This is a genomic window from Staphylococcus sp. CWZ226, assembly GCF_018986355.1.
GTDB classification, from domain to species: domain Bacteria; phylum Bacillota; class Bacilli; order Staphylococcales; family Staphylococcaceae; genus Staphylococcus; species Staphylococcus simulans.
On the sequence record NZ_JAHMSB010000002.1, the window covers coordinates 1 to 115,343 of the forward strand.

Consider the following 115,343-nt stretch of genomic DNA (forward strand, 5'->3'; position numbering starts at 1 on the left):
ATATGTCAAACTCTGACACATGTCGTGAATGCCCACTATTGAACAAATGCACTGAAAATAAACAGTGTCAAAAACAAATCCAAAGGCACGTATGGCAAGATGATTTAGATATAGTTGAAGATTTAAGATTTATGGATTCAATTAAAAAAATATATAAAATGAGAAGCCAAACAATAGAAAGACGATTTGGTGACGCTAAAGAGCAACATGGTATGAGATGGACACGTTTCCGCAGTTTAGGAAAGGTGACAATGGATACGATGTTTACTTGTGCTGCGATGAATTTGAAAAAAGTATCTATGTGGCTTACATAAGAGTCCGTGAGGACTTCTATTATAAAGATTTTTATACATATTTTCGAAAATTTCATAAAAAAAATAAACTACCGTTACACTTTTTCAAGTTATAACGGTAGTTTGTCTACGGTCTGACACGCAACCTGAAAAAGGTTGCGTGTTTTTATTTATAAAAACATAAGTTGTCACAAAATTCAAAATACATATTGCAATTTGTATCTTTTATGGGTAAACTAGTCAAAAGGGGATGATGGGATATGATAACAAGATTACTATACATTTTTATTGCTTTCTTCATTAACTCAGCCATTACGTTTTACCTGACAGATATCGGTACAATGATGAATAGTCTGTTGAAATCAATGTCTATCAGTATGATCATTGTATTCTTATTCTATTACACAAAGTTAATGATGGAGACCAAAGGGGAATAACTAAATAGTACGACTTAAAATGAGATGACTTCGGGGTACATCTCATTTTTATTTTGAATGAAAGGAAGGATTATCATGTCCACATTAGTAATTATTGCACATCCTGATATTCAAGAAGGCGACGTTAATCAAGTATGGAAGAAAACATTAGAAAATCGTTCTGATTTAGTGACGGTACATGACTTGTATCAAACTTATCCAGATGGAAACATTGATGTTGAACATGAGCAAGCGTTATTACAGAAACATGATTATATTATCTTTCAATATCCCATGTTTTGGATGAGTTATCCGCCACTTTTACAGCAATGGTTCGATGAAGTCTATACACATGGTTTTGCGTTTGATGGCGGTGACGCTTTAAAAGGAAAACATTTCGCATTAGCCATTTCATGCGGCCAACCAAAAGCACATTATAAAGAAGATGGACCGATAGGGTATACGATTGACGAAATTTGTAATCCATTAAAAGGTGTTGTTAATTTAATCGGTGGCCATTTCTTTGGCATTCATGCGATTTACCAAACGGATGACATCGATAATTTTGCGACTCTCGCAGAAAATGCTGATGAATATGTGGCATTTGTTGAAAGACTTCAAAAACAGTAACCACAAGCATTTTCCTTTAGACTCCTTGGTAGGTTCACTATACTATAGGTGACTACATAAGATGAGGAGCGAAAATAGTAATGGAACAACAAGCAATACGCGATCAAATTTTACAAGCATTTAATTTTAGACATGCGACAAAACGTTTTAATCCAGACAAAAAAGTGAATGCGGAAGATTTCCATACCATTATTGAAGCTGGGCGTCTTTCACCAAGCTCAATCGGTGCGGAACCATGGCGTTTTTTAGTCGTTCAAAATGAAGACTTACGTCAAAAATTAAAAAAAGTATCTTGGGGTGCACAAGGCCAATTAGATACAGCCTCACACTTTGTGATTTTACTTGCGCGTAAAAACGTACGTCCGGGTACAGAATATTTAACACATATTATGAAAGAAATAAAAAATGTACCAGATGATGTATTAGAAGATATGAATAAACGTTATGAAATGTTCCAAAATGATAGCTTGGATTTATATGAAAGTGAACGTTCATTATGGGACTGGGCAAGTAAACAAACATACATTGCCTTAGGTAATATGATGTCAGTAGCCGCATTTTTAGGTGTAGACTCTTGTCCAATTGAAGGTTTTAGTATGAGAGAAGTCACACAATTGCTTTCTGATGAAGGAATTATGAATGAAAATGAGTTCTTACCATCCGTTATGGTAGCTTTCGGTTATCGTGCAGAAGATCCGAAACGTGCCAAAACACGTCAAGCATATGAAGATGTCATTGAATGGCTTGAATAGTTATTTATGAAAGACTTGAGCTTTAACAGCTTGAGTCTTTTTATTTTAATTGTCTGAATCTTGTGTTTCTTACCTTTGTTTCAATGCTATAATATTACCTATATTCTTGGTTTATAAAGATGTAATACATATTAAAGGGGAGTTTTAAGATGGTAAGAATAAAAATGTTTGATGTCGCACCTTATGAAATTGACGCAATTAAAAATTGGTCAGCAGAACACCAAGTAGAAGTGGATTATGAAAGCCATCCTTTAACTATGGACAATATTGAACAAGTAAAAGGATATGATGGCTTATCATTATCTCATAATGGACCATTCAATCCTGAGATTTATAGTAAATTAGAAAGCTATGGTATTAAACAAATTGCACAACGCAGTGCTGGATTCGATATGTATGACTTAGAAGAAGCCAAAGCACATAATTTAATCATTACAACAGTACCCAGCTATTCACCAAGTTCTATTGCTGAATATGCAGTCACAGGCACTTTGTATTTTGTGAGACAGTTGCCACTTATCAAACAACGTATGGAGAATCATAACTTTGTATGGGATGCACCATTGATTTCACGTCCTGTCAAAGACTTAACTGTAGCGATTATCGGTGTCGGACGTATCGGCAGTATTTCAGCGCAATTGTTCTCAAATTTCGGTTGTAAAGTCGTTGGTTACGATATCGAAGATAAGCCGGAATTAGAAAATATTGTTGAATTTAAAGATTCGTTAGAAGAGGCAATCGCACAAGCAGATATCGTTTCACTTCATGTCCCGGGAAATAAAGAGACATACCATATGTTCAATCAAGCAGCATTTAATCAGTTGAAAGATGGTGTGATCTTTGTCAACTGCGCACGTGGTATGGTTGTTGAGACACAAGCTTTGCTAGATGCATTGAATAGTGGTAAAGTAGCGGGTGCTGTTATCGATACGTATGAAAATGAGGCGCAATATTTCCGAAGAGATTTTTCAAATAGAGAGGTTCAAGATGAAACCTTACTAGAGTTGATTGAACGTGATGATGTGTTAGCTTCTCCTCACATCGCATTCTTTACACACGAAGCTGTAAAAAATCTTGCTGAAGGCGGATTGAACAGTACTATGGAAGTGTTAGAAACAGGAGATGCACAAACAAGAGTTAATTAAAATGCTGTTGATAAATAAAAAGATAAAAGAAAGGAGGAAGTGATGAGATGAAAGTGTTTATGCATTTAAGCTGGTTTTTTAAACAAGAGAAGTTGAAGTATATTGGCGGGCTATTAGTATTACTCTTTATCGCATTATTTCAGCTTATTCCGCCACAAATCATCGGTAAAACGATTGATGCGATTGCAGCTGATCGTTTAACGGGAAGGCAGCTATTTACTTATATGATGATACTTGCTTTTGCGGCAGTGATGATTTATATTCTACGCTACTCTTGGCGTGTTCTGATTTTTGGAACAAGTAATAAGCTAGGGAAGATTTTACGTAACCGTTTATATGAGAAATATACTTCTATGAGTCCATCTTTCTTCCAAAGACGTCGAACAGGTGACTTGATGGCCCATGCGACCAATGATATTAATGCTGTTCAAGGTGCCGCAGGTCCAGGGGTGCTAATGATTGGCGACTCTTTAATTACAGGAACATCAATTTTAATTACGATGGCACTGACAATCAACTGGAAATTGACGTTGATAATTATGCTGCCTTTACCTATTTTAGTCTTATTAACAAGTTATTATGGTCGTTTGATGAGCAAAGGCTTTAAAAAAGCACAAGCGGCATTCAGTCGTTTAAATGATAAGACACAAGAAAGTATTGCTGGTATTAAAGTTACTAAAACAATGGGTTATGAAAAAAGTGACCAAAAGGACTTTAAAACTATCAGTGATGATGTGGTTCGAAAAAATTTAAAAGTTGCGCAAATTGATGCCTTATTCAGTCCAACGATTATGTTAGTGATTGGTACAAGTTACTTCCTTGCATTAGTGTTTGGGACATTTATGATTTTCAATCATACAATTACGTTGGGTCAGTTAATTACCGCAACAACGTATCTCGGTATGCTAGTATGGCCGTTACTTGCGTTAGGTTTCTTCTTTAATATTATTCAAAGAGGTCATGCATCCTATGAAAGAATTAGTGGTATTTTAGACACAGAAAATGAAATAGATTTAACTTATAAAGTAAATGGTTATCCATCAGGACCCATCACTTATCAAATTAAATCTTTTACTTTCCCGGGCAGCGAACATCCTTCGTTAAGAGATGTACACTTTACTATTGAAGAAGGTATGACTGTCGGTATAGTTGGGCGTACAAGTTCAGGAAAGAGTACGCTATTACGATTGTTAGTACGCGAATTTGATACGCAACGTCCTGAAGATATTACTTATGGCGGTATTCCAATCCGTGATTATGAAATCCAACATTTACGTGCGATGTTTGGTTATGTACCGCAAGACAACTTCTTATTCTCTACAACTATCCGAGAAAATATTGCTTTTGCGGCACCGAATAGTACAAAACAACAAATTCAACAAGCAGCTGAGACCAGCTATGTTCATCATGATATTTTAAATTTCCCTCAAGGGTATGACACGATTGTTGGAGAACGTGGTGTTTCATTATCAGGAGGTCAAAAACAACGTGTTTCTATCGCACGTGCAGTCATTTCGGATCCGCCTGTCTTGATGTTTGATGACTCTTTGTCAGCGGTTGATGCAGATACAGAAGAACATATTCTTAATAATATGAGAGACCAAAGACAAGGCAAAACGAATATTATTACTGCACATCGTATGAGTGCAGTGAGTCATGCGGATTTAATTATCGTGATGGATGAAGGTACAGTGGCAGAACAAGGGACACATGAACAATTGATGCGCAATCAAGGTTGGTATGCGAAAACTTATCAGTCACAACAATTACGCGACCAATTAACTAAAAAGTTAGATGAAGCGGCACATGAAGAGGAGGGTGATTATCATGGCTAGAAGACAGAAAATGCATGGTGATAATCAACTCAGTGCGCGTGATCAGTGGCATACATTAATGCGCTTGATGCGTTATACCTTCCCGTTTAAATGGTTGATTTTAGCTGCCTTTGTGATGCTTGGGATTTCCACAGCAGCAGGTGTGGCGGTGCCTTATATTGTGAAAGTGTTTATTGATGATTACTTAACACCAAGACACTTTCCACAACATGAAATCATTTGGATGATTGTTATCTTTATCGGCATTGAATTGATTGGTGCGATAACAACATATATTAACATTTATATGTTCCAAAACTTCGCATTTAAAATTATCCAACAATTACGTATTGATGCGTTTGATAAAATGGGCGAACTCGGCATGAAGTATTTTGATGAGGTGCCAAGTGGAAGTATCGTGTCACGATTAACGAATGACACAGAAGCCATCGTCAACATGTTTGTTGGGGTTTTTTCTTCCTTTATGATGGCATTATTTACAGTCATTTCAAGTTTTATTATGATGTTTATTCTAGATGTCAGACTTGCGTTAATGGCTTTATGTTTTATGCCGATTATTATCATTATTTTAGCTTTATATCGTAAATATGCTTCAATATTCTTTGCGCAAGCACGTCAACGGTTATCTGATTTGAACGCGAAACTTGCCGAATCTATTGAAGGTATCCGTATGATTCAAGTCTTTAACCAAGAACGCAGACTACAAAAGGAATTTGATGAAATTAACGAAGAGCACTATCAATATAACTTGAAAACGATTCGCCTAGATGGTCTATTATTACGTCCAGCCATCGGTATGTTAAGTATCTTTGCGACAGTAATGATACTAAGTTATTTCGGATTATTAAGCTTCTCTTCGACTGTGACGGCAGGGGTTGTTTATGCGTTCGTACAATATATGCAGCGCTTTTTCGAACCTATTAACCAAGTCAGTCAAAATTTGAATATATTCCAACAAGCTATTGTCGCAGCTAACCGTGTCTTTACATTACTAGATAACGACACATTAGAACCTAAACAAAATGAAATCGCTGACCATCATATCACAAAAGGTAAAATTGAATTTAAAGATGTAACCTTCAGTTATGATGGAGAACACAATGTATTAAAACATATTACATTTACTGCTAATCCTGGTGAAACAATAGCGCTTGTAGGCCATACAGGTTCTGGTAAAAGTACGATTATTAATTTATTTATGCGCTTTTATGAATTTCATCAAGGTGAAATATTAATTGATGGTCAATCTATCAAATCAATTCCAAAGCAAGAATTGAAACAAAAAGTAGGACTGGTTCTGCAGGATCCGTTTATCTTCTATGGAACAGTCTTATCTAACATCCGCTTATATCATCCAACAATGACATTCGAACAAGCAAAAGCTGCTGCAGAATTTGTGCATGCTGATCGCTTTATTGAACAACTGCCAGATCAATATGAGCATAAAGTAATAGAGAAGGGTAGTGCATTCTCTAGTGGTGAACGTCAGTTAATCGCATTTGCGAGAACGATGGCAATTGACCTTAAAATTCTTATTTTAGATGAAGCAACTGCTTTTATTGATTCTGAAACAGAAGAACAAATACAAAACTCATTGAAAGATATGCGTAAAGGACGTACAACGCTCGCAATTGCACATCGATTGTCGACGATTCAAGATGCAAATCAAATTTTAGTGTTAAATCAAGGTGCGATAGTCGAACGGGGTACCCATGAAGAATTACTTGCGCAAAAAGGCATTTATTATAATATGTATTTGCTGCAAAATGGATAAAAGAATAAGCGTAACAAAAGAAGCACCTAAAGCCGTTTGAACTTTAGGTGCTTCTCTTTAGTTTATGTAAGTGTTATTCCTTACCAGCTAAGAATAGTTTAAACTCTGGGAATTGTTCAATCACACGTCTTGCGAATGAACAGCTCGCAGTGATTTTAAGTTGATTTGCATTCGCGTAATCTACTACTTTTTCAACGAGTTTCGTTCCGATACCTTGGCCGCCTAATTCATCACTGACAGCAGTATGGAAAATATCAATCACATTTTCTTGCTCATCTCTGAATTCAATGATGGCGCTCGGTGAACTTTCTTCCCCAATAAAGAACTTATGGTCGCCTTGCTTTAAATCTGTCATAGTCATAATCCCCTTTATCTATTTAATGTTACTCCTATCTAAATGGTACAAAACAAAGCGGGTCAGAAACAAGGGTTATTACAAAAATTATATGTTTTCTTTAATGTAAGCGTTTTCTTTAATTTATAAATTTACAAAATAATTAGCGCCAAATTAAAAAGAGTACTTTTCTCTTTAATGTGTATATGAATAGTGAACCTAACTGTTTTTTAATTATAAAATATTAGGTTGAAAATTTCAGAATTCTGAGAATCTAAAAGATTTCATGAATACCATTGCAATTTAGTGTATTTAAGGGTATAGTTTAAAACATAATGATTACGATTTGGAGGGACCTTTTAAGATGAAAAAGACACTTTTCATAATGTTATCTTTAGTCTTAACAGTTGTATTAGCAGCTTGCGGTAATGGTGACAGCAGCAAAGACAGCGGTAATAAAGACAGTAAAGATGCTAAGTACAGCGAAAGCAATAAGATGAAAGTTAACACAACTGTATTCGCATTCCAAAGTTTTGCGGATCAAATCGGCGGTAAATATGCAGATGTGAAATCAATTTACCCACCAGGTACAGACTTACATAGTTTTGAACCAACACAAAAAGAAATCATGAACATTTCTAAAGGCGACTTATTTATTTATACAGACAAAGAAATGGACCCAGCAGCGGGTAAAATTGCGAAAACAATTAAAGACAACAAGAAAGTGCTTGAGTTAACAAAAGGCTTAGACAAAAACGCGATTCTTCCTGGTGAAGAACATGAGCATGAACACGAACATGAACATGGTGACCATGAAGAAGGTGAACACCACGAACACGGTGATCATGAAGAACACGGTGAACATGAAGAGCATGGTGATCACGAAGAACACCATCATCACCACGGCAAATACGATCCACATATTTGGTTAGATCCAGTAGCAGATAAAACATTTGCGAAAGAAATCAAAGATGAATTTGTGAAAAAAGACCCTGATCACAAAGATTACTACGAAAAGAACTACAAAAAATTAGTTCAAGACATCTCAGATGTAGATAAAGAATTAAAAGACGTTTCTAAAAACAAAAAACGCGACAAAGTGATTATCTCTCACGATTCATTAGCTTACTTAGCTAAACGTTATGACTTCGAACAAGAAGGTATTAACGGCATGAACAACGATGAACCAACACAAAAAGAATTAATGGCTATCGTTTCTGATATCAAGAAAGAAAAACAACCATATGTATTATACGAACAAAACATCACTTCTAAAGTGACAGATATCATCAGAAAAGAAACTAACACGAAACCATTACCATTCCATAACTTATCAGTTTTAACAAAAGATGAATCAAAAGATAAAGATGTTACTTATCAATCATTAATGAAGAAAAACATCGAGTCACTGAAAAAAGCTTTAGACAACTAATGTGATTAACGTTTATGATACGCATTTCCGGTTAAATCGGAAGTGCGTATTTTTTATTTACATGAAACAAAACACTGGTATAAAAATTATACTAGTGTTATAATGAGTTTAACAAAGTAAGTATAATAATTATACTGAATAAAGGAGGTTTCCATATATGGAAAATATTAAACGCATACATCATATTTCAGCAATTGTAGGTGACGCACAAGAGAACTTAGACTTCTATCGTAATGTACTTGGCTTACAATTGATTAAACAAACAGTAAACTTCGATGACCCAGGTGTTTATCACTTATACTTCTCAAGACAAGATGACGACAAACGTATGGTAATGACATTCTTTAACTGGCCAAATCAACATAAAGGTCGAGTGGGAAGCGGACAAGTTGGACGTATCGCATTCAGAATTCCTAAAGGCTCAATGGATGCTTGGGAAGCACATTTAAATGAACAAGGTATTGAAACTAAAATTTCTGGTTTGTTTGACGAAGCAACATTAGAATTTAATGATGTGCATGGACTAGCTTTAGCATTAGTTGAAGGACAAGAAGAAGCTGAAGATAATGCTATTATAGGTTTCCACGGTACAGAACTATTATCTGCAGATCCAGCAGGTACTCGCAGTACATTAGTTGATGATATGGGATTAAGTGTTGTTAACGAAAACCCTTCTAAAATCCACTTAGAAACAGAAGGCGAAGAAAAACACCAAATCATTATGTCTGCACAACCATTGCCAAAAGGTTTATTCGGTGTAGGTACAGTGCATCATGTGGCTTGGTCTATCCCAACAGAAGCAGAACATTTAGAATGGCAAAAACACATGGAAGACCATGGTTACTTTGTGACAGAAGTTAAAGACCGTAACTACTTCAAAGCGATTTACTTCAAAGAAAAAGGTGACATCGTATTTGAAATGGCGACAGATGGTCCAGGCTTTGCGGTAGATGAGCCGAAAGATCAATTAGGTCAACATCTTCAATTACCGCCACAATACGAAGATAGACGCGAAGCTTTAACGCAAAATCTTAAACCATTGAAATTATAATATCAGTTATATAAAAGAACTCCTGTACTTACTTATTTAGAGTAAGTGACAGGGGTTTTTTCGTTTGAATAATGATAATAACAAGATGAGGAATTATTTTTTAAAGGTTCAAAGTGCCATAAATATTTTAACTTCGAAACATTTGGACATATAAAAGAAAGATTTGGATATTCTATTGTTTTCAGAAAAATGATAACGTTTACATGAATAGAAAATTAATTATTTGAAGGTACAAAGACAACACCAGAAATAACAATCTATAGATAGAGGTGAAAGGATTGGAAAGAAAATTAACGCGCTTTGAAAAGTATGCATTTGGATTCGGAACAGTAGGAAAGGACGCCATTTTTAATATTGTCAGTTTGTTTTTAATGTTCTATATTACGGACATTGTTGGACTCTCACCCGCATTCGTCGGAGTGTTGTTTTTCGCAGCACGTATTTGGGATGCGATTAACGACCCGATTATGGGCATGATTGTTGATAATACACACAACCGCTTCGGCAAATTCAAAACATGGCTCGTTATCGGTACATTAATTAACGCTGTCATCACAGTATTACTCTTCACAAACTTTGATTTCGCAGGCAACGGCATGTACATTTACATCTCAATCATGTACATCATATGGGGTATGACTTATACCATTATGGACATCCCATACTGGTCATGGCTGCCAAACTTAACGAATAATCCACGTGAACGTGAAGAAGTTGCGGTAGTGCCACGTTTCTTTGCGAGCTTTGCGGCTTTTGTGATCGGAAGCTTCGGTTTAATGTTCATCCATAAATTAGACGATTTCTTAGGCCAACCATTCAGAGGTGCAGGTATTTTTGCGCTTGCAATCATCTGTAGTATTACATTTATCATTACTATCGGTATTACAGTATTCTTCGTTCATGAAGACACTGAAATTGAAAGACAAAACGCAATTAAAGTCCGTTTTAAAGATATTTGGCGTATTCTCTTTAAAAACAAAGAGTTGCTTGCGGTAATTGGTGTAATCTTAGCATTCAACTTATGTGGACAAATGATTAACGCAATTATCTTGTATTACTTTAAATATGTGGCAGGCGTAGAAAGCTTATTCTCTGTCTTTAACACAATGATTCTTATGGAAATGGGATCATTATTGATTTTCCCATACTTAGTTAAGAAAGTCGGACGTAGTGCAGTATTCAACTACGCTGTATTTGGAATTATTATTGGTTTAGTAGTTATCTTGCTTGCAGGCTTTATTGCGCCGCACGCAGCAATCTGGGTAATTATTGGCGGTGCATGTATTCGCTTCGGTACAGGTACGCTTGTCGGAATCAACACAGTCGCGTTAGCTGACGTAATCGACTACAGTGAAGTGAAATTCGGTCAACGTAACGAAAGTGTCATCACATCAACACAAACATTCTTAGTAAAATTAGCACAAGCATTTGCGGGATTAAGTGTCGGTGTCGGTTTATCAATGATTGGTTATGTGCCAAATGTTGAACAAACAACAGATACAATCTGGGGTATCAGAATCGGTATGATTGGAGTACCAATCTTCTTTATCATCATTTGTAGTATTTTATATCATAAAGCCTTCAACTTAAAAGGCGATTTCTTACGTGATATTCAACAAACACTTGAATTTAAACGTAAAAGAGAAGGACGTCCGCCGATTCATAAAGAAGAAAAACTGTAACAATACAATAAGCAGTGTTAGAGCTTTCATTCATAACTCTATCCACTGCTTTTGTTTTACAGCAACAAAAAAGTAGCTGCTTGATAGTTTCATTTATTCAGATTGCAATGCTTTTCTGGCCTTATAATTTTTGCGGTATTGCGTAGGTGGACAGTTAAAGTACTTAGAGAAAGCCTTGGAGAAAGCAAGTGACACATCATAATTAAGTTCATCTGCAATGGCTTGCACAGTTTTATTTGTGAATTTCAGCTGTTCAGCCGCAAAAGCCATACGAAGATCGGTGAGATATCTGCTTGGTGAAGCGCCAAATTGCTTTTTGAAACGTTTATAGAGCTGACTACGGCTCATGTTTGCGACTTGAGCAGCATTATCAACAGTAGTATCTTTGCTTTTGAAATTGTCATTGAAATATTCTAAAGCATCTTTTAAATCTGTTGCTTCACGTTGATCAGGAATTACAATTTCTTTTTGGTTTTGTTGTGTTAGGAAATATAACAATTCAAATAGTCTTATCTTTAGTAAGATATCGTGGGTGTCCTCAGGGGTATGGCTGTTTGCCAGAATGCAGATTTTAAAGATTAATTTAAACAGTGTTTCAGTGTTTTGATTTAAGAGGACGAATTCATCTGATAAAGAAGTACGTGTAATAAAGCTGATGGCATGCGTGCCGCTGAAGCCGACCCACATATAATGCCAAGGTGTTTCTCCTGTCGCATGATATTTGACATGCATGCCTTTGAGCAATAAGAAGACATCACCTTTCTTTAAATGGTAAGTCGTATCATTCACAGTAAAGGTGCCGGTTCCTTGTGTCACGATATGCAAGACAGCAGGTTTAGTGACTTCATATTCATAGCCGTTACCTACGTATAAGTTTTCTTTGCCGCATTCATCAACTTGGGCTTCGTAGCTTGTTTTTTTAAGTTTTGTCCAAAAGACTTGCACTTGTCTCACTCTCTTTCTCTCTATGATAGAGCCATTATAACACGTATATTTAACAAAATTATATAATTTTTGAAAAATACTTAGGAGGGTCATACCTTGAAATTAGATTTACACTATAACTTAGAACAATTACATGTTAATACATTACCTTATGCCGCTTATTTTATCCCAAAGCCACAACAACACAATACTTCTGTAACACAATTATCTGGTGACTGGAACTTCGGTTTCTTCAACAGTGTGGCAGAGTTCGAAGCAAGCCGTCATAAAGCGACACAAACTTTACCGGTACCGTCTGTGTGGAATTTACATGGATTTGACCAAACACAATATGTCAATATTAAATATCCAATCCCATTTGATCCGCCGTATGTACCAGAAGATAATCCATGTGGTTATTATGAACGCAACTTTACCATCGATTCTATCTATGACAATGACCATCAATTTGTGTTGAACTTTGACGGTGTCAGCAGTGCGTATTATGTATGGATCAATAATACATTTGTAGGCTACAGCCAAGTTTCACGCAGTGCGTCACGTTTTGATGTCACATCTTTTGTTCAAGAAGGGGACAATACGATTCAAGTATTAGTCGTTAAATATTCAGATGGTACGTATTTTGAAGATCAAGATATGTTTAGACATTCAGGTATCTTCAGAGATGTGTATATTGTAGAACGTCCTAACAATCGTATTGAAGATTATACGATTCAAACGACAGTCGATACAGCTGTACAAACAGGTGCAGTCCATTTAGATGTGACGCAAGTAAATGGTAAACCTGATTATACAGTAGCGCTGCTTGACCAAGAAGGCGGCGTCATTACTGAACAAAAAGGGACAAATGAAGATGTTTTAGTATTAAATGTAGAAGATGCTGCTTTTTGGAGTGCTGAAACACCTTACCTTTATACGCTAGTCATCACAACTGCGGATGAAGTTATCACTGAACAGGTCGGTTTACGTGAAGTTGAAATTAAAGATCAACAGTTATGGATTAATGGTAAATCTGTGAAATTGCGTGGGGCTAACTATCACGACAGCAACCCGGAAACGGGATATGTCTTAACTGAAGCGCAAATGCATGAAGATTTGACATTAATGAAACAAGCCAACTTTAATGCGATTCGTACAGCACACTATCCGAAAGCGCCTCGCTTCTATGAGTTAGCTGATGAATACGGGTTCTATGTGATGAGTGAAGCGGATCTAGAAACACATGGCGTAGTGCTGTTTTATGGAGATGAAAATACTAAAGACTTTAATATTATCGCTGATGATCCGCAATACGAAGCACCGATTTTAGATCGTATTGAAGCGTCTATTGTACCGCTACGCAACTTCTCATCTATTATTATGTGGTCATTAGGTAATGAATCTGGATATGGTGTCAATATTGAGAAAGCAGCTGAACTTGCGAAGGATTTAGATGCAACACGTCCGGTCCATTATGAAAGTGCCTTTTACGCAGAAGGTGGGGAAGATTTCTCTAAACTAGATATGATCAGTCGTATGTATCCGTCACCTGAAGAAATTAAAGAGCGTTATTTAGATAATCAAAATATTACACAACCCTTTATCTTATGCGAGTATGCACATGCGATGGGGAATTCACCAGGCGGTCTTTTAGAATATCATGAATTATTAGAAGCGTACCCAAGCTTTATTGGTGCGTTTGTCTGGGAATGGTGCGACCACGCAGTAAATATCAGTCAAGATGAAGCGCAACCAGTCTTTCGTTATGGCGGAGATTTCGGAGAAGATTTACATGACGGCAACTTCTGTGTAGATGGTATCGTGTCGCCAGATAGAACGCCGCACGAAGGTTATTATGAATTCCAACAAGTGAATCGTCCGGTGATTTTATCTCATTATGATAAACAGACGTTAACGTTTTATAATCGTCTCGATTTTATTGATGCAGATGAAGTCTTGCAATTACGTTTTACGATTACGACATTATCAGGTGAACAATATGAAGAGTATGCAGATTTAACAGGATTTGAACCGCATACTGAAATTTCTGTGGAACTGCAGACGTTTATTGATGAAGCGATTTTAAACCAAATCAGTGATATTTTAGTAGAGTATATTTCACTTAAAGATCAAACAATTTTAGGTCATGATCAAATCGTTCAAGAACGTTTGGAATTTGAAACAGTAACAGAGCATGAAGCTGCTTATCAAGTTTCAGTGGATGATACAGCACATACTATTCACATTTCAGGAGAGAATAGTGATTATGCGTTTGATACGCGAACTGCTTCATTAACGCACGTTACACAAGCAGGTAAGCTCGTGCTTCATGAACCTACTGCAATCCGCATTTGGCGTGCACCGACAGATAATGACATTAATATTCGTAAGCAATGGGAAGAAATGGGTTACGAACATGCGCATACGCGTGTATATGATTATTCGATTGTCGAATCTGAAGGCGGCGTAAGTATTCAATTCCAAATCAGTATTGTGCATAAACGTGTGCCGAAAATCTTAACAGGTACTTTAACTTGGTTAGTGCATGCGGATGGTAAGATTGAAGCGGATTTAGAACTTGAGAAGAATGCACGTATGCCGTTCTTACCGAGACTTGGCTTAGAATTCAAGTTATCAAATGACTATCAAAAATTAGCATACTATGGTCATGGACCCTTCAGCAGTTATGAAGATAAGCAGCTTGCGAGTCATTTAGGTTACTTTGTTTCTACAGTCAATGATAATTTCTGGCCGCATATCAGACCGCAAGAAGACGGAAGTCACAATAATACAACACATGTGACATTAAACAATACAACAACACAAGTTGCGTTTAACGCTGAAACACCATTCAGTTTCAATGCGAAACCTTATTCAGATGCGCAACTTACAACAGTAGAACATGCGGATCAATTACACTTAGATGGTTACACATATGTTAATATCGATGTCGGTCAAAGTGGTATCGGTACAAACAGTTGTGGACCGGAATTACCAGAACGTTATCGTATGGATGATGCAGAGTATCACTTAAACTTTACATTGCAGTTCAATACATTATCTTAAATCCTAGTACACGAGACAAATCACAAGCTATAAAAATAAGATATAACCATAAAAAAGCAGAAGGTGACGTTTAATCAGTCAACCTTCTGCTTTTCTTTATGGTTATTAATCTGTATAACGATGAGACATAAGTTCTTTTAAGTTGCGGATTTCTTCTTTGATGAATTGTCCTGTGTTCGTATCGCGGATACGTTTACGTTGAAGTTCTTTATCGACAAGACGTTTTGTAGATAATTCATCTGCACCGTAACGTAATACGTTTTCTTTCGTGTTGAAGTGTTGGTGTGCCACTAGCTGCATACCATAAGAGTTGTACAGTAACGTATAACCCGCAATACCTGTTGTAGATTGATACACTTTAGAGAAGCCGCCATCAATGACGATCATTTTACCGTCGGCTTTAATCGGATCTTCACCATCAATTTCTTTGACTGGTGTATGCCCGTTAATGATATGACCTTGTTCAGGATCTAAATCAAAGTCTTCTAAGAGTTTGCCTACAACTTTAGGGTCTTCACGTAGTGAATAATATGGGTTCTTTTCTTCTTTATGAGTTGCTTTATCTTTAATGAAATAACGCTCGAATGTTGTCATGGCACGTTTTCCGAATAATGAAGAATATTTACCTGTCCATAAATACCAAACTAAGTCAGTTGCTAAATCGTCGGTAATATCTTTATTTCGGAATGCTTTACGCATATACATTTCGAATTGGTCTAATAATGGACGGCCAGCATAGAATGTGCCGTCAATTTCCATGCCTTCCATATTGCCATGTTCATCAATCGGGATACAGCCGTGAATTAATAAATTACCGTTGTAAGGTAAGTAAAGTGAACCTTTATCCATTAAGAATGTCATATGACGTTTAAGCTTTTCTGATTCTTGTACAGAAACTAATAATTTATCAATGACTTCTTGTTCTTCTGGTAATAATTTAGCTGGGTCTTCTGGATCTACTGTCACGAAACATGTGTCTGTTAATTCATGTGTTTGGCCATGTAATGTATACGTTAAGTTATCATAGTCAACATGTTCTAAGACTAAGCGTTCTTCCATTTCGAAAGAAGGACGACGTTTGATAATCGGCATTTCTAATTTGAATTGAATCATCGCAATGGCTTGATGAATTTTAGTGATTTGAAGTTGTTCTTGTTCAGATAAGTTAGAATCAGAACGTAATTTTGGACGGAAAGCTGGGTTATCACCATAGTATTTTTCAGCTAAGTTTAATAATGGGCGTAAGTTGATACCGTAAGCATCTTCAACGATATTCAAGTTATCGTAACGTGCACAAATACGTAAGATGTTAGCTAGGCAGACACGAGAACCGGCATAGGCACCAATCCAAATCGCATCGTGGTTGCCCCATTGGATATCAACAGAATGATAGTTGATTAATGTTTCTACAATTTTTTCAGGTTCAGGACCACGATCATAAATATCACCGACAACATGTAAGTGATCTACGACTAGACGTTGAATTGTGTAAGATAAACCGATAATTAAATCGTCTGCTTGTTGAGTTTCGATGATTTGACGCATCAACGTATTGTAGTAAGGTGTTTTATTCTCAAGTTCATTGGTTTTATAAAGTAACTCTTCGACAATATAAACAAACTTTTTAGGTAATGCTTTACGTAATTTAGAACGTGTATATTTTGAAGCGGAATATTGAACCATTTGAATCATTTGGTCAATACGTGTTTCATACCAACGGTTTAATGGCTCTTTTGTTTCGAAACTGCTTTTAACCATTCTTAATTTATCTTCTGGATAATAAATTAAAGCAGTGAAATCGCTGATTTCTTGGTTCGACATTTTATCTTTGAAGATGTCGTTGACTTTCGTACGAACATTGCCTGAACCGTTACGTAAGACATGTTGGAAAGATTCATATTCTCCATGTAAGTCACTGACAAAGTGTTCTGTACCTTTTGGTAATTCTAAAATAGATTCTAGACTGATAATTTCTGATGCAAGTTGTTCTTCATGGTTGAATTTCTCTGCAAGTAAATCGAAATACTTATTTTTAAGTTCACGTTCGTTGGTAATCATTTGTGCCTCCTGGGTTTAATAATAATAGCGCTTACATTTGATTATTGTACTTTTTTAACAATTTTTCAATGGTGACGTTTTAAAAAACTGAAAAAATAATGTGTGGTTGGATTAAAAAGAGGGAGAATAGAGAAATAAACTAAATATTTGAATCAGCTATGTTAAAATAAAAACAACATAAAAATATCAGGAGGTCTTATGACACCATTATTATCAGTACATCATTTAACGAAACAGTTTTCTAATAGCCGCTTCTCCATCAATGATGTCTCCTTTGAAGTTGATTCAGGTGAAATTGTCGCTTTAATCGGCAAAAATGGTTCAGGCAAATCAACGTTAATTCGTATGATTGTGGGAGATTATCCTTTAACTAGCGGAGAAATCTATTTTTTCGGTCAACGTGTCTCACCTGAAGATACAGACTACAAAAATGACATGAGTGTTGTATTTGATTCCATGAATTTCACTAAAAATATGACCGTTGATAAGTTGAATCGTATGTTTCAAAAGGTGTTCCGCCATTTTGACAGTACTTTGTTTAATGATTATATCCAGCGTTTTGAACTGCCAGAAAAACAGGCAGTTAAATTCTTTTCAAGAGGTATGTCTATGAAACTCTCTATGGCAGTCGCATTGTCACACAAAAGTCGATTATTGATTTTAGACGAAGCGACAGCAGGATTAGACGCAGCAAGTCGTGATGAGATTCAAGATGAAATTGAAAAGTTCGTGCATGATAACAATCGTGGTGTGTTGATGACATCTCATATTGCGGAAGATATTGACCGCTTAGCGACAAAGTTAGTTTTTCTGAGACATGGCCAAGTTTATACGCAAATTGACAAAGCAGCATTATTCAACAATTATGCACGTTTAACATGTGATGAAACAGAATTTGAAAAACTTGAAGACGAAGATGTGTTAGCAAAAAAACACCACTTAGGTGAAGTTCAAGCGATTGTGTTAAAAAATGAACGTACTTTATCTTTTGATTTAGAACCTATCGAGTATATTGATCAAGTCAACAAAATAATCTTAAGAGGTGAAGACATATGAAGGGTTTAATTTATAGTCAGTATTATTCAACTCAGAAAGCATTGTGGATCTACCTAGGTATCGGTTTATTGTTAGGTATCGGGTTCACAGCTGTGGATTTAGAAGGGTTTCAACCGTTAATTAGTTTAATCATTTTAATGTTTTCTGTTTCAGCTGCGACTGATAATTTGAAAAATGAAGCAGCAGCGGGTTGGTATAAATATGCGATTACATTACCTGTCAGTCGCAAAGAAATTGTACAAGCACATTATGCATATTATTTTCTGTCTGCTGGATTAGGGTTAGCCATTGTTCTGTTTATTTTTGCAGGCAGATATCTATTAGGCTTCGGTACTATTACGGAATCCTTGTCAGCTATCATGTTAGGGATAGGAATTTGTTTGTTAGTGTCATTGTTTTATCCGTGTACTTATGTGGTTGGTGCAGATAAATCGAATATAATTCAAATGATTATCACAGGAATTATAGTAGTTACATATCTCGTGTATAACACTGTAACACTTATCATTGGCGGTTATATGTATGGCTCAGGTAATGATGCCATGCAACATACTGGTTTTGAACTGGGACGCATGTCTATCTTCCTTGTCTTTGCGCTAATACTTGCGCTGTTTGGTTACTTCATAGGTTTGAACAAGTTTAAAAATCAGAATTTCTAAAAAATCAAAATAAATCATAACAAATAGATAAAGCACACTTCATTTTTTTGAAGTGTGCTTTGTTTTCGTATTGTTTAGTTTTGTCTATGACGGCGTTTCGCAATGTAACGGTAAGCAAAGTATACTAACGCAATTGCGATAATAGCATACATGATATATGAGTATGTATGCATTACATTTAAAATATCGTGCCAGTTATCGCTTAACGATTTACCTAAATAGATTAAACCGAAGTTCCAAATTGTTGTGCCGACTAATGACAATGTCGCAAATGTGACGATATTCATTTTATTGACACCTGCAGGAATAGTGATCAATACACGTAAGACTGGAACGAATCGACAGATAAAGACTGCGATTGCACCGTATTTTTTAAACCAATTGTTGGCACGTTCAACGTCTTTACCTTTAAGTTTAATCCATTTACCGTATTTGTCTACGAAGCGGTAAAGTTTCTGTTCGTTAACTAAGCTACAGATGTAATACAGAATCAATAGCCCCATAAATGAAGCGACTGTTGCGATAATCAATAGCAGCCAAATAGAAATATGTGATTTTGCGGCTAATACACCTGCGAAAGTCAGCACAATTTCTGAAGGCACGAAAGGCAGGATATTCTCAGCAAGAATTAAAATAAAAATTGCGAGATACCCCCAACGCGAAATAAAGTCAGTCAGTATTTGTTCCATGGTAATGCGATGACTCCTTTTTATGTACAAGTTTTATAATGTTTTAATTTTATTTAAAGAACACCTGTGGTTTTGTGTCCAAGCTATATTGTACTAAAAATAGAATCAAATGACATCTATTTATATATCCAGCATAAGCATGTCCAAATTTAAAAATCGTAAAAGTCAGGCGTAGTCATGGTTTGTTCGAGGTGTTTTGTAAATAACGAAATAATATTGTGTCATTCATAGTGTTCAAATTTCTGTAAAAAAGTTATTGTGAACGGTTTCAAATAGTGGTAATATTTACTAGAACAACTTAGGTCATATGATGACCTAATGTATTTTGAACACAGAAAGTTGGGATATCTATGAGTGAAAGAAAGAGTAACGTACGATGGTTCTTCGCATTTGCGTTCTTTATTATTGGGGTTATTGCGTATATGGACAGATCTAACATCTCCTTAATTGCGGCACCAATGATGGAAGATTTACATATGACGAAGGCTCAGTTTGGTTTATTAGCAACATTCTTCTCAGCGGGCTATGCGATGATGCAAGTCCCATCCGGTATTCTTGCGGAAAAATTCGGACCGCGAAAAATGTTGACGATTGCGTTGATTTGGTGGAGTGCATTTACGATTTTAACTGGTTTAGTTAAGAACCACGGTTTATTATATACTGTGCGTTTCTTATTCGGTGTAGGGGAAGCGCCGATGTATCCATCGAACGCAGTATTCAACTCATATTGGTTTACTAAAAATGAAAAAGGGCGTGCATCTAGTGCGTTACTTGCAGGGTCATATTTCGGTCCGGTTATCGCACCGATCGTGACAGTATGGATTGTAAGTTTATTTAACTGGCAAGCCGTATTCTATATCTTCGGGGCAGTTGGTTTTGTGATTGCGTTATTGTGGGTGATTATCGCAAAAGACTTACCTGAACAACATAAAATGGTTAACAATGCTGAAAAACGTTATATCATTCAAGGTCGTGACGTGGTTGATGCAGGTGAAAAACAATCTGCACCATGGAGCGCATTCTTTAAACATTTCAGTTTCTATGCGATTGCAGTTCAATATTTCGTAGTACAATTTATTGTTGGTTTATTCTTAATTTGGTTACCGACTTACGTAATGGAACAATATCATGTTAAATATACAGCATTAGGCTTATTGGCAGGGGTGCCATGGCTTGCGATGTTTATTTGTATCATGATTGCTGGTGCAATTTCAGATAGAATTTTACAAGCTGGCAAATCACGTTTTGTCGCTCGTGGTTCAATTGCGATTGTAGGTATGGTTGTCTTTAGTATTGGTTTATTATTCGCAATCCGCAGTGAAGTATTAGAAGTGAATATCGCTTGGTTAGCAGTATGCTTAAGCGGTATGGGTGTCACTACTGGTATGAGCTGGGCAGCAGCTGCTGACATCGGACGTAACTTCTCTGGTACAGTTTCAGGTTGGATGAACTTATGGGGTAACGTCGGTGCGATGTTAAGTCCATTAATCGCTGGTATTTTAGCTGATTTGATCGGTTGGACTTGGACATTACAATCATTAATTATTTTGGTTGCGATAGCTATATTAATGTGGTTCTTCGTTAAACCAGATAGTCCGCTTGTAGTCAATCGTTCTAAAATGTAAGCACAAGTATAAAATAAGATAGTAAATACAGGTCATGTTACGATGAATGAGAGAAAGGGTCTTATCAAGCGTAGCATGACCTTTTAATTTTATTATGGTTCGTTGAATTATTTTAGGGGAAAGAAAGTACTGGTAAAATATAGAAATTGGAGAGGGAAAATATGATTACAGTAATTGTTAAAACAAAAGTCAACGATATGAATTATGATAAATATACACAATTAATGGGACAATTAGTCGCAGCATCACAAGCTGAAGCATCAAATATCAGCTATGAACATTATGAAAATGCGAATATCCCAAATGCCTTTGCGATTATTGAACAATGGAGTTGTGAAGAAGGCTTTGAAAATCATAAGAAATCTGATCATTTCCAAGTGTATTGGCAAGAAATCGTACAACTTTGTCTAGATGAGCCAGAAATTATTGTCTTTGATAACCAAGAAACACTCACAGAAAATTAAGCAACAAATAAGGCAGGGCATGACTTTAGTGCTATAATAGGACATAAATAGACAAAGACATAAAGATGTCTGTCATGTCAAATCAGTAAGGAGAATGAAGAGTATGATTTACCAACATGGAACTTTGGCGACGTTAATGGCTGGAATGCTTCAAGGCACAGTATCTGTAGATGAGATGCTTGAACAAGGAGATATGGGCATCGGTACATTGACAGGTTGCGACGGTGAAGTCATTTTTATTAACGGTAACGCTTATCACGCAGATGAATACGGCGGTTTCAGACACTTAGACGGTCATGAGATGTTGCCGTTTGCGACCATTACGAAATTTGACCCTACACAGGCATTTGAAGTGTTGAATGTTACAACTCAAGATGAATTGTACGATCAAATTATGGAACGCATGAAGAGCCGCAACTTATTCTCAGCAATCCGTATCACAGGCAGTTTCAATCATGTCCATGTACGTATGATGCCGAAACAAGAGCCGCCATATACGCGATTAATGGAATCAGTGAATCGCCAACCAGAACACCATTATGATTATTTAAATGGTACAATTGTCGGTTTCTTCACACCTGAACTGTTCCACGGTGTTGGTTCAGCAGGTTTCCATTTACATTTCGTGGACCAAGACCGTACAGTAGGCGGCCATATTTTAGGCTTTGAATTAGAACGAGGCAGTGTAGAAATTTCTGATGCAGAAACGTTCGAGCAACACTTCCCAACTAAAGATGAAGCATTCTTAGAAGCAGATATTGATTACGAAAATATCGATGAAGAAATCAGAATGGCAGAATAAGCGAAACAACATCCTAACGTCAGGATATAATACGCGGGTATTATGTTCTGACGTTTTTTATTTTCATATAGGACATAACCATCTGATAAGTTAAAAGATAGATGACTTTAATATTTGAGAGGAGAAATCGTATGGCGCACTATATCAAGTCGCTATTTAAATTTAATAAACACAATGTGAATTACAGTAAAGGAATAAGACAAGGCTTATTGATGCTGACACCGTTACTGTTAGGATATTTGTTAGGTTACTTCCAATTTGGTTTATTAATAGCGACAGGGACATTGGCTAATATTTATGTCTTTGGCGGATCTGATAAATCTAAATTACGTATTTTATGGTGGTGTGCTGTCGGGTTTGCGTTATGTATTACATTTGGAACACTGACAGTTGCAACACCGTTGCTGTTTGGAATATTGTTGCTGCTTGTTACTGTTGTAGCATACTACATATTCAGTGCTTTAGAAATTCCTGGTCCTTCAGCAACTTTCTTCATTGTAACGTTTGCGTTACCGATTAACATGCCGATTGCGCCGGAACAAGCATTGACACGTGGCGTTTTTGTATTTATCGGCGGTATCTTTGCGTTAGTAGTTGTAGCAATACTGTTAAAATTACAAGAGAAAAATACACAAGAGCGTGCCATTGAAGCGGAGTATCAAAGCTTATTAAAACTTGTTAAAGAATACGCAGACAGTGAGAAATTCAAGAAAAATACTGAGCAGTTGGTCAATCAGTTTAAATCTACAGATAAACAGCTGATTACTTCTTTTACTTCTAATAAGAAACAATCTGAACAATTACATCGTTTATATTTACTGCATAATAACGCAGAAGGTATCTTTGCTGAATTGTTAGAGTTGAAGACTAAAGAAGTCGAAACATTACCAGATGTTTTAATTGAAATGATGCAGTATATTGAACGAAGTGTTTCTTCAAGGTTAGAAGAACAAGAAATCATGCAGTGGAGAGAAAAAATAGAGCTGCCGGTTAGCTTTCAACGTTTAGAAAAACAGATTTATCGTACAGATGAAATCTTACATAGTCCGACAGGTCAAATTGAATACGAAGCGAATCTAAGACAGCCATTATACGGACAACAGTTAAAATATAACTTAACATTAGATTCACTCGTATTAATGAATACTTTACGTTACAGCATGATTATGGGTGCCGCTATCTTTATCGCGTTGATGTTTGATTTTGATAAAGCGTATTGGATTCCATTGACGGCACATACGATACTGATTGGAACGAATACGATTCATAGTATGGAACGTGCCGTTGCCAGAACAATTGGTACGTTTATCGGGGTCCTCTTATTGACCGTTATTTTATCCCTTCACCCGCATATGATTGTTAGTATTATTGTACTTGCGTTAAGTGCGACGATTACTGAAGTTATTATCGGTGCGAATTATGCGATAGCGATGATTTTCATTACAACGCAAGTCATTATGTTGAACGGCCTTGCATCAGGCAAGTTATCTATTTTAATTGCTTTACCAAGGGTTGTAGATGTAGTCATCGGTGTGATTATCGCAGTCATCGGTCTCTTAATACTAGGCAGAAAAAATGCATCGCAAACATTACCAGATGCGATTGCTGAAGTGGTTCGTTATGAAATGTCTTTCTTCTATTATGTCTTCTCAAGAAATGAACATTTAGCAAAACAAGCACCGAAGTTCAATGAATTAAAATTACGTATCAAACTAAGCAATATGAATAGTATGTACCAAAACGCACATGGTGAGTTATTTGCGGATAGTACAAAAATCAGTGCGTATTATCCAATTATCTTTGCGTTAGAAGAAATCAGCTTTATGTTATCAAGAGCGCAAAACAATCCAAAACCGCAAACGATTGATGATGTCGTTATGGGTCAGTATTTAATTGCGTTTGAAGGTATCGCGACGCACTTTGAACAACATGTACCGCTTTATCAAGGCACAGGCTTACCTTCTTTACCGCAATATACGAATATTCGCACTGCGCTGTTGAATATCCAACAATATGCACGTTTAAGAAATTCAGACAAGATTGGAGATCCTCAATAAGTGGTATAGCAATATTAAGTGATATTGAAGAGGAGGGCGTTATATGCCTTGGACATTAGATGACTATCCAAATACTTGGAAGAACTTAGATAAGTTAGAACGCAAGAAAGCGATTGATATCGGTAATGCGATGTTAAAAGATGGTTATGACGAAGGTACATTGATTCCGATTGCGACAAAACAAGCTGAAGAATGGTATAAAAATGCTTCGAAAGAAGAACTTGATGAGTTGAAAAATAAAAATATTACAAGTCATCAAAAAGATAAAGACGCGCGTCCGGAATTAAATGAAAATGATGTCGAAGTCTATAAAGAAGATAACGAGTGGAAAGTCAGAACGCATGGTGCGAAACAAGCTGCAGATAGTTATGATAAGAAAGAAGAAGCGGTTAAACGTGCCAATGAAATCGCAGATAACCGTGGCACAAAAGTACATGTGAAATCTTAAATTAAGTGCACGATAATGATTATTTAAAACAGGACTTGGGTATTTTAAAAGTACCGATTCACAGTATGCAATATAATAAGAAACTGAGCGCGTTGCATAGTGAATCAAGGGAGCAACAGATACGTTATTATAGAAGAAAGCCTCTTAACAAATTGCGTTAAGAGGCTTTCGTTTGTCTAATATACTGTTGTTTATGCTTGTGTGATTTGCCATCCATAAGGTTCTGGTAGTTGAGACCAATCTTGATCGTATTCTTCTGTTGTTAGTAAGCATTCATCTAATGATTTTGTTAATGCTTCTTGGTCTAAGTCTGTACCGATAATCACAAATTGTGTATGGCGGTCGCCAAACTCAGGATCCCAGTTTTCACGCACATCTTCACGTTCATGCAAGATTTCACGTTGTTGTGCTTCGGACATTGCCGCAACCCAGAATGTAACAGGGTGGATAGAGACTGAAGAACCTGCTTGTGACATTAAGCACGCCACATGATTATATTGTGCTAACCAAACAATACCCTTAGCACGTACAATTGTATTCGGCATATTTTCTAACCACTTATGGAAACGTTCTGCGTGGAATGGCATACGACGTTCGTATACAAATGAAGAAATACCGTATTCTTCTGTTTCTGGTGTATGTGTCGCATGGCCGCCTTCTGTTAATTCTTGAAGCCAGCCTGCAGAGTTTGATGCAGCTTCAAAGTCGAATAAGCCAGTGTTTAACACGTCGCTGAGTTCAACTACTGAGTTTTGTGTACGGATAAATTTCGCAGTTGGTTGTAATTTGCGTAAAATACCTTCTAGTTTGTTTAATTCTTCTTCTGAAACTAAGTCTGTTTTGTTTAAGACTAAGACGTCACAGAATTCGACTTGGTCGATTAATAAGTCAGCGATAGTACGTTCATCTTCTTCACTTGTACCTTGATCGCGGTCAACTAATAAATCTTCTGATTTGATGTCGTTGATGAAGCGGTTCGCATCAACAACAGTAACCATTGTGTCTAAACGGCAGATGCTTGTTAAATCGATACCAAGTTCTTCATCGATATATGAGAATGTTTGTGCGACAGGTACAGGTTCAGAAATTCCTGTTGATTCAATCACGATTTGATCAATGCCGCCACGTTTAACAATATTTTCAACTTCTTTTAATAAGTCTTCACGTAATGTACAGCAGATACAACCGTTAGAAAGTTCTACTAATTTTTCATCAGTACGTGAAATGCCCCCGCCTTCAATTACTAAGTCTTTATCAATATTCACTTCACTCATGTCATTAACAATGACCGCAATGCGTAAGCCTTCTCTATTTTGTAAGATATGGTTTAATAAAGTTGTTTTACCTGAACCAAGGTACCCACTCAGTACCGTTACTGGTATTTTAGCCATAAATAAATCCTCCTATTTATATATACACGCGTTTAATCGTAATTATTACGATTTATATTGTATAGAAAAAAAGAACGGTGCGCAAGGTGATGAACCTAAACTATGAATGTTTAAAAATAAAGAATTGTCTATTAAATATGCAGAGACTCGTTTTGTATCTTTTGAAAATTTATGCGCAAATATTCGTTTGTGAATTACAAATAATTAATTTTAACTACAAACTTCGTTATAATAAAGATGTCTGAAGAACGGGGGATTATTATGTATGTAGAGAGAAGAGAAACACTTAACCTTAATGCGCTTAAGGAAGATTTAAAACGTAATATCACAAAGTTTCAAGAACAAAATTATCGAATTGAAGAACTCGTGGACTTTGTGAGCTTACATCATTTGTATGCATCAGCGTTAGAAGAAGTCAGTACGAAGTTGAGTATTTTAGATAATGACTTCCAAATCTTATATGAACATAATCCAATTCATCATATGGAACGACGTGTTAAAGAAATCAGCAGTTTAGTACGTAAGCTGGAAACAAGGGGATTGCCAGTAACGACTGACTCTGCACGTCAAAATATTACAGATATCGCTGGAATTCGTGTGGTATGTAATTATTTGGAAGATATTGAAGTCGTAGCTTCTTTATTATTAAGACAAGCTGATGTTAAATTATTAAAACGTAAAGATTATATAGAAAATCCTAAAGAGAATGGCTATCGCAGTTTACATCTTGTAGTATCAATACCGGTGTTCTTAACAGATACGGTTGAGTATGTACCAGTCGAAATTCAAATCCGTACGATTGGTATGGATATGTGGGCCAGCCTTGAACATAAATTACGTTATAAAAATGCGACAAATACAGAAGTTTATAAAGATACATTAAAAGAATGTGCTAAAGAGATCGAAACAGTAGAGTATAAGTTGCAGAAAATGCATGGAGACATTTTAAAACAAGTCAGCCATGAAGATTAATCGGAAAGAAGTTGAGTCTATGAAGATTCAACTTCTTTTTTTATGAAAAAATCAATGTAATGTACACAGAGGTACTCAGATGGTTGGTAAATTAGTTATTTGGTATATTTAACCGAAAAAATCCAAAAAAACTTAAAAAACTTTGAAAAATGCATATTTAGTACTTGATTTATGCATAAATATGCGTTATAATTACATATGTAAGGTTGATAGAGGCGATAACTAAAGGAATTAAGTTATTTGACTTTAATTGACCAAATAATAATTATACAAATTTTAACTTGAAAACAAGACATGAAATTGCAAGGACACAATAGATAATGTAGAAGTAGAGAAATAAAAAGAACATGTAATATTAAAGTGTTTTGAATCTTTGACAAGGTGGGTATATTTGAAATGTAAGAAGTAGTTTATCTTGTCAACTAATTGAATATCCGAATTTAAAGCACCTATCTGTTAATAATATGACACGCACAGCGAAAAAGTATTGTGTACTTGCCACAGGAAATAACATAAATGGAAGTGTAAAACAGTTATTTTAAGTCAGACAGAGATTCTTAAAATAATGGATTTTTACCAATTAACGGAGGTTATGAATATATGAATAACGGATTTTTCGGAAATGAATTTGACTCAATTTTTAGAAGAATGATGCAAGATATGCAAAACGCAGATGGAAATAAAAAATATTATATTAATGGTCGTGAAGTATCACCTGAACAATTACAAGCATTACAACAACATCAAGGTGGTCACCCTTCACAACAAGTACAAAGTGCACAACCAGGACAAGCTGGCGGTGGACAAGGCGGCGAAGACTACTTAGAAAAAGTAGGCCGTAACTTAACTGAAGAAGCAAGACAAGGCTTATTAGATCCAGTAATCGGACGTGACAAAGAAGTTCAAGATACTGCAGAAGTATTAAGCCGTCGTAATAAAAACAACCCAATCTTAGTCGGTGAAGCTGGTGTAGGTAAATCAGCAATCGTTGAAGGATTGGCACAAGCAATTGTGAAAGGTAATGTACCAGCAGCAATTAAAGATAAAGAAATCATCTCAGTAAACATTTCTTCATTAGAAGCAGGTACTCAATACCGTGGTGCTTTCGAAGAAAACATCCAACAATTGCTAGACAGCGTTAAAGAAAGAAAAAATGTCATCTTATTCTTTGACGAAATTCACCAAATTATCGGATCAGGTTCTACTGGCGGAGATTCAGGCAGCAAAGGCTTATCTGATATTATCAAACCAGCATTGAGCCGTGGTGAAATTTCAGTTATCGGTGCAACTACTCAAGACGAATATAGAAACAACATCTTGAAAGACCCAGCTTTAGCACGTCGTTTCAACGAAGTAGTCGTTAAAGAACCATCAGCACAAGATACAATCAAAATCTTAGAAGGTGTTCGTGAAAAATTCGAAGAACACCACAATGTAACATTACCTGATGATGTATTGAAAGCTTGTGTAGACCTATCTATCCAATACGTGCCACAACGTTTATTACCAGATAAAGCATTAGATATCTTAGATATCACAGCTGCACATTTAGCTGCACAAAATCCTGTAGTAGACAAAGTGGAAGTTGAAAAAGAAATTAAAGAATTAGAAGATAAAAAATCTAAAGCAGTCAGCGAAGAAGCTTATTCTGATGCAGACAAATATCAAAAAGAAATCAAAGAATTACAAGACAGACTTGAATCAGGTCATGGTGAAGGTTCAACAGCAACTGTTCAAGATGTAGCAGACACTGTAGAACGTATGACTGGTATTCCGGTATCACAAATGGACGACAATGATATTGCTCGTTTGAAAAACATTTCTAAACGACTAAAAAGCAAAATCATTGGTCAAGATAAAGCAGTAGATATGGTAGCTCGTGCCATCCGTCGTAACCGTGCAGGTTTCGATGAAGGTAACAGACCAATCGGCAGCTTCTTATTCGTAGGTCCTACTGGTGTAGGTAAAACTGAATTAGCAAAACAATTATCAATCGACTTATTCGGTAATAAAGAAGCGCTTATTAAATTAGACATGAGTGAATACATGGACCGTACAGCTGTATCTAAATTGATTGGTACATCTGCTGGTTATGTAGGTTATGATGATAACTCTAATACTTTAACTGAAAAAGTTAGACGTAACCCTTACTCAGTCATCTTATTCGATGAAATCGAAAAAGCGAACCCACAAATCTTAACTTTATTACTACAAGTGATGGATGACGGTAACTTAACAGACGGTCAAGGTAATGTCGTGAACTTCAAAAATACAATCATCATCTGTACTTCAAACGCAGGTTTCGGTGATGAAGATGAAAAAGATCGCGAAGCATTAATGGACGACCTTAAAAAATTCTTCCGTCCAGAATTCCTTAACCGCTTCAACGGTATCGTAGAATTCGTTCATTTAGACAAAGATGCATTACAAGATATCATCAACTTATTATTAGATGATGTTGCTGATACACTTGATAAAAAAGGTATCTCACTTGAAGTAAGCCAAGATGCTAAAGATTGGTTAATTGATCAAGGTTACGATGCAGAACTTGGTGCACGTCCATTACGTCGTGTGGTTGAAAGAGAAATTCGTGATCGTATCACAGACTACTACCTAGAACACACAGATGTGAAAGACATCGAAGTAACACTTGATGGCGATGACATCTTAATCAACGGTGAAAAAGTAGATTCTCTATAATCCACCACGATTGAATAATTGAATCACATTTAAATTTCACGCTCTCATCTATAGAAATATGGATGAGGGCTTTTTTATTACTTTTTTGTAAGCGATTGCAATCTTCGAAACTTTGTATTAATATACTTGTATACAAGTATGTAGAACGAAAAGAGGTGCGTGATGGAAAAACAATATCCGAAACAATGGTTAGCGAATATGACAACAGGGGAAACAGTTGCGGCTGAGTTACGTTTGAAGATTATCAATGGTGAATTGACATCAGACGATGCCTTGACTGAAAATCAAGTCGCTAAACAATTCAATGTCAGTCGTTCTCCTGTGCGTGATGCGTTTAAATTATTGAAACAAGATCAATTGATTCGTTTAGAACGTATGGGGGCAGATGTCTTAACGTTTGGAGAAGCTGAACGTCGTGAAGTGTATGATTTACGCATTATGATGGAATCTTTTGCGTTTGCGCGTATTAAAGATGAAGAACGTGCAGCGTTAGCTAAAACTATGCGGAAGCATTTAGAGATGATGAAAGTAGCGGTACAGTTTGAAGATGCAGAATCTTTTACTGAACATGATATTTTGTTCCATGAAGTGTTAATTCATGCGACGAAGCACAGTTATTTACTCAGCAGCTGGAATAATATTAAACCTATTTTATTGTGTTTAATATTGTTATCGATGCGAGATAGAATGCAGATGGACCCTGATGATTTTGAAAGAATTCATGCCAACCACGAAGTATACGCACAAGCCGTTGAACATAACGATACGACATTATTACGCGATGCATTCCATCGTAATTTTGATGATGTCGGAGATTATATCAGCGCATTATTTTTAGAGAAGAAATAAGGAGGTCAAACCATGCAGTATATGATTGGAGTCGATATTGGCACAACGAGTACGAAAGCTGTTCTTTATGATGAAAATGGTCAATATTTGTTAAAACATAATATTAGTTACGACATGCAGACGCCAGATGTCGATACCTCTGAAGAAAATCCAGATGAAATCTTTGATGCCGTTTTAATGACGATTAAAGCAGTCATACGAGAAGGCAAAGTAGGACCAGATGATGTGAAGTTAATCGCATTCAGTGCACAAATGCATAGCTTAATTGCGATGGGCAACGAACAAAAACCATTAACACAAAGTATTACTTGGGCTGATAATCGCGCAAGTCGTCATGCTGAAGAAATTCGTCAACAACATCACGGACACGAAATCTATAAACGTACAGGGACACCGATTCATCCAATGTCGCCGTTATCTAAAATCTATTGGTTGAAAGATGAGCATCCAGAGATTTATCAACAAGCGACAAAATATATTGATATTAAAAGTTATGTCTTATACCAACTTTATGGACGCTATGTGATGGACCATTCTATCGCTTCAGCAACAGGTATGATGGACCTTGAAACATTGACATGGGATAAACCAGCATTAGATTTGCTTGGGATTACACCAGAACAATTACCAGAACTTGTGCCGACAACATATATCTTAAAAGGAATGAAACAACGCTATGCGACACTATTAGGTCTAAACAAAGAAACACCTGTAGTTATCGGCGCAAGTGATGGCGTATTGTCAAACTTAGGTGTGAATAGTTTCAAGAAAGGCGAAGTAGCGGTTACTATCGGTACATCAGGTGCGATTCGTACTGTGATTGATCATCCAAGAACAGATGAGAAAGAACGTATTTTCTGTTATGTCTTAGATGAAGGACAGTATGTGATTGGCGGTCCAGTAAATAATGGCGGTATTATTTTACGTTGGTTGCGTGATGAATTGCTTGCGAGTGAGGTAGAAACAGCGAAACGTCTTGGTGTCGATCCTTATGATGTTTTGACAAAAATCGCAAGCCGTGTAGAACCAGGTGCGAAAGGTCTGATTTTCCATCCTTATCTTGCAGGTGAACGTGCACCTTTATGGAATGCGGATGCAAGAGGTTCGTACTTTGGTTTAACGTTATCACACCAAAAAGAACATATGATTCGTGCAGCGCTTGAAGGTATTTTATACAATCTGTATACCGTTTATCTTGCGTTAATTGAGATGATGGGTGAAACACCAACGGCCATTAAGGCAACAGGTGGTTTTGCGAAAAGTGAAATGTGGCGCCAAATGATGTCGGATATTTTTGACACGGATTTAATTGTACCTGAAAGTTATGAGAGCTCTTCTCTTGGTGCGTGTGTTCTAGGACTGAAAGCATTAGGAGAAATTGAAGACTTTTCAATTATCGAAGACATGGTCGGAACAACACATGCACATCAACCGAACCAAGAAGCGGTAGAGATTTATCAGCAATTGATTAGTATTTATATTGATTTGAGTCGTAGTTTGGCTCCGCAATATCGTAAGATCGCAGATTTCCAAAGAAAACATTTATAAAAACAAAAAGCCATGAGCCACTGAGAAAAAGCAGTTGAAGTGTCTACCCATAATTATTAAGCACTTCAGCTTTTTCTTTGACTACTGATGTAAACGCTGTCAGTAAAGGTGCTCATAAGGAAAGCGAGGAAAAGTTATGTTTACAGAAATTTGGCCGTTAATCACGGTGGTCATTGGTATTTTAATTTTATTAGCACTCATTATTGTATTGAAGTTGAACACATTCATTTCCTTAATTATTACATCAATGGTCACTGCGTTGATGTTAGGTATGCCGTTAGATAAAGTCGTTGAAACCGTCGAAAAAGGGATGGGCAGCACGCTTGGACATATCGCAATTATCTTCGGTTTAGGTGCAATCTTAGGTAAGTTGCTCTCTGATGGTGGCGGTGCAACACGTATCGCAGATACCTTAATTGATAAATTTGGAGAGAAACATGTCCAATGGGCAATGGTTGTCGCTGCCTTTGTGATCGGGATTGCGTTGTTCTTCGAAGTTGGACTTGTACTATTAGTTCCTTTAGTCTTTACTCTAGCAAAACGTACGAAAGTATCTCCACTTAAAATAGGATTGCCGATGATTACTGCGTTATCTGTAACGCATGGCTTCTTGCCACCGCATCCTGGCCCAGTCGTTATCGCAAAAGAATTACATGCTTCATTAGGTGAAGTATTATTATATGGTTTCATTATCGCGATTCCAGTTACGATTATTGCAGGTCCGGTATTCGGTAAAATTGCACAAAAATTAACACCGACTGCTTATACAAGAGAAGGTGACATTTCATCATTAGGTGCACAAAAAGAATTTAAAGACTCAGAGATGCCGGGCTTTGGTATCAGTGTGTTAACTGCGACACTTCCTGTTATTTTGATGTTAATTGCTACAGTTGTTCAATTGATTACAGGGAATGTAGACAATTCTAAAAATGCATTTATCGGTATTATCAACTTTATCGGTACAGCTGATACAGCGATGTTGATCGCGGTACTCTTTGCGATGGTTACAATGGGTATCCGACAAGGCCGCAACAACAAAGCGATTATGCAGTCTGTAACAGATGCGATTTATCCAATCGGTATGATGATCTTGATTATCGGTGGCGGCGGTACATTTAAACAAGTACTGATTGATGGCGGTGTCGGTGATACAATTGCGAAGATGTTCGAAGGTTCAACGATGTCTCCGATTTTACTAGCATGGATTGTTGCGGCAGTTCTACGTCTTGCGTTAGGTTCTGCGACAGTTGCGGCAATTTCAACAACAGGTATTGTATTACCGTTGCTTCAAGCCAGTGATGTCAATGTCGCATTAGTTGTGCTTGCCATTGGTGCCGGCAGTGTAATTTTATCACACGTTAACGATGCAGGATTCTGGATGTTTAAAGAGTACTTCGGTTTAACAATTAAAGAAACATTCTTAACTTGGTCATTACTTGAAACAATTATTTCTGTTTCAGGACTTATCTTTATTTTATTCTTAAGTTTATTTGTATAGATTTAGAACGCACGTGTCTTTCATTAGATGCGTGCTTTTTTGTTATAGTAAAGATGAAGAGGTGAAGACTATGACACGCATTGTGATAATAGAAGATATTTCGCTTACCGCAAAATACATATTAGAGACTTTGAATCCGGGACACTATGAAATTGTTGTTGTATATGATTCAAATCGAGAACCTGATCAATACCCAGGTATAATTTATCAACCAATGAATTATTTAGACTTAGCGCATTGGCAGAAATACATAGAAAAAGAAGATATCGTGCTGATGAATGCATTGCCTGAAATGTTTGGAGATGGTGTGTGGCATGGTAAGCCTCATGTCCTACGTCAATTAATTAAAGATTATGTATGTGCGGCTGGACCATTTGAAGTGATTGAGTATCATGACATCATCGCATATCAAAAAGTGAAGACGAAACAAGCTGCGTCACTTCAACAAATGTCGGTATCTCAAGACTATACAGCTCATCAAAGTATTATTGCTTATGCGCATTACTTAAAGAAAATGTCTTTGGGTCTTATTCAAGTGAAAGGACAACCTGAACGCTTTGATATTCACTTACTCAATATGAAACGTCCTTTGATTGCGATGAAGCAAGTGCCATTAACGCATGGTGTCAAACTTACGCTTCAAGCAAACAGCTTGTTGTATCAACCTAAAAGTAACGCCTCAGCTTTTTATTTTATTCAAAAGCAACAATCGCTATATACCTGTTTAACGCATTTTACGCCGCGTTTACCTTGGCGCATTTATCAATCTACACAAGCAGTGATACATGAATGGGTGATGCGAGGATTTCGCAGTTATTTAAGACGCTTAAATCAGGGTAACGAGAAGTGAAACAAACATAAAACAAACAATCACATTTAGAAAGGAAGAGGAACATGGAACGTCGCTTATTTGAGTTGTTGAAATGGTTAGTGGAACATCCTACAGAAAGTCCGCCAGCACGTAATACAGACCCGTTGCAAATAGAAATACAAAATTACTTAGAAGGATTAGGCTTTGAAGTCAAACGTGAACCTTTATATGAGAATGACAGTATAGTGGTTGGTGTATTAGCGGGTGAAAATAAGGATGCACCGAAGTTGATATTAAACGGTCATGTAGATGTCGCAAATGTAGAAGATCCTAAACATTGGCAATATCCGCCATTTAAATTAACTGAAGTAGATGATGCAGTGTATGGTCGAGGTGTCAGTGATATGAAAGGCGGCATGGCTTCGCTATTTTATGTTTTAGAACAACTGCATGCACAAGGATTAAAACCAGAAGGTGACATCATTGTACAATCAGTTGTGGGAGAAGAAGTCGGAGAAGCAGGTACTAAGACGGCATGTGAATTAAGTCCTAAAGCTGACTTGGCATTAGTATTAGATACAAGTGATGCACAAGCGTTAGGGCAAGGTGGCGTGATTACCGGCTGGATTACAATTCAAAGTAAAACGACAATTCATGATGGTGCACGCAGCCAAATGGTACATGCAGGCGGTGGCCTACATGGAGCGAGTGCGATTGAAAAGATGGCTAAAATCATTACAGCGTTAAAAGAGCTAGAACAACATTGGGCAGTTATGAAATATTATCCAGATATGCCTGCAGGTGCTAATACGATTAATCCAGCGGTTATTGAAGGCGGTCGAAATCCTGCCTTTATCGCAGATACTTGTCGTTTATGGATCACAGTTCATTTCTTACCAGATGAAGATTATCATGAAGTGATTAAAGAAATTGAAGCGTATTTAAATCGTGTGGCTGAAGCGGATGTCTGGTTAAAAGATAATCCACTTCAATTTGAATGGGGCGGTACTTCTATGATTGAAGACCAAGGTGAAATCTTCCCAAGCTTCACACTGCCAGTAGAACATGAAGGTTTCAAAACCTTAGCAAAAGCCCATGAAACCATTCATCACACACCGCTTGAGACAGGTATGTCCACAACAGTGACAGATGGTGGTTGGCTAGATGATTACGGTATTCCGACGATATTGTATGGCCCGGGATTATTAACAGAAGCACATAGTGTGGATGAGAAAATCAATAAACAAGATTTAACGGAGTATAGTGCGGTATTATTGGAATTCTTAAAAGATTGGTATCAACATCCTCAGTCAGCATCAACCATGAAAAAGCAGTAGGCAGAAGAAAATGGAAAATAGAAATGAATAAATGAAAAGACCCGCGGCTTGCGGGTCTTTGCTTATTTCTCACACTTTATTGATATGAGACTTATCTTAAGATTTAAATGTATTTTTTAAACGTGAAATCCAATTACGTCTTGGTTGAGACGTACCCTTGGGACGCGCCTCAGTAAATGGTGTTTTGTGTTTGATAGCTTTTGCTAATTCAACTGCTTGATGCATCAAGTAAAGTTGTGAATTTAAAGGCAGTTGATTGTTGTTAACGTAATGGTAGACGCCATTCTTATCTTGATAACGACCTTTTTGGTTATCAGATAATTGTAAGTTCACAAAGTTTAATAAGCGTTCTCTGATTTTCGCATCATGAACAGGGAATAAAATTTCTACACGTTTAATCATGTTACGTGTCATCGCATCTGCAGATGATAAATAGATTTTTTCATCTCCATTGTTATGGAAGTAGTAGATACGAGAATGTTCTAAGAAACGACCTACAATACTTACAACTTCGATATTGTCGCTCACGCCTGGAACACCAGGTTTCAAACAGCAGATACCACGGATAATCAATTGAATTTTAACACCTGCTTGTGATGCTTCAAATAACTTTTTGATAATCGTTTTATCTGTTAAAGAGTTCATTTTCATAATGATATGACCATTGCCATATTCTTGATGATTTTTGATTTCAGTTTCGATACGTTCTACGAATACATCACGAATATCAAACGGTGCTACAATCAATTCATTGTAGTGAGGTTTGATTGAATAACCGCTTAAGTAGTTGAAGAAGTTAATCGCATCTTCAGCAATACCTTTATGTGTTGTGATGATACCCATATCTGTATAGATTTCCGCTGTTTTATCGTTATAGTTACCAGTACCTAAGTGTACAAATGGTACAAGACGACCTTTTAAGCGTTTAACCACTAATGTAATTTTACTGTGTGTTTTCAGATGTGTCATACCGTAAATTACATGACAACCTGCATCTTCTAACATACGTGCCCAATGGACGTTGTTTTCTTCATCGAAGCGGGCTTTCAATTCAACAAGAACAGTGACTTGTTTACCTTGTTCAGCCGCATATTTCAAACTTTTGATAATCGGTGAATCTTTGCTGACACGATACAATGTTTGTTTAATCGCAATTGTATCAGGATCTTCAGCAGCTTCACGGATGAAGTCGACAATCGGTTCAAATGATTCGTATGGGTGATGGAAGAAAATGTCACGTTTTAACGCTAAATCATAGACATCATTGTAACCTAATGATTCAGGAATTTGCGGCGTATAACGGTCATAACGTAAGTTTGGCAGTTGTGGTGTTAAATAACCAACTAAACCAAATACCATTGTTAAATCTAATGGACCATCCACAAAGTAAACATCATCGTCATGAATTTCTAATTGTTCTTTTAGACCTTCAATGTCTAATTCATTTGTATTACGTGAATCAACTTCTAGACGTACAGCTGAACCGCTTTTACGCATTTTCAAGAAGCGTTCGATTTCGATTAATAAATCTTCAGCACCGTCTTCATGAATTGTTAAGTCAGCATTACGTGTAATACGGAATGTGAAAGTTTTTCTGATGTCATAGCCTTGGAAGAGGAATTCAATGAAATAATCGATAACATCTTCAACCATTAAAACGTATTGTTTATCTTCATCTTTTAAAATCATGAAACGATCAATTAGTGATGGAATTTGAACAATTGCTGTATTTGTTGTTTCATCAGTATCTAATTCCACAAAGATATTCAAACTTTTATTAACAAGCTTCGGGAATGGATGATATGCATCAATGCCCAGTGGTGTTAACGTCGGTAAAATATTATTTTTGAATTCTTGTTCTAATTCATTTTGTAACGTTTCATTTAAATCTTGTGGTTTGGTAGTAATCACATTATATTCGCGTAAACGATTCGTCAATTCGTTATAGCGTTCGTACTGTAAATCAACAAGTGGCGTATTTTTTTCTTTTATAGCAGCCAGTTGTTGTTTAGGTGTCATTTGAGATTTGTTCTCGGGTTTGTTGAAGTTCATTTTAACTTGGTCTTGCAGCCCAGCTACACGGACCATAAAGAACTCGTCTAAGTTAGATGCGAAAATCGCAATAAAATTTAATTGTTCTAATAAAGGATTTGTTTTGTCGCTCGCTTCTTGTAAGACACGATAGTTGAAGTCGAGCCAGCTTAATTCTCGGTTATTGTAAAACTCTGGTTTGTTGAGATCTTTTTCAACGACTTGATTTTCCATAATGACCACCCCATGGTAAGTAAATAGACTTTATTTAAATAAAAAAATTGAAATGACTATGTTCTGTGATGTCATTCAGAGATGTCAGTAATTGCAATTTAAATTTTATATTGAACGCTCAAGTGCAACTTGTTGTATAACTTATATCATTGTATACAAATGCTTAAATCCACAGAAACATCCATTTGTAACTTAACACATTAATGTTAAGATTTTGTAAAGTTTATTGATACTTTTCCTTTTAATACTTTTTCTAAGTGTTTCTTTTGACGGTTTGCTTGATATTCTTCTGCAATCGGATGACCGGTGTAATAGGCATTTAAAGTATAATGCTCTTTATCATTTTTCACGAGTTCAATACGTTTGATTGGATTGGTATGTGACACATTCAAGGCATCGATGAATTTTAAAATACCGCCAAGAGATTGTAAGTCGCTTAGTTGGTCACTGTTCAACCAACCGGTTTCATCATTATAGAATTTTAATAAGCTTTTATTTTTAAAGCTTGCCATTAACGCTAATTGAACACGATCATGGTGACTAAAACCATCAATCATTGAGTTTGAGATAATGTAATACGTATGTTGTGATGCTGAATCGGCATCGATAAAACGACCTAAATAATAAATATAAGCTGCTTGTTTAAAAAGGCGTTGGTCTTTCTCAGATAACTTGATAATGTCCTGTTCTTTTAACTGATCTAATAAGTCACCAGCTAAAACAACACGTTGTTTGGCACCTACACCTTCATGTTTATAGGTGTTAGACAATTGATATAATGCACGGTTACGAACGTTAAAACGATCAAAAGCATCTTTGATCTTTTGGTTGAGTTGATACATCACATAACCTTCACGTAAACCTTTTCTAGAGAAAGTGAATTGTGTCGCATCCACTTGTTTGAATAATGCTTTAAAGACAGCGACACCAGGTAGAATGATATCTACACGGTCACGACTTAAGCCGTCTAAGTTTGTTAAGTCGTCACGTGAACTGTCTTCAATTAAATCAAAAACTTGATTTAAGTCATCGCCCGTCATGGTATAACAATGCACGCCGCCAATAGGGTAAGCGACTTCAGATTGATGGATACGTGCTACGTTACGTGCAGAACCGCCGACACCGACTAAAGCTACTTTTTGGTTATTGATCCAATCAAGTGAACCAAAGGCTTTGTCTAAGAATTTCTGCATTTTTTTAATCGCATCTTTGTCATTATGATCTTTACCTTCAAAGAATTTACGAGATAAAGTAACGACACCGAATGGGAAACTGTGAGAATGAATTAACTCTTTTCCTTTAAATAACGTAACTTCAGTAGAACCACCACCGATATCGACAGAAAGTCCATCTACAATGGCAGTAGAGTTAATAATCGCATAGAAACCGTAATAAGCTTCATCTAATTCTGGAACGATAGATAGTTTCATACCGATTTTTTTCTTCACTTGTTTTAAAATGTCATCTCTGTTTTTCGACTGACGAATTGCAGCTGTCGCAATCGGATGCAGTTCGTCTACTTTATATTCATCTGCGACTTTCTTAAAGCTTTGTAATGCTGAAATTAAGACATGGACACCTTCATCATTCATCGTCAAGTCATCTTCTAAATATTGACTTAAACGTGCAGGTGTTTTTATATTTTGTATTTCCGTAAGGCCTGTTTTACTATCGTATTCAAACACAACTAATCTAATGGTGTTTGAACCGATATCGATTAATCCAATGCGTTTCATGAGAACCCCCTCTGATTGCTTAGAAGCAGTCAGCAGACGATTAATCAATTTCTGTCCTGGTAAAATCATATGACTAACTCCTTCTTTTAGAAAAAATGAGAACGCTTAATGCCTGATATGACAACAAGAGTCACATTCTTTACTCACTTTAATTTTATCACAAAACATTACATTCTACATTAACTGTATAGACTAAAATGATAGTAATATTCATTATTTTGAACAAGCAATCGCGTACACTTTAAATTTTCAAATAGGACATAAAAAATAGATAATAGAGATACGTGGAAATGAAAAAAGGTGGTATAATAATTTTATTAAATGGATAAGAAAAGAGGGAACGATATGAAACGCAGCCTTCTCTTTATGGGGATAATTATGTTGAGTCTTTTCGTCTTAGCAGTTTGTGAAAAAGAACAATCCAAAACATATCAAGGCGAATTAGCGGGGGCAGATGTCATTGATACTTTAACTTATAAAGGCGATAAAATGGTTAAACAATCAATGATTATGACAATTAAGTACGACGAAAATGGACTTTCGAAAAGTGATGCTGAAAATATTTTAGATAAACAAGAAAAAGTGTTCGAAGGTTTAAAAGGTGTTAAATACAAAAAAGATATCAAAGAAGACAAAGCAGTTCAGAAAGTAGACATTGATTATAAAGAAGCGGATTTAAAACAGTTATCACATAGAGTCGGTGTGACTGGGCCAAAAGAAGGCAATGACTACGTCGATGTTAAATCTGTAGAACGATCATTGAAAAAATCTGGTTTAACTGTTAAAAAACCACTCAGCGAAGAATAATCTCATCGTAAAACAGCAAGTCACTTCAGTGTGATTTGTTGTTTTTTGTTGCTTTTAATCAGATACTAAACATTAAATATAATACTAAATATAGATTTTAACGTGATTAAATAAGAATAATTGTTATAATCAAATTGGTAATGATGGAGAGCTTTCGATTCATCCTAAAGTAATCAATTAATTTGATAATTTAAAAAGAGAGGCTAACTATGTTAAATATCCAAGATCCAAATTATTTTAAAAGAACTATTAAAATTTTCGTCGTAGCAATGACTCTTATTTTAATTGCTTTTGTGTTATCGCTTATCTTTAGCCCATCAATTGAAACTTTTAAAAGTATATCAAGTGGTTTACCTTCTAACCTTGAGGATGCACAAGGATTAAATAAAGTTTGGGAATATATATTAAATAATGGTGGCCGTGTTCCGCTTCAAATGTTTATATTTTCCTTAATTCCAATACCATTTTTGTACTGTTTAAATATAATTTCTACAAGCATAGTTACAGGTATCATGTTTGGATTTGCAATTCATATTGATTTTAATAAAGGAATTATTATGATCGGATCCGCAATTCCCCATGCAATTATAGAGATATTTGCTATGTGCATCGTTATTAGTGGTTTATATAAATTAAATCAAGCAATCGTCAGAAAGATAAGCAATTTATTTAGAAGTAATAAAAAGCAAAATTTTTCATTTAAACTAGCTTTAAGTAATTTGCTAAAAGTATATCTTCTAGTTGCTTTACCTTTATACATACTCGCAGCGTTTTTAGAAACATACTTCACAGATTTCATATATAATCTTTTCACTTAAAGACAATGTTGCTATATTTTAATAGTCGGCATTAGGACGATATTTTTGTCTGATTTTTGTTGAACATTAAGAATGAATTTTTGAAAATATACACAAAAATCACATTAAATAAACGAGTGATATGTTATAATCTTGTTTTGAAACGAAAGCAAGCAGTTAACGTATAAGCAGCTGCTTAGAAAAGGTGATATCGTGAATGAAAACGAACAACGTCCATTAGCTCAAACACAAGATAATCCTTATCAGTCAAATCGTGTAATGAAACGAGATTTTTGGTTGATTCCGCTGTTCTTCCTTGTGATTCCATTAATTACTGCACTAGTGATGTTTCCATTACGTTTAATATATGAAAGCCAATTTGGTGATTTAACAAGGCATACATTTATATTGTTGAATGTGATCGGCAGTTTAGTAGGTCAAATAGTGGTAGTACTGATTTATTACTTGATGCATCGAAAATATATCATACCAATTGCGAAAGCACGTTTTGCGAAAGTAAAACGCTACGCTTGGGTGTTGCTTCTTACATACTTAGCGATGTCTGTCGCACAAGCAATCTATGGTGGATTGATGTTATTACTACCGAAACATCTGCAATTTGATAACACACAAAACCAAATGATTCTTCTTCAACTCTTTGATAATCCTTGGGCATGGCCAGTTTTATTTATTGATATTGTGATTTTGACACCGATTATAGAAGAATTGATATTCCGTCATTTAATTATCCATGAACTTGGTAAGAAAATCGGATATACAGCTGGTGCTATTTTATCCATTATTATATTTGCGGGTATTCATGTAACAGGGGCTGTCTCGCCATTTGAATTCGGTGTATATGCGATCATGGCAGGTGCATTAGTCTTTGTTTATATGTATTCACGTCGTAATTTAGCGGTATCTATTGCTTTTCATATGATTATTAATGGTATTGGCTTTATTGGCATAGTCGGTCAGTTCATTATGGATAAATTTTCATAATATAAAAGCATAATCAAACATTCTAAAGACTGCATGTGCAGTCTTTTTTCATTTCCTAGGAAATAATTAAATTAAATCGCGCATTATATAGACTATGATGGTTAAGATAAGTTTTTAACGTTTTATGATTTATTTATGCAAATCTGGTTCAGTTTTGTACAATAAAGAAAACAACAAGAGGTGACAACATGACACAAACAACAAAGATACTAGAAAATCCTTTTGACTCAACTAAAGTTATGAAACGTGATTTCTTCCTATTTCCGTTATCTTTCTTCTTATTATTTGGTGCGGCAGTACTACTGCAACTTGTGCTTGGTCTTTATTATGGTGCCACTAATCGAGAAGTTCCGATGATAAAGTATGAAGAGTTTGGCGGCATCGCTCAAGATGTATCCAGTTTAAGTTTATTATTTATTTTCTACTTAATGCATAGACGTTATCTGATACCTATCGCGAAAGAGAGGATCAGGCGTGCATTTAAACTATGGTATCTAATTATTGGCGGAGGTATTGTGGTTTTCACTTTAAATGCCGGTATAGGATACCTTATGGAACACGTGTTACACCTAGATAATACGCAAAACCAAGCTATGATTGAAGCTATGTTTGAACATCAATGGTTATGGCCATTCTTATTTATCAGCATTGTTGTCCTCGCGCCAATTGTAGAGGAGCTTTTATACAGAAATGTGATTATTCATGAGCTAGGTAAGAAAATCGGCAATGTTCTAGCAACACTATTATCCATTATTTTGTTCGCAGGTATACATATGATGTATGCGCCTTCTATATATGAAGCTTTACCTTATGTGATGATGGGTACGGTCTTTTCTATTGTTTATTTGATGAGTCGAAAAAACTTAGCGGTTGCGATTTTGCTTCATGCCTTCAACAACGCAATCGGCTTTATTTTGATGTTATTTTCTTAAGTCATAGATATGCATGAACACTGGCTAAGTATAAAGTCAGTGTTTTTATTCTATACTTAGATAATTGTCATATTTTTCAAAATTGAAATATGTTAAATTGTATAAGAAAGGGAATAGTAAGGTGATGGATAATGTCATCTCTCTAGATTGAAGAAAAGGAGCAGTAGTATGGCGATTTTAGAATTAAAAGATGTGTGCTACAAAGCGGATAAACGTCTGATTATTGACCATTTAGACTTAACGGTTAAAAAAGGCGAAAAAATCGCAGTTGTAGGACCGTCCGGCAGCGGGAAAAGTACGCTGTTTCATTTGTTGTGTGATTTAATCAGTCCGACGAGCGGTCATATGTATTATAACGGCAAGGAATACGATGCGTATGAGCCGGAAACATTACGTCAACGTATCAGTTATATGCCGCAAGAAACAGATTTATTTGATCGTACAATCGGAGAAAATTTAGCGTTTCCTTCTATTGCGCGAAATGACAAATTCGATAAAGACAGAGCGTTAAAACTATTATCGGAATTTGGTTTAGGTCATTATGATTTAGACACTAACGTTGAATTTTTATCTGGAGGAGAACGTCAGCGTATCTGTTTAGCACGTCAGTTGATGTACATACCAGATGTTTTATTATTAGATGAGGCCACAAGTGCTTTAGATGCGGATAATACCGAGAAAGCAGAAGATGTTATTTTTGGCTTAGCGAAAGATGAAGGGGTATCAATTATGTGGATTACCCATAGCTATGACCAAAGTATGTCACACTTTGACCGTCGTGTGGATATTGTCGATGGTAAAGTCAATAAAGATAAGAAAGGGGTAATTGATGTATGAGTACAACAGCCTTAGCCCTGACGGCACTGTTATTAATTATCCCGATTGCAGTCTCTATTAAAGAGAAATTAAACATAGCAAAAGATTTAATCATCGCATCGATTCGTGCAGTAATTCAGTTAGTTATCTTAGGTTACATTCTGCATTTCATATTTGATTTGGATGAACCGTGGATTTTAATTTTATTCGTCTTAATCATTATTATTAACGCGTCATGGAATACAATCAGTCGTGCATCTAAAGTGATGCACCATGTCTTTTGGATTTCATTTGTATCTATCTTTATCGGTACCGCAATTCCATTAGCCGTGATTGTCTTTGTGGGCGCTATTAAATTTACCGGTAATGAATTGATTCCCATCGCAGGGATGCTTGCGAATAATGGATTAATTGCGATTAACCTTGCGTATCAAAACTTAGATCGTGCTTTTGTAAAAGAATACGGTACAATCGAATGTAAACTTGCATTAGCCGCAACACCGAAGTTAGCGTCTAAATCAGCAGTAAGAGAAAGTATTAAACTTGCGATTGTCCCAACGATTGATTCAGTGAAAACATATGGTTTAGTTTCTATTCCAGGGATGATGACAGGTATGATTATTAGTGGCGTGGACCCGCTTCAAGCCATCAAATTCCAACTCTTAGTTGTCTTTATCCATACCACTGCGACAATCACAACAGCACTCATCGCAACATATCTAAGTTATAAACAATTCTTTAACCATCGTCATCAACTCATCGGCAGTATGATGGAAGATGAAGACGATGATAACTAAATCTACAATAAACAGAGCTGTAAAGCTGGGAAACTATTTCTGCTTTACAGCTCTGTTTTTTTAGCGAATATTGAAAAATAAATTCATCCACTTACATTTTGATTTCAATTCAACTATAATGGAAAGGTTGAAAATATTAATTTTACATACAAAAGAGAGGAGGCAAAGAGAATGTCAGTTATGAGAATAGTAACGTTTATTATCAGTGTGTTTATTGTCGGCATGGTCGAAATGATGGTTGCTGGGATAATGAACTTAATGAGCGCAGATTTACATGTTTCAGAAGCGTGGATTGGCCAATTAGTGACGTTATATGCAGTTACTTTCGCCGTTTGCGGCCCGATTCTAGTCAAAGTTACTAATCGTTTCAGTGCGAAAACAGTATTACTTTGGACCATTGCAGTCTTTGTCTTCGGTAATGCGTTAATTGCGGTATCACCGAATTTCACATTACTGATTATCGGACGTATTATTTCTTCAGCTGCCGCAGCTTTGATTATTGTTAAAATTTTAGCGCTGACAGCTATGCTGACGGCACCACAGAATCGCGGTAAAATGATTGGTATTGTGTATTCAGGATTCAGTGGTGCGAATGTCTTCGGCGTACCGATCGGAACGATGCTTGGAGGATGGCTCGGTTGGCGCGCGACGTTCGTTTTTATTATCGTGGTTAGTGTCGTAGCTGCTTTCTTAATGATGCGTTACTTACCGACACCTGCTGAACTGTCCACTGCGTCAGGTGATACATCTGATACGTCGTCACAATACAAAATTTTAAACCGTGCAGAAATCATTAAATATTTAGCAGTGACCTTTATGTTGCTGACTGCGAATTCAATTACGTTTGTCTACATTAATCCGTTGATGCTGACAAATGGTTATGACATTCAATTTGTCTCTATTATATTATTAGTAAATGGAATTGCCGGAACATTAGGGACATCCATGGGTGGTTTCCTTGCAGATAAATTAACTAGTAAGACTTGGTTATTAATTGCCGCAATTGCGTTTACGTTATCTTTAGCCGCAGTCAATTGGTTTATTACGAATTCTATCATCATTGTATTAATCATCTTTATTTGGAATATTATGGAATGGAGTACTAACCCAGCCGTACAAAGTGGTTTGATCGACCACGTGAAAGGCGACGCGAGCCAAGTGCTCAGCTGGAATATGTCTAGTTTAAACGCAGGTATTGCAGCGGGCGGTATGATTGGTGGCTTAATCGTCTCAAATATCGGTGTACATGCGGTTGCTTATAGTTCAAGTATCTTAGGCATTGTGATTGTATTAATTGTCTTAAGTATTAAACAAACACAAAAGCCACAAATATAAACAAAACGCTTAATCCAATTTTGGGTTAAGCGTTTTTCTTATTCGAAAATATAAGCATCTTCAATTGTTGTATAAACAGACCAATCCACATGACCCTCTGTCACAAATTTGCCTAGTGTGTCCATCATCTGTTGCATCAAAGTATGTGTATGATGCGTTATAGGAAGATGATGAGCATGTAAAATATCTGTATGTCCGAACCAAAAAACAACATCTAAAATATGATAAGGTGTTTTAAAATTTTGAGCTGTTGGTGCACTCCAATTAAAACAGTAGAGCCATTTCTTCTTATATTGATAATGATCTAACCAACGTAAGGATGGTTGTTTAAATTCATAATAGGTGATTGCTTCTGATTGGCCTTTGCCCGTTGTGATATCAAAGGCAGTTGTATCAACGGTTATATTGTTATTTTGCATGACTTCTAAAAAGCGCTCAGGTGCTAACTTGCGTGATTCATTACGGATATAACAATCACCTTCTTGTTCAGTGAAACCCACTAACACAGGCCACTTGTCAGGGGTTGTATCTACCATAGTGGATTCATCAAAGATAGGACTGTAAATTAATTCTAAACCTTTAGAAGGTCCGTACTGCGCTAAATCTTCTTCTAGCGCATGCATCATTTGATGTGTTGAGAGTGCTGCTAAGTTGGTAGTGTCATAAAGTTTTGTGACTGTGTTCAGAAAATGTTGCGCAGTGTTTTGACTGTGTTGTACCTCATCAAAACGTAATGGGCCACTCATTAAGACCGCTTTATGAAAAAGAGGTTGAGCTGCTTTTAGATGCATTAATGCTTGAATACTCATGGCACCTGCAGACTGTCCACACAAAGTGATGTTGTTAGAATCTCCACCGAAGTCTTCGATGAATTGGTTGACCCACAATAATGCGGTGAATTGATCGGATAAGCCGCAATTCATATCGTAATCTTCATGAATCGCATTAAAATTCAAATAACCGAGTGCACCTAAACGATAGTTGAATGTAATGACAATGACTTGCGCATGTTCAGCGAATGTTTGTGGGTTATAAAGTTCAGCTGAACCGTGACCATTGAGATAACCGCCGCCATAAAACCAAATCATAACTGGTAATTTTTGATTGAAAGAAGCGGTGATGGGTTTCCAAATATTTAAATATAAGCAATCTTCACTTTGATGTTTAATCTTAGGCACTTGTGTGTCTTCAGGATGTGTAGAGAAAAACGCTTCAAGTTTATTAAAGGGTTGGGGCGGAATGGCTTTAAATTGATCAGCATGTAAAGGTTCTGACCATGTTGTTTTAAGTTCAGCATGTTTAAAGCGTCTTTCGTTAATGGGCGGATAAGCGTAAGGAATACCAAAATACGTTTCACAGTGTTGTTTAATTTGTCCGATAATCGTGCCTGCTTTTGTGTGTCTTGTAATAGATGTCATCATACTCGCTCCTTTCCTCTAACATAGCATAAAAAAAGAAACAGCTGAGAGACATAACATCTGTTCAGCTGTTTCATATCATTTATTGTGATGAAGTTTTAGCTTCTGCTTGGCTAGAAATATCTTTTTCTAAAGTTTGGTTGATTTCTACTGCGTTCTTATAGTACTTACTTTCAAAGTAACTGCCGATACCGATTTTATAGAAGACTAAAGCGACGATAATGATGACTATAAAGTCATATGGATAATGAATCCAGTTAATACCGTTAAAGTCTTTACTGCCGATAAAGGATAATCCTGAAAGTACAAGTAAATAGATAATCAACCATAGACTGCCGCGCAATTGATTGCGAGTATTTTCCCAGTTTAATTTGTATTCATAGAAGAAGTACATCGGTAAACCTAGAATAATGATAAAGATAACTTTCGCAGTCGTCGGCCACATTGCCCAATAAATCGCAAGTGACGTTAAGGCGAACGATAAAGGTGCTGCTATTTTCAAGAAGCGTGCTTTAAATGGACGATGAAGTTTTGGCCCCATCTTTCTTAAAGCCATCGCTGTTGTCGGCCCTGTTAAATACGCAACTAATGTTGAGGTTGCGATCACGGTTGCGAGTGTGCCCCAAGATCTGAATAACGTCACCATAACCATTGCTAGAATGGCATTGACAATAATTGCGACTCTTGGAATATTATATTGTTTGTTGATACGGCCTAAAATTTTAGGAATATGTCCATTTTTCTCCATAGCGCTTAATACACGACCTGTTGAAGCAACGAATGCGACCCCAGTTCCAAATGGTGAAACGAATGCTTCAATGTATAGTAAAATCGCTAGCCAATTCAAGTTTAATAGGATGGCTAAGTCAGCGAAAGGTGAGTTGAATTGAATACCTTTCCAGCCTTTATCAGCGACCATATTTTCAGGCATAGATGTAATAAAGACACTTTGTAGAACGACATATAATAACGCAGTTAATGATAAACAAATCACGATACCGCGTAAAATGTTTTTCTCTGGTTTTTCAATCTCAGCACCCATGTTGATAATGGTTTGGAATGCGTTGAATGAAAAGATAATTCCTGATACTGTAACTGCCGCAAATATCGGTGCAGTACCATAAGGAATGAAACTGCTTAATGAATGACCATAGTTTCCTGGATGGAAACCTGATAGTAATAATAAGATGACTGTTAATGTCGGTACACCTAATTTAAAGAATGAGATTAAACTTGTAAAAGATGTAAGAACTTTCACTGACCAATAGTTTAACAGTGAAAAGATAATAATAATGACATATACAGCGAATAAACCAATATTACTGATTGTACCGTCTTTCATCAGAACACTTGTGAACTTTGCCCACTCCCAAGGCCAAGAACTCATGTATTGTACAGCAGATACGGCTTCAATCGGGATAATCGTAACTAAAGCAACCCAGTTCGCCCAAGAAGCGATAAAGCCGAGTAATGAACCGTGTGTATATTGTGCATAGTTGCTCATCCCGCCAGATTGCGGCAGCATTGTCGCGACTTCGATATAGTTATATGCGACTAAACTGATGATGATGAAACCAATCACCCATGAAAAGATTGCTGCAGGACCTGCAACAGATGAAGCTTCCCATGCCCCGAACAGCCAACCTGAACCGATTAATGAACCAAGTCCAAGTAACACAAGCTGTGACAGGCTGATTTTACCACTATTAGTTTGTTTCATAGTAAAACTCCTAAGTTTCAGAGAACATGCTCTCTTTATTTGTAAAGCAAAATAAGCTTGCTTCATTTATAAATCAGGCAAACCTAACTCATGATAGAACATTATACGGAAAATTCAGATGACGTCAACAGGAAAAGGGCAGGTTTATATTTTATGAATGAAAACGCATGAAAATACGATATAACGGCGATTTTTGTATATTCATTAATGGTGATAATACGTAAAAAACTGTCGTGGCGCATTTTCTTGTTTTAATATATTTAATGATTATGCATAGAGAAAAAGTAGAAAACAAATTAAAATGCAAGAAAATCATCGCATATAATCAAGACAATCAATGACAACTCTGGAATAAGAAAGAAAAAGAGAAAAATAAGTGAATGAGTGTTTTAGAATACAAAAAGTGTAAAATTGAGGATTAGAAAAATAGATAAATGGCTATGGTATATTAAGCCTGTAAAAAAAGGAGCACAACAATGACAAAGAACAGATTAAATGATAAAGCAGAAGCATATTTCACACGTGCGCAAGAGTGGCATGATGAATATAAAGCACTACGTGCTATTATCTTGAAAAATAAAGACTTAACAGAGGATTACAAATGGATGCATCCATGTTATACCTTGAATGGTAAAAATGTGGTGTTGATTCATGGTTTCAAAGATTATTGTGCGTTATTGTTTCATAAGGGTGCTTTAATGAAGGATCCAGAACATAAGTTGATTCAACAAACTAAAAATGTACAAGCAGCAAGACAATTACGTTTTACATCACTTGCTCAAATCGAAGCAGAATCAGAAATGATTGCAGCTTATGTGGATGAAGCAGTGGAAATTGAGCATTCTGGTAAAAAGGTCGAAATGAAAAAGACTGAGGAGTATGACATGCCGCAAGAATTACAAGCAGCGTTGGAAGCGGATGAACAGTTAAATGAAGCATTTAACAATCTTACTCCTGGGCGTCAGCGTCAGTATATGTATTTTATCGGCCAAGCCAAACGGGAAGCTACAAGAAAAGCACGTGTTGAAAAATACAAAGCTCAAATTTTAGCAGGTAAAGGTATGAATGATTAGTCGTTTTAAGTAATTTAGTTACGCGGTAGGGATTAAATATTGATTTAATCCACTCTAAATTATGAAATTTTGAAAATATGTCAATTTTTTTCAAAAAATTTCGCGATTAATCCGACCAAATGGTTTAGTTTGTGTTATAGTTATAAAGTACACTATTAATCAAGTAAGTCGAAGATACAATTTTTAATTTATTGTATTGAACAAAAGAACAGACACTGTTGAACAGCGCTGTATTATAACGTAGTTGAGGTGAAGGTTGCAGCGCAACCGAATCTAAAGCAATTAACAAGTCATTTGCGACTTTGTTTAGGAACTTATCCGTTAAGTTATTGAAACATTGGGCAAGTGATTTTTTTATTGACTGCTTTTAGGGTGTGTACAGAGAACAATAGACAGACTGTTCTTTACTCACAACTTAGAACTTACTTTAGGCTTAAACAAATTCGATAAAGAAAGGAATTACTTTAATGCTTAGTATTAAGAACTTATCTAAGGTTTACCCTGGAGGTAAAAAAGCGGTAGATGATATCTCGCTTGATATTCAATCAGGGGAATTTGTTGCATTTATTGGTACAAGTGGTAGTGGTAAAACAACTGCTTTACGTATGATCAATCGTATGATTGAAGCAACGAAAGGACAAATTACGATTGATGGCAAAGATGTCAGAAAGATGAATGCGGTAGAATTACGCCGCAGTATTGGTTATGTGATTCAACAAATCGGTTTAATGCCGCACATGACAATCAAAGAAAACATTGTACTGGTTCCAAAATTATTAAAATGGCCAGAAGAAAAGAAAGATAAAAAAGCACGTGAGTTAATTAAATTAGTTGACTTACCAGAAGAATACTTAGATCGTTATCCATCTGAATTATCAGGCGGACAACAACAACGTATCGGGGTTGTACGTGCTTTAGCAGCTGAACAAGACATTATCTTAATGGACGAACCGTTCGGTGCTTTAGACCCGATTACACGTGATACATTACAAGACTTAGTTAAAGAGTTACAACAAAAACTAGGTAAAACATTTGTTTTCGTTACACATGATATGGATGAAGCAATCAAACTTGCAGATAAGATTTGTATTATGTCTGAAGGTAAAGTCGTTCAATTCGACACACCAGATAATATTTTACGTCATCCAGCGAATGACTTCGTACGTGATTTCATCGGTCAAAACCGTTTGATTCAAGACCGTCCGAATATGCGTACAGTAGAAGATGCGATGATTAAACCAATTACAGTTCGTGCAGACGATTCATTAAACCATGCGGTTGATGTGATGCGTCGTCATCGTATCGATACAATCTTTGTGGTAACTAACCAAGACAGATTTTTAGGTTACATGGATATTGAAGATATCAACCAAGGATTACGTGCAGGTAAAGAACTGATTGATACAATGCAACGTGATATTTATCGCGTAAATGTGAATAGTAAATTACAAGACACAGTACGTACGATTTTAAAACGTAACGTACGTAACGTGCCGGTGGTTGATGATCACGACACATTAGTCGGTTTAATCACACGTGCCAACTTAGTAGATATTGTTTATGACAGCATTTGGGGTGAAGGTGCTGAAGAAGCGCTACAAGAATCTGAAGCATCAGGTATTAAAGAAGCACCGGTAGAAATGGATCACGAAAAAACGTCGGATGCAGGAGTTGAGCGATAATGAAAGAATTCCTTCAAGAATATGGCGGCGAACTGATTCAAAAGACGGGCGAACATTTCTTTATTTCTATTGTTGCGCTTCTCATCGCTATCGTCGTAGCAGTGCCGATCGGTATTTTGTTAGCTAAAACTAAAAAAGCAGCAAGTATTGTATTAACAACAGCAGGTGTGCTGCAAACGATTCCGACACTTGCAGTATTAGCCATTATGATTCCAATTTTCGGTGTAGGTAAAACACCAGCAATTATCGCATTGTTTGTGTATATCTTATTACCGATTTTAAATAACACTGTATTAGGTGTTCAAAATATCAACCCAGATGTTCGCCAAGCAGCGATCAGTATGGGAATGACAAAATTCCAACTGATGAAAGATGTTGAGATGCCTTTAGCATTACCGTTAATTCTAAGTGGTATCCGCTTATCAAGTGTGTATGTTATCAGTTGGGCAACACTTGCAAGTTATGTAGGTGCAGGCGGTTTAGGAGACTTCGTCTTCAACGGATTGAACTTATATAACCCAATCATGATTGTGAGTGCTGCAGTACTTGTTACAGCATTAGCATTAATTGTCGATTACGTACTACGCGCAGTAGAAAAATGGGCAGTACCAAAAGGCTTAAAAGCATAAAATATCCAGATAGGGAGGACATTGGAACTTTATGAAACAGATAAAAAAATACTTGATTCTGATGGTGACTTGTCTTGTTGTATTATCTGGATGCAGTCTGCCTGGTTTAGGCGGTGGTCGTGCAGATGATGATTCAGTAGAAATTACATCACTTGCAACAAGTGAGTCTCAAATCATGTCACATATGGTGCGCTTAATGATTGAGCACGAAACAAAAGATAAAATCAAACCGACATTAATTAATAATATGGGTTCAAGTACCATCCAACATAACGCGTTGATGAACGGTGACGCGAATGTTTCAGGTACACGTTATACAGGTACGGACTTGGTCGGTGCTTTAGGTGAAGATCCAATTAAGGATCCTAAAAAAGCAATGAAAGTGACACAAGAAGGATTCGATAAAAAATTCAATCAAAAATTCTTTGATTCTTACGGTTTTGATAACACGTACGCTTTCATGGTGACAAAAGAAACAGCAGAAAAATATGACTTAGAAACAGTTTCTGACTTAAAGAAACATGAAAAAGAGTTACGCTTAGGTGTAGATAGTTCTTGGTTGAACCGTAAAGGTGACGGTTATCCAGGATTCAAAAAAGAGTACGGCATTAGTTTTAATACTGTACGTCCAATGCAAATCGGTTTAGTTTATGATGCATTGAAAAGTAAAAAACTAGATGTTGCATTAGGTTATTCAACTGATGGACGTATCGCGGCATATGACTTGAAAGTATTAAAAGACGATAGAAAATTCTTCCCGCCATATGATGCGAGTCCAGTTGCTAAAAAAGATTTATTAAAGAAACATCCTGAAATTAATACAGCATTGAAAAAATTAGAAGGCAAAATTTCAACAGAAGAAATGCAGCATTTGAACTATGAAGCAGACGGACAAGGTAAAGAGCCTGCAGTCGTAGCCGAAGAGTTCTTACAAAAACATAATTATTTCGAAGATAAGAAAGGCGGGCAAAAATAATGAAAGGTAATTTATTCCAACAGCTGATTGAATACTATTCATTGAACGCCGGTTATCTGTGGGGACTTTTCTTCCAACACTTACTCATGTCAGTTTATGGCGTCATCTTTGCTGCGATTGTCGGAATTCCAATTGGTATTCTGATTTCAAGATTCGGCAAATTATCTAAGACTGTCATTACTATTGCGAACATCATTCAAACAGTTCCTGTTATCGCAATGTTAGCCATTCTGATGTTAGTCATGGGATTAGGTCCAACAACAGTTGTAGTCACTGTATTCTTATATGCCTTATTACCGATTATTCAGAACACATACTCAGGTATTATCGGTGTCGATGCCAATATCAAAGATGCTGGTAAAGGTATGGGTATGACAGGTAATCAAGTATTGCGTATGATTGAATTACCACTAGCTTTATCAGTGATTATCGGTGGCTTACGTATCGCATTAGTTGTCGCAATTGGTGTTGTAGCGGTTGGTTCATTCATCGGTGCTCCGACACTGGGTGATATTATCATCCGTGGTACAAACGCGACAGACGGCACAACATTCATTCTTGCAGGTGCGATTCCAATTGCTTTAATTGCAGTCATCATCGATATTGTTTTAAGATTCTTAGAAAAACGTCTCGACCCTGTGAAGAAAAGAAAACCGAAAGGTCCATTACCTCAAGGTGTAGATGGGTAATTAAATTAGAAGGTATCGCATGCAAGATGATTTCATCTGATATGCGATACCTTTATCATTGGTATTGAAACTAATCATAAGGAGGAACTTATTATGGCATGGTTACAAGTTAATTATGATTCAATCACATTAGGTAAAGAACAACGCTTTAATGCGTTTTTACCAGAAGAACCTTCACAATTTAAAACAGGTAAACCCGCAAAAGAATTACCTGTGCTTTTATTACTACATGGTTTATCAAGCGATGAAACATCTTATTTAAGATTTACAAGTTTAGAACGTTATGCGAAAGAACGTCAAATCGCAGTGATTATGCCAGCAGGCGATCACAGTGGTTATGCGAATATGGGTTATGGTCATAATTATTATGATTATGTATTAGAAGTATTTGATTATGCACTTCAAATCTTACCGTTATCTAAACGTCGTGAAGACCACTTTATCGCAGGTCATTCTATGGGTGGTTATGGCACAATCAAATATGCATTAACACAAACAGAGCGCTTTTCTAAAGCGGCACCATTATCTGCAGTCTTTACACCTGATTGGTTGATGAATATAGATTGGCATGACTTCTCTAAACATGCGATATTAGGAGAGAAAACAGCGGCTAGAGGAACAGAACTTGACCCTTATTACTTGGTAGATCAAGCAATAGAAAAAGGATTAGATATTCCTGAATTATTGATTATGTGCGGTACAGAAGATGATTTATACCAAGACAACCGTGATTTCATCAGCTATTTAGATGACAAAAAAATCGCATATCAATTCGAAGATGGTCCAGGTAAACATGACTATGCATACTGGGATAAAGCAATTGAATATGCATTAGATTGGTTCTTAAAAGATAGAAAATAATATAGAAATCAGCGAAATAGAAACACAGTGATAAAAAAATTCCCCTCAAACTCAAAAATAGGTTTGAGGGGATTTTTTATATCATTTTCTATTCTTGTTAAACAGCTGAAAGGTTAAGAAGGACGATAGGCATCAATCACAGTATTTAACATGTTATAGATATATTCATCTGTAAGCACTTCAGGTTTAATTAAGATATTAAAATAAATCGGTGAGAAGATTAAATCAATAAACATATCTTGATGTTCCTCTGGTATATAAGGTGCGCTGACCTGTTTTAACATCTGACGATATTGGTTGAAATAATCTTCCATAAAGTGATTGCGCAAGTCATTCTCTTCATTGGTTAATAAGATTTGAATGACTGCTTTACCTAATGGTGTTTTATAAAGACGTGTGATTTTAATCAAAGTGGCATATAAATCTTCAAAGAAATCACCTTGAAGTGTGACATCAGAATGTGCCTTGTTTAAAAACATATCAATAATCATACTGTCTTTATCTTTCCAACGACGATAAATAGTCGCCTTTGAAATCTGTGTATTTTCAGCTAATTCATCTATAGTAATAGAATTATAGGATTCACGTTCTAACATTTTGCCTAACTCATCAAAAATCCTTATATTTATCTTCGGATCTTTTGGTCTACCTGCCATATTAATGACCTCGTTTCAAATGTGCTAGTTTCTCTACTATCTCAAAAATGATGATTGCGCTCAAGAACCATGCAATTAAACCAACGAAAATACTGAGAATCCAGTTGTTTGTCCATACTAACATCAACCAAGTAGCTAAGATGTTGAATAAAACACCTGTCATACCGAATACTGCACCATTACTGACATGAGCTGCAACTTTGTCACCATATTGGATACCAGAAGCAATTAAAGCGATTAAGAATACAGCTGGAAATACTGCGAAGATACCGCCGAATTCTTTCCATGGAATAATAACAGATACTATATAACTCAAGCAGACGGACATGCCGCCAGCTAAAAATTTAACCAATAGCATTTTCATTTTTTATTCAAACCTCCGATTAAATATGTTTCAGTGCTAGGATGATACAAGATAAAACAAACCAGCAGGCGATAGAGAATACTGCGCCTTTTCTATATCCGATATGTTTTACCGCGATTGCTGTTAAAGCGACACTGATAATACAGCCGATAATACCGATAACAGCACCAGCACTTAAGTGGATAGATTCATAAACTAATTTATTGCCGGAAAAGTCAACAGATAATGTGACTAAGGCAGCTAAATAAACAGCTGGGAAAGTAGAAAAGATACCACCCAATTTGCCGCCGAGTTTTGACGCGATAACAGTCGCCAAAGTAACAGCCAATCCACCGAATATAAAGCGGATGATCAAGCTTATTAATGAAATGCCGAACATAATGAAAATTCATCCCAATCTATATAGTTTTAAAACGAAACGTATCGTTTACTAATAGTGTAATACGCACATATTTTCTTGTAAACAGGATACAACTCTTCATAATTGAACATTTAATGAAAACTTTAAATTAAAACGCTTACATTTAATTCATGTTAATAAATCAAAAAAATAGAGACAGGTCATCCTGTCTCTAAACGAATGGAAAATTAAAGCTGTGGTAGGTAAGAGGTCTTACAATAAAATTGTTGCTAAGAAAGGAACGATTGCGACAACAATGACACCCACTAATACAACCGCGATGCTCGCCATTGAAGTTTCTGTTTCACCAAGTTCTTGTGCTGCAGAAACACCGAGTGTATGGCCACTTGTTCCTAACGCTAGTCCACGTGCAATCGGATTATCAATGTGGAAGAAGCGTAATAGTTTATTACCTAATGCATAAATAATGACTGCGTTTAAAATCACTGCTAAAGATGTTAATTCTTTTACGCCGCCGATACCATCTGATACAGGTAATGCGATGGCAGTTGTCGCAGCTTGCGGAATCATTGATGCCACAATACCGCTTCCGAATTGGAATAATTTAGCGAATGCATAGATACCGAAGATTGCGATGACTGTACCTAATGCAATACCGCTGAAAATTTTAACCCAATATTTTTTAAGTACGTCACGTTTTTTATACAACGGAATCGCAAAACAGATAGTTGCTGGTTCTAAGAAGAAGTTGATAATGTCTCCGCCGATTTTATAGTTTTCATAACTGATCCCAGTTACCTTTAAAAATGCAATCCCAAAGACCATACTTACAAATAATGGTGCTAATAAGAAGAAACCATTGGTCTTTTTAAAGAAGTATGTGGCAACTAAGAAAGGAATCACAGATAACAAGATACCAAAATACGGTGTGTTAATGCCTAAATGTTCAATCATACATGATCCTCCGCAACTCTATTGTGATGTTTGACTGAATGTTGTTCAGATTTACGTTTAATAGGTGAACCCTTCACTAATATTTGAGAAACAAATCCAGTACAAAGTAGTAATAAAACAGTTGAAATAATAATCAACAAGATAATTAATATCGGACTCTTGCTTAAAATACCAAGTGAGTTGATGACTGAAATACCAGCCGGTACGAATAGGAAGCCGATATTGTTTGTCAGCGCAGTTCCCACACCTTCAACTTCACCGAGTTTAATGATGCCTGTTGAAAGTGCGATGAACATCAATACTAAACCAATCACTGATGCCGGCATTGGAATAGGGATGAAACTTTCGATAATTTTTGAAATTAATAAAATGATACTGATGACAAGGACTTGATGTAAGAATGAATACGCTTTTGCTGTTTTGCTTGTTTTTTTAACGTTTGCTTGTGCTTTTTCCATCGTGGATTGCCTCCGTTCGTTTCTTTATCTTGTCTCTAGTTTAAGACGAAAAAACGAGATTGTGTGCGTTTTCACGATGAGATGCGAGTATTCGTATGCGAGTTGCACTAATCAGAAGTTGAAATTCAGAGTAATATTTCTAGAATGTAAGCGAAGCAATCTGAGTTGCTGAAAAATAGAATTGAAATACAAAAAAGCCTAGTTTCTTGTAAAGTGGAAACTAGGCTTTTGTCGTTTGATTGATTAGAGTTATTCTAACCCAATAGTTTGTTTAAATGCTTTCATATAAGAACGACTGACTTGTACTTTGAGATCATTGGTCATAGTAACTTGATACGTATAATTGAACCAAGGTTCTACAGTTTGAATATGTGCTTTGTTGATAATGGTCGCACGGTGAATACGAATAAATTGTTTCTCATCTAAACGCTTTGCGTAATTATTCATAGGTTCTGATGTTTCATAATCATGGGTTAATGTATGCAGCGTTGTTCTTTTATTATTTACTGTTAAAGCGATAATATCTTTTTGATTCAACACATAGATACGTTCATCTACTTCAATCGGTAAGACCTCAGGTGCCTTGTCTGTGGATTTTTGTTTCTGTTGTTGATGGTTCGTCTCTTCTGATTTAACTTCAGTTTCTGTTTTTGTATGAGTTTGCAGTTGAGCAGCCACGCGGGCAACTGCCGCGTCAATACGCGCTTGTTCAAACGGCTTCAGTATATAATCTGTCGCATTCAGTTCAAAGGCTTTTACCGCAAAGTTGTCATGTGCTGTCGCAAAAATAATATAAGGAGGCTGACGCATTTTCTTAATTTTTTCAGCTAAATCCAATCCACTTTCATCCATCAGATGAATGTCTAAAAAGATGACATCATACGTATCGTATAATAATTTTTCTAAGGTTTCTGAGATTGTTTCAGCTTCTTCTATTTTGTCGAATTGACCATTTTGTGTCAGTAAGTAATTTAATTCATTACGTGCTAATGGCTCATCATCTACGATTAAAGTTTTCAAATCAATTGACCTCCTTCGTCACTTTGTGTGCGATATGGAATGGCACAACGGACTGTTGTTCCATCTTCATTAGAATTAATTTTCAACATAGACATTGGTCCATATAGACCCGATAATCTCAAATTCAAGTTTTCTAACGCACTGCCTGTACCGCCAGATTCAGAATGTACAATGGCTTTGCCGATATAAGGCATTTTGTTTTTAGGAATGCCCATACCATTATCTTTAACAGTGAGATATAAGTAATGTGCTTCGAGTTTTACTGTAACTTTGACATTGTTGTTAGAACGACGATTTCTAAACGCATGACGAATAGCGTTTTCGACCAAGACTTGAATGATAAACGGTGGTAAGAGTGCATGTTGTGCTGCTGGATCAATGTCAAAGTCGATGTTGAAGCGGTTAGGGAAGCGTGCTTGTTCTAATGAAAGATAAGCTTCAACTTGTTGTAATTCTTTATCAAGCGTAATGGTGTTATTGCGCGCACCTTGTAAGTTAGAACGGAAGAATTGGCTCAGTTGCAGTAATAAATTACGCGCTTTTTCACTATCAATTCTGACTAAAGCAGAAATTGTATTAATCGCATTAAAGAAGAAATGAGGATTAACTTGCGCTTGTAATGACTTGATTTCAGCGTCTTTTAATAACTTGCTTTGTGTTTCTGCTTGGCCAAGTTCCAGCTGACTTGAGAAAATATTGGCTAGACCTGTGGCTAATTGCTTTTCTACAAAGGTTAATCGATGTGCATCTGTAAAATACAGTTTTAACGTACCGACTACTTTGTCTTTAATATGAAGCGGAATCACTATGGCGGCTTCTAATGGACAATTGGGATGGTGACATCCGATTTCTTCACGTGAATGTGCTTCTTTGATTTTTCCACTTTGAATCACCGTTTTAGATAAATCTGTAATAATCGCTTTTTGCGGCACATGATGATCACTGCCTGCACCGACATGCGCTAAAATATCATGACGATTGGTAATCGCAACCGCTTGGACTTGCATTAAATCCTTAATGATTTGTGCGGCTTTAAAAGCAGATGCTTCAGTCAAACCTTCTCTGAAGTAAGGCAAAGTTTCATTAGCTAGTTGTAAGACATCATGAGTTTGAACTCCACGCATTTGTTCTTCTTGTTTAATTGTAGAAATAATAATAGATAAGAAAATTGCGGTACCGATACTGTTCATTAAAGTCATTGGAATCGCAATGAAACTCACAAGCGACCAAGCATGACCAGAATGTTCAGCAAACAACAGAATACATGTCATTTGAATGACTTCTAATAACGCACCGACAATGACACCTAAGAAAATAGGAGGGTAGCGTCGTGCTTTTAAATAGTAACGGCCGACATAGCCTGACACAAGCGCAATTAAGATAGAAGATACGAAATATGTAAAAGCATTCGCACCACCGATATAAAATCGATAGATACCTGAGATAATCCCTACAACTAAAGCGACACCAGGCCCGCCGACGAGTCCTGAAACACCGATAGTCAACACACGTGTATTTGCGAGTGAAGTATCAGGAGCTAAATGAGTATAGAGTTGACCTGATAAAATTTGAGAATCTCTAATCACGACACCCGTTACGTTAGAGAGCAAAGCAAAGATGACAAACATAATCGCAAGCTGCCATTTCGCACGCCAAGTTTCTCGATGATGCATCAAATTCTTGAAATAATTGAAGTTCATCAAGAGGTAAGCGAGCAAAATAATCAAGCCGACACGTTCGAGTAAAAGCATAAATAAGTTGAGCATTGAAATCACCTGTAATGTTCGAATTTTGTGACAACATAATCATAATTAATTATATTCTATACTATTGATGTAAAGTAACACTTATATTTAAGCGGAATCGCATGTATTTATAGAATTTAAGTTGAAATTGTTGTAAGATATTTCATATATTGAAAATGATAGGTTTAGTTTATATTGCTATTGTAGCATAAGCTAAATCGCTATTTTTTTCGATTTTTTTGCAGGGGTATAGGAGGAATTAAATATGACAGCAACAAGACCGTTCAAAGGTGACAACAGATTGTTGTTAGGTATCATTCTTGGGGTCATCACATTCTGGCTGTTCGCACAGTCTGTATTGAATGTGGTACCGACACTTCAAGAATCCTTTAGTTCAAATGCAGGAACGATCAATATTGCGGTCAGCTTGACAGCGTTATTCTCTGGTTTGTTCGTTGTGGGGGCCGGAAGTATCGCAGATAAAATCGGGCGTGTCAAGATGACGTATATTGGATTAATTCTCAGTGTCGTGGGCTCACTGTTGATTATTGTTTCCAATTTATCAGCGTTATTGATTATCGGTCGAATCATTCAAGGTTTTTCTGCAGCTTGTATTATGCCTGCTACTTTAGCCATTGTTAATGAATATTACCAAGGCAAAGATAGACAAAGAGCATTAAGTTATTGGTCAATCGGTTCATGGGGTGGTTCAGGTATTACGTCATACTTTGGCGGATTAATGGCCACATTCGTAGGTTGGCGTTGGATTTTTATCGTATCTATTATTGTCGCTATTTTAGCGATGATTCTAATACGTCACACACCTGAAACAAAAGCTTCAAGAGATAGTGATGTGCGTAGTCACAAATTTGACGTTGTAGGTTTAGTAGTTTTAGCGATTATGATGTTAAGTTTAAACGTGATTATTACACAAACATCTCACTTCGGATTCTTATCACCATTGATTTTAAGCTTAACTGTTGTGTTTATTGTTTCAGTTATTTTCTTCTTAATTTACGAGAAGAAATTACAGAACCCATTAATTGACTTTGACTTATTTAAACACAAAGGTTACTCTGGGGCAGTGATTTCAAACTTCGCGTTGAACGCTGTAGCCGGAACTTTAATTGTCGCAAATACGTATTTCCAACAAGGGCTCGGATTTACATCTAACCAATCAGGTATGATGAGTATCACATATCTTATCACAGTACTTGTGATGATTCGTGTCGGAGAAAAAATCATGCAGAAACTTGGGGCCAAACGTCCGATGTTATACGGATCGTTATTGAACGCAGCAGGGATGTTACTGATTGCTTTAACATTCTTGCCGACAGGTATTTATGTCGTATCTAGTGTCATTGGCTATCTGCTATTCGGTTTAGGGTTAGGTATGTATGCGACACCATCAACAGACACAGCTGTAACAAGTGCACCAGACAATAAAGTCGGCACTGCATCCGGTATTTATAAAATGGCATCATCACTGGGTAACGCATTTGGTATTGCGATTTCAGGTACGATTTATGCCGTTGTATCTGAGAGTGTCAACTTGCAAGTAGGCGCAATGGCAGGTATCGGTTTTAATATCTTATTAGGCCTTATTGCGTTTGTTACAGTATTATTCTTAGTTCCAAAATCACAAGGCGAAACTTATTAATAAAAAATGTTCCACGCAAAAAAATAATAATGAGAAACGTATGACAGCAGAATAGAAATGAAAAGAAGGAGCAGTACTTGTTGTTTAGTTTATGAGGGAAACTAAACAATGAGAACTGCTCTTTTTTATGTTCAAAAGTATTGAATTTTATAATTTAGGTCGATTTGATTTAAGTAAGATACAACTGTTGAAATAAAGCACACTGAGTATCAATGTGAGTAGACTGCCGAGACCTATCAGTAATACAACAGGTGGAAAGACACTAAAGGCAATAGACCAGCTAGCATCTTTTAATAACCATGAAGGCATAACCCAAGTACTATAAAGCAAGCCGATGATGATAAGTACGGTTAGACTTATTGATAATTTATTTAGCCAACTTGATTTGTTTAAGTGTCTATGTTGTTTAAGAAGATAGCTGTTTCTTATGCAAGCTGCACATAACACAGTGAACATTAAAATAACCCACCATAAAGTAATAGTTAATAACACAAGATTATCCGCTGCTGTTTGATGCAGTGCTGTGAAGTTTTGATAATGTTCAATTTGGTAGAGTAATGTTTGTGCTAAATCAGGTAAACCAGGCGCATTCAAATTTGCTAAAAGGATGACCGCATTTTGATACTTGGTATCTAAAATAATCATTGATGAATAATTAGGTAATGTACCAGGATGTAAGACTTGATTTGAGTACTGATCAATAAACCAGCCAGCGCCATAGCCATTCATATGTGATTTGTCAGGCACATCTGTCAACAGTGTGTGTGATTGTTTAATGAGTGCTTGATTTGAAGCGGATGGTTGTAAGTTCATTTTCACAAAAGGAATCAAATCAGTTGTACTGCTGATTAAGTAAGCGGCAGGTGTATCACCACGGAAATAATCAGGGTCATTTGCTTTAACATCTCTTCCTTCTAATACATAACCTTGTGCTTTTGCGGCTTGCTGCTTATCTGTTTTAAAGAAAGCATGATCCATGTGAAGCGGTTTAAGAAAATACTTATGCATATAATCTTCATATGAAGTGTCTGTCACTTCTTGTATAACTAAGCCTAAGATATTGTAATTCATATTAGCATAGTTAAAAACATCGCCAGGTTTACTTCTTAAAGCCTCATGATTCAGACTTTCTACACGTCCCTTTAAGTTATCTTTCTTTGTTGGCACTTCACCTTCTTGATCTGGTGACATTTGATCATCAATACCGCTGGTTTGAGCGAGTAACATCTTTAAAGTGATATCTTGTTCATGTCCTTGATAGGTTAAATGAAGCCAAGGTAAATAATTTGAGACAGGCGCCTCTAATTTAACTTTGCCTTGCTTAGCAAGTTCTAAAATAGCTAAGCCTGTGAAAGCTTTTGTATTAGATGCGATTTCATAACGTGTCTGCGCATCAGCTAACGTATGTTGTTTGAGGTCGGCATACCCATAGCCTTTATTTAAAGCGACTTCGTTACGTTTAATGAGCGCAACACTTAATCCAGGTATGTGATCTTCCTTCATGGTTTTTTCAATACGATGATCGACCAATTGATTTAATGTCTGGTGTTTAAAATGTTTTACTGAATACTTTGTATAAGAAAATACCAAGCTATAACTTATACTTAAAAATAAAACAGAGGTAATAACTAAAAGTAATATGTAAGAGTAAATGGATTTTGTTTTCACAATGTGTGTGCTCCTGTAAGTTTAGTTTTTATTATTATAGCACGGGGTTTGATTCATGTGAGAGGTGAGAAATATTTGTGAACAGTTTATAAAAATGTAGGTAAAATGTGAAAGTTCTATGTAATTTAAATAAATTGACTGTACTTTTCTAAAGAATAGGAGTATGTTTTTGCCATTCAAAACATGAAGAGTCTAGAGGTCCTTAGATATGAATATAAAACAAATAAAACACATATTGATCGGAACACCTAAACGTAACAGGGAGTTATCGAGTGAAAAAATAAGTAAAGTCAAAGCTTTAGCTATCTTATCTTCAGATGCGTTATCATCTGTTGCCTATGGTCCAGAACAGATTTTATTAACATTGACTGCGCTTAGTGTTTTGGCGACATGGTATACTTTACCGATAACCGCAGGTATTTTAGTCTTATTAGTTGCTTTAGTTTTGTCTTATAGACAAGTGATATATGCATACCCTCATGGGAGGCGGCGCATATACTGTCACGAAATATAATTTAGGAGAAAAGTTATCATTGTTGGCTGGCGGTGCACTGTTAGTAGATTATACATTAACGGTCGCAGTTAGTATTTCTTCAGGAGCAGATGCTTTTATCGCTGCGTTTCCTGCTTTATATCATCATAAAGTATTGATAGCTTGTCTGCTTGTCATCATTATTTTGATTTTGAATTTAAGAGGGGTGACAGACTCTGCGACAGTATTGTCATTTCCAGTTTACTTATTCATTTTCGGAATGTTGATATTGATTGGGTATGGTGCATTTAAAGTAGTGACCGGTCAAACGACACCAGAAGTTCATGCGTCTATTGGTACAGCAGTACCTGGAGTAACGTTATTTTTATTACTACGTGCTTTTTCTTCAGGGGCATCGTCATTAACTGGTATTGAAGCAATATCGAATGCGGTGATGGATTTTAAAGATCCGGCACCTAAAAACGCCGTCAAAACGTTGATTGCGATGGGAACTATCCTCGCGTTGATGTTAGTAGGTATTGTTGGTTTATCGTATTGGTATGGCATTGTACCGAAACTTCAAACTACAGTACTTTCACAACTTGCGGCACATGTATTCGGACAAAATGTTGCCTTTTACTTTATTCAAGCATCTACAGTATGTATTTTGATTTTAGCTGCGAATACAGGGTTCACCGCATTTCCATTGCTTGCGGCGAATATGGCACAAGATAAATACATGCCACATATGTTTACAGTCAGAGGTGATCGTTTAGGTTACTCAAACTCTATGATTATCTTAGGCGGTATTGCGATTGTATTGATTATGTTATTTAAAGGACGTACCGACAGTTTAATTCCTTTATATGCGACAGGTGTCTTCATTCCATTTACACTTGCGCAATACGGTATGGTCGTAAAGTGGGTTAAAGAACGTCCGAAAGGTTGGTTCTTTAAATTAATCGCTAACGCAATCGGTGGTACTATCACACTCGTAGTCTTTATGATTTTTCTGATTACAAAGTTCTCACAAGTATGGCCGATATTAATTTTCTTGCCTTTAGTTGTAATGGGATTATTACGTATTCGTACGCATTATCACAATATTGCTGAAGAGTTGCGAACAGACAATTTCTTTAAAGCGATGCGTCATGTTGATAAAAATTTAGCCTTGATACCAGTCAGTTCGGTATCTTCTATCGTAGATAAATCTATTGCCTACGCCAAAATGACATCTGATCACATTATTGCGGTTCATGTATCGTTTGATGAACATCAAGATCAAAAGATGCTAGAGAAATGGCAAGCACGTTATCCCAATATTCGTTTGGTCATGTTACATTCGCAATATCGCAGTGTAGTTAAACCCTTAGCACGCTTTATTGATAAAATTCGAAGCAAAGCTGAAAATGATCGCTTTGTGATTACCGTTATTGTCCCTCAGTTTATTACGAATAAAACATGGCAGAACTTACTGCATAACCAAACAGGTATTTTATTAAGATGGACATTGTTTTATCAAAAAAATTGTATCTTAGCCATGATTCCTTTGAAATTGAAGAAATAAGTTGTTGGGTGCATGGTATATAAAGAGGGAAGCGACTATAAAACGAAAGCCAAGAACACTGACGTTCTTGGCTTTTTTGAGGTTTATTCTTTTGTTTCACGCATTTTTGCGACATTCGCATGTGCGTTGTGTTTATATTTCTGATAGAAAATAATGACGATAATAAACCAAATCGGTGATACAAATAGTGCATTTCTTGTTTCTTCTGTAAAGAATAATAGTACATAGGCAAACAAGAAGAAGAGTAACACAACGATACCGGCATATGGACCACCTGGTAATTTAAAGTCGTTCGTTTTATGTTCCTGCTTGTTTTTAAAGGCATAAATAATGTATGAAATGATAATCAATGTCCAAACAAATAAGTAAAGTACGGTTGATAGTGTTGTGACATAGATAAATAACTGTACTGCATTAGGGAAGACATAGTTCAATAATGCTGCGAACAGTAATAAAATTGATGAAATCAACATTGAAATATGCGGTACACCACGATGGTTGACTTTACCTAATGCTTTAGGACCTAAGCCTTGTTCAGCTAAACCGAATAAAATACGGCTGTTTGAATAAATACCACTGTTAGTAGCTGACGCTGCAGCTGTAATAACTACAAAGTTCACAAGACTTGCGGCGAATGGAATACCAATCAAGCCGAAAACTTTAACGAATGGACTTGAGTTTTCACTTAAAGTATTCCAAGGAACTACAGATGTGATAATGATTAATGAACCGACATAGAATAATAAGATACGAATCGGTACATTATTAATGGCTTTCGGAATCGTATTAGCACGGTCTTTCGTTTCACCGGCAGTTACACCGATCAATTCTATACCAATAAATGAATAGATTGCCATTTGGAAAGCCATTAAGAAGCCGAAAGCACCATTAGGGAATAATCCGCCATGACTGACTAAGTTTGAAAAGCTTGCTGTACCATGTTCAGTTTTTACTGACATGAAAATTAATACTAGTCCTACTACAATCAATGCGATGATAGTTATAATCTTAATTAAAGCAAACCAGAATTCTAGTTCACCAAACAATTTTGCGCCTAACAAGTTGAATGAAATTAAGATTAATACCACGAACAGCACTGAAATCCAGTTAGGAACATCAGGCAGCCAATATGAAATATATTGACCGATAGCTGTTAAGTCAGACATGCTTGATGCAATCCAACAAAACCAGTAGGTCCATCCAATCACAAAACCGCCGAATGGTCCTAGATATTCATTAGCAATATCTACAAATGAATTAAAACGTGTGTTGCTTAAAAGTAACTCGCCCAGTCCGCGCATAAACGCAAATAAAAACATCCCAATGATGATATAAGCGATGAAAATACTCGGACCTGTTAATTTAATCGTTTGGCCAGATCCTAAAAAGAGACCTGTACCAATTGCCCCACCAATCGCGATTAACTGTATATGCCTATTGCTGAGGTCTTTTTGTAATTTCTGTCCCAAAATTTTTGCACCCTTTCGGATTTGTATATGACAAAGGGGTTGACGTTAAATGATGTTAATAATGATATAAAAAATTTCAGGACATTGCAATTGTTAATGTATAAATATAAAAAACTTTTATGAAGTACATAATTTAAAACTATCAAAAATTTTGTTATTTTTTAGCTGGTTTGGGTAAGCATTTTCTATAAATTTTCTGTGGCTTCTGTCGCATGATATAAACAAAGACGACCGGCTGAGTCATAGCTTTGACGCATTTTATCTTTCGGGATTTGAATCACTTGATAACGTGAAGGGATCAAAGCTGGAACATAGAGTTTACGACCAAATTGTGCCCATAATGGATCAATATAAAAATAGTTGTTTTGGTCATATCCGATTAATAAGGTGATATGAATGTTTGAGACCCATTCTTTACGTGTGTCATCGACTCTGAACGTTCTACGCTGCGGTTTTTGGCCCAGTACTGTGTGATAAATCAATACAGGTTGACCTGCATCGATAATACGTTCAAGTTCAGCTAATGATTTACCAGTACCATCTTTAATACGTGTGTCATATTGTTTCAAGTAGGGAACAAATGCATTTGGGAAAATCGTTTGATGTGCACCCGGTTTAATCATTAAGAAATGACCGACGTAGCCTTTATTCGGATTGCTTGGATGTGTCGGCCAACGTTTCATTAAAGAAATGGGGTGGACAAATATATGATTATAATCCAGCAGCATAGATGCGGCAGTGCCTTCACAGCCCATGACCATAGGAATTGGAGAGAGCTGACTTTTTGGTTTAACATTTAGTATTTTCTTCATTTTTGATAACTCCCCATCGTTCATCATTACTCTTATTATAAAAGTTGTACATGACTGAGTATATTACTTTGTCTCAGAAAATATAAAAAAGAGCGAGACTGTTGTCTCACTCTCATTCATGTTATTTAACTTGAATTAATTTGTGTAACCAAACGTTTAAGACGATGACTAACACACTAGTGATTAAGATAATCACAATAAATGGACCGACGCTTGTACCACCTTGAATACCAACTAATGGTGCGATAATACCGCCGATGATAAATTGGAATAAACCAAGTAAACTTGAAGCATTACCGCTTCCCCCAGAACGTTCTTCAATCGCTAAAGAGAAACCAAGCGGTCCAATACCTGTTACCGGCCATACCATAATAAAGAAAGAAGCTAATAATAACGGTAATGGTAAATGGAAACCAGTTGTGATGACCACAAGGATCACACCAAATACTTGAATACCTGTTAAGATATGCAGCAATTTCTCTCTTTCAATATACTTCACCGCAAATGCGGTAATTTGACTCATCGCAATTAATCCAATACCAATTACCGCATACATCCAACCGAATGCTTGAGGTGACATATGGTAAATTTTTTGTGTGATGAAAGGTGAAGCGGCTGCGAAACTGAAAAGCATCACGTAAGTAAAGCCTTGCATCAACATTGGAATGACAAAACGCGCTTTGCTTAATAAGTGACCGAAGTCTTTAAAAATTGCGCCGAAATTTAAACGTACATTTGCCGTATCACGTGTTTCTTCCATCTTAATAAATGCAATTGAGAAAATCACTAATGAAATCAGTGTTAATGCCGCAAAAATCATTTTCCATGATGTAAATGCTAAGGTATAACCGCCGATTAATGGTGCAATAATCGTAATAATACCATTAACCACAAGCAAAGTTGCGATCATTTGCGTTAAGCTTGCACCTTCATATTGGTCACTGACAGTTGCTCTTGCGATTACAATTGCGCCGCCTCCAAGTAACCCTTGAATAAAACGTAAGACTAAGAAGACATTAATAGATGACACAAAGACACAAGCTAAAGAGACAACCGCAATACCGATTAAAATCGATAACACTGTTTTCTTACGTCCATAAACGTCAGAGAGTGGACCGAAAACAAATTGTCCTAGTGCCATACCGATCATGACAAAGGATAAAGTAAGTTGTGATGTTGAAGTAGAAACACCGAAATCATCCCGCACTTGAGGAAGAGCAGGGTTATACATGTCTACCAACATCGGACCGAAAGCGGTCATAGCTCCTAAAACTATAATCATAATAATAGGGAGCCGTGATTGTTCAGTTTTGACCATTTGAGATAACTCCTATTCTGTTAATCAATTATTATGGTTAATTGTAACGTAAATCAGCGGCTTGTGTGTATATTTTTTTAAGTGCGACAGAAAATAAGTGAAATGAAGAATTTAGAAGTGCTATAATAACGTTGAATTATCGATTTTTAGAAGAAAAGTGATGGTGCACGATAGATGAAGTTAACACAAACACATTTTGAAATTATCAAATTTATTATAGTAGGCGGTATTAATACCTTCAATTATTACATTGTATATTTATTATTGTTGAAAGTGATAGGTATCAATTATCTTGTTAGCCATATTACAGGTTTTGTAGTCAGTTTCATTATTTCGTACTATTTGAATTGTTATTTTGTATATAAAGTCAAACCGACATGGCGCAAATTTATTCAATTCCCTTTAACGCAAGTTGTAAATATGGGCATGCAGACGGTGTTGCTCTATGTCTTTGTACAATGGTTTCACATTTCATCAGTGATTGCACCTTTTGCAGGATTAATCATTACCATTCCTGTAACATTTGTATTATCTAAATACATATTAAGAGACTAATACGAAGCAAGATAAGATTCATTTTAATAAAGGGCTTATCTTGTTTTTTTAGTCTCAACTCAAGGTTTCGTTTTAATTAATATTTAGGTTAGGCTAACTAAAAAATTAGCACAAGAAATTAAAAAATAATTAAAAATAAAAAAATTGAAAGTGGTTATGAAATACCGCATACTAAACATGAATTAAAGAAAAGGTGGGACATTCCATGTCGCAAACACTTAATTTACAACGCGCACAAAAAGGTGCGTATTTAAGTTTAGTAACCTATATTGTACTATCTATTGTTAAATATGTTGTAGGTACGTTGTATCATTCTGCGGCAGTCAGAGCCGATGCATTAAACAATATGACTGATATTTTAGTTTCAATTGCGGTTATTGTCGGTTTGAAAATTTCAATCAAACCTGCTGATCGTAATCATCCTTATGGTCATTTAAAATCAGAAAACATTGCTTCATTACTTGTTTCGTTCATTATTATGTTCGTCGGGGTTCAAGTTATGATGCAAAACTTCCCGCGTTTGTTTTTAAATGATTATCATACACCGACACCGATTACGATTATTGTCAGTATTGTCAGTGGGTTTGTCATGCTTGGTGTGTCTTACTATAATTTCCGTTTAGCAAAACAAACCAAAAGCCGCTCACTCCATTCTTCGGCAGTAGACAACATGTCTGACAGTATTGTCAGTTTAGGAACTGGTATCGGCTTGATATTTACACAATTCGGTTTACCGATTGTCGATATTATTCTCGCAACGATTTTAGGTGCGTTAATCGTTTATACAGGCTTTTCTATTTTCAGAGAAGCAATCTTCACATTAAGTGATGGATTTAATGAACGTGACTTAGAAAATTATCGTCAAGATGTGTTAGAAGTGTCAGATGTCATTGCGGTCAACAGTATTAAAGGACGTTATCACGGCAGCAGTGTATTCGTGGATGTGACCATTGCGGTAGAACCAGACTTAACATTACAAGAAGCGCATGCTATTTGTGACCGAGTTGAAACACATATGCATAGTAAAGGTGTATCTTCGGTTTACGTACATCCAGAACCATATCATCCTGAAGAAGAATCTCATGAAGTGCATCATTCATAAATAGGGTAAACAGTACTTAAGCCATTGCTTAGGTGCTGTTTTTATTTGAAGAGATTTAACATCAAGCGACATATGTTCATCATTTTGTTTTTATAGAGTAAAAATGTGACAAATTTTCTATCTTTTCATTTTAAGCTAAAAATTATGAGATGTTGTATAAAAAAGTGGTAAAATATGAGATGAAAAGTGATGTATATCAAATTGAGCGCTTTTCTTAGAAGAAAGGAAGGGTATATATGCCTCAATTAATATTATGCCGACATGGTCAAAGTATTTGGAACGCAGAAAATTTATTTACTGGATGGACAGATGTTGATTTATCTGACCAAGGTAAAGAAGAAGCAACGACTTCAGGTGATCGCTTAAAAGCAGAAGGAATCAAAATTGATGTTGCCTTCACATCCGTATTAAAAAGAGCTATCAAAACAACTTACTATTTACTTGAACGCTCTGATCAATTATTTATTCCAGTTCATAAAACTTGGAGATTAAATGAAAGACACTACGGTGGATTACAAGGTTTAAACAAAGATGCTGCACGTCAAGAATTCGGTGAAGAACAAGTGCATATTTGGCGTCGTTCTTATGACATCGCACCCCCAGAAGCTACAGCAGAACAACGTGAAGCAGATTTAGCTGATCGTAAATACAGTGATTTAGATGCACGTGTTGTACCGACTTCAGAAAGTTTAAAAGATACATTAACACGCGTTATTCCTTATTGGGATGATCAAATTGCGCCTGAACTTTTAACTGGTAAAACAGTATTAGTTTCAGCACACGGTAACTCATTACGTGCGTTAATCAAACATATTGAAGGGGTATCTGATGAAGATATCGTAGGTTATGAAATTAAAACAGGTTCACCTTTAATCTATGAATTAGATGACAACTTGAACTTTGTTTCTAAAAGATATTTATAAAGCAATAGATGAATCATGAAAGGGCAGCGGTTATTTTACCGCTGTTTTTTTCATATATGTAAAAAGCCTGAGCAACCTTGGAAGTAGGGTGCTCAGGCTATAATTTTGCAAATGACCAATCGCGTTTAATAGACTACAACTATTAATTGTCTAGGAATAAAAAGTTAAGGGAATGTTTTTTGAAATACTGTTTATATCCAGCTGCAGAGGTGTGCTTAATGGGTAGAGCACAAATAAGTGTTTGTGAAAAACGTCTTGGACATAAAATCTGTGAAAATTAATGTTAAAGGATCATTTGCAAAGTATATGGAAAACGTTATTTATTATTACGTTTATGTGCCTTGATAATCTTTAACGCACGTTTACGCGTTTTGATATTCGGGCTACTTAAATTACGTCTTGCTGTTGCTAAATCTTGTTTCATTTTCTTTCGCCTCCTAATCGTATTTCCTATTATGCATGATAAATACATATTTGTAAATAGTAATGATTACGATTTATAAAATTAATTGAGAAACGTTCTCAATATCGTCACATTTTAAATCGGTTAAGTCTGAGTAATTTGTATTGACGGAAGTTATGACTTGACTTAAAATATTAAGTATTCCGATTAGATTGATAAGGATAAAAGGAGAAATGTTATGAAGAAAATTTTGTTAGCAGTATTCACACTAGTTATTGCGGTGGCACTTGCAGCATGTGGCAATGGTTCAAATGATAAAAAGTCATCAGATAAAGATGATAAAACATTTGTAGTTGGGACAGAAGGTACATATGCACCTTTTACTTTCCATGATAAAGAAGGTAAGCTGACTGGCTATGATATTGATGTTACTAAAGCAGTAGCGAAAGAAATGGGTTATAAAGTTAAGTTTAAAGAAACACAATGGGACTCAATGTTTGCTGGACTAGATTCAGGTCGTTTTGATGTGATCGCAAACCAAGTCGGTATTAATAAAGAAAGAGAACAAAAATATAAATTCTCGAAACCATACACATTCTCTAAAGGTGTTTTGGTTGTGAACAAAGATAATACAGACATCAAAAGTTTTGATGATGTCAAAGGTAAGAAAATGGCACAAACATTTACATCTAACTTCGGTGAGTTAGCGAAGAAAAAAGGTGCTGAATTAGTAAAAGTAGATGGTTTTAACCAATCTGTAGATTTGATTCAGTCTCATCGTGCAGACGGTACATTTAACGATAATTTATCTTACTTAGACTATATTAAGCAAAAACCTAATGCGAAAATTAAAGTGATTGAAGGCAATGCAGAAAAAAGTAAAACAGCATTCACGTTCTCTAAGAAAACAGATGACAAAACAATCAAAGAAGTTAACAAAGCTTTAGATAAATTAGAGAAAAATGGTGAGTTAGCTAAAATAGGTAAGAAATGGTTTGGTCAAGATGTTTCTAAACCTTAATGCGATTGTGCTAAATGACCAGCAGCAACACGCATGGGACGCAGCACAACAAGCATTCTTGCCGATGCTTGGCGGTTTATTAAAATATTCTATTCCCATTACGCTGGTAACGTTTGTATTAGGTTTACTTATCGCATTGTTTACAGCTTTAATGCGTATTTCTACAAGTAAGATATTGCGTAGTATTGCACGTGTTTATGTTTCAATTATTCGAGGCACACCGATGATTGTACAACTCTTTATCATTTTCTATGGTTTGCCGGAACTTGGCAGATTGATTACGAATAATCCAGATACCCAGTGGACACTGCCTTCAGTTGTGGCTGCGATTATAGGATTATCTTTAAACGTAGGTGCTTATGCATCTGAGATAATTCGTGGTGGTATTATGTCTATTCCGAAAGGTCAGACAGAAGCGGCATATTCAATTGGTATGAATTACAGTCAAACAATCAGACGTATTATTTTGCCTCAAGCAATCAGAGTGTCGGTACCGTCATTAGGTAATACTTTCTTAAATTTATTGAAAGATACATCATTAGTTGGGTTTATCTTAGTAGCTGAAATGTTCAGAAAAGCACAAGAAGTTGCATCAACAACTTATGAATATTTAACAATTTATATTCTGGTTGCTTTAATGTACTGGGTAGTATGTTTTATTATCTCAGTGATTCAGTCATACTATGAAGCTTACTTAGAAAGAGGGTATCGCGCATGATTGAATTAAAAGGAATCAAAAAGGCATTTGGAGATAAAACAGTGATTAAAGGTGTCGACTTAGAAGTCGCTGAAGGTGAAGTTGTAACATTAATCGGACGTTCTGGTTCAGGAAAGACAACTTTATTACGTATGATGAATGCGCTCGAATTACCGACAGAAGGTCAAGTCTTTGTAAATGGTGAAACTTATACGAATGAGGATAAGAAATCACAAATTCGTGTACGTAAACAATCTGGCATGGTATTCCAAAACTATAATTTATTCCCCCATAAAACAGCAGTTGAAAATGTCATGGAAGGCTTGATTGTCGTAAAGAAAATGGCTAAAAGTGAAGCGAAAGCCCGTGCTGAACACTTACTAGAAAAAGTAGGTTTGACGCATGTGAAAGATCAGTATCCTATTGCTTTATCTGGTGGTCAACAACAACGTGTGGCGATTGCGAGAGCTTTAGCGATGAACCCTAAAGTGATGTTGTTTGATGAACCTACTTCAGCACTGGATCCAGAGTTAGTGGTTGAAGTCTTACGTGTTATCAAAGAACTTGCTCAAGAAGGTATGACGATGGTTATCGTCACGCATGAAATGAGATTTGCGAAGGAAGTCTCAGATAAAACTGTCTTTATCAATGAAGGTCAGATTGGTGAACAAGGTCCTCCATCTGAGTTGTTTGAACATCCTAAAACAGAAGCATTACAACGCTTCTTAAATGTAATTCAAGAACAATAATAATAGGAAGTCTTCGGTTAATTCATAATCGAAGGCTTTTTATTTTTATTTAAGTCGTTTCAAACTAGAAAGGTGATGCTTTCAGGTGTATGATGAGGTTTGTGAGTATAAAAATAGAGTGAGTAGAAAAAATATAAGACAAGAAGTCGATTCGCATCAAAGAAGTTAAACTCATGAATCGAGGCGTAAATGAAATGAAAAAATGGTTATTATTTATTAGTACTGTTATTTTGGCAGTCATTGTTCAAGGCTGTTCTCAAAAAGATCCTGATTTAGCAGGTAAAGGCGATAAAATTAAAATTGTAGAATTCGCGGACTATAAATGTCCTTACTGCAAGAAAGTAGAAGACCATATCATGCCGACACTGAAGAAAGATTATATCGATAAAGGTAAAGCTGATTATCAAATGGTTAATGTGGCTTTCTTAGGTAAGGATTCAATTATCGGTTCACGTGCCGGACATGCGGTTAAAATTTATGCGCCGAAACAATATTTAAATTTCCAACAAAAAATCTATACAGAACAACCTGAAACAAAAGATCATAAAAAACCATGGATTAATGAAAAATTACTAGATGGTCTGATTGATGAACTCAATATCTCAAAACAAACAAAAGAAGAGATTAAAAAAGATTATAAAACCAAAGACAGCAAGTCATATAAAGCAGCTGAAAAAGATAAAGCGTTAGCGAAAGAAAAAAAGATAGACACAGTACCAGTAGTTTATATTGATGGACAGATTGTAAAAGACCCCTATCAATTTAAAGACTATAAAAAATTACTAGAAGAATAAGTTCAAAAGACAGTTTGTGTGGTGAGGCGTCACGATGCAAACTGTCTTTTTTATATTTAATCTGATTTCCTATTCTTGTCTTTAGTATGTGTAAGTGATAAAATACTTTGATATAAAACGTAACGATTACGATTTAAGTTTATATAGAGATTGATAGAGAGATAAGGAAAGGAAGTAATAAATAATGCAACATTACCGTGTAGCAATTATAGGTGCAGGTGCAGCAGGTGTCGGCATGGCAATTGCGTTCCAACAAATAGGTTTAGATGATAATGATATAATTGTGATTGATAAAGGTAAGGTCGGACAATCTTTCTTAAATTGGCCGAAGTCTACAAGAACAATTACCCCTTCATTCACAACAAATGGTTTTGGTATGCCGGACATTAATGCCGTGTCTACTGAAACTTCTCCAGCTTATACATTTAATGAAGAACACGTTTCAGGTGAAACGTACGCAGATTACTTACAAACAGTAGCCCAACACTATGAACTTCCGATACAAGAAGATACTGCCGTTGAAAAAGTTGAGTTTGTCGACGGACATTATGAAATTGAAACAAATCAAGGTTTAATCACAAGTGAATATATCTTTGTAGCGACAGGAGATTTCTCATTTGCGCGTAAACCATTTAAGTATGGTCAGCATTATAGCGAAGTAGAAGACTTTACGAAAATGCCGGGTGATGAATATATCATTATCGGCGGTAATGAAAGTGCCTTTGATGCGGCGATTTGTATGGCTGAACAAGGAAAGCAAGTTTCTATCTATACGCATTCAACAGGTTTAGAAGATGAACATGCTGATCCAAGTATTCGTTTATCACCATATACGCATCAACGCTTACGTAAAGCAGTCCAACAAGGCGCTATGATTGAATTGAATGTGGGTTACACTGCATCTAAAATTTCATTTTCTGATGTAGACCGTAAATATGTGATCCAGTTTAATAATGGTAAGCAAGCAACATCAAAAAATGAACCGATTTTAGCAACTGGTTTTGATGCGACAACGAATCCATTAGTCCAACAACTATTCAGTACACAAGATGGTGACATTGAGTTAACAGATAATGATGAATCAACACGCTATCCAAATGTCTTCTTAATCGGCCCAACTGTACGTCATGCGGATGCGATTTTATGTTATATCTATAAATTCCGTGCACGTTTTGCGGTGCTTGCGACAACAGTGTTAGAAAGAGAAGCATTAGAAATTAATGAGGAAGCGGTTGAAGTTTATAAAAACAATAATATGTATTTAGATGACTACAGCTGCTGTGAAGTGGACTGCTCATGCTAGAAGTTAAATTCAACTTAGCAAACGGGCAAACCACTGATATACCAGATGGCACACATCAGTTGAAGTTGATCGGCTTCAAACATTTAACAACTGCGCAGCAATTTTTGCTGCGCCAGTTTATTACGAAGGAACATATTCACGCTTCACCATATCAAGCGGTCGTTTCAGATAGTACGCAAACACAATACGATATACAGAAATTAAAAGCGTATGTAGAAGCTAGTCGTCAACATCATCCAAAGTTCCATGATACTTTACTAGGTTGGTTGATTATCTTCCTTATGTTTGCTTTACCGATTTATTTGGCGTATCACTTTTCGGATTGGCTTCAAAATCAATATGTTTCCCATTGGATAGAAATGATGACCACGCATGCGCACACATCATTTCAATGGTTGAACCAAGTACTGTACGGTGATTACGGTGTGTTGTCATTAGGTATTTATTCCTTAGTATGGGCATTGCCTGTGGTCGTAATGATTGGAATTTCCACTGCGGTGATTGATCAAACACAATTAAAACAGTTTGTGGTGTGGTCGATTGAACCCACGATGCGTAAAGTAGGGTTGGATGGTCAAGATATTATTCCGGTTTTAGAAGGTTTTGGTTGTAATGCGGCAGCTATTACACAAGCAAATAGTCAATGTAGCGCTTGTACTAAAACAAGCTGTATGAGTATTATCAGTTTTGGTTCATCGTGCAGTTATCAAATTGGTGCGACACTATCTATCTTTAGCGCTGCCCAACATTCATGGTTGTTTGCGCCTTATTTATTGCTCGTCTTTGCAGGGGGTATTCTGCATAATAAATTATGGTATCGTAAACAAAATAGTTTTCATGTAACACCACCGGTTTATCGCAATCAATTGAAGTGGCCGAGTCTAAAACCCTTGCTGAAACAAATTTGGGGTACGATTGAGATGTTCCTGATGCAGGCATTACCGATCTTTATTGGTATCTGTATTGTTGTGAGCTTATTAGCTTTGACACCAATTTTAACGGTGATTTCTACAATCTTCACGCCATTACTTTACTTACTTCATATTCCAGATAGTATGGCACCAGGGATCTTATTCTCAATGATACGAAAAGACGGTATGTTGTTATTTAATTTTGGTAATGGTGCAGTTTTACAATCATTATCACCAGCCAGTTTATTGGTTTTAGTTTTCTTCAGTTCTACATTTTCATCATGTATGGTGACTGTTTCAATGATGGCGAAACATTTAGGTTTAAAACAAGGCGGAGCGATTATTGGTAAACAAATGGTCACATCAATCGTTTTAACATTAGCCATTGCTTTATTAGCAGGTGTTTTAATTTAATTTCTATCTTTAAATGGAAAGAGGCAATTACATGGATATTATTATTATTGGCGGATTTCTAGGCGGCGGTAAGACAACCACTTTAAATCATTTAATTAAAGCTGCACTTCAACAAGAGTTGCAACCTGCTGTGATTATGAATGATTTCGGTCAAGCCAGTGTCGACAGTCAACTGGTTGAAGGTTCAGTACCGATGGACGAAATTATTGAAGGCTGTATCTGTTGTGCGATGAAAGCAGATGTATCAATACAATTACATCAGATTTATTTAGATTATCAGCCAGATGTAGTTTTTGTGGAATGTAGCGGTATTGCGCATACACAGTCAGTGATAGATGCCTGTTTGACGCCTGTGCTTGCACCTATTTCTACTATCCGCAGTGTGATCGGTGTAGTAGATGCGACATTATATCAACGTGTTGAAAGTTATCCAGGCGATATGCAAAAGCTGTATTATGATCAATTGTCGTATTGCTCACATCTCTTTATCAACAAAATCGATCGATGTGAGCCTGAAGATATTGCCCCTATCCTTTCTGATTTAACGATTCTTAATCAAGATGCAGAAATATCTGTCGGCAGTTTTGGTCAATTTGAAACGAGCACAGTCTTTTCTAATGAAGTACAAGTTAAAGCAGAAACTATACCTCAAGCTTGTGACTTAGGTCATGCACATTCTGGTATCGGTCATCGTTATTTTGCGTTTAAACATTCGGTTAAACTTGAAGATTTAGTTAAATGGTTTGAAACTTTACCTCAATCGACATATCGCGCAAAAGGCTTTATACAACTTGCAGAACATCCTCAATTACAATTAGTACAATATGCTGAAGGTCAATTGGAAATAGAACCGATAGATTTACAAAATCAGACAGAACAATATCTTGTAGTTATCGGCAATCAATTAGATAAAATCAAAGTGCCACAGTTTTAAAACGTCACGCTATTCACATCGAATAGCGTGTTTTTTTATTTTAAAGTTAAGGATATCTTAATAGAAATCGGGTAGGCGAAAAATAGAACAAAATATTTAGACAAAACTGTTGATATATTAAATATATGTGGTATACTAAGTATACAAATAAAAATTGGAGGTTTGTTTTATGACTAAATTTACTTTTGACGCAGCACATTCATCTGTAGCTTTCCAAGTGAAACACTTAATGGTTTCTAAAGTGAAAGGTGCATTCGATCAATTTAACGTAGAACTATCAGGTGATTTAAACGATTTCAGCACACTTAAAGGTGAAGCAACAATCGATGTAAAATCAATCAACACTAACCAAGAAGACAGAGACGACCACTTACGCACAAATGATTTCTTCGCAGCGGATGAGCACCCAGAAATCAAATTCGTAATCAAAGAAGCTTCTGAAGACAAAGTAACAGGAGACTTAACAATCAAAGGCGAAACACATGAAGAAACTTTCGATGTTGACTTTGAAGGCGTAAGTAAAAACCCATTAAACGATACTAACGTAGCTGGATTCACAGTTTCAGGTAAAGTTGACCGTGAAAAATACGGTATGACATTCAACCAAACATTAGAAACTGGCGGCGTATTAATCGGTAAAGACGTTAAATTCGAAGCTGACGTAGAATTTATCGTAGAAGACTAATCTTTTCCTACTCACTGGAATATGGCGGAATGCTGTATTCCAGTTTTTTATGCGCATTTTTTGCTTTTGAAATGGTATGATATGCCTGTTATTTGGGAAAGGATTATCAAGACATTCAAATCAACATTAAAGGAAGTGTAAATGTGACAGTCACAAGAGAAGGTAATGAAATTATCGGCAAGCGTACATTTGATGCGCCGATACAACAGGTATTCAATGCTTATACTACAAAAGAAAAATTTGAACAATGGTTCTTTCCTAAAGGCGGGGAGATACAAGTCTTTGAATTTAATCCAAAAGCAGGTGGAAAGAATTTCTTTAAAATAACGATGCCAGACGCTCAAAGTTATACTGTACAACACTATGAAATGATAGAAGCTCCACACAAAATTATTTATCGTGATTATTTCGCAGATGAAAAAGGTCATGTGGATACAAAGATGCATGGTATGCGTGTGGAAATCTATTTAACATCACAAGGAACTCATCAGACAGAAGTACGTTCTGTGTCAGTGATGCCTTCAGAAGAAGCAGCGAAACAACTGATGGAAATGGGTGTCGAACAAGGTATGGAGAGTACATTGGATCAGTTAGAAGAACTCCTGAAACAGTGATAGGGGATTCCCCGATTTCTGCGCTAAGTGATATTCAATCTCATTTGAAAGTGCTAAACTATAATTGTTAACACAAAAGAGGTGAGATGAATGAACGAGCGTTACGTAAAAGTTGTGATTCTTTACGTTATCAGTACATTACTTCCATCCTTAATTTTCCCATCAAAATGCGTTTCAAATAGCGGATTGAAATGGACATTAAGAACAATCGCAGGCTGTGGTATCTTCTCAGCTGGCTTAAAATGGATGGTTAAACGTAAAACACAAAAACAAGCTAAATAATTGATATGGAAATACTGGAGCGTTTTTGTTCCAGTATTTTTTCTTTTCTAATTTCCCATAATTTCAAAGAAACATTTACATAATTTTAAAATTGATTGGTCTGAACAGATTATTTAAATATTAGATATAGGAAAATTTAAATAAAGGGTAGGCATCGGCTTAAATTAATAATATACTAGATACATCTTGATTAGATTATGGGAGGGAAAGTTTTTTATGGTTATGCAAAATCATAAAACGGTTGAAGATACATATACTTCACGCGAAACGATGGATAGCGTAGTCAGTTCATCACAAATGAAATCAGTAATGTTAAGCAAAACCCCTGCACGTTACTTTTTAAAATCTATGATGTCAGGTTTCTTATTATCAATTGTGGCAGTATTTATGCTTGCGATGAAAACACAACACACTGGTTTAAATGAAGGAACAATCAACTTTATCGGAGCTGTTTCATTCAGTTTAGCCTTAGTATTAATTGTATTAACGAATTCAGAACTTTTGACGAGTAACTTTATGTATATGACTGCTGGTGCGTATTATAAATCAGTACCAATCGGTAAAATCTTATGGCTGTTTTTCGTATGTTTCCTAGGAAACATTGTCGGAGGCTTTGTGTTATTCGGTTTAATGAAATTCACAAGCGTTATGACTCCAGAAATGGTTAAAGCGTTGACAGGTATTGTCGATAAGAAAACAATCCTTGGCACTTGGGATGGTATTTTAGTGAAAGCCATCTTCGCAAACTTCTTTATCAATATCGGTATTTACGTATCTATGCAGTTTAAAGACGGCTTATCAAAAGGCTTCTTTATCGCATGTGGTGTTGTAGTCTTCGTATTCATGGGCTATGAACACGTTGTTTACAACGCTAACTTATTCTCAGGTATGATGTTCTACAATATCGGCGCATTAGCTTGGTTAGATGTCTTAAAAAATATTGTTTTCGCATTTATCGGAAACTATATCGGCGGCGGTATTTTCGTAGGTCTGCTTTATGCATTCTTTAACGGAAAACGTAATCACTACTTAGATCAACAAAAATAATAAAAGAATATGCAGCAGATGATGTAATGTTTTTTAATTTTTTATGTTTTCACATATAAATAGTTGAATACGTCAGGGAATCCCCTCAAGATAGAGCTAAGGGGATTCCCTATTTTTATATTAATTATGTGAATGCATTCACATTAATTCAAAATTTAAGGTACAATGCAATTAAAGGGGGGAAATGCATATGACACAAACCATTGTCGTTATGCATGGAATGAGACGTGGCAAACAAAATCAATTATTGATGGAGGAGCTTGACAGTGTTGCACAACAAATAGAAGGCACATTTGATGTTGCGTTTATCGAGAGTGATGAACTTTCATTACCTCAGGTAATACGTAAACATTTATGGGAGGGTGAAACTTCCTTTGTGATTGTGCCGCTTTTATTATTTTCTGGCAGACATTACTTACAAGATTTGCCTGAAGTGATGCGTCAGATGCAACTGATGTTTCCAAGTATTACGTATGAAATACGTCAGCCCCTTTGCGACCATCCAAGTTTAACTAAATGGATCAATCAACGTATCGAAGCATGGCCAGATGCACATACACCTGGTTCCGCAATTGTTTTGATTGGGCACGGCAGTCCGATTGTGACAGAGCCTGATGCTGAAATCGATGATATTGCGACACGAATCACTACAGATTTACCGGTCTACACCATGATGTTTTATGGGGATAAACAATTTGAGGGGTTACTCCCTGAAATAAAAGAGGATTATGACCAAATCTATGTGATTCCAATTTTCTTTTATGATGGTTTCTTGGTCAATAAGATTAAGAAAAAAATCGAGAAAATAAAAGGAGAATCCAATATTACAATCGCTTCAGCGTTGAATTTTGAACCGGAGTTAGATGAGATGTTAATTGATAGATTGAATCAGAAAGAGGCGGTTTGATATGTATCCTATACAACTGGATTTGTCAAAGAAACATGCAGTATTAGTCGGCGGAGGCAGAATCGGATACCGTAAGTTTAAACAACTGGCAAAAGCCAATTGCGGAGATGTTACAGTTATTTCCAAATCTTTTTTGCCAGAATTTTTTGAAGAGTCTTACCCCAATATGAAATTAATCACAAAAGACTATGCGAAGGAAGATATTGAAAACGCAGATGTCGTGATTATCGCAACAGACTCACCAGAAATCAACGATCAGATCAAGAAAGATACTAAACCGACACAGTTGGTTAACCATACAGGGGATAAAGAACGATCTGACTTTTTTAATATGAAAGAATTTGAGTTTGAAGATTTATCCATCAGTGTCCGTTCAAATGGCGGAGATTATAAAAAAGCGAAACATGTGGCACAAGCGATTCAACAATTTTTAGCTGAAGAATACGGGAGGGAATAAGGATGCCAAAAACTAAGTTAGTCATGATCGGTAACGGTATGGCCGGCGTCAGAACAATTGAAGAGATTTTAGAGAGAGACAAAGATAAATATGAAATCACAATTATAGGGAAAGAACCTTATCCAAACTATAACCGCATTATGTTATCAAACATTTTACAAAAGAAAATGTCGGTTGATGAAACAATCATGAACCCTTACTCATGGTATGAGGAAAATAACATTTCACTTATTACAGGAGAACGTGCAACACGCGTTAATCGTGAACAAAAATTAGTGGAAACTGAATCAGGACAAGAGATTCCATATGATATTTGTATCTTTGCGACAGGTTCAAATGCGTTTGTCTTACCGATTCCAGGTCATGAATTACCAAGTGTAATCGGATGGCGTACGATTGAAGACACAGAACGTATGATTGAAATTGCGCAAACGAAAAAAGAAGCAATCGTTATCGGTGGCGGCTTGCTTGGTTTGGAATGTGCAAGAGGTTTACTTGACCAAGGTATGAACGTTACTGTTGTTCACTTAGCTGAATGGTTAATGGAAATGCAGTTAGACCGTCAAGCAGGTGAAATGTTACGTGAAGACTTAGAAAAACAAGGCATGCGCTTTGAATTAGGTGCGAATACAAAAGAAATTCTAGGTGAAAACGACGTTGAAGGTATCCGTTTAGCAGACGGCAGAGAATTACCAGCTGACTTAGTTGTTATGGCTGTTGGTATTCGTCCATTCGTTCAAGAAGCGAAAGACTCTGGTCTAGATGTAGAACGCGGTATTGTTGTGGATGACTTCATGCGTACAAGTGATGAAAACATTTACGCAGTAGGTGAATGTGCGCAACATAACGGCAAAGTTTATGGTTTAGTCGCTCCTTTATATGAACAAGGTAAAGTATTAGCTGACTACTTAACTGACCGTGATACAGACGGCTATAAAGGTTCAACAACATTCACATCATTGAAAGTATCAGGCTGTGACTTATACAGTGCGGGTCAAATTCAAGAAGATGAAGAAGTTGAAGGTGTTGAAATCTACAACAGTCAAGATCATATCTATAAAAAAATCTTCTTAAAAGGTGAACGTGTTGTAGGTGCGGTATTATACGGTGATACAGATGATGGTACACGTTTCTTCAATATGATGAAAAAACGTGAATCTATCGAAGACTACACATTAGTTTCATTATTAAGCAAAGCTGGCGAAGAAGAAGGTTTATCTGTTGCGGACATGGATAATGAAGAAACAATCTGTGGCTGTAATGGTGTAACTAAAGGTACAATCGTCAATGCGATTGTAGAAGAAGGTTTAACATCTGTTGCGGAAGTGACTAAAGCTACAAAAGCAGGTAACTCTTGTGGTAAATGTAAACCGCAAATCGGTGAATTATTAGAACATACATTAGGCGGCGCGTTTGTCGCATCAAGACCTGCTGGTATTTGTGAGTGTACAGATTTAACACGTGATCAAATCGTGACTCAAATCCGTGCTAAAGGTCTGAAAACATCTAAAGAAGTACGTAATGTGCTTGGATGGAAAACTGAAGGCGGTTGTCCTAAGTGCCGTCCAGCAGTCAACTACTACTTAAATATGATTTATCCAAATGAACACGAAGATGAAAAAGCATCTCGTTTCGCAAACGAACGTTACCACGCAAACATCCAAAATGACGGTACATTCTCAGTTATCCCACAAATGCGTGGTGGTGTGACTAACCCTGATCAATTAATCCGTTTAGGTGAAGTTGCGAAGAAATATGATGTACCTCTAGTTAAAGTAACAGGTTCACAACGTATTGGCTTATATGGCATTAAGAAAGAAGACTTACCGAAAGTATGGAAAGATTTAGGCATGCGTTCAGCATCAGCATACGCGAAGAAAACACGTTCTGTTAAGAGCTGTGTTGGTAAAGAATTCTGTCGTTTCGGTACACAATATACAACACGTCTTGGTATCCGCTTAGAGAAAACATTCGAATATATCGATACACCGCACAAATTCAAAATGGGTGTATCTGGTTGTCCAAGAAGCTGTGTAGAATCAGGCGTAAAAGACTTCGGTGTTATCGGTGTAGAAAATGGATTCCAAATCTATGTCGGCGGAAACGGCGGTACTGAAGTTGTGAAAGGTCAATTCTTAACTACAGTAGAAACTGAAGATGATGTAATCAAACTATGCGGCGCGTACATGCAGTATTACCGTGAAACAGGTATTTATACTGAACGTACAGCACCTTGGTTAGAAAGAATGGGCTTCGATGTGGTTAAAGAATATGTCTTAAACCCTGAAAACCAAGATGCATTATATGAACGTATCATGGAAGCAAAACGTGCAGTTGAACAAGAGCCATGGTCTGAAATTGTAAATGATCGCGAAGATCAAAAAATCTTTGAAGTAGAGAAGGTGTAAGTATGCATACGTTAGAAAAAATTAAAGTAGCGGCGTTAGATGACTTAACACCCTTAATCGGTAAAAAAGTCATTGTGAAAGATAAACAAATTGGATTGTTCTTAACAGAAGACGGTACAATTCATGCGATTAATAATGTGTGTCCGCATAAACAAGGACCATTATCTGAAGGGACAGTAGCAGGTCATACTGTATTCTGTCCGCTTCACGACTCTCAAATCGACCTAAAAACGGGTCTTGTCCAAGACCCTGATGAAGGTTGCGTTGAGGTCTATACAGTAGAAGTTGAAGATGGAGATGTGTATTTATGGCTGTAAGCACGACCGGGCATGTGTACTTGGTCGGTGCTGGGCCAGGGAATCCTAATTTATTGACACGTAAAGCAGAACATTTAATCCGTACTGCGGATATTGTCCTTTACGATCGATTAGTTAATCCCTTTATCTTGCAACTCGCACCTCCTGGTATTGAAATTGTCGATGTAGGTAAAAAGCCGTACAGCCGACATATTCAACAAGGTGAAATCAATGACATCATTGTAGATTCAGCATACAAACATCAAAGGGTCGTTCGTCTAAAGGGAGGCGACCCTGCGATTTTTGGGCGTGTACAAGAAGAAGTGGAAACTTTAAAAGCACATGATATTCCTTGTGAAATTGTTCCGGGGATAACGACAGCCAGTGCAGCATCAGCTGTTTTAGGTATTGGTTTAACAAGTCGTAACGTCTCTAAGAGTGTGACATTCACAACTGGAAGCTTTAAAGATTCAAAAGAAGAAGAAATTGATATTGCTTCATTGATTGATGGCGGAACTTTAGCTATTTACATGGGTATCAAGCGTCTTCATAAGATTATTGAACAAATTTATCGACAAGTCGGCAAAGACTACCCGATTTGTGCCATTTTCAACGTTTCTTATGCGAATCAAGTGATTATTCGTGGACATCTGTCTACGATTGAAGAAGATGTACGAGATACTGCACCTGAAGATGCACCAGGTATTTTACTAGTCGGAGATGCGATGGGCTTAACAGAAGGTGCCACATATATTGAGTCTGATCACTTGCCTGAGTATTTCGGTAAACAATGTATCGTTACAGGTGAGAGAGAAGCGGCTATTGAAAAAGCATTTGAAATTTATGATGCTGGCGGTTGGGCCATGATTGATCCGAATAGCGGAGACACTTATCATCAAAGTCAATTAGATTTAATCTACCGCTTTATGCAGATGGATGACATTACAGAAATTGTGAAAGCATAGAAAAATATCTTAAGTATAAGCAGTGCCACTTACTAAGAGGGTGCTGCTTTTTTGTGTTGTTCAAAAACATAGGGAATCCCCTCTAGGTTATAGGTGAATCCCTAATACATCTTACATAATAGAAATCGTACAATAAGAGTAAGTTGAAAAAATAGTAAACAGTATTTACGAAGTTAACAGCCTAGTGAGCAAAGTAATTGAGATGAGAGGATGTTAGAGATGGCAAAATTTGGATTAAACTTCTTTAAGCCGACTGAAAAATTTAATGGTAATTGGTCTGTTTTACAAGATAAAAGTAGAGAATGGGAAAAAATGTATCGTGAACGTTGGAGTCACGATAAAGTAGTCAGAACAACTCATGGGGTGAACTGTACAGGTTCATGTTCTTGGAAAGTATTCGTCAAAAACGGTGTCATTACTTGGGAGAACCAACAAATCGACTACCCAAGCTGCGGTCCAGACATGCCGGAATTCGAACCGCGTGGATGTCCTCGTGGTGCTTCATTCTCTTGGTATGAATACAGCCCGCTTCGCGTACGCTACCCATACATCAGAGGGAAATTATGGGAACTTTGGACAACAGCATTAGAAGAAAATGAAGGTAATATGATTAAAGCTTGGGCTTCTATCGTTGAAGACAAAGAAAAAGCAGATATTTATAAAAGTGCACGTGGTAAAGGTGGACACATCCGTGTCGCATGGAAAGATGTTTTACAACTGATTGCAGCACAACTTCTTTACACAATCAAAAAAGACGGTCCTGACCGTATCGCAGGCTTCACACCGATTCCAGCGATGTCAATGATCAGTTATGCATCAGGTGCACGTTTCATCAACCTATTAGGTGGAGAAATGTTAAGTTTCTATGATTGGTATGCCGATTTACCACCAGCGTCACCGCAAATCTGGGGTGAACAAACAGACGTACCTGAATCAAGTGACTGGTACAACTCAAGCTACATCATTATGTGGGGTTCAAACGTACCGTTAACACGTACACCAGATGCTCACTTTATGACAGAAGTTCGTTATAAAGGAACAAAAGTGGTTTCAGTTGCACCTGACTATGCTGAAAACGTGAAATTCGCTGACAACTGGTTAGCACCAAACCCTGGTTCAGACGCAGCGATTGCACAAGGTATGACACACGTTATCTTGCAAAAATATTACGTAGATGAACCTTCTGAAATGTTCGTTAACTACGCTAAACAATATACAGATATGCCATTCTTAATCATGTTCGATAAACATGAAGATGGCTTCAAAGCAGGTCGTTTCTTACGTGCAAGCGACTTAGGTATGGAATCTGAAAACAACGAATGGAAACCTGTTGTATTTGATAAAGAATCAAGTCAAATTATCGTACCTAACGGCACAATGGGTCAACGTTGGGAAGAAGGCAAGCAATGGAACTTGAAACTTGAAAATGAAGATGGTTCTAAAATCGATCCAGCGTTAACAGTAGCTGACGATGAACACGAAATTAAAATTATGAAATTCCCTTACTTCGATAACGCTGGCAACAGCATTTTCGAACGTCCGATTGCAGCACGTAAAGTAACATTAGCAAACGGCGAAACAACATATGTGGCGACTGTTTTCGATTTAATGACAAGTCAATACGGTGTACGTCGTTTCGGACATGAATTAGAAGCAAAAGGTTATGACGATGCGGATACAGAATACACACCAGCATGGCAAGAAAAAGTAACAGGTGTGAAACAAAAAGTAGTCACTCAAGTTGCTGAAGAGTTTGCCCAAAACGCAATTGATACAGGTGGCCGCTCAATGATTATCATGGGTGCAGGTATCAACCACTGGTTCAACTCAGACACAATTTATCGTGCAGTCTTAAACTTAGTTATGCTGTGCGGTTGTCAAGGTGTAAACGGCGGCGGCTGGGCACACTATGTAGGACAAGAAAAATGTCGTCCGATTGAAGGCTGGAGCACAATTGCCTTCGCGAAAGACTGGCAAGGCCCGCCACGTTTACAAAATGGTACAAGCTGGTTCTACTTCACAACAGACCAATGGAAATATGAAGAGTCTGGTGTCGATAAATTAGCATCACCATTAGCAGAAAATATTAAACACCAACATCCAGCTGACTATAACGTAACAGCTGCACGTTTAGGATGGTTACCGTCTTATCCGCAGTTCGATACAAACAGCTTGAAGTTCGGTGAAGAAGCAAGGGATGCTGGAGAGTTCAACAACGAAGCAATTTTAAAACGTGCTGTTGACTCTGTAAAAAATCGCGAAACGAAATTTGCGATTGAAGATCCGGATTTACGTAAGAACCATCCGAAATCATTATTTATCTGGCGTTCAAACTTATTATCAAGTTCAGCAAAAGGACAAGAGTACTTCATGAAACATATGTTAGGAACAAGTTCTGGATTACTTGCTGAAGCAAACGAAACAGATAAACCTGAAGAAATGATTTGGCGTGATGAAGTACAAGGTAAATTAGACTTGATTGTCGCATTAGATTTCCGTATGACTTCAACACCATTAAAAGCAGATATCGTCTTACCAGCTGCAACTTGGTATGAAAAACACGACTTATCATCAACAGATATGCACCCATTCGTTCACCCATTCAATCCAGCGATTGACCCATTATGGGAATCACGTTCAGACTGGGATATCTTCAAATCATTAAGTAAGACATTCTCTGATTTAGCGAAAGTGCATATGCCAGGTACATTCAAAGATGTGGTGACTTCACCATTAGCGCATGACTCTAAACAAGAGATTGCGACACCTTACGGTAAAGTTAAAGACTGGACAAAAGGCGAAGTTGAAGCGATTCCTGGTAAAACAATGCCTGGCTTCTCAGTTGTAGACCGTAACTATACAGAAATCTATGACAAATTCATTTCTGTCGGACCTTTACTAGAAAATGCGAAGTTAGGTGCGCACGGTGTCAGCTTCCCAGTTAAAAAACAATACGAAGAAGCTAAAGATATCGTTGGTACATGGAATGACGATACAGTGAAAAACGGCTTGCCACGTATTGATACAGCAAGACGTGCAGCAGATGTCATCTTAAATATTTCATCAGCAACAAACGGTGAATTATCTCAAGCGTCATATAAAGACTTAGAAGATAAAACAGGTATGCCTTTAACAGATATTTCCAGTGACCGCAGTGCTGAAAAGATTACATTCTTAAACATTACATCACAACCACGTGAAGTAATTCCGACTGCAGTATTCTCTGGTTCAAATAAAGGTAAGAAACGTTATTCACCATTCACAACAAACATTGAACGTTTAGTACCGTTCAGAACATTGACTGGACGTCAAAGTTACTATTTAGATCATGAAATCTTCCAGCAATTCGGTGAAAGCTTACCGGTTTATAAACCGACATTACCACCGATGGTCTTCGGTACAAAAGATAAGAAAGTCATAGGCGGTCAAGATAACTTAGTCTTAAGATATTTAACACCGCATGGTAAATGGAATATTCACTCAACATACCAAGATAACCAACACATGTTGACGTTATTCCGTGGTGGTCCGGTTGTTTGGATTTCTAAAGAAGATGCAGAAGCACACGATATTAACGATAACGATTGGTTAGAAGTATATAACCGTAACGGTGTTGTTACAGCAAGAGCCGTTACATCACACAGAATGCCGAAAGGAACAATGTTTATGTACCACGCACAAGATAAACATATCCAAACACCGGGTTCTGAAATTACAGGAATGCGCGGCGGTTCACATAATGCACCGACTCGTATTCACTTGAAACCTACGCAAGTAGTTGGGGGCTATGCCCAAATCAGCTATAGCTTTAACTATTATGGTCCAATTGGTAACCAAAGAGATGTTTATGTAGCAGTGAGAAAGATGAAGGAGGTAGATTGGCTTGAAGATTAAAGCACAAGTAGCCATGGTATTGAACTTAGACAAATGTATCGGGTGTCACACATGTAGTGTCACTTGTAAGAACACTTGGACAAACCGTCCGGGTGCAGAATATATTTGGTTTAATAACGTAGAAACGAAACCAGGTGTCGGTTATCCGAAACGCTGGGAAGACCAAGAGAAATATAAAGGTGGATGGACACTGAACAAGAAAGGCAAATTAGACCTTAAAGCGGGCAGCCGCTGGTCTAAGATTGCTTTCGGTAAAATCTTCTACAACCCAGATATGCCAGTCATTAAAGATTACTACGAGCCTTGGACTTACAACTACGAACATCTGACAACTGCAAAAGCAGGCAAACATTCTCCAGTTGCGACTGCACACTCAGTCATTTCTGGTGACAAAATGGATTTACATTGGGGTCCTAACTGGGAAGATGACTTAGCAGGCGGACACGTAACTGGGCCAGAAGATCCGAACATCCAACGTATTGAAGAAAAAATCCAATTCGACTTTGACCAAACATTCATGATGTATTTACCACGTTTATGTGAACACTGCTTAAACCCAAGCTGTGTAGCATCATGTCCATCAGGTGCAATGTACAAACGTGACGAAGATGGTATCGTGCTTGTTGACCAAGAAGCTTGTCGTGGATGGCGTTACTGTATGACAGGATGCCCATACAAAAAAGTTTACTTCAACTGGAAAACTAACAAAGCTGAAAAATGTACTTTCTGTTTCCCACGTGTTGAAGCTGGTTTACCAACAGTATGTTCAGAAACTTGTACTGGCCGTATGCGTTATTTAGGTGTATTACTGTATGACGCTGACCGTGTACATGAAGTTGCATCAACTGAAAATGAACAAGATTTATACGAAAAACAATGTGATTTATTCTTAAATCCATATGATGAAGAAGTTATTGAACAAGCGTTAAAAGACGGCGTATCAATGGAATGGATCGAAGCTGCACAAAACTCACCAGTTTATAAATTGGCAATCGAGTACAAACTAGCTTTCCCATTACACCCTGAATACCGTACATTACCAATGGTTTGGTATTGCCCACCATTAAGCCCAATCATGAACTACTTCGAAGGTAAAGATTCAATCAAGAACCCAGATGCAATCTTCCCTGCAATTGAAGAAATGCGTTTACCGATTGAATACCTTGCAAGCTTATTGACTGCTGGTGATACAAAAGCAGTTAAAGAAGCGTTGCAACGTATGGCAATGATGAGAAGTTACATGCGTGCACAAGTGACAGGTAAAGACTTCGATTTAGATCGTTTAGACCGTCTTGGTTTAACAGAACGTCAAACTAAAGATATGTATCGTCTATTAGCGATTGCGAAATATGAAGATCGTTTCGTAATCCCAACATCTCACAAAGAACAATATATGGACACTTACGCTGCACAAGGCAGTCAAGGTTATGAATTCAGCGATAACACAATCGGCGGAAGCGGTTGTGACGGCTGTGGCGCACCAGTAGCAATGAAACCGGGACAAACTGGACAAGAAGCTTATAACGAAAGCTTCTATGGAGGGATTTTCCGTGATTAACCTGAATAACTTTTATAAATATCAAGAGTCAATCGGTTATTTTGCGCAACAATTGAACTTTCCAGAAAAGTTAACTTTCCATCCTAAGACATTTGAAGATGTTTTCGATAGTCACCATCCAGCATATGCTGAGATGGTGGAATATCGTGAACGTATTCTAAGTTATCCGTTGACTGAAATTAAACAACTGTATACAGATACATTTGATTTTAATAAAGAAGCACCGCTGTATATGACTTACAATAAATTTGATACGCAGAAAGAACGCGGACAAATGTTAGCGAAACTCAAAGTACTCTATGAAATGTTCGGACTCGATATGGTCGATAATGAACTTTCAGACTTCTTACCGTTAATGCTTGAATTCTTATACGCTGCACAATGGCAAAACGATGATCGTGCAGAAGGCAATATCGAATTCATTATTATGGTAATTGAAGATGGAACATTTGCGATGCTGAATCAATTAAGAGAAATGGATAGTCCGTATGCACCTTTAATTAAAGGCTTAAGAGAAACACTCAAATTATGTTTACAACCAAGTGAAGAGGTGACACCGCATGCTTAATCAATTTTTGTGGGTCATATACCCATATTTATGTATCGCTATTTTTATTCTCGGTCATATTGCCCGCTTTAGATATGACCAATTCTCTTGGACAGCAAAGTCCAGTGAATTTATTGAAAAGAAACGTTTGAAATGGGGCAGTTTATTATTCCACTTAGGGATTATCCCGGTAGCAATCGGACACTTTGTGGGTTTAGTAATCCCGCCATCATGGATCAGCGCAATGGGAGTCAGCCATGAGATGTACCATTTCGGGGCTGTATATATCGGTAGTATTTTTGGTATAATAACATTAATTGGAATGTTTTTATTAACGTCACGCCGTGTATCAGTTAAGAATATCAGACATCTTAGTTCTGCATCAGATATGGTTGTAAACTTTTTCTTGTTGATTCTTGTATTTATGGGGTGCTATGCAACGTTAGTAACAAATGCGGTTATGCCAGATTTTGATTATAGATCATCAATTTCTGTATGGTTCAGACAATTATTCACATTTGGACCAGATGCAAATTTAATGACAGATGTGCCATGGTCATTTAAACTTCATGTATTACTTGGTTTTGGTATCTTTGCGTTATGGCCATTCACAAGATTGGTTCATGTGTGGAGTGTACCATTGACTTATGCGAGCAGAAGTTACATTATTTACCGCAGAAACAAAGTCAAACATAGATAGGAGGAGACAATTTGAATAGTGTAGTTGCGACGGGTTACTTTAACTATCAAGCTGCTTTGGAAGAAATCAGAGAAGAAGAACAGTTTGATTTTGCGGCGATTGCTTTGCCTGAAGATGACTCACATAGTGCAGTCATCAAATGGAGACATGCGTCAGGCAATCTCAATAACCGCTATCAGCTGATTGTCTTGCGCCCTGGCAAGGGGTTGGCTGGTCTTGTTATCCGAACTGGCTCTAGAATGATTATCGATGATGTCAATACTGTGCTGAGTCCAAACGACAAGCTCAGTTATCCGATTGTTTTAAGTGAATCACTGACAGCAATGGTTGCCATTCCTTTATGGCATGATAATCGTGTGTATGGCGCATTGTTGCTAGGTCAACGTAATGGGCGTCCATTGCCTGAAGGCAGTGAAGAGATTCGCATTAATCACAGGTTAGGGAGTTTTAGAGATGAAATCAATTGATAACCGTGAAAAATTACAAGAATTATTGACCAAGTATTATTTAAATACCAATGAAAAAATGGTGTTTTTAAATAAGGAAGGTCAAGTGATCGCGTTGAATGAAGCGGCGGAAGAGGTCTTTTCTGAAGAAAATGACTATAGTCAAATGACGAATGCGATTTGCAGAAGATGCGAAGGTTATTCAAATGAGTTTGATATTATGTCATGTGAAAACTGTTTCTTAGAAGCGTTAGAAATCGGCAAAGGCAGCTTCCAAGTCTTTATGCGCACACGAGACAATAAAATTGAACCATACACTGCTTCATACGAAATCATCGATACAGCCAATGAAATCTATGCATTTACACTACACAATGTTTCTCCTCAGATTGAACGACAAGATAAACGTTATCAGCGTTTGATGATGCAAAAAACAATTTCAGCACAAGAAAATGAACGTAAGCGGATTTCCAGAGAATTACATGATGGTATTGTCCAAGAATTGATTAATGTAGACGTTGAATTACGTTTATTGAAGTATCAACAAGATAAAGATGAAATGGTTGATAATTCTAAGCGTATTGAAGGCATTATGTCACGTTTAATCGATGATGTCCGTAATTTATCTGTAGAGCTGCGCCCATCTTCATTAGATGACTTAGGACTAGACGCTGCTTTCCGCTCTTACTTTAAACAGTTCAAAAAGAACTATGGTGTGCATATTGCGTATCATACTGATTTTTCGGCACAACGTTTTGACAGCGAAATCGAAACGGTAGTTTATCGTGTGGTACAAGAAGCGTTATTCAATGCGCTGAAATATGCACAAGTAGACACAGTTTACGTTTCCTTACACTTAGGAGAAGCGTCCATTATCGCTGAAGTGAGCGATCACGGTACAGGATTCAATATAGGTGATAAAGCCAAAGGAACCGGCCTAGGATTATTCGGCATGAATGAACGTGCTGAATTAGTCAATGGTTCGGTTAATATTGATTCACAAGTGGGACGTGGTACAATAGTGACGTTAGAAGTTCCAATAACTGATAAACGATAGGAGACTTGATGTTGAGAATTGTTATTGCAGATGATCACGCAGTGGTGAGAACGGGCTTCTCTATGATCTTGAATTTCCAAGAAGATATGGAAGTCGTAGATACTGCTGCTGAGGGTGTTGAAGCATACCAAAAAGTGATGCAGCATCGCCCTGACGTGTTAATTATGGATTTAAGCATGCCGCCAGGGGAGTCAGGTTTGATTGCGACAAGTAAAATTATGGAAAGTTTTCCTGAAACAAAAATACTTATTTTAACGATGTATGATGATGATGAATATCTGTTCCATGTCTTAAGAAATGGCGCGAAAGGCTATATTTTAAAGAACGCACCAGATGAACAATTAATTTCAGCAGTGCGTACGGTTTATCGCGGCGACACTTATATTGACCCTAAAATGACGACATCATTGGTCAATGAATTTGTGAATAATTCTGACCAAGATGGCAAAAATACGAATGATCCGTTTCGCATTTTATCTAAACGCGAGTTAGAAGTATTGCCTTTAATTGCCAAAGGTTATGGAAATAAAGACATCGCAGAAAAATTATTTATTTCAGTGAAAACTGTAGAAGCACATAAAACACATATTATGCAGAAGTTAGAATTAAAATCTAAACCAGAATTAGTGGAGTATGCCTTAAAGAAAAAATTGCTTGATTTTTAAATAGGAATGACATTGAACTCATCAAAATAGATGAGTTCTTTTTTTAATTTAAAGTCGAACAATTTGAATAGTATGTGACTAATATGTGAAAAAATTGTGATGAAAAAAGCCTTTAACATGCTGATTTTAACTAAAATAGAGGGATTAGGGAAAAGCAGAATGTTTTAAGGGAATGCCCTTATGTTCAATAATTCACCTAAATAATACACTATTAAGTGTAAGCAGTATCTTTAACTGATGAATAAAATAACTTCGACTCAAAAAACACATCAGGGGGATACTGCTGCTCTTATTAAATATGATATGAAAATGTAATGTTAGGGTGAAAAAAATGAACAAATCTAGAGGCGGTTTACAGTTAACCATCCAAACGTTGAGTTTGGTTGCCGGCTTCATGGTATGGAGTATCATTGCACCATTGATGCCGCTGATTTCAGAAGACATTAAAATTACGAGCGGACAAGTTTCAATTGTACTTGCAATACCAGTTATTTTAGGATCTATTCTTCGTATCCCATTCGGTTATTTAACAAACGTTATTGGCGCAAAATGGGTCTTCTTCGCAAGTTTTATTATTCTATTAGTACCTATCTTTTTATTAAGTTCAGCAACATCAGTTAACATGTTAATGATTGCAGGCTTCTTCTTAGGGGTAGCAGGTGCGACTTTCTCAGTTGGGGTAACGTCATTACCTAAATATTTCCCTAAAGAAAAAGTTGGTTTAGCGAATGGTATTTACGGTATGGGTAACTTAGGGACAGCCGTATCTTCATTCTTAGCACCACCATTAGCAGGTGTTATCGGTTGGCAATCAACAGTGAGATTATACTTAATCTTAATGGCAGTATTCGCAATCATAATGTTCTTCTTAGGAGATGCTAAAGAACCTAAAGTTAAGGTTCCATTTGTAGCACAAGCGAAAGATTTATTAAAAGACTTACGTTTATATTACTTAAGCTTATGGTATTTCATTACGTTCGGTTCTTTCGTAGCATTTGGTATCTTCTTACCTAAATACTTAGTTGATCATTTTAATTTGACTTCAGTAGACGCAGGAATCAGAGCAGGGGTCTTTATCGCGATTGCGACATTACTTAGACCGCTTGGTGGTATCATCGGGGACAAAATTGATGCGGTGATGGCATTAAAAGTCGACTTTATTATTATGATTATCGGTGCTGTCTTATTAGGTATTTCTGATGGTATCTTATTATTTACAATTGGATGCTTAACAATCAGTGCATGTGCAGGTATCGGTAACGGTTTAGTATTCAAATTAGTACCGCATTACTTCCACAAAGAAGCAGGTGTCGCAAACGGTATCGTATCAATGATGGGTGGTCTTGGAGGATTCTTCCCACCATTAGTGATTACGTATGTGACAAGCTTAACAGGAACAAGCCACTTAGCTTTCATCTTCTTAGCATTATTCGGAGTGATTGCGTTTATCACGATGTGGCATTTAGGCAAGAGAAACCGTTCGCTTGCAGCTAAATAAGAACGGTATGGATGAATGAACATGTAAATATTGAAGACGTATGGACCACTAATAGATGAATGTTAGTGGTCCTTAGTCATATTAAAAAGCAGGACAAGAGAAAGGTGATAGACCTACACTTGTCCTGCTTTGAATGTTATTTAATTGCTTGAAGTTTAGTGTGTGCGGTACGTTCACGATTAATTTTACGTGTCGTCATAATCAATGCTGCAAATGCAATACTGACACTTAACATCGATGAACCGCCATAGCTGAGCAACGGTAAGGTTACACCTGTTAAAGGAATGGTACCTGAAACACCGCCGATATTAACGAAGGCTTGGATAAAGATGTAACTGCCGATACCGATACATATCAGCTTGTAGAAGTGATTTGAAGTACGGTTAGCATAGATTAAACTTTTCACCACAATGAGTCCATAGAGTCCTAATACAATCAGTACCCCGATTAAGCCTAACTCTTCAGACAAGACAGTGAAAATAAAGTCTGTATGCGGCTCTGGCAGGTACCCAAGTTTTGAAACTCCATTGCCGAGTCCTTTACCGAATAAACCGCCATTACCGATTGAAATTAAAGCACTTGTCAGCTGATACCCTTCATTATTTTCATATTTGAAAGGATTTAAGAAAACAGCAATACGTTTGATTCTGTAAATGTTCTTCGTATCAAAGAGTAATGTATAAATCAGATACATTGCTACAGGCAAGAGTGCGATACCGAAGATTTGCACTTTAATTTTATTCTTGATATCAGAATAAAGTAAAACGCATCCTATAATGACGACGGTTAACATGGTTCCGCCTAAGTCACCTTGTAAGAGTACAAGGACCAGACCAAAGCCTAATAAGAGTAACGGTGGAATTAAATGATTAATTTGATAGTCACGCTGTCTGCTTAATCGTCGATCAATGATGTATGAGAAATAAAATATAGAAGCGAGTTTTAAAAACTCGGAAGATTGGAGACTGAAAAATCCTAAGTTCAGCCAGTTTTTGGAACCGTTGATTTCTTTACCTATTAATAAGGTTAAAGCTAAAAGTCCAAAGGTAACTAACAACATGACCAATTGAACATTTGGAGATTTAAAGAAATCGATTCTGACAAAAAGAGAGAAAAAGATTATGATAAGTCCAATCACGAAATAAATAGCTTGGCGTTTCATGAAATGGTTGCTTGCGACAGGGTAGCCGCCTGTTAAAGAACCTTTTGAAGCGGGTACCATACTAGCACTATAAACCATGACAATCCCAATAAAACCAAGCAGGATAAAGGTTATGATCAAACTCAGATCCACACCTTTAGTTGCGTTACGCAACGCTCTGAGAAATTTCTTCAATTCTAGTCACCTCTACGATTGTCTGTTTTTCCTTAAACGCGATGTGAAATATAATGCATTAAATATCTATTATATAGATTTTGTTTACAACTATCCACCTTTTATAGGTAAAAGAAAATTGAATGAAACACAAATTAAAAAATAGAGTATGTACAAATAAAAAAAGAAGCCTTGAAATGACTTCAAGACTTCCAAATCAAGCATTGCTTCACACAAGCTTTATCTATTATTTTACGGTATCATAGTAACGAATGTTGTCTGAGATTTCTTTAAGGTAGAAGTTGCCTTTTGGTTCAACTGCTAACTCAGTTTCAGCATCAAATTCAAGGTTGTCGAAGCGTTTGAAGAATGATTCGTACTCTTCAACAGATAATGCTTTTCGGTTTTTCAACATTGCTTGATGTGCTTCAACATCAAGTGCGTCTTTGAAGCCGTCTGCAAGTGTAGCTGTGAAGAATTCACCTACTGAACCAGAACCATAGCTGAATAGACCGATACGGTCTCCGCTATTTAAATCATGGTTTTCAAGTAAAGAAATCAAGCTTAAATAAAGTGAACCTGTATAGATATTTCCGACATAGCGGTTATAATCCGTAGCAGATTTGTAACTGTCATTTAATCTTGCTTGTGTATCTTCTGAGGCTGTATCTGTTAAAATAGAATCAAGTGCTTTTTGACCCATCTTTGTGAATGGTACATGGAAGCATAACGCAGCAAAGTCAGACAATGATTTATGATAACGTTTCGCGTACTCGTTCCAACTTTCTTGGAAAGAATGGATATAAGCATCTTTAGATAATTTACCGTCAACAAGCGGATAAATTTCACCAGATGGTCTCCAGAAATCGTAAACGTCTTCTGTAAATGCAACTGAATCATCATGCAACTCAGCAATACGCGGGTTATGACTGATTACCATAGCGACTGCACCAGCACCTTGTGTCGGTTCACCGCCACTGTTAAGTCCGTAACGCGCAGTATCACTTGCGATAACTAATACTTTTTCATTAGGACGTGGTACTAAATAATCTTTTGCCATTTGAATCGCAGGAGTCGCTGCATAGCATGCTTCTTTCATTTCGAAACAGCGTGCAAAAGGTTGAATTCCTAGTAGATGATGAATCTGTACAGCAGACGCTTTCGCTGAATCAATTGCTGATTCAGTTGCGACAATAACCATCGTAATATCTTTCTTGTCTTGTTCTGTCAAGATAGGTTGAGCAGCGTTCGCACCCATTGTTACAATGTCTTGACTGACTGGGCTTACAGCCATTTCAGTCTGACCGATACCAATCAGAAACTTGTTTGGATCTACATTGCGTGCTTCGGCTAAATCAGCCATATCTACGTAAAAGTTCGGAATATAAAAATTAAGTTGGTCGATACCAATTGTCATAAATAACCAACATCCTTTCTTGATATGTTAAATCACTTTAAATCATATCAAAAGAGGGTACAAAAATACAATTTTAAATTAGTAGCTAGTGATAAAAAAGGAGACTAAATTATGAGCAAAATCGCAATTGTTAGTGCAAAACGTACACCAGTAGGAAAATTCAGAGGGAAATTAAGAGATTATTCTGCAGTACAACTTGGCACCATCGCTTTAGAAGCAGCAATTGATGCTATCAATCTGCCGAAAGATAAAATCGAGAATGTAATTTTTGGTAACGTATTGCAAGCAGGCAACGGTCAGAATCCAGCACGTCAAATCTTGGTGAATGCCGGATTGCCGACATCAACTCCTGGAATGACTATCAACGAAGTATGCGGTTCTGGTTTAAAAGCTGTAATCTTAGGTAAACAACTGATTCAATTAGGGGAAGCAAAAGTTGTCGCAGTTGGCGGTGTTGAAAGTATGACAAATGCACCGAAACTGGTATTACCTGGACAAGAAAAACCTGTACCAAGCTTTATGCATGACGGTTTGACAGATGCGTTTGAAAATGTACCGATGGGGATTACGGCTGAACGTATTGCGGAAAAATATGAAGTGACACGTGAACAACAAGACGCGTTTGCGGTCAATTCACATCAAAAAGCGTACGAAGCATCTCAAGCTGGTAAATACCAAGCAGAAATGATTCCATTAACAGATGCAGATGGCGAAGAAATGACAATGGACGAAGGTATCCGTGGTAACAGTAATGTAGAAAAACTTGCGACTTTAGATACTATCTTCAAAGAAGACGGTACAGTAACAGCAGGAAATGCTTCAAGTATCAATGACGGTGCATCAGCCTTAATCTTAATGGATGCAGACTATGCGCGTGAAAACGGCTATGAAATTATGGGAATTTTAGGTGATTACGCAGAAGTCGGTTGTGATCCTGAAATTATGGGTATCGCACCTTACTATGCTGTATCTAAATTATTAGAGAAAACAAATCAAACAATTGATGATATTGATTTAGTAGAAATGACAGAAGCATTTTCAGTTCAAAGTATTGCGGTTAAAGAGAATTTGAACATTCCAGATGAGAAATTGAACATCTATGGCGGCGCAGTCGCAATCGGTCATCCAATCGGTGCTTCAGGGGCACGTTTAGTGACATCATTAGTTCATGAACTGCATCAAGAAAATAAACACAACGGTATTGCAACAGCATGTATCGGCGGCGGTTTAGGTATCGCATTAGAAGTTGAAAAAGGAGAGTAAGCAACATGAAAGCATTGGGGAAAGATTTCAGACACTTATCACGTCAAGATAAATTACAGCGTTTAGAAGACAATGGTTGGATTTCACAAGAAAGTCATCAAGAATTGTTAGATATACCGCTGCTTTCTGAAGAAGTGGCTGATAGTCTGATTGAAAATGTGATTACACAAGGTGCATTGCCTGTCGGATTATTACCAGACATTATTGTAGACGGTAAACATTATGCGGTGCCGATGATGGTAGAAGAACCATCAGTCGTAGCTGCCGCAAGTTATGGTTCGAAGTTAGTCAATCAAACTGGCGGATTCAAAGTAGAATCGAGTGAACGTTTGATGATTGGACAAATTGTCTTTATGGAAGTAGAAGATCCAGCACAATTAGCTGAACAATTAATTGAGAAAGAATCACAAATTCATCAAGTCGCAGATGCAAGTTATCCATCGATTTTAAAACGTGGCGGCGGTTATCGTAAAATTGATGTCGATACCTTTGAAAAAGAACAACTGGTTTCTTTAAAAGTTTATGTTGATACGAAAGATGCGATGGGTGCTAATATGATGAATACCATCTTAGAAGGCATTTCTGGCTTCCTGAAAGGCGAATGGCCAGAAATCAATGTCCTAATGAGTATTTTGTCTAATCACGCTACAGCGTCACTTGTGCGCGTCTCAGGAGAAATTGATGTTTCAGCTTTAGCACGTGGTGAGATGAGCGGTGAAACAGTTGCGAAACGTTTGGAAGCTGCTTCAGTTTTAGCTTATGTCGATCCATACCGTGCAGTGACACATAATAAAGGTGTTATGAATGGTATTCATGCAGTAGTATTAGCAACAGGCAATGACACACGCAGTGCTGAAGCCAGCGCACACGCATATGCATGTAAAGAAGGACAGTATCGCAGTATGACAAAATGGGAGTACTTAGAAGATAAAGGTCGTTTAAGAGGAACGATTGAAATTCCGATGACACTCGCAACTGTCGGCGGCGGTACAAAAGTGGTTCCGATTGCACGTTTAGCACAAGAAATCTTGCATGTGGATTCTGCACAAGAATTAGGTGAAGTTGCAGCCGCAGTCGGCTTGGCTCAAAACTTCTCAGCGTGTCGTGCTTTAGTATCTGAAGGTATTCAAGAAGGTCATATGAGTCTGCAGTATAAATCATTGGCGATTGTCGCAGGTGCGAAAGGTAACGAAATTGAACAGGTAGCCGATGCTTTAAAACAAGCAGACACTGCGAATATGGCTGAAGCGGAAAAATTGTTAGCTGAATTACGTAGTAACTAAAAATAAATGTTATAAATCAATATGAGATGTCATTTTGATAAGAGAAGCGGGTTCTTAAAGAGGACTCGCTTTTTTGACGTAAAAAAACAGCATCCCTTAAAGGAATGCTGCGAAAAATAATTATTAATCGATTGTGATATTAGAACCCGCTATGTCTTGTTCATCTTTCTTAGGCAATACAACAGTTAAGACACCATCTTTGTAAGATGCTGAAATCTTGTCGCTGTCGATATTACTGAAAGAGAATTCACGGCTGACACTGTCAGTGCTACGTTCTCTTTGGATTACGCGACCTTCTTCATTTTCAGTACGACTTTCAATTGAGCGTTTTGCGCTGATTTTCAGTGTACCTTCATTATAAGAAAGGTTGATATTCTTTTTATCAAATCCTGGTAAATCTGCTTCAACAATATATTGGTTATCTTTTTCTTTAATATCTGTTTTTACAGCGTTTACTGTTGGGATTTGATCTATAAATTGGCGTCCGAATTCTTTGAAAATGTCAGTGGGTTTACTTTCGAAAGGCATATAAAATCGCTCCTTTTCATTGTTTAATTAAAGCTCGCTTTAGTCATTCATACCCGAATTCTTGTAAGGCAATCTTACTGAATATTCAGCGAGTTCTGACTTTAATTATATCACGTCCAGGAGCTGATAGATAATCAGAGGATTGTAGTGTTAGGCTTCAGAAAAGTTATTAACGATAAATTTCGATAGGATAGATTTAATTGTTTTCGCATCTTCCATTGAAATGTCTAAATCATTGAAAACTTCCATCGCAATATGTGAGATTTCGTGGCGAGTGTTAACACCTTCTTCAGTTAAAGAGACAAGGAGATTTCTTTCGTCTGATGGCTGTCTAAGACGTTTAACAAGCCCTTGTTTTTCTAACTTTTTAATCATAGGTGTTAATGTTCCAGAATCTAAATATAATCTTTCCCCTAAAGATTTGATGTTGATAGATTCATCGTCTTCTATAGCGAGTAGAACAATATAGCCAGTATATGTCAGCCCATATTTCTTAAGATGCGGGGTGTAACGCTTAATTATCTCTTTAGACGACACATAGAATAAAAAACATAATTGTTTATCTAAAAAGTTGTTAGGTTCATGCAATTAAATCACTCCTTATTTAAAATAACGATATTATGAACGCAATCACTTGTCAAGAATAAATTTCGTGCCTATAATTTACTATGTTTAAACTTTGTAGTATGAAAATATTCAAATAGATTCCGTTTTGTTCGAAAAATAAACATAATAGAAAAAGGAGCAAAAAATATAATGGAAAAACAATGGTTTGATGATGTGCTGAGAGCACGTAAATCAGTAAAGGTTTATGACCCGAATGTGAAGATTTCACATGAAGAAATGGATGAAATGTTAGGGAAAGCAGCACTAGCACCTTCTTCAATTAATATGCAGCCATGGCGAGTTGTTGTAGTAGATAGTGAAGAAGGTAAAGAGAAAATCCGTCCTGCTATGCAATTCAATACAAGACAAAACGATACATCTGCAGCGATGGTTGTTATTTTTGGTGATTTACGCAACTACGAGTATGGTGAACAAATCTATCAAGGTAACGTTGATAAAGGCTATATGCCTCAAGAAACTAAAGATGACTTATTATCTAAGTTTCTACCATTTTATAAAGGGTTAAGCTTGCCGCAAATGACATCTATCGTAAATATCGACTGCAGCTTGTTTGCGATGCAGTTCATGCTTGTCGCTAAAGCGCATGGCTATGATACTAATCCAATCGGCGGTTTCGATAGAGAAAATATTGCTTCTATTTTAGGTTTAGATCCTGAACGCTATGTTCCAGTAATGGTGGTTGCTGTAGGTAAGGCAGATCAAGCAGCACATCATACGTATCGTTTAGATGTAGATGCTTTCAGACGTTATTTCTAATGTAATCATCGACAAATTTGTTACAATATAATTAAACGTGTGACAAGTAAGGGAAACTTCATTCATAATTATATAGATAATATATTTTTATATGGATGAAGTTTAAAGGCTAAAGGAGTCTGGCTATGAGTAAAAAAGTTTTTCATTTGATTTTAATTATTATCGGTTCCTTAATTATCGCAACAGTATTCTTCTTTGGTTTGAAAACCTATCAAGGTAAGCAAAATTTAAAATTGGTGGATCAGTATATTGCTGAACATCAATTACAAGATGATATCAAATCAGAAAAGAAAAAATTCAATGCGAAAGACGGCGTTTATTATAAAGAGGTTGTCTTTAAAGATGAACCGCAATTAACGTATGTGATTCAACCGATGGGGACTTCAAAGGGATTATTCGCACAAGCATTTGATACGCAAACAAGAAAGCATATCAAAAAAGCTAAACATAATTTCTTTGATGACAATTATAAGCTTAAATAACCGATTAAGTATGTTAGAATAAATGTGATTAAGACATTAAACACAATGAATAGTGTTTAGTGTCTTATTTGCGTTACAAGGATAGTTGTGTGAGTATGAAAACTCTATCACAACTTATCAAAAATTGATTATTATCATCAAAAATGGATATAACACCTTTAGTATCAGCATAGAGAAAAAACATGATAGGAGGGACGGCATGACACACAGAAATCAAAAACGTTGGCCGGGCTTTGTACTCGTGATTATTGGCTCTATCTTCTGGGGCGTCGGCGGTACAGTATCACAATGGTTGTTTGAAAATAAACAATTACCGGTCACGTGGTTCGTGGGTGTTCGTTTATTAGTATCTGGATTACTTTTAGTTATAATGTCATTCTTTTTAGAAGGTAAGAAGACAATCACCATTTGGGCAGATAAAAAAGATACGCTCAAATTATTTATTTACTCACTCATTGGTATGTTAGGTGTGCAATACTGCTTTATGGCGACCATTCATTATGGTAACGCAGCAGTAGCGACGTTGCTCCAATATTTAGGTCCTGTCATTATTATCTTGTATTTAGTTGCAGCTAAAGTCATCCGTTTCAGATGGAAAGAAGGTATCGCAGTCACATTGGCACTGAGTGGTACATTCTTTCTATTAACGAATGGTTCGCTTGCAACATTATCTGTTCCGATGCCAGCAATTATTTGGGGTGTAATGTCAGCTTTTGCGATGGCCTTCTATACCATCTTCCCCGTACAATTGCTTGCTAAGTGGGGAACGGTCAATGTTGTAGGTTGGGCGATGTTAATCGCAGGTATATTCTTAAACTTCTTACATCCGATTTGGAAAGTTGATACATCAAATTGGGATGTAAAAGTCATTGTGTATTTATTCATTTCAGTGATTATTGGTACGATGTTTGCATTCTGGCTATTTATTTCCAGTTTGAAATTCTTATTCCCGCAAGAAGCCAGTGTACTTGGTACGATCGAACCGTTAACAGCGATTTTATTATCTGTTGTATGGTTAGGCGTATCATTCGGTGCTTGGCAAGTTATGGGTGTCGCATTAATCGTATTAATGGTAATCTTCTTAGCAGTCGTCAAAGACTAGCGGTATAATTAGGATAGAAAGATAATTGCTTCAAAATATGTTATTTTACACTGTTATTTAATATAATTTTAAACATTTAGTGTAAAATCATCTTGAAGTTTTAAATTTTTCTATCCTAATTATTTATTTTCTGATATAATTAAACAATGTCAGAAAAAGGGGAGATGCATCAATGGCTATATTTAAGAGAAAAATAAGTTTACCAGTGCAGGTTATGATCGCGCTTGTTCTTGGTGTTGTTGTAGGACTATTGCTTTATGGACAAAAAGACATCGCGAATTATATACAACCGCTTGGTGATATATTTTTAAACTTAATTAAAATGATTGTTATTCCAGTCGTTTTCTGTTCGCTTGCCTTATCTATTTCAGGTGTAGGTGAATCTAAAACAGTTGGACGTTATGGACTTAAAACAATTATTTACTTTGAAGTGATTACAACTATCGCAATTGCATTAGGTGTTTTGTTCGCGAATATCTTTAAACCGGGGACGGGACTAGATCCGAACAAATTACCAAAAGGTGATATTATTAAATATGAATCATCAGCACATGCAGCTGAACATTCTACATATGGCAATCATTTTATTGATACCATTGTTAATATCATTCCGACGAACTTTTTCGAAGCATTAGCTAAAGGCGAATTGCTTCCGATTATCTTCTTCGCTGTATTCTTTGGATTAGGAATTGCAGCTATCGGAGAAAAAGGAGAGCCTGTTAAAGCTTTCTTAAGCGGAGTGTTAGAAGCGACATTCTGGATGATCAATAAAATCTTGAAACTCGCGCCTCTAGGCGTATTCGCATTTATTTGTGTAACAATTATGACATTTGGTGCTTCAGCATTGGTTCCACTATTGAAATTAGTGGCTGTTGTTATCGGCGCAATGGTCTTCTTTGTAGTAGTAGTATTGGGCATTGTAGCTAAATTATGCGGCATCAGTGTATTTGATATTATAAAAGTATTGAAAAGTGAAATTTTATTGGCATTCTCAACTTCAAGTTCAGAAGCAGTATTGCCAGTTATGATGAAAAAAATGGAAAACTTCGGTTCTCCGAGAGACGTGACATCATTTGTAATTCCAATCGGCTACACATTCAACTTAGATGGTTCAGCACTGTATCAATCAATCGCCGCATTGTTCGTTGCACAAATGTATGGTATTCACTTAAGTTTAGGTGAACAACTTGTATTAATCTTTACATTGATGATTACATCAAAAGGTATGGCAGCGGTGCCGGGAACTTCAATCGTTGTACTTTTAACAACATTAGGTTCTATGGGCTTACCAGCAGCCGGTCTTGCATTAATCATCGGTGTGGACCGTATTCTAGATATGGTTCGTACATGCGTTAACGTAGTCGGTAACGCATTATCAACAGTCGTTATTGCGAAATGGGAAAATGTCTTCGATAAACAAAAATCTGAAGACTACTTAAAATCTATTTAAGCAATACACACGTATAGAGAGGTTGTTAAAACCTGACTCTAAATTTAAATTTTCTGACATAATATTTATAAAACTATTAAAAAAAACACCGGCGTAAAAACGTCGGTGTTTTCGTATGCTTAATGATGCATATCATGAATCTTCATCATTAAACCATGTGGAATATCATCATGTTCTACCACTTTTTTCTTACTGAACTCATCAGTACCTACTTTTTTAACAAGTACCACAAAGTCGCCTTTTTTAGGCTTAAATTGATCGTCAGAATCAACTTTAACATTCTTCTCAATGTGATTATCTTTTTCACTGATCATTTTTTCAACCGTTTGATTATCTTTCATAATCCCGTAATATGTTTCTTTTTCGCCAGAAGCAAAGATCATAATAACTAATACGATACATGCGATTGTTAAAAGCGCAATCAGTGATATACCTAATGTTTTGCCATTCTTTTTCATATGTGTGAAACTCCTTTCTTTATCTGTTAATAGATATACCGAAAAATGATAAAAAAAGCAATGAATAACAACATGGTTATATTTGTTATAATGAAGTGTAACTTAGTCAAAAGGAGAGAGCACGATGCATATTATTGTTTATTGCGGTGCAAGCACAGGACAAAATCCAGTGTATTTAAAAGCAGCAGAAGCGTTAGGTACATGGATGGCACAACACAATTATGGCTTAGTCTATGGCGGCGGCAATGTCGGTTTGATGGGACATCTCGCAGATACGGTTAAACAACATCAAGGCCATGTGGTAGGTGTCATGCCGAAATTCTTAGAGGAAAAAGAAATTGCACATCAAGGTTTAGATGAATTGATAATTGTTGATACCATGGCTGAGCGTAAAGCAGCTATGTTAGATAAAGGGGATGCTTGTTTAGCTTTACCTGGGGGACCAGGAACGTTAGAAGAAATTACGGAAATGGTTTCTTGGGCAAGAATCGGTCAAAATGCTAATCCATGTATCTTTTGGAACGTGAATGGTTATTATGACAAAATCGAAGCGTTTTATGACCAAATGGTTGAGGAAGGTTTTTTAAGTCAGGCAGACAGAGATTTGATTTTATTCACAAATGATTTTGAAACATTAGCAGCCTTTTTGAGAGACTATCAGCCACCGCATATACGTCAATATAAATAAAATAGACATCATGTATCAAAATAATGATTACTTTGATACATGATGTCTATCTTTTAGTTTGAAACTAGGTCAGATTTTGCCTTTGCGCCATAAAAGTAAAAAGACAATCGCAACGATAATCATAGAGATACCGAGTGTCGCAATCCAAGAAGTCGGGCTATGATCGTTAAGCGGAAGCGGTACGTTCATACCGAAGAAACTGAATACTAAAGTCGGTAACGTCAAGAAGACTGTAAAGAGTGTTAAAGTCTTCATGATATTGTTCATATCATTTGAAAGCAGAGATTCATATGAAGTCGTGATACTTTCTAAGATACGTGTATGCAACTCTGTTGTTTCAATGGCTTGGTTTGTTTCGACAAATAAATCTTCAATCAAGTCTTCATCTTCTTCGAAACGTTTAATCGGAGGCAGTTTGAAAAGTTTATTGAAGACATCTTCATTACCTTTCAATGCAGCTAAGAAATAAACCAAACTCTTTTCAACTTCCATCAAGTTATAAAGTTGTTTGTTCGTTACTTTTTTCTTCAATTCACGTTCGATGCGTAATCTTGATTTATTCAATAAACGCAAATTACGGTTGTAGTGGTTTGAAATGGTTAATAAGATATTCAACGCAAATTGACTGCGATAATGCAGATTTTGACTAGATTTCGCAAAGTGATCTAAGAAATCAACTTCATGATCGCAAATCGTCATAATGCGTCTGTGTCCAATAATAATACCCAGTGGAATTGTCATAAACGAAATAATTTTATTGTTCGTATTATTGACGATTGGAAAGTCGATGATGATTAAAGAATAACCTGTTTCGTCATCAAATTCGACACGTGCGCTTTCATCCGCATCCAAGGGGTCTTTTAAGAAGTCTTCTGGAATATTAAAGCGCTCAATCAAAGATTCTACTTCTTCTCTCGAGGGCTCGGTAATATTAATCCATAAAGCTTCCTCTAAGGAAGTGGTATGAATATCTTGATGAACATTATGTTTATAAGCTGTAATCATTCTGAAGCTTCCTTTCTGTGTGTAAATCAAACATGCAAGGTTTAACATCTATCGTTTAAGTTAAAACTATAGAGAACGCTTTGCTCGATTTATTTGATATGTGCTTAATTATAGTACCATAATTTAATGATTTGTGTAGTCTAAATAAGGAGAGATGCGACACATGGCAACGACAATCCAATACTTATTACGTATGATTACAAATGAAATGAAAGTAAAAGCTGACCAATTGTTAGGTGTATACGATATTACGTTAGAACAAGCGCAAACGTTACGTTATATTTTTGAAAGTGACACAGGCGTCATTCCGCAAAATGATTTAATTCATATTTTTAATCGTAAAGGCCCAACAGTGAGCAGCGCGTTGAGAAGTTTAGAAAATAAAAACTTAATAGAACGTATCAGTGATAAAAATGATACACGTAAAAAAGATGTCGTCTTAACTGCAGTCGCAAAAAAAGATGTCAGAGAAATTATTGAAATCTTAGATGAAGTGGAATCTACTTTATTTTTAGACATTCCAAAAGCTGACCAAGCGGCATTAAAAGAGATATTATTTAAAATGAAAGATAATCTAAATACCTTAAATGAAGAAGATAAAGAATTCTAGTTGTGTATAATTCGTGAATAATAACGCGATACTTTCTGAAAGCGTTGCTGTCAGTTATAATAATGAGTGATGCAAAAAGGAGGGTTTTTAGGTATGCGTAGAATTCTGTATACATTTTTAACTTATACAATTATAGGCTTATTATCAGGTGTTTATTATCGTGAATTGACAAAAGCCTTTGAGTTTACAGGCAAAACACAACTTGCGATTGTGCATACACACATACTAATGCTTGGTATGTTTATGTTCCTAATCTTATTAGTCTTTGAAAAACTGTTCTCAATCAGTAAATACTACTTATTTAACTGGTTCTATTATGTTTATAATATCGGCTTGATTGTGACAGTCGCACTACAAGGCATTAAAGGGACAATGCAAGTGACTGGCGCAAGTGTTTCACCAGGTATTGCTGGAATTGCAGGACTAGGTCACATGACGTTATCAGCCGGCTTTATTATCTTGTTCTTCCTATTGAAAAAAGCAATTTTAACACATCCGATTGAAGGACAAACCAACCAAAATAAAAAACTTTAATCTTTATTTTTAAAAGAGATACGACTATTTGTGTTGTGTCTCTTTTTTTAATAGCTAAAGTTTTCCTCATACAACTAAATCATGTAAAATATAAGTGAGAACAATTTTCAATTAATGATTATGCAGCACAGAGAAAAACTAGGAGGCAAGCATAACTATGAAAGATTTAACTATTATCGGCGGAGGACCTGCCGGTTTATACGCAAGTTTTTATGCAGGTATGCGCGGCATGAGTGTGCGTTTAATAGATGTACAACAAGAGTTAGGTGGCAAGATGTGTTTATATCCTGAAAAAATCATTTGGGATATCGGTGGTGTCGCACCGAAACCTTGTTTTGAAATTACGAAAGATATTATTGATCAAGGCCTGCATTTCAATCCAGAAGTACGCTTACAAGAGCGTGTGATGGATATTCATAAAGTTGCAGAACGTCATTTTGAAGTGACAACAGATCAAGGCAATGTATATGAATCTAAAGCAGTCATTATTGCTATTGGTGGAGGAATTATCCATCCGAAACCCTTAGATATTAAAGATGCGAGTCGTTATCAAATCTCAAACTTGCATTATGTCGTACAAAAATTATCACGCTTTAGAAATAAACGTGTATTAATTTCCGGCTCTGGCAATTCTGCGATAGATTGGGCGTGTGAAATAGCGCCTTATGCAGAAAGTGTACATTTGATATATCGTAAGGATCAGTTAAAAGGCTTTGAAGCGATGCAAGATAAGCTCGCAACATTTGGTGTGATTCAACATCCAAATAGTCAAATCACTGCGTTGATCGGGGATGAAGCACAAGAGAATATTGCTTCAGTAGTCATTGAAAATAGTGCGACAGGAGAAGCGGAAACTTTAGAAGTCGATGATGTCATTATCAGTCATGGCTTTGATATTGAAAATCCATTGTTAGAAGATGCTTCAACTAAACTAGAAATGATGAATGATTATCAAATTAAAGGACAAGGTAACGCACAAACGAGTGAAGCGGGTATTTTCGCTTGTGGTGATATTATCCATCATGATGCCAAAGCACACTTAATTGCGAGTGCCTTTAGTGATGCAGGGAACGCCGCAAACCTCGCAAAACAATATATTGAACCTGAGGCAGCGAAAGAAGGCTATGTCTCAAGTCATAATGAGGCATTTAAAGAAGAAAACAAAGAAATTATTAAACAATATAATGAATCATAACAGTAGAAAAGGGATGTCTTCTCGAACGTGAGAGGACATCCCTTTAAATGTTTATATCTATTTATTTAAATCTGGTGTTGTAGCTGAAGTGCGTTCACGTAATTCTGCTTCAATTTCTTCTAAGCTGCGTCCGCGAGTTTCTGGTAAGTATTTTGCTACGAAGAATAAAGCAAACACACCAATTACTGCGAAGATTAAGAAGACACCATGTGTTGGTAAGACATCAGTTAACATTGGGAAGAATTGTGCGACTGCTAAACTTCCAATTGAAAGTGTTAAAGCAGCGATTCCTGTTGCGGCACCACGTGCACGCATTGGGAATAATTCCGGCAACATTACCCAAAGTACAGGGCCCCAAGAGAAGCCGAAGAAAATAATAAAGATTGTAAGACAAACAATGCTGATCCAAGCTGCTGATTGGATACCCATGATCCAAATCAGTAATGCCATAATGACTAATGATGCGACCATACCGATATTACCGATAATTAATAATTTCTTACGGTCTACTTTATCAATAATCATAATCGCTACAATTGTCACAAGTACGTTGACTGTACCGATACCGACTGAACCTAAGATAGAAGCAGAGTCACCTAAACCTGCTTTAACAAAAATAGTCGGTGCGTAGTAAATAATTGCGTTAATACCAATGATTTGTTGGAACAATGCGAAGACACAACCGATGATAATCGTTGGACGTAACCATGGTGAGTTTAATACTTTCCATGTACTTTCTGAAATCGCATTGATTTCTTTCATTTCTGAGATTTCATGATCAATCTCATTTTTAGGGAACGTTAAAGCCATTACTTTACGTGCCGCATTTTCACCGCGATGTTCAAGCAGCCATCTTGGACTTTCTGGCATAAAGATAACACCGACTAATAAGATGACAGAAGGGACAACCGCAAGCCCTAACATCCATCTCCAGCCTTCGACACCTGCGAAAGCGTAACTTGTTAAGTATGATGCTAAAATACCGATTGTAATCATTAATTGGTTTAATGAACTTAAAGAACCACGTGATTCTGTCGGTGCCATTTCGGATAGATAAACTGGCACAATAGCTGTTGAACCGCCGACTGCTAAACCAATTACTAAACGACCGATGACTAACATAGTTAAGTTAGGCGCAAGTGCTAGAGCTAATGCACCTACTATGTAAATAATTGCGATAATAAAGACGACGCGACGTCGACCTAATTTATCTGATGAAGGTCCACTTAAACCTGAACCGAAGATTGCGCCAATCAACATTGATGAAACGACAAGTCCTTGTGTGGTACCGTTTAGCGGGATTTCATCTGGAATATAAAGCAGGGCACCTGAAATAATACCCATATCATAGCCATATAGTAATCCGCCTAGTGCACCAATGAAAAAGATGAGGTTTTTGTTAAACGTTTTACTCATTATGAGTCCTCCTGGTTATTTTTATCGTAAATTCAGTATACGCTTTCATAAAATTAAAGTAAATATCAATATATTTCCATTAGTACAATAAAGCAAAATAGAATTAAATGTAATTACCATTTTAGTAAAAAAAGACAACTCCAAAATAAGAGTTGTCTGATTGAGTATTTAAATTATTTTTCGTTAATCTTCACGAGATAACGACCAGCACTATGATTATTTAATAAATTATCCATTGCTTCTGGCACGTCATTGAAATCAATGACGTGTTTAATAGAGTGCAGTGCTTCTGGTTTTAAGTCAGTAGCTAATCTGCGCCAAATTTGTTTGCGGACTTTCATAGGTGTTTCTGCTGAATCCACACCTAAAATACTGTTACCACGTAAAATGAATGGTAAGACTGTCGTCTCAAATGCCAGTCCTGCTGTATTGCCGATTAACGCAATACTGCCTCTATTTTGCAGGCGTTTTACAATGTCACCGACATGTTTGCCGCCGACAGGATCAATCACTGCTTGCCATTCTCTTTTGTTTAATGGTTTGTCTGAGGTATCTTCGACACGTGGGACCACATCTGTTGCGCCAATAGATTTTAAGTAATCTGCATTTTGTTTATTGCCTGTGCTTGCGATGACTTTATAACCGATATTACTTAGCATCATGACAGCTAAACTGCCGACACCGCCACTGGCGCCACGTACCAGTACAGGTGAACCTTCTACTGTTAAGCCATTGTCTTCTAATTTTTGGATGGCTAACGCTGCAGTATAGCCCGCAGTACCGTAAATCATGGCTTCTTCTAATGTTAAGTCTTTAGGAAGCGGTACAATCCATTCTTCTTTGACACGTGCGTATTCACTAAGTCCTCCATGATGAGATACACCTAGATCATAGCTTGTCACAATAACTTGATCGCCTTCTTTATAAGTAGAAGTCTCAGACTCTACAACTGTACCTGCTAAATCTATACCTGGAATAATCGGATAGTTTTTAACGACTCCCGCACCTTTTTTAGCTGCTAGCGC

The 115,343-nt window shown here is 36.6% G+C and carries 104 protein-coding genes and 2 pseudogenes (1 of these 106 running past the window's edge); 77 read left to right on the forward strand and 29 right to left on the reverse strand.

What is annotated here, in order from left to right; translation table 11 throughout:
* The 7 genes from KRR19_RS01685 to KRR19_RS01715 all read left to right on the forward strand — a co-directional run.
* Positions 1–314, forward strand: a 314-nt coding sequence (locus tag KRR19_RS01685; protein WP_216733409.1) for a transposase, incomplete at its 5' end; no start/stop codon positions are given.
* 239 nt (positions 315–553) lie between these two features.
* Positions 554–730 carry a hypothetical protein gene (locus KRR19_RS01690; RefSeq protein ID WP_002479814.1) on the forward strand — a complete coding sequence of 59 codons (177 nt, stop codon included), beginning with the start codon at positions 554–556 and terminating at the stop codon, positions 728–730.
* A 75-nt stretch (positions 731–805) separates the two neighbouring features.
* The gene (locus KRR19_RS01695; protein ID WP_156666705.1) at positions 806–1,339 is read left to right on the forward strand and encodes an NAD(P)H-dependent oxidoreductase; all 534 of its coding nucleotides are present in this window, start codon (positions 806–808) and stop codon (positions 1,337–1,339) included.
* Positions 1,340–1,419: 80 nt separating this feature from the next.
* Entirely contained in the window at positions 1,420–2,091 is a 672-nt protein-coding gene (locus KRR19_RS01700) for an NAD(P)H-dependent oxidoreductase (protein ID WP_156666704.1), read from the forward strand.
* Positions 2,092–2,240: 149 nt separating this feature from the next.
* Entirely contained in the window at positions 2,241–3,236 is a 996-nt protein-coding gene (locus KRR19_RS01705) for a D-2-hydroxyacid dehydrogenase (protein WP_156666703.1), read from the forward strand.
* Positions 3,237–3,283: 47 nt separating this feature from the next.
* On the forward strand, positions 3,284–5,071 hold the full coding sequence (locus KRR19_RS01710) for an ABC transporter ATP-binding protein (protein ID WP_023015100.1): 1,788 nt from the start codon (positions 3,284–3,286) through the stop codon (positions 5,069–5,071).
* Positions 5,064–6,845 carry an ABC transporter ATP-binding protein gene (locus KRR19_RS01715; RefSeq protein ID WP_372510717.1) on the forward strand — a complete coding sequence of 594 codons (1,782 nt, stop codon included), beginning with the start codon at positions 5,064–5,066 and terminating at the stop codon, positions 6,843–6,845. The genes KRR19_RS01710 and KRR19_RS01715 overlap by 8 nt, the downstream gene beginning before the upstream one ends.
* Before the next feature lie 73 nt (positions 6,846–6,918).
* On the opposite strand, the gene KRR19_RS01720 is transcribed toward KRR19_RS01715, so the two are convergent.
* A complete protein-coding gene (locus KRR19_RS01720; RefSeq protein ID WP_002479808.1) occupies positions 6,919–7,200 on the reverse strand; it encodes a GNAT family N-acetyltransferase in 282 nt (93 codons plus the stop codon).
* A 343-nt stretch (positions 7,201–7,543) separates the two neighbouring features.
* On the opposite strand from KRR19_RS01720, the gene KRR19_RS01725 reads away from it, so the two are divergent.
* From KRR19_RS01725 to melB, 3 genes are all read left to right on the forward strand, one after another.
* Positions 7,544–8,611, forward strand: coding sequence for a metal ABC transporter solute-binding protein, Zn/Mn family (locus KRR19_RS01725; RefSeq protein ID WP_002479807.1), 1,068 nt, complete (start codon positions 7,544–7,546; stop codon positions 8,609–8,611).
* Positions 8,612–8,768: 157 nt separating this feature from the next.
* Positions 8,769–9,662 (forward strand): VOC family protein, encoded by an 894-nt coding sequence (locus tag KRR19_RS01730; protein WP_119564229.1) that lies wholly within the window; start codon positions 8,769–8,771, stop codon positions 9,660–9,662.
* A gap of 278 nt (positions 9,663–9,940) precedes the next feature.
* Positions 9,941–11,344 (forward strand): melibiose:sodium transporter MelB, encoded by a 1,404-nt coding sequence (gene melB / locus KRR19_RS01735; protein WP_070848186.1) that lies wholly within the window; start codon positions 9,941–9,943, stop codon positions 11,342–11,344.
* 93 nt (positions 11,345–11,437) lie between these two features.
* On the opposite strand, the gene KRR19_RS01740 is transcribed toward melB, so the two are convergent.
* On the reverse strand, positions 11,438–12,298 hold the full coding sequence (locus KRR19_RS01740) for an AraC family transcriptional regulator (RefSeq protein ID WP_081600380.1): 861 nt from the start codon (positions 12,296–12,298) through the stop codon (positions 11,438–11,440).
* Positions 12,299–12,385: 87 nt separating this feature from the next.
* Here KRR19_RS01740 and KRR19_RS01745 point away from each other — a divergent pair, with 87 nt between their 5' ends.
* On the forward strand, positions 12,386–15,334 hold the full coding sequence (locus KRR19_RS01745; protein WP_156666702.1) for a glycoside hydrolase family 2 TIM barrel-domain containing protein: 2,949 nt from the start codon (positions 12,386–12,388) through the stop codon (positions 15,332–15,334).
* 105 nt (positions 15,335–15,439) lie between these two features.
* On the opposite strand, the gene KRR19_RS01750 is transcribed toward KRR19_RS01745, so the two are convergent.
* Complete coding sequence (locus tag KRR19_RS01750) at positions 15,440–17,392, reverse strand: fructose-bisphosphatase class III (protein ID WP_002479802.1); 1,953 nt, start codon at positions 17,390–17,392, stop codon at positions 15,440–15,442.
* A 198-nt stretch (positions 17,393–17,590) separates the two neighbouring features.
* On the opposite strand from KRR19_RS01750, the gene KRR19_RS01755 reads away from it, so the two are divergent.
* A complete protein-coding gene (locus tag KRR19_RS01755; protein WP_156666701.1) occupies positions 17,591–18,448 on the forward strand; it encodes an ABC transporter ATP-binding protein in 858 nt (285 codons plus the stop codon).
* On the forward strand, positions 18,445–19,107 hold the full coding sequence (locus tag KRR19_RS01760) for an ABC-2 transporter permease (protein WP_070864388.1): 663 nt from the start codon (positions 18,445–18,447) through the stop codon (positions 19,105–19,107). Before KRR19_RS01755 ends, KRR19_RS01760 begins: the two co-directional genes overlap by 4 nt.
* A gap of 74 nt (positions 19,108–19,181) precedes the next feature.
* On the opposite strand, the gene uptA is transcribed toward KRR19_RS01760, so the two are convergent.
* Positions 19,182–19,796 (reverse strand): undecaprenyl phosphate transporter UptA, encoded by a 615-nt coding sequence (gene uptA / locus KRR19_RS01765; RefSeq protein ID WP_002479799.1) that lies wholly within the window; start codon positions 19,794–19,796, stop codon positions 19,182–19,184.
* A 350-nt stretch (positions 19,797–20,146) separates the two neighbouring features.
* Here uptA and KRR19_RS01770 point away from each other — a divergent pair, with 350 nt between their 5' ends.
* The 5 genes from KRR19_RS01770 (at position 20,147) to KRR19_RS01790 (ending at position 25,192) form a co-directional block, all read left to right on the forward strand.
* Complete coding sequence (locus tag KRR19_RS01770) at positions 20,147–21,421, forward strand: pyruvate MFS transporter (protein WP_002479798.1); 1,275 nt, start codon at positions 20,147–20,149, stop codon at positions 21,419–21,421.
* 161 nt (positions 21,422–21,582) lie between these two features.
* The gene (locus tag KRR19_RS01775; RefSeq protein ID WP_002479797.1) at positions 21,583–21,885 is read left to right on the forward strand and encodes a putative quinol monooxygenase; all 303 of its coding nucleotides are present in this window, start codon (positions 21,583–21,585) and stop codon (positions 21,883–21,885) included.
* Between the two features lie 94 nt (positions 21,886–21,979).
* A complete protein-coding gene (gene budA / locus KRR19_RS01780; RefSeq protein WP_031262481.1) occupies positions 21,980–22,687 on the forward strand; it encodes an acetolactate decarboxylase in 708 nt (235 codons plus the stop codon).
* A 131-nt stretch (positions 22,688–22,818) separates the two neighbouring features.
* Positions 22,819–24,744, forward strand: a complete 1,926-nt coding sequence (locus KRR19_RS01785; RefSeq protein WP_156666699.1) for an FUSC family protein — start codon at positions 22,819–22,821, stop codon at positions 24,742–24,744.
* A 43-nt stretch (positions 24,745–24,787) separates the two neighbouring features.
* Positions 24,788–25,192, forward strand: a complete 405-nt coding sequence (locus tag KRR19_RS01790; protein WP_002479794.1) for a DUF2188 domain-containing protein — start codon at positions 24,788–24,790, stop codon at positions 25,190–25,192.
* A gap of 191 nt (positions 25,193–25,383) precedes the next feature.
* On the opposite strand, the gene KRR19_RS01795 is transcribed toward KRR19_RS01790, so the two are convergent.
* Positions 25,384–26,583, reverse strand: coding sequence for a GTP-binding protein (locus tag KRR19_RS01795; protein WP_002479793.1), 1,200 nt, complete (start codon positions 26,581–26,583; stop codon positions 25,384–25,386).
* Between the two features lie 261 nt (positions 26,584–26,844).
* Between KRR19_RS01795 and KRR19_RS01800 the strand changes: the two genes are divergently transcribed.
* The 7 genes and pseudogenes from KRR19_RS01800 to KRR19_RS01830 form a co-directional block, all read left to right on the forward strand.
* Positions 26,845–27,555 carry a GTP pyrophosphokinase gene (locus KRR19_RS01800; RefSeq protein ID WP_002479792.1) on the forward strand — a complete coding sequence of 237 codons (711 nt, stop codon included), beginning with the start codon at positions 26,845–26,847 and terminating at the stop codon, positions 27,553–27,555.
* A 600-nt stretch (positions 27,556–28,155) separates the two neighbouring features.
* A complete protein-coding gene (locus KRR19_RS01805) occupies positions 28,156–30,255 on the forward strand; it encodes an AAA family ATPase (protein ID WP_002479791.1) in 2,100 nt (699 codons plus the stop codon).
* A 162-nt stretch (positions 30,256–30,417) separates the two neighbouring features.
* On the forward strand, positions 30,418–31,104 hold the full coding sequence (locus tag KRR19_RS01810; protein WP_156666752.1) for a GntR family transcriptional regulator: 687 nt from the start codon (positions 30,418–30,420) through the stop codon (positions 31,102–31,104).
* Between the two features lie 12 nt (positions 31,105–31,116).
* Complete coding sequence (gntK, locus tag KRR19_RS01815) at positions 31,117–32,652, forward strand: gluconokinase (RefSeq protein WP_156666753.1); 1,536 nt, start codon at positions 31,117–31,119, stop codon at positions 32,650–32,652.
* A gap of 136 nt (positions 32,653–32,788) precedes the next feature.
* Positions 32,789–34,150, forward strand: coding sequence for a gluconate:H+ symporter (locus tag KRR19_RS01820; RefSeq protein WP_002479788.1), 1,362 nt, complete (start codon positions 32,789–32,791; stop codon positions 34,148–34,150).
* 70 nt (positions 34,151–34,220) lie between these two features.
* Positions 34,221–35,000: a hypothetical protein gene (locus KRR19_RS01825; protein WP_156666754.1), complete on the forward strand. Its 780-nt coding sequence runs from the start codon at positions 34,221–34,223 to the stop codon at positions 34,998–35,000.
* A 41-nt stretch (positions 35,001–35,041) separates the two neighbouring features.
* Positions 35,042–36,298: pseudogene (locus KRR19_RS01830) on the forward strand (acetylornithine deacetylase); the annotation flags it as partial.
* Between the two features lie 96 nt (positions 36,299–36,394).
* On the opposite strand, the gene KRR19_RS01835 reads toward KRR19_RS01830, so the two are convergent.
* Together KRR19_RS01835 and ppx are read right to left on the reverse strand one after the other, a co-directional pair.
* Entirely contained in the window at positions 36,395–38,563 is a 2,169-nt protein-coding gene (locus tag KRR19_RS01835; protein ID WP_002479785.1) for an RNA degradosome polyphosphate kinase, read from the reverse strand.
* A gap of 206 nt (positions 38,564–38,769) precedes the next feature.
* Positions 38,770–40,299, reverse strand: coding sequence for an exopolyphosphatase (ppx, locus tag KRR19_RS01840; RefSeq protein WP_216733436.1), 1,530 nt, complete (start codon positions 40,297–40,299; stop codon positions 38,770–38,772).
* A gap of 345 nt (positions 40,300–40,644) precedes the next feature.
* Between ppx and KRR19_RS01845 the strand changes: the two genes are divergently transcribed.
* From KRR19_RS01845 to KRR19_RS01875, 7 genes are all read left to right on the forward strand, one after another.
* Positions 40,645–41,106 (forward strand): DUF1307 domain-containing protein, encoded by a 462-nt coding sequence (locus KRR19_RS01845; protein WP_216733410.1) that lies wholly within the window; start codon positions 40,645–40,647, stop codon positions 41,104–41,106.
* 209 nt (positions 41,107–41,315) lie between these two features.
* Positions 41,316–41,924: a stage II sporulation protein M gene (locus tag KRR19_RS01850; protein ID WP_156666758.1), complete on the forward strand. Its 609-nt coding sequence runs from the start codon at positions 41,316–41,318 to the stop codon at positions 41,922–41,924.
* A 192-nt stretch (positions 41,925–42,116) separates the two neighbouring features.
* A complete protein-coding gene (locus KRR19_RS01855; RefSeq protein WP_002479782.1) occupies positions 42,117–42,905 on the forward strand; it encodes a CPBP family intramembrane glutamic endopeptidase in 789 nt (262 codons plus the stop codon).
* Positions 42,906–43,093: 188 nt separating this feature from the next.
* Positions 43,094–43,837: a CPBP family intramembrane glutamic endopeptidase gene (locus tag KRR19_RS01860; protein WP_156666759.1), complete on the forward strand. Its 744-nt coding sequence runs from the start codon at positions 43,094–43,096 to the stop codon at positions 43,835–43,837.
* 168 nt (positions 43,838–44,005) lie between these two features.
* Positions 44,006–44,674: an ABC transporter ATP-binding protein gene (locus KRR19_RS01865; RefSeq protein WP_023015085.1), complete on the forward strand. Its 669-nt coding sequence runs from the start codon at positions 44,006–44,008 to the stop codon at positions 44,672–44,674.
* Positions 44,671–45,450, forward strand: coding sequence for an ABC transporter permease (locus KRR19_RS01870; RefSeq protein ID WP_002479779.1), 780 nt, complete (start codon positions 44,671–44,673; stop codon positions 45,448–45,450). Before KRR19_RS01865 ends, KRR19_RS01870 begins: the two co-directional genes overlap by 4 nt.
* A gap of 171 nt (positions 45,451–45,621) precedes the next feature.
* Positions 45,622–46,785, forward strand: a complete 1,164-nt coding sequence (locus KRR19_RS01875; protein ID WP_002479778.1) for an MFS transporter — start codon at positions 45,622–45,624, stop codon at positions 46,783–46,785.
* A 38-nt stretch (positions 46,786–46,823) separates the two neighbouring features.
* On the opposite strand, the gene KRR19_RS01880 is transcribed toward KRR19_RS01875, so the two are convergent.
* Positions 46,824–48,203, reverse strand: a complete 1,380-nt coding sequence (locus KRR19_RS01880) for a carboxylesterase family protein (protein WP_242543423.1) — start codon at positions 48,201–48,203, stop codon at positions 46,824–46,826.
* 82 nt (positions 48,204–48,285) lie between these two features.
* Positions 48,286–49,923 carry an APC family permease gene (locus KRR19_RS01885; RefSeq protein ID WP_216733411.1) on the reverse strand — a complete coding sequence of 546 codons (1,638 nt, stop codon included), beginning with the start codon at positions 49,921–49,923 and terminating at the stop codon, positions 48,286–48,288.
* Positions 49,924–50,399: 476 nt separating this feature from the next.
* Here KRR19_RS01885 and KRR19_RS01890 point away from each other — a divergent pair, with 476 nt between their 5' ends.
* The 6 genes from KRR19_RS01890 to KRR19_RS01915 all read left to right on the forward strand — a co-directional run bounded on the left by KRR19_RS01890 (position 50,400) and on the right by KRR19_RS01915 (position 55,833).
* Entirely contained in the window at positions 50,400–50,996 is a 597-nt protein-coding gene (locus KRR19_RS01890; protein WP_156666761.1) for a YdeI/OmpD-associated family protein, read from the forward strand.
* Positions 50,997–51,463: 467 nt separating this feature from the next.
* Complete coding sequence (locus KRR19_RS01895) at positions 51,464–52,678, forward strand: betaine/proline/choline family ABC transporter ATP-binding protein (RefSeq protein ID WP_023015081.1); 1,215 nt, start codon at positions 51,464–51,466, stop codon at positions 52,676–52,678.
* A complete protein-coding gene (locus KRR19_RS01900; RefSeq protein WP_002479772.1) occupies positions 52,678–53,307 on the forward strand; it encodes an ABC transporter permease in 630 nt (209 codons plus the stop codon). The genes KRR19_RS01895 and KRR19_RS01900 overlap by 1 nt, the downstream gene beginning before the upstream one ends.
* Before the next feature lie 31 nt (positions 53,308–53,338).
* Entirely contained in the window at positions 53,339–54,283 is a 945-nt protein-coding gene (locus KRR19_RS01905) for an osmoprotectant ABC transporter substrate-binding protein (protein ID WP_002479771.1), read from the forward strand.
* On the forward strand, positions 54,283–54,972 hold the full coding sequence (locus tag KRR19_RS01910; RefSeq protein WP_002479770.1) for an ABC transporter permease: 690 nt from the start codon (positions 54,283–54,285) through the stop codon (positions 54,970–54,972). Before KRR19_RS01905 ends, KRR19_RS01910 begins: the two co-directional genes overlap by 1 nt.
* Before the next feature lie 93 nt (positions 54,973–55,065).
* The gene (locus tag KRR19_RS01915) at positions 55,066–55,833 is read left to right on the forward strand and encodes an alpha/beta hydrolase (RefSeq protein ID WP_057509972.1); all 768 of its coding nucleotides are present in this window, start codon (positions 55,066–55,068) and stop codon (positions 55,831–55,833) included.
* Positions 55,834–55,946: 113 nt separating this feature from the next.
* Here the strand turns inward: KRR19_RS01915 and KRR19_RS01920 are convergent, their stop codons facing one another.
* The 7 genes from KRR19_RS01920 to KRR19_RS01950 all read right to left on the reverse strand — a co-directional run bounded on the left by KRR19_RS01920 (position 55,947) and on the right by KRR19_RS01950 (position 61,412).
* Entirely contained in the window at positions 55,947–56,489 is a 543-nt protein-coding gene (locus tag KRR19_RS01920) for a TetR/AcrR family transcriptional regulator (protein WP_002479768.1), read from the reverse strand.
* Position 56,490: 1 nt separating this feature from the next.
* Positions 56,491–56,853, reverse strand: a complete 363-nt coding sequence (locus KRR19_RS01925) for a DUF3147 family protein (RefSeq protein ID WP_002479767.1) — start codon at positions 56,851–56,853, stop codon at positions 56,491–56,493.
* Positions 56,854–56,872: 19 nt separating this feature from the next.
* Positions 56,873–57,232, reverse strand: a complete 360-nt coding sequence (locus tag KRR19_RS01930; RefSeq protein WP_002479766.1) for a DUF3147 family protein — start codon at positions 57,230–57,232, stop codon at positions 56,873–56,875.
* A gap of 234 nt (positions 57,233–57,466) precedes the next feature.
* Positions 57,467–58,168: an antiholin-like protein LrgB gene (gene lrgB / locus KRR19_RS01935; RefSeq protein WP_002479765.1), complete on the reverse strand. Its 702-nt coding sequence runs from the start codon at positions 58,166–58,168 to the stop codon at positions 57,467–57,469.
* Positions 58,165–58,626 (reverse strand): antiholin-like murein hydrolase modulator LrgA, encoded by a 462-nt coding sequence (gene lrgA, locus KRR19_RS01940; protein WP_002479764.1) that lies wholly within the window; start codon positions 58,624–58,626, stop codon positions 58,165–58,167. Before lrgA ends, lrgB begins: the two co-directional genes overlap by 4 nt.
* 249 nt (positions 58,627–58,875) lie before the next feature.
* On the reverse strand, positions 58,876–59,646 hold the full coding sequence (locus KRR19_RS01945; RefSeq protein ID WP_002479763.1) for a response regulator transcription factor LytR: 771 nt from the start codon (positions 59,644–59,646) through the stop codon (positions 58,876–58,878).
* The gene (locus KRR19_RS01950; protein ID WP_002479762.1) at positions 59,643–61,412 is read right to left on the reverse strand and encodes a sensor histidine kinase; all 1,770 of its coding nucleotides are present in this window, start codon (positions 61,410–61,412) and stop codon (positions 59,643–59,645) included. Before KRR19_RS01950 ends, KRR19_RS01945 begins: the two co-directional genes overlap by 4 nt.
* Positions 61,413–61,656: 244 nt before the next feature.
* On the opposite strand from KRR19_RS01950, the gene KRR19_RS01955 reads away from it, so the two are divergent.
* Positions 61,657–63,051 (forward strand): MFS transporter, encoded by a 1,395-nt coding sequence (locus tag KRR19_RS01955; protein WP_156666764.1) that lies wholly within the window; start codon positions 61,657–61,659, stop codon positions 63,049–63,051.
* Positions 63,052–63,198: 147 nt separating this feature from the next.
* Here KRR19_RS01955 and KRR19_RS01960 read toward each other — a convergent pair whose 3' ends face one another.
* Complete coding sequence (locus KRR19_RS01960) at positions 63,199–64,719, reverse strand: serine hydrolase domain-containing protein (RefSeq protein WP_367874475.1); 1,521 nt, start codon at positions 64,717–64,719, stop codon at positions 63,199–63,201.
* Positions 64,720–64,927: 208 nt separating this feature from the next.
* Here KRR19_RS01960 and KRR19_RS01965 point away from each other — a divergent pair.
* Positions 64,928–66,758 (forward strand): annotated as a pseudogene (locus KRR19_RS01965) (APC family permease).
* Between the two features lie 83 nt (positions 66,759–66,841).
* Here the strand turns inward: KRR19_RS01965 and KRR19_RS01970 are convergent.
* The 3 genes from KRR19_RS01970 to tcaB form a co-directional block, all read right to left on the reverse strand.
* Entirely contained in the window at positions 66,842–68,227 is a 1,386-nt protein-coding gene (locus tag KRR19_RS01970; RefSeq protein ID WP_023015075.1) for an amino acid permease, read from the reverse strand.
* A gap of 185 nt (positions 68,228–68,412) precedes the next feature.
* Entirely contained in the window at positions 68,413–69,039 is a 627-nt protein-coding gene (locus KRR19_RS01975) for a C39 family peptidase (RefSeq protein WP_002479756.1), read from the reverse strand.
* 121 nt (positions 69,040–69,160) lie between these two features.
* Positions 69,161–70,357, reverse strand: coding sequence for a putative multidrug effflux MFS transporter TcaB (gene tcaB, locus KRR19_RS01980; RefSeq protein WP_002479754.1), 1,197 nt, complete (start codon positions 70,355–70,357; stop codon positions 69,161–69,163).
* A 174-nt stretch (positions 70,358–70,531) separates the two neighbouring features.
* Here tcaB and KRR19_RS01985 point away from each other — a divergent pair, with 174 nt between their 5' ends.
* From KRR19_RS01985 to KRR19_RS01995, 3 genes are all read left to right on the forward strand, one after another.
* On the forward strand, positions 70,532–70,912 hold the full coding sequence (locus KRR19_RS01985; protein WP_002479753.1) for a GtrA family protein: 381 nt from the start codon (positions 70,532–70,534) through the stop codon (positions 70,910–70,912).
* Positions 70,913–71,117: 205 nt separating this feature from the next.
* Positions 71,118–72,014, forward strand: a complete 897-nt coding sequence (locus tag KRR19_RS01990) for a cation diffusion facilitator family transporter (protein ID WP_002479752.1) — start codon at positions 71,118–71,120, stop codon at positions 72,012–72,014.
* A gap of 236 nt (positions 72,015–72,250) precedes the next feature.
* On the forward strand, positions 72,251–72,937 hold the full coding sequence (locus KRR19_RS01995; RefSeq protein ID WP_002479750.1) for a 2,3-diphosphoglycerate-dependent phosphoglycerate mutase: 687 nt from the start codon (positions 72,251–72,253) through the stop codon (positions 72,935–72,937).
* Positions 72,938–73,253: 316 nt separating this feature from the next.
* On the opposite strand, the gene KRR19_RS02000 is transcribed toward KRR19_RS01995, so the two are convergent.
* Positions 73,254–73,361 carry a putative metal homeostasis protein gene (locus KRR19_RS02000; protein WP_002479749.1) on the reverse strand — a complete coding sequence of 36 codons (108 nt, stop codon included), beginning with the start codon at positions 73,359–73,361 and terminating at the stop codon, positions 73,254–73,256.
* Between the two features lie 217 nt (positions 73,362–73,578).
* Here KRR19_RS02000 and KRR19_RS02005 point away from each other — a divergent pair, with 217 nt between their 5' ends.
* The 24 genes from KRR19_RS02005 (at position 73,579) to KRR19_RS02120 (ending at position 98,189) form a co-directional block, all read left to right on the forward strand.
* Entirely contained in the window at positions 73,579–74,361 is a 783-nt protein-coding gene (locus tag KRR19_RS02005) for an amino acid ABC transporter substrate-binding protein (protein WP_002479748.1), read from the forward strand.
* Entirely contained in the window at positions 74,345–75,079 is a 735-nt protein-coding gene (locus tag KRR19_RS02010; protein WP_023015074.1) for an amino acid ABC transporter permease, read from the forward strand. Before KRR19_RS02005 ends, KRR19_RS02010 begins: the two co-directional genes overlap by 17 nt.
* Positions 75,076–75,807, forward strand: coding sequence for an amino acid ABC transporter ATP-binding protein (locus KRR19_RS02015; RefSeq protein ID WP_002479746.1), 732 nt, complete (start codon positions 75,076–75,078; stop codon positions 75,805–75,807). The genes KRR19_RS02010 and KRR19_RS02015 overlap by 4 nt, the downstream gene beginning before the upstream one ends.
* Before the next feature lie 194 nt (positions 75,808–76,001).
* On the forward strand, positions 76,002–76,601 hold the full coding sequence (locus KRR19_RS02020) for a DsbA family protein (RefSeq protein ID WP_031262467.1): 600 nt from the start codon (positions 76,002–76,004) through the stop codon (positions 76,599–76,601).
* Positions 76,602–76,785: 184 nt separating this feature from the next.
* Positions 76,786–77,904 carry an NAD(P)/FAD-dependent oxidoreductase gene (locus tag KRR19_RS02025; protein ID WP_216733413.1) on the forward strand — a complete coding sequence of 373 codons (1,119 nt, stop codon included), beginning with the start codon at positions 76,786–76,788 and terminating at the stop codon, positions 77,902–77,904.
* A complete protein-coding gene (locus KRR19_RS02030) occupies positions 77,898–79,229 on the forward strand; it encodes a nucleoside recognition domain-containing protein (protein WP_023015072.1) in 1,332 nt (443 codons plus the stop codon). Before KRR19_RS02025 ends, KRR19_RS02030 begins: the two co-directional genes overlap by 7 nt.
* A 31-nt stretch (positions 79,230–79,260) precedes the next feature.
* Positions 79,261–80,163 carry a CobW family GTP-binding protein gene (locus KRR19_RS02035; RefSeq protein ID WP_156666766.1) on the forward strand — a complete coding sequence of 301 codons (903 nt, stop codon included), beginning with the start codon at positions 79,261–79,263 and terminating at the stop codon, positions 80,161–80,163.
* Between the two features lie 169 nt (positions 80,164–80,332).
* Positions 80,333–80,848, forward strand: coding sequence for a YceI family protein (locus tag KRR19_RS02040; protein WP_156666767.1), 516 nt, complete (start codon positions 80,333–80,335; stop codon positions 80,846–80,848).
* A gap of 143 nt (positions 80,849–80,991) precedes the next feature.
* A complete protein-coding gene (locus KRR19_RS02045) occupies positions 80,992–81,462 on the forward strand; it encodes an SRPBCC family protein (RefSeq protein ID WP_060803604.1) in 471 nt (156 codons plus the stop codon).
* A 90-nt stretch (positions 81,463–81,552) separates the two neighbouring features.
* The gene (locus KRR19_RS02050) at positions 81,553–81,744 is read left to right on the forward strand and encodes a hypothetical protein (RefSeq protein ID WP_002479739.1); all 192 of its coding nucleotides are present in this window, start codon (positions 81,553–81,555) and stop codon (positions 81,742–81,744) included.
* A gap of 216 nt (positions 81,745–81,960) precedes the next feature.
* Positions 81,961–82,791, forward strand: a complete 831-nt coding sequence (locus tag KRR19_RS02055) for a formate/nitrite transporter family protein (protein ID WP_002479738.1) — start codon at positions 81,961–81,963, stop codon at positions 82,789–82,791.
* Positions 82,792–82,981: 190 nt separating this feature from the next.
* Positions 82,982–83,698: a sirohydrochlorin chelatase gene (locus KRR19_RS02060; RefSeq protein WP_002479737.1), complete on the forward strand. Its 717-nt coding sequence runs from the start codon at positions 82,982–82,984 to the stop codon at positions 83,696–83,698.
* A 1-nt stretch (position 83,699) separates the two neighbouring features.
* The gene (locus tag KRR19_RS02065) at positions 83,700–84,155 is read left to right on the forward strand and encodes a precorrin-2 dehydrogenase/sirohydrochlorin ferrochelatase family protein (protein ID WP_002479736.1); all 456 of its coding nucleotides are present in this window, start codon (positions 83,700–83,702) and stop codon (positions 84,153–84,155) included.
* Positions 84,156–84,157: 2 nt separating this feature from the next.
* Positions 84,158–86,563 carry a nitrite reductase large subunit NirB gene (gene nirB, locus KRR19_RS02070; RefSeq protein ID WP_105976042.1) on the forward strand — a complete coding sequence of 802 codons (2,406 nt, stop codon included), beginning with the start codon at positions 84,158–84,160 and terminating at the stop codon, positions 86,561–86,563.
* Between the two features lie 2 nt (positions 86,564–86,565).
* Positions 86,566–86,880, forward strand: coding sequence for a nitrite reductase small subunit NirD (nirD, locus tag KRR19_RS02075; RefSeq protein WP_002479734.1), 315 nt, complete (start codon positions 86,566–86,568; stop codon positions 86,878–86,880).
* The gene (gene cobA, locus KRR19_RS02080; protein WP_023015067.1) at positions 86,871–87,824 is read left to right on the forward strand and encodes a uroporphyrinogen-III C-methyltransferase; all 954 of its coding nucleotides are present in this window, start codon (positions 86,871–86,873) and stop codon (positions 87,822–87,824) included. The genes nirD and cobA overlap by 10 nt, the downstream gene beginning before the upstream one ends.
* Before the next feature lie 219 nt (positions 87,825–88,043).
* Positions 88,044–91,718: a nitrate reductase subunit alpha gene (locus KRR19_RS02085; RefSeq protein ID WP_207021211.1), complete on the forward strand. Its 3,675-nt coding sequence runs from the start codon at positions 88,044–88,046 to the stop codon at positions 91,716–91,718.
* On the forward strand, positions 91,708–93,276 hold the full coding sequence (gene narH / locus KRR19_RS02090; protein ID WP_002479731.1) for a nitrate reductase subunit beta: 1,569 nt from the start codon (positions 91,708–91,710) through the stop codon (positions 93,274–93,276). The genes KRR19_RS02085 and narH overlap by 11 nt, the downstream gene beginning before the upstream one ends.
* Positions 93,269–93,844: a nitrate reductase molybdenum cofactor assembly chaperone gene (locus KRR19_RS02095; protein ID WP_002479730.1), complete on the forward strand. Its 576-nt coding sequence runs from the start codon at positions 93,269–93,271 to the stop codon at positions 93,842–93,844. Before narH ends, KRR19_RS02095 begins: the two co-directional genes overlap by 8 nt.
* Entirely contained in the window at positions 93,837–94,523 is a 687-nt protein-coding gene (gene narI / locus KRR19_RS02100) for a respiratory nitrate reductase subunit gamma (RefSeq protein ID WP_002479729.1), read from the forward strand. Before KRR19_RS02095 ends, narI begins: the two co-directional genes overlap by 8 nt.
* Positions 94,524–94,534: 11 nt before the next feature.
* The gene (nreA, locus tag KRR19_RS02105; protein WP_002479728.1) at positions 94,535–94,990 is read left to right on the forward strand and encodes a nitrate respiration regulation accessory nitrate sensor NreA; all 456 of its coding nucleotides are present in this window, start codon (positions 94,535–94,537) and stop codon (positions 94,988–94,990) included.
* On the forward strand, positions 94,977–96,026 hold the full coding sequence (gene nreB, locus KRR19_RS02110) for a sensor histidine kinase (RefSeq protein WP_207021210.1): 1,050 nt from the start codon (positions 94,977–94,979) through the stop codon (positions 96,024–96,026). Before nreA ends, nreB begins: the two co-directional genes overlap by 14 nt.
* Positions 96,027–96,037: 11 nt before the next feature.
* Positions 96,038–96,691 carry a nitrate respiration regulation response regulator NreC gene (gene nreC / locus KRR19_RS02115; RefSeq protein ID WP_031262458.1) on the forward strand — a complete coding sequence of 218 codons (654 nt, stop codon included), beginning with the start codon at positions 96,038–96,040 and terminating at the stop codon, positions 96,689–96,691.
* Positions 96,692–97,022: 331 nt separating this feature from the next.
* Entirely contained in the window at positions 97,023–98,189 is a 1,167-nt protein-coding gene (locus tag KRR19_RS02120; protein WP_002479725.1) for a nitrate/nitrite transporter, read from the forward strand.
* A gap of 136 nt (positions 98,190–98,325) precedes the next feature.
* Here KRR19_RS02120 and KRR19_RS02125 read toward each other — a convergent pair whose 3' ends face one another.
* Positions 98,326–99,525 carry an FtsW/RodA/SpoVE family cell cycle protein gene (locus KRR19_RS02125; RefSeq protein ID WP_216733414.1) on the reverse strand — a complete coding sequence of 400 codons (1,200 nt, stop codon included), beginning with the start codon at positions 99,523–99,525 and terminating at the stop codon, positions 98,326–98,328.
* A gap of 226 nt (positions 99,526–99,751) precedes the next feature.
* Entirely contained in the window at positions 99,752–100,921 is a 1,170-nt protein-coding gene (locus KRR19_RS02130) for a hydroxymethylglutaryl-CoA synthase (RefSeq protein WP_002479723.1), read from the reverse strand.
* A 111-nt stretch (positions 100,922–101,032) separates the two neighbouring features.
* Between KRR19_RS02130 and KRR19_RS02135 the strand changes: the two genes are divergently transcribed.
* Positions 101,033–102,184 (forward strand): thiolase family protein, encoded by a 1,152-nt coding sequence (locus KRR19_RS02135; protein WP_105978504.1) that lies wholly within the window; start codon positions 101,033–101,035, stop codon positions 102,182–102,184.
* A 5-nt stretch (positions 102,185–102,189) separates the two neighbouring features.
* Complete coding sequence (locus KRR19_RS02140) at positions 102,190–103,467, forward strand: hydroxymethylglutaryl-CoA reductase, degradative (RefSeq protein WP_070848144.1); 1,278 nt, start codon at positions 102,190–102,192, stop codon at positions 103,465–103,467.
* A 123-nt stretch (positions 103,468–103,590) separates the two neighbouring features.
* On the opposite strand, the gene KRR19_RS02145 is transcribed toward KRR19_RS02140, so the two are convergent.
* Together KRR19_RS02145 and KRR19_RS02150 are read right to left on the reverse strand one after the other, a co-directional pair.
* Positions 103,591–103,995, reverse strand: a complete 405-nt coding sequence (locus KRR19_RS02145; RefSeq protein WP_156666774.1) for an Hsp20/alpha crystallin family protein — start codon at positions 103,993–103,995, stop codon at positions 103,591–103,593.
* A gap of 150 nt (positions 103,996–104,145) precedes the next feature.
* Complete coding sequence (locus KRR19_RS02150; protein ID WP_002479719.1) at positions 104,146–104,583, reverse strand: MarR family winged helix-turn-helix transcriptional regulator; 438 nt, start codon at positions 104,581–104,583, stop codon at positions 104,146–104,148.
* A gap of 168 nt (positions 104,584–104,751) precedes the next feature.
* Between KRR19_RS02150 and KRR19_RS02155 the strand changes: the two genes are divergently transcribed.
* From KRR19_RS02155 to KRR19_RS02170, 4 genes are all read left to right on the forward strand, one after another.
* The gene (locus KRR19_RS02155) at positions 104,752–105,378 is read left to right on the forward strand and encodes a nitroreductase family protein (protein WP_156666775.1); all 627 of its coding nucleotides are present in this window, start codon (positions 104,752–104,754) and stop codon (positions 105,376–105,378) included.
* A gap of 125 nt (positions 105,379–105,503) precedes the next feature.
* Positions 105,504–105,860: a DUF3139 domain-containing protein gene (locus tag KRR19_RS02160; protein WP_002479717.1), complete on the forward strand. Its 357-nt coding sequence runs from the start codon at positions 105,504–105,506 to the stop codon at positions 105,858–105,860.
* Between the two features lie 199 nt (positions 105,861–106,059).
* Complete coding sequence (locus KRR19_RS02165) at positions 106,060–106,962, forward strand: EamA family transporter (RefSeq protein ID WP_002479716.1); 903 nt, start codon at positions 106,060–106,062, stop codon at positions 106,960–106,962.
* Positions 106,963–107,134: 172 nt separating this feature from the next.
* Positions 107,135–108,412 carry a cation:dicarboxylate symporter family transporter gene (locus KRR19_RS02170; protein WP_216733415.1) on the forward strand — a complete coding sequence of 426 codons (1,278 nt, stop codon included), beginning with the start codon at positions 107,135–107,137 and terminating at the stop codon, positions 108,410–108,412.
* 119 nt (positions 108,413–108,531) lie between these two features.
* Here the strand turns inward: KRR19_RS02170 and KRR19_RS02175 are convergent, their stop codons facing one another.
* The gene (locus tag KRR19_RS02175; RefSeq protein WP_002479714.1) at positions 108,532–108,870 is read right to left on the reverse strand and encodes a DUF4889 domain-containing protein; all 339 of its coding nucleotides are present in this window, start codon (positions 108,868–108,870) and stop codon (positions 108,532–108,534) included.
* A 124-nt stretch (positions 108,871–108,994) separates the two neighbouring features.
* Between KRR19_RS02175 and KRR19_RS02180 the strand changes: the two genes are divergently transcribed.
* The gene (locus KRR19_RS02180) at positions 108,995–109,558 is read left to right on the forward strand and encodes an LOG family protein (RefSeq protein ID WP_002479713.1); all 564 of its coding nucleotides are present in this window, start codon (positions 108,995–108,997) and stop codon (positions 109,556–109,558) included.
* Positions 109,559–109,627: 69 nt separating this feature from the next.
* Here KRR19_RS02180 and KRR19_RS02185 read toward each other — a convergent pair whose 3' ends face one another.
* Entirely contained in the window at positions 109,628–110,563 is a 936-nt protein-coding gene (locus KRR19_RS02185; RefSeq protein WP_002479712.1) for a magnesium transporter CorA family protein, read from the reverse strand.
* A 163-nt stretch (positions 110,564–110,726) separates the two neighbouring features.
* Between KRR19_RS02185 and KRR19_RS02190 the strand changes: the two genes are divergently transcribed.
* The 3 genes from KRR19_RS02190 to KRR19_RS02200 all read left to right on the forward strand — a co-directional run bounded on the left by KRR19_RS02190 (position 110,727) and on the right by KRR19_RS02200 (position 112,902).
* A complete protein-coding gene (locus KRR19_RS02190) occupies positions 110,727–111,173 on the forward strand; it encodes a MarR family winged helix-turn-helix transcriptional regulator (protein WP_002479711.1) in 447 nt (148 codons plus the stop codon).
* A gap of 93 nt (positions 111,174–111,266) precedes the next feature.
* Positions 111,267–111,707: a DUF2871 domain-containing protein gene (locus KRR19_RS02195; protein ID WP_002479710.1), complete on the forward strand. Its 441-nt coding sequence runs from the start codon at positions 111,267–111,269 to the stop codon at positions 111,705–111,707.
* Between the two features lie 157 nt (positions 111,708–111,864).
* The gene (locus KRR19_RS02200; protein ID WP_002479709.1) at positions 111,865–112,902 is read left to right on the forward strand and encodes an NAD(P)/FAD-dependent oxidoreductase; all 1,038 of its coding nucleotides are present in this window, start codon (positions 111,865–111,867) and stop codon (positions 112,900–112,902) included.
* A gap of 57 nt (positions 112,903–112,959) precedes the next feature.
* Here the strand turns inward: KRR19_RS02200 and glcP are convergent, their stop codons facing one another.
* Positions 112,960–114,318 carry a glucose transporter GlcP gene (glcP, locus tag KRR19_RS02205; protein WP_002479708.1) on the reverse strand — a complete coding sequence of 453 codons (1,359 nt, stop codon included), beginning with the start codon at positions 114,316–114,318 and terminating at the stop codon, positions 112,960–112,962.
* Between the two features lie 173 nt (positions 114,319–114,491).
* Positions 114,492–115,343, reverse strand: partial view of an acrylyl-CoA reductase family protein gene (locus KRR19_RS02210; protein ID WP_207021207.1) — the 3' portion only. The gene runs 141 nt beyond the window's last position; 852 of the gene's 993 nt are visible here — the last part of the coding sequence; its start codon lies beyond the right edge, outside the window; its stop codon occupies positions 114,492–114,494.

Excerpts from the sequence above, each read along its gene's own strand:
- KRR19_RS01690 (WP_002479814.1), top strand. The coding sequence starts at position 554 with ATGATAACAAGATTACTATACATTTTTATTGCTTTCTTCATTAACTCA.
- KRR19_RS01695 (WP_156666705.1), top strand. The coding sequence starts at position 806 with ATGTCCACATTAGTAATTATTGCACATCCTGATATTCAAGAAGGCGAC.
- KRR19_RS01700 (WP_156666704.1), top strand. The coding sequence starts at position 1,420 with ATGGAACAACAAGCAATACGCGATCAAATTTTACAAGCATTTAATTTT.
- KRR19_RS01705 (WP_156666703.1), top strand. The coding sequence starts at position 2,241 with ATGGTAAGAATAAAAATGTTTGATGTCGCACCTTATGAAATTGACGCA.
- KRR19_RS01710 (WP_023015100.1), top strand. The coding sequence starts at position 3,284 with ATGAAAGTGTTTATGCATTTAAGCTGGTTTTTTAAACAAGAGAAGTTG.
- KRR19_RS01715 (WP_372510717.1), top strand. The coding sequence starts at position 5,064 with ATGGCTAGAAGACAGAAAATGCATGGTGATAATCAACTCAGTGCGCGT.
- KRR19_RS01720 (WP_002479808.1), bottom strand. The coding sequence starts at position 7,200 with ATGACAGATTTAAAGCAAGGCGACCATAAGTTCTTTATTGGGGAAGAA.
- KRR19_RS01725 (WP_002479807.1), top strand. The coding sequence starts at position 7,544 with ATGAAAAAGACACTTTTCATAATGTTATCTTTAGTCTTAACAGTTGTA.
- KRR19_RS01730 (WP_119564229.1), top strand. The coding sequence starts at position 8,769 with ATGGAAAATATTAAACGCATACATCATATTTCAGCAATTGTAGGTGAC.
- KRR19_RS01750 (WP_002479802.1), bottom strand. The coding sequence starts at position 17,392 with ATGATTACCAACGAACGTGAACTTAAAAATAAGTATTTCGATTTACTT.
- KRR19_RS01755 (WP_156666701.1), top strand. The coding sequence starts at position 17,591 with ATGACACCATTATTATCAGTACATCATTTAACGAAACAGTTTTCTAAT.
- KRR19_RS01760 (WP_070864388.1), top strand. The coding sequence starts at position 18,445 with ATGAAGGGTTTAATTTATAGTCAGTATTATTCAACTCAGAAAGCATTG.
- uptA (WP_002479799.1), bottom strand. The coding sequence starts at position 19,796 with ATGGAACAAATACTGACTGACTTTATTTCGCGTTGGGGGTATCTCGCA.
- KRR19_RS01770 (WP_002479798.1), top strand. The coding sequence starts at position 20,147 with ATGAGTGAAAGAAAGAGTAACGTACGATGGTTCTTCGCATTTGCGTTC.
- KRR19_RS01775 (WP_002479797.1), top strand. The coding sequence starts at position 21,583 with ATGATTACAGTAATTGTTAAAACAAAAGTCAACGATATGAATTATGAT.
- budA (WP_031262481.1), top strand. The coding sequence starts at position 21,980 with ATGAAGAGTATGATTTACCAACATGGAACTTTGGCGACGTTAATGGCT.
- KRR19_RS01785 (WP_156666699.1), top strand. The coding sequence starts at position 22,819 with ATGGCGCACTATATCAAGTCGCTATTTAAATTTAATAAACACAATGTG.
- KRR19_RS01790 (WP_002479794.1), top strand. The coding sequence starts at position 24,788 with ATGCCTTGGACATTAGATGACTATCCAAATACTTGGAAGAACTTAGAT.
- KRR19_RS01795 (WP_002479793.1), bottom strand. The coding sequence starts at position 26,583 with ATGGCTAAAATACCAGTAACGGTACTGAGTGGGTACCTTGGTTCAGGT.
- KRR19_RS01800 (WP_002479792.1), top strand. The coding sequence starts at position 26,845 with ATGTATGTAGAGAGAAGAGAAACACTTAACCTTAATGCGCTTAAGGAA.
- KRR19_RS01805 (WP_002479791.1), top strand. The coding sequence starts at position 28,156 with ATGAATAACGGATTTTTCGGAAATGAATTTGACTCAATTTTTAGAAGA.
- KRR19_RS01810 (WP_156666752.1), top strand. The coding sequence starts at position 30,418 with ATGGAAAAACAATATCCGAAACAATGGTTAGCGAATATGACAACAGGG.
- gntK (WP_156666753.1), top strand. The coding sequence starts at position 31,117 with ATGCAGTATATGATTGGAGTCGATATTGGCACAACGAGTACGAAAGCT.
- KRR19_RS01820 (WP_002479788.1), top strand. The coding sequence starts at position 32,789 with ATGTTTACAGAAATTTGGCCGTTAATCACGGTGGTCATTGGTATTTTA.
- KRR19_RS01825 (WP_156666754.1), top strand. The coding sequence starts at position 34,221 with ATGACACGCATTGTGATAATAGAAGATATTTCGCTTACCGCAAAATAC.
- KRR19_RS01835 (WP_002479785.1), bottom strand. The coding sequence starts at position 38,563 with ATGGAAAATCAAGTCGTTGAAAAAGATCTCAACAAACCAGAGTTTTAC.
- ppx (WP_216733436.1), bottom strand. The coding sequence starts at position 40,299 with ATGAAACGCATTGGATTAATCGATATCGGTTCAAACACCATTAGATTA.
- KRR19_RS01845 (WP_216733410.1), top strand. The coding sequence starts at position 40,645 with ATGAAACGCAGCCTTCTCTTTATGGGGATAATTATGTTGAGTCTTTTC.
- KRR19_RS01850 (WP_156666758.1), top strand. The coding sequence starts at position 41,316 with ATGTTAAATATCCAAGATCCAAATTATTTTAAAAGAACTATTAAAATT.
- KRR19_RS01860 (WP_156666759.1), top strand. The coding sequence starts at position 43,094 with ATGACACAAACAACAAAGATACTAGAAAATCCTTTTGACTCAACTAAA.
- KRR19_RS01865 (WP_023015085.1), top strand. The coding sequence starts at position 44,006 with ATGGCGATTTTAGAATTAAAAGATGTGTGCTACAAAGCGGATAAACGT.
- KRR19_RS01870 (WP_002479779.1), top strand. The coding sequence starts at position 44,671 with ATGAGTACAACAGCCTTAGCCCTGACGGCACTGTTATTAATTATCCCG.
- KRR19_RS01875 (WP_002479778.1), top strand. The coding sequence starts at position 45,622 with ATGTCAGTTATGAGAATAGTAACGTTTATTATCAGTGTGTTTATTGTC.
- KRR19_RS01880 (WP_242543423.1), bottom strand. The coding sequence starts at position 48,203 with ATGACATCTATTACAAGACACACAAAAGCAGGCACGATTATCGGACAA.
- KRR19_RS01885 (WP_216733411.1), bottom strand. The coding sequence starts at position 49,923 with ATGAAACAAACTAATAGTGGTAAAATCAGCCTGTCACAGCTTGTGTTA.
- KRR19_RS01890 (WP_156666761.1), top strand. The coding sequence starts at position 50,400 with ATGACAAAGAACAGATTAAATGATAAAGCAGAAGCATATTTCACACGT.
- KRR19_RS01895 (WP_023015081.1), top strand. The coding sequence starts at position 51,464 with ATGCTTAGTATTAAGAACTTATCTAAGGTTTACCCTGGAGGTAAAAAA.
- KRR19_RS01900 (WP_002479772.1), top strand. The coding sequence starts at position 52,678 with ATGAAAGAATTCCTTCAAGAATATGGCGGCGAACTGATTCAAAAGACG.
- KRR19_RS01905 (WP_002479771.1), top strand. The coding sequence starts at position 53,339 with ATGAAACAGATAAAAAAATACTTGATTCTGATGGTGACTTGTCTTGTT.
- KRR19_RS01910 (WP_002479770.1), top strand. The coding sequence starts at position 54,283 with ATGAAAGGTAATTTATTCCAACAGCTGATTGAATACTATTCATTGAAC.
- KRR19_RS01915 (WP_057509972.1), top strand. The coding sequence starts at position 55,066 with ATGGCATGGTTACAAGTTAATTATGATTCAATCACATTAGGTAAAGAA.
- KRR19_RS01920 (WP_002479768.1), bottom strand. The coding sequence starts at position 56,489 with ATGGCAGGTAGACCAAAAGATCCGAAGATAAATATAAGGATTTTTGAT.
- KRR19_RS01925 (WP_002479767.1), bottom strand. The coding sequence starts at position 56,853 with ATGAAAATGCTATTGGTTAAATTTTTAGCTGGCGGCATGTCCGTCTGC.
- KRR19_RS01930 (WP_002479766.1), bottom strand. The coding sequence starts at position 57,232 with ATGTTCGGCATTTCATTAATAAGCTTGATCATCCGCTTTATATTCGGT.
- lrgB (WP_002479765.1), bottom strand. The coding sequence starts at position 58,168 with ATGATTGAACATTTAGGCATTAACACACCGTATTTTGGTATCTTGTTA.
- lrgA (WP_002479764.1), bottom strand. The coding sequence starts at position 58,626 with ATGGAAAAAGCACAAGCAAACGTTAAAAAAACAAGCAAAACAGCAAAA.
- KRR19_RS01950 (WP_002479762.1), bottom strand. The coding sequence starts at position 61,412 with ATGCTCAACTTATTTATGCTTTTACTCGAACGTGTCGGCTTGATTATT.
- KRR19_RS01955 (WP_156666764.1), top strand. The coding sequence starts at position 61,657 with ATGACAGCAACAAGACCGTTCAAAGGTGACAACAGATTGTTGTTAGGT.
- KRR19_RS01975 (WP_002479756.1), bottom strand. The coding sequence starts at position 69,039 with ATGAAGAAAATACTAAATGTTAAACCAAAAAGTCAGCTCTCTCCAATT.
- tcaB (WP_002479754.1), bottom strand. The coding sequence starts at position 70,357 with ATGGTCAAAACTGAACAATCACGGCTCCCTATTATTATGATTATAGTT.
- KRR19_RS01985 (WP_002479753.1), top strand. The coding sequence starts at position 70,532 with ATGAAGTTAACACAAACACATTTTGAAATTATCAAATTTATTATAGTA.
- KRR19_RS01990 (WP_002479752.1), top strand. The coding sequence starts at position 71,118 with ATGTCGCAAACACTTAATTTACAACGCGCACAAAAAGGTGCGTATTTA.
- KRR19_RS01995 (WP_002479750.1), top strand. The coding sequence starts at position 72,251 with ATGCCTCAATTAATATTATGCCGACATGGTCAAAGTATTTGGAACGCA.
- KRR19_RS02000 (WP_002479749.1), bottom strand. The coding sequence starts at position 73,361 with ATGAAACAAGATTTAGCAACAGCAAGACGTAATTTAAGTAGCCCGAAT.
- KRR19_RS02005 (WP_002479748.1), top strand. The coding sequence starts at position 73,579 with ATGAAGAAAATTTTGTTAGCAGTATTCACACTAGTTATTGCGGTGGCA.
- KRR19_RS02010 (WP_023015074.1), top strand. The coding sequence starts at position 74,345 with ATGTTTCTAAACCTTAATGCGATTGTGCTAAATGACCAGCAGCAACAC.
- KRR19_RS02015 (WP_002479746.1), top strand. The coding sequence starts at position 75,076 with ATGATTGAATTAAAAGGAATCAAAAAGGCATTTGGAGATAAAACAGTG.
- KRR19_RS02020 (WP_031262467.1), top strand. The coding sequence starts at position 76,002 with ATGAAAAAATGGTTATTATTTATTAGTACTGTTATTTTGGCAGTCATT.
- KRR19_RS02025 (WP_216733413.1), top strand. The coding sequence starts at position 76,786 with ATGCAACATTACCGTGTAGCAATTATAGGTGCAGGTGCAGCAGGTGTC.
- KRR19_RS02030 (WP_023015072.1), top strand. The coding sequence starts at position 77,898 with ATGCTAGAAGTTAAATTCAACTTAGCAAACGGGCAAACCACTGATATA.
- KRR19_RS02035 (WP_156666766.1), top strand. The coding sequence starts at position 79,261 with ATGGATATTATTATTATTGGCGGATTTCTAGGCGGCGGTAAGACAACC.
- KRR19_RS02040 (WP_156666767.1), top strand. The coding sequence starts at position 80,333 with ATGACTAAATTTACTTTTGACGCAGCACATTCATCTGTAGCTTTCCAA.
- KRR19_RS02050 (WP_002479739.1), top strand. The coding sequence starts at position 81,553 with ATGAACGAGCGTTACGTAAAAGTTGTGATTCTTTACGTTATCAGTACA.
- KRR19_RS02055 (WP_002479738.1), top strand. The coding sequence starts at position 81,961 with ATGGTTATGCAAAATCATAAAACGGTTGAAGATACATATACTTCACGC.
- KRR19_RS02060 (WP_002479737.1), top strand. The coding sequence starts at position 82,982 with ATGACACAAACCATTGTCGTTATGCATGGAATGAGACGTGGCAAACAA.
- KRR19_RS02065 (WP_002479736.1), top strand. The coding sequence starts at position 83,700 with ATGTATCCTATACAACTGGATTTGTCAAAGAAACATGCAGTATTAGTC.
- nirB (WP_105976042.1), top strand. The coding sequence starts at position 84,158 with ATGCCAAAAACTAAGTTAGTCATGATCGGTAACGGTATGGCCGGCGTC.
- nirD (WP_002479734.1), top strand. The coding sequence starts at position 86,566 with ATGCATACGTTAGAAAAAATTAAAGTAGCGGCGTTAGATGACTTAACA.
- cobA (WP_023015067.1), top strand. The coding sequence starts at position 86,871 with ATGGCTGTAAGCACGACCGGGCATGTGTACTTGGTCGGTGCTGGGCCA.
- KRR19_RS02085 (WP_207021211.1), top strand. The coding sequence starts at position 88,044 with ATGGCAAAATTTGGATTAAACTTCTTTAAGCCGACTGAAAAATTTAAT.
- narI (WP_002479729.1), top strand. The coding sequence starts at position 93,837 with ATGCTTAATCAATTTTTGTGGGTCATATACCCATATTTATGTATCGCT.
- nreB (WP_207021210.1), top strand. The coding sequence starts at position 94,977 with ATGAAATCAATTGATAACCGTGAAAAATTACAAGAATTATTGACCAAG.
- KRR19_RS02120 (WP_002479725.1), top strand. The coding sequence starts at position 97,023 with ATGAACAAATCTAGAGGCGGTTTACAGTTAACCATCCAAACGTTGAGT.
- KRR19_RS02130 (WP_002479723.1), bottom strand. The coding sequence starts at position 100,921 with ATGACAATTGGTATCGACCAACTTAATTTTTATATTCCGAACTTTTAC.
- KRR19_RS02135 (WP_105978504.1), top strand. The coding sequence starts at position 101,033 with ATGAGCAAAATCGCAATTGTTAGTGCAAAACGTACACCAGTAGGAAAA.
- KRR19_RS02140 (WP_070848144.1), top strand. The coding sequence starts at position 102,190 with ATGAAAGCATTGGGGAAAGATTTCAGACACTTATCACGTCAAGATAAA.
- KRR19_RS02145 (WP_156666774.1), bottom strand. The coding sequence starts at position 103,995 with ATGCCTTTCGAAAGTAAACCCACTGACATTTTCAAAGAATTCGGACGC.
- KRR19_RS02155 (WP_156666775.1), top strand. The coding sequence starts at position 104,752 with ATGGAAAAACAATGGTTTGATGATGTGCTGAGAGCACGTAAATCAGTA.
- KRR19_RS02160 (WP_002479717.1), top strand. The coding sequence starts at position 105,504 with ATGAGTAAAAAAGTTTTTCATTTGATTTTAATTATTATCGGTTCCTTA.
- KRR19_RS02165 (WP_002479716.1), top strand. The coding sequence starts at position 106,060 with ATGACACACAGAAATCAAAAACGTTGGCCGGGCTTTGTACTCGTGATT.
- KRR19_RS02170 (WP_216733415.1), top strand. The coding sequence starts at position 107,135 with ATGGCTATATTTAAGAGAAAAATAAGTTTACCAGTGCAGGTTATGATC.
- KRR19_RS02175 (WP_002479714.1), bottom strand. The coding sequence starts at position 108,870 with ATGAAAAAGAATGGCAAAACATTAGGTATATCACTGATTGCGCTTTTA.
- KRR19_RS02180 (WP_002479713.1), top strand. The coding sequence starts at position 108,995 with ATGCATATTATTGTTTATTGCGGTGCAAGCACAGGACAAAATCCAGTG.
- KRR19_RS02185 (WP_002479712.1), bottom strand. The coding sequence starts at position 110,563 with ATGATTACAGCTTATAAACATAATGTTCATCAAGATATTCATACCACT.
- KRR19_RS02190 (WP_002479711.1), top strand. The coding sequence starts at position 110,727 with ATGGCAACGACAATCCAATACTTATTACGTATGATTACAAATGAAATG.
- KRR19_RS02195 (WP_002479710.1), top strand. The coding sequence starts at position 111,267 with ATGCGTAGAATTCTGTATACATTTTTAACTTATACAATTATAGGCTTA.
- KRR19_RS02200 (WP_002479709.1), top strand. The coding sequence starts at position 111,865 with ATGAAAGATTTAACTATTATCGGCGGAGGACCTGCCGGTTTATACGCA.
- glcP (WP_002479708.1), bottom strand. The coding sequence starts at position 114,318 with ATGAGTAAAACGTTTAACAAAAACCTCATCTTTTTCATTGGTGCACTA.